We start from the raw sequence: 115343 nt of genomic DNA on the forward strand, positions 1-115343 counted from the left end.
ACTTAACAGACCGCCTGCGTGCGCTTTACGCCCAGTCATTCCGATTAACGCTTGCACCCTCCGTATTACCGCGGCTGCTGGCACGGAGTTAGCCGGTGCTTCTTCTGCGGGTAACGTCAATCGGTAAGGTTATTAACCTCACCGCCTTCCTCCCCGCTGAAAGTGCTTTACAACCCGAAGGCCTTCTTCACACACGCGGCATGGCTGCATCAGGCTTGCGCCCATTGTGCAATATTCCCCACTGCTGCCTCCCGTAGGAGTCTGGACCGTGTCTCAGTTCCAGTGTGGCTGGTCATCCTCTCAGACCAGCTAGGGATCGTCGCCTAGGTGAGCCATTACCTCACCTACTAGCTAATCCCATCTGGGCACATCTGATGGCGAGAGGCCCGAAGGTCCCCCTCTTTGCTCTTGCGAGGTTATGCGGTATTAGCTACCGTTTCCAGTAGTTATCCCCCTCCATCAGGCAGTTTCCCAGACATTACTCACCCGTCCGCCGCTCGTCACCCAGGGAGCAAGCTCCCCCGTGCTACCGCTCGACTTGCATGTGTTAGGCCTGCCGCCAGCGTTCAATCTGAGCCATGATCAAACTCTTCAATTTAAGATTTGTTTGATTTGCTGAACTCGTCAGCGATGCTCAAAGAATTAAAACTATTTATTCGTAATGAATTTACTGTTGTTCACTCTTCAAGACTTTTTTATATCGTTAAGATACGGTCTTGTGAGTGCCCACACAGATTGTCTGATTAAATTGTTAAAGAGCAGTGCGTTGTGGTCTTAACCACTTCGCGAGGTGGCGTATATTACGCTATTCACCTTCAGAGTCAACGCTTATTTTAAAGTGTTTTCTCTTTCTTTATCGACCCGGTTGTGTGTTCACAGCGCCGTGTCGATGGAGGCGCATTATAGGGAGCCGATTCAGAAGCGCAAGCAAATCTCGTAAAGTTTTTTCTGTTTGCGCATCTTTCATTCGTTCCGCTTGTTAACTGCGCGTTTTTATCCATTTTGGCAGGTCTGCGAGGCTTTCCAGCACACCATCGGCCAGTGCTTCGCCTTGCTCAGTGACGGGTTTACCAGTACGAACCAGCAGTTTTTTTCCTATACCAGCGCCAATTGCAGCCTGAATATCCTCTAATTTGTCTCCCACCATATAGGAAGCCGCCATATCAATGTTCAGCTCACGCTGTGCGGAAAGCAGCATACCAGGCTCAGGCTTACGACAATCACAGCTCTGGCGATACTCACCTTCTCCAGCTTCAGGGTGATGCGGACAAAAATAGATGCCATCCAGATCAACACCACGATCGGCCAGTGACCAGTCCATCCACTCCGTCAGTTGCATAAACTGATCTTCTGTAAACTTACCGCGGGCGATACCGGACTGATTCGTCACCACAACCAGCGCGAACCCCATGCTTTTCAACTCACGCATGGCATCGATGACGCCATCAATAAATTGAAAATGGTCAATGTCATGAACATAACCGTGATCGACATTGATCGTGCCGTCACGATCAAGAAAAACTGCTGGAACGCTTTGTGCCACTGACTTTGCTCCTGAATGCCTAAATTACGCAGTAGTATCGCATGTTTTCACGCATAGGGAGAATGCAGAGCCATGACAATCCCGATTGACTTAGACGTCTAGACGCCCTAACATCCGTTTCATATTCTGTTAATTCAGAAACTGATTTATCCAGCCATAGGCACTCACGATAAAAAACATATGATTGAACTTTCTAATATTACTAAGGTTTTTCAGCAAAACGGGCGAACAATTACCGCGCTTGCTGATGTCAGCCTTCATGTTCCCACCGGGCAAATTTATGGCGTTATCGGCGCATCAGGCGCAGGTAAAAGTACACTAATCCGCTGCGTCAATTTATTGGAACGTCCGACAGAAGGGAAAGTGCTGGTCGATGGGCAAGAGTTGACTAAGCTGTCAGATAGCCAGTTGACGCGTGCACGCCGCCAAATCGGCATGATTTTCCAACACTTCAACCTGCTCGCTTCGCGCACCGTGTTTGGCAACATATCACTACCGCTGGAATTGGATAACACGCCGAAAGCCGACATAACCAAACGAGTCAATGAGTTGTTGGAGTTGGTTGGCCTGGCAGATAAACATGATGTCTACCCGGCCAATTTGTCCGGCGGACAAAAGCAGCGCGTCGCCATTGCCCGTGCGCTGGCTAGCAATCCTAAAGTTCTGCTGTGTGACGAAGCGACCAGCGCCTTGGATCCTGCAACAACCCGTTCAATTCTTGAGTTACTGAAAGACATCAATCGCCGCCTCGGTCTAACCATCCTTCTTATTACCCATGAGATGGACGTGGTGAAACGCATTTGCGATCAGGTTGCGGTGATTAGCGACGGGCGACTCATTGAGCAGGACACCGTAAGCGAAGTCTTCTCACACCCGAAAACGCCGCTGGCGCAGAAATTCATTCAGTCAACGTTACACCTGGACATCCCAGACGATTACCTCACTCGTCTGTCACCTGACTCTCGTCCGGATTCCACACCGTTATTACGAATGGAGTTTACGGGTAAATCGGTGGATGCTCCGCTGCTGTCCGAGGTTGCTCGACGCTTTAACGTCAACAACAACATTATCAGCGCCCAGATGGATTATGCCGGTGGTGTTAAGTTCGGCATCATGCTGGCAGAAATGCACGGCAACGATGCGGATATCAAAGCCGCAATCCAATTTCTGCAGGAAAGTCACGTTACAATTGAGGTTCTGGGTTATGTCTGAAGCAATGATGTGGTTAATGGCTAAGGGAGTATGGGAAACCGTCGCGATGACGTTCGTTTCTGGTTTCTTTGGCTTTGTGCTTGGCTTACCCGTAGGCGTTTTGTTGTATACCACACGTCCGGGGCAAATCATCGCCAACCCAAAACTCTACCGAACCGTTTCTGCACTGGTAAACATCTTCCGCTCGATTCCATTCATTATTTTGCTGGTGTGGATGATTCCTTTTACCCGCATCATTGTCGGAACCTCGATTGGTCTGCAAGCGGCTATCGTTCCCCTCACCGTAGGTGCAGCGCCGTTTATTGCCCGCATGGTGGAAAATGCGCTGCTTGAAATTCCTACCGGCCTGATCGAAGCCGCTCGTGCGATGGGTGCAACGCCAATGCAAATCATCAGAAAAATATTACTGCCGGAAGCATTACCAGGACTCATTAATGCCGCAACTATCACGCTAATCACACTCGTAGGCTATTCTGCTATGGGTGGAGCCGTGGGCGCAGGCGGCTTAGGTCAAATTGGTTATCAGTATGGTTATATTGGTTATAACGCGACGGTCATGAATACGGTATTAATATTACTGGTTGTTTTGGTTTACCTGATTCAATTCTGCGGCGACAGGGCAGTAAAAGCTGTCACACACAAGTAGTCATCACAATACGCATTTGCCATACAGGCATCTGCCAAGAGAATAATTAATTAGGGGTAAGGATATGGCGATTAAACTGAAATCTATTGCGACCATTGGCGCACTTATTGGTGCTCTGGCGCTAGCGGGATGTGGTCAGGAAGAAAAGAATCCTAATCATATTAAAGTCGGCGTTATTGTTGGTGCAGAGCAGCAAGTGGCGGAAGTCGCACAGAAAGTGGCGAAAGACAAATACGGCCTGGACGTTGAATTGGTCACATTCAACGACTACGTTTTGCCAAATGAAGCTCTGAGCAAAGGCGACATCGACCTGAATGCCTTCCAGCACAAACCTTATCTGGATCAGCAGATCAAAGATCGTGGTTATAAACTGGTTTCTGTCGGCAATAGCTTTGTTTACCCAATCGCGGGTTACTCCAAAAAAATCAAATCGCTGAATGAGCTGCAAGATGGTGCTCAAGTTGCGCTGCCAAACGATCCAACCAACCTGGGCCGTTCTCTGCTGCTGCTGCAAAAAGTCGGCTTGATTAAACTGAAAGACAACGTTGGTCTGCTGCCAACCGTACTGGATGTGACTGAAAACCCGAAAAACATCAAACTGGTTGAGCTGGAAGCACCACAGCTGCCACGTTCTTTAGATGACGCACAAATCGCGCTGGCTGTAATCAACACCACTTACGCTAGCCAGATTAACCTGACGCCAACCAAAGATGGCCTGTTTGTTGAAGAGAAAGACTCTCCGTATGTAAACCTGTTGGTTTCACGCGAAGACAACAAAGACGCTGAAAACGTGAAGAAATTCGTTCAGGCTTATCAGTCTGATGAAGTGAATGACGCAGCAAATAAAATCTTTAATGGCGGCGCAGTGAAAGGCTGGTAATCCCATCCTAACGCGTTTAATTAAAAGATATCTGTAAGACGGGCTATGGCCCGTCTTGTTATTTGTGCAATTGCTTGCTTCAATACCCGCTCTTTGAGAAAAAGCAGAGGAATCCTTAATGCGTGCTGTTCCCTTTATATTGTTGGCCATGTCGCTGACAGGCTGTTCTTTATTTCAGAAGCCACCGGCACCGGCACCTCAACCCGCGATTGAAACCAAAACTGTAGAACCTGCGCCTAAACCGAAGCCTGTGGCTCGCCCGACGCCAGCGGTGTTATATAAAAGTGCAGAAGAATTAGTCGGTAAACCTTTCCGTGATATGGGCGAAGTTTCAGGCTCCTCATGTCAGGTCAGCGCTCAGGACTCTCCCCCTAACGCGGCAAATGCGCGTAAAAGAATGCAAAACCGCGCTACGGCAATGAAAGCTAATGCGGTTTTACTGCATGAATGCCAAACCGTCAGCGGTGTAGCGGGTTGCTACAGCCAGGTCGTTTGCCAAGGCACCGCGCTGAAAGTTTCTGCACAATGAGTCAATTTGTTTTCAATCAGATCGGGATTATCCGCTCACCGTATAAAGAAAAGTTTGCCATTCCGCGGCAGCCGGGTCTGATTGAAGACGGAGGCGGAGAGCTTCAGCTATTACCGCCGTACAATCAGGCAGACTGTGTGCGGGGGCTGGAAGATTTCAGCCATATTTGGATAGTGTTCATTTTTCATCAAACGATGGAAGGCGGCTGGCGTCCGACAGTTCGACCACCGCGTCTGGGAGGAAATACACGTACGGGCGTTTTCGCTACGCGTTCCACCTTCCGTCCCAATCCTGTTGGCATGTCGCTGGTTGAATTAAAAGGCATCCGAGCAAAAGGCGATGCGATTACGCTCGACTTAGGCAGTCTCGATCTGGTTGATGGCACACCGGTCATCGATATCAAACCTTACCTACCCTTTGCAGAAAGCCATCCTCAAGCACGAGCGGGCTTTGCCCAAATGGCACCCGATGCCGCGATGCCCGTCGCTTTCTCCCCTCTTGCGGAAAGCCAGATCGCAGAACACCAAAAGAAATATCCCCAGTTAAAACGCTTTATCTCTCAGGTTTTGGCACAGGATCCGCGCCCCGCCTACCGTAAAGGGGAAAGCACTACACGGGAATACGCCGTTTTACTATTGGAATTCAATGTGCGTTGGCGCGTCAGCGAAGAACAAACCGAAGTGTTAAGTCTCGACCCGTCACATACGTGTTAATACATTAACCGCAGCAATATATTCTAAAATTGTCCCTGCTCTCTTTTGACACGTCGCCCACGCTGGTAAACTAAGCCACTTTTTATGTGCCTTCGGCTGCGCGGCAGCCCTATGCTACTTGTCGTTCTAACGGAACTAAAACCCCATGCGTACTAGCCAATACATGCTCTCCACACTCAAGGAGACACCAGCCGATGCAGAAGTCATCAGCCATCAGTTGATGCTCCGGGCAGGAATGATTCGTAAACTGGCCTCAGGTCTTTACACCTGGTTGCCGACCGGTTTACGTGTTTTGAGAAAAGTTGAAAATATCGTGCGCGAAGAGATGAACAACGCTGGCGCGATTGAAGTGTCCATGCCCGTTGTTCAGCCTGCCGATTTATGGGTGGAAAGTGGACGTTGGGATCAATATGGCCCGGAACTGCTGCGCTTTGTCGATCGTGGTGAGCGCCCATTTGTGCTCGGCCCAACACACGAAGAAGTGATTACCGATCTGATTCGTAATGAAATTAGCTCTTATAAACAGCTGCCGCTGAATTTCTTCCAGATTCAAACCAAATTCCGCGATGAAGTGCGCCCACGTTTTGGCGTCATGCGCTCACGTGAATTCCTGATGAAAGACGCCTACTCTTTCCATACCTCGCAGGAATCATTGCAGGTCACTTACGACGCGATGTACGCCGCTTACAGCCAGATTTTCAGCCGCATGGATCTGGATTTCAGAGCCGTTCAGGCGGATACCGGTTCTATCGGTGGCAATGCCTCCCATGAGTTTCAGGTGCTAGCGACCAGCGGCGAAGACGATATCGTTTTCTCAACGGAATCCGACTACGCGGCAAACATTGAACTGGCAGAAGCTGTCGCGCCGAAGTTAGGCCGCGCTGAAGCGACGGAAGAGTTGCGTCTGGTTGATACGCCAAATGCCAAGACCATCGCCGAGTTGGTTGAGCAGTTTACGTTGCCAGTAGAAAAAACCGTGAAGACGCTGCTGGTTAAAGCAACGGAAGAAAGCGGCCATAAACTGGTTGCCCTGCTGGTTCGCGGCGATCACGAACTGAATGAAATCAAAGCGGAGAAAATTGCTCAAGTAGCCAGCCCACTGACATTCGCAACGGAAGAAGAAATTCGTGCAACTATCGGTGCAGGTCCAGGTTCACTTGGCCCAGTCAAGTTGTCGATTCCTGTTGTTGTCGATCGTACCGTTGCGGCGATGAGCGATTTCAGCGCTGGCGCGAACATTGATGGCAAACACTATTTTGGTATCAACTGGGAACGTGACGTTACGCTGCCGCAGGTTGCAGATATCCGTAACGTAGTTGAAGGCGACATCAGTCCAGACGGTAAAGGCACGCTGCAAATTAAACGCGGTATCGAAGTGGGCCATATTTTCCAACTGGGCAGCAAGTATTCCGAAGCGCTAAAAGCGACGGTTCAAGGTGAAGACGGCCGTAACCAGACGCTGACGATGGGTTGCTACGGTATTGGGGTGACGCGCGTTGTCGCAGCGGCGATTGAGCAAAACCATGACGAACGCGGCATCATCTGGCCAGACGCGATTGCACCTTTCCACGTTGCTATTCTGCCAATGAACATGCACAAGTCTTTCCGCGTGAAGGAAGTGGCTGAGGATATCTACCAGCAGCTGCGCGCTAAAGGCATTGAAGTTCTGCTGGATGACCGTAAAGAGCGTCCAGGCGTGATGTTCGCCGATATGGAGTTGATTGGTGTGCCGCATACCATCGTCATTGGCGATCGCAATCTGGATAGCGAAGAGATTGAATATAAGAACCGTCGAGTCGGTGAAAAGCAAATGATTAAAACCAGCGAAATCATCGATTTCCTGCTGGCGAATATCGTACGCTAATCGCTGTCGGACCGCCCTTTCACGCGAAAGGGCGAATACAGACATAAAAAAATGGTGGGTCTCCCCACCATTTTTTATTTCAAGACATCAGTAACGCGTCACGAATTATTCACGAAACAGTTCTTCAATGCTCAACCCCTGAACCTGCAAAATTTCCCGCAGGCGGCGTAAGCCTTCAACCTGAATCTGGCGAACACGTTCACGCGTTAAGCCGATTTCACGACCCACATCTTCCAGCGTAGCCGCTTCGTACCCTAGCAGGCCGAAACGACGCGCCAACACCTCACGCTGTTTGGCATTAAGCTCAAACAACCATTTAACGATATTCTGCTTCATATCGTTATCCTGAGTGGTGTCTTCAGGTCCGTTATCTTTTTCGTCTGCCAGAATATCCAGCAGCGCTTTTTCCGAATCGCCACCCAGCGGGGTATCGACGGAAGTAATACGTTCATTCAGGCGCAGCATGCGGTTGACGTCATCAACAGGTTTATCAAGCTGTTCGGCGATTTCTTCCGCACTCGGCTCGTGATCCAGTTTATGAGACAGTTCGCGCGCAGTGCGCAGATAAACGTTGAGTTCTTTGACAATGTGAATCGGCAAACGGATGGTGCGGGTTTGATTCATGATCGCCCGTTCTATCGTCTGTCGAATCCACCAAGTTGCGTAGGTTGAAAAACGGAATCCTCTTTCTGGATCGAATTTTTCAACCGCACGGATCAGGCCGAGGTTCCCCTCTTCAATCAGGTCCAGCAGCGCCAGACCACGATTGTTGTATCGGCGGGCAATTTTCACCACCAGCCGCAGGTTACTCTCGATCATCCGTCGGCGCGATGGGACATCGCCACGCAACGCGCGTCGGGCAAAATAAACTTCTTCTTCTGCGGTTAAAAGCGGCGAATAGCCGATCTCTCCTAAATAGAGCTGTGTTGCGTCAAGGACACGCTGTGGGACCCCTTGCGATAACAGCTCGTCTTCCGCCGAGTCATTATCATTGGTATCTTCCTCTGCCAGCGCTTTATCGTCAAAAACGTCAAGTCCATTTTCTTCGAAATCGGTATCTTCATGTAACTCGTTAACTTTCAGCGTACTTTGGCTCATAAGTGGCTCCTACCCGTGATCCCTTGGCAGAATACCGAAATACTCTGCCCGATTTATCGCTGCGGCAGAAAACGCAGCGGGTTTACGGATTTCCCCTTGTAACGAATTTCAAAGTGCAAGCGAACTGAGCTGGTGCCCGTACTGCCCATCGTAGCGATTTTTTGTCCTGCCGTGACGTCTTGTTGCTCACGGACTAGCATCGTATCGTTATGGGCATAGGCACTGAGGTAGTCATCATTATGTTTGATGATTATCAGATTTCCGTAACCACGTAGCGCATTACCCGCGTACACCACGCGCCCACTGGCGGTTGCGGTGATCGGTTGCCCACGTGAGCCGGCGATATCAATCCCTTTATTTCCCCCCTCAGAAGCGGAGAAACTATCTATGACTTTCCCATCGGTAGGCCAACGCCAACTGCCAACAGCAGCCGTATTGCTGCTGGCAACAGCCGCTGGTGCGGAAACAGGAGCGGTTGTTGGTGCCCCTGTCGTAGGTAACATCTTACCTACATTCTGTTTACCCTGATTACCAGAATACGCATTAGTTGACTGAGAATCAACCGATGTAGTTTGTATTTGCGCACTTGATGGCGGCGTAGGTATACCACCTCGGGTGGCATCGGTTGTTGCCAACATTCCACCACCGCTCGTCAGGCCACCGCCCGACGCGTTGTTGCCAGATCCGCTGCCTAAATTCAGTGATTGCCCCACATTCAGGCTGTATGGCTCAGGAATATTGTTGCGTTGCGCCAGATCCCGGTAGTCATTACCGGTAATCCACGCGATATAAAACAGGGTATCGCCCCGTTTAACTGTGTAGGCATTGCCGCCGCTGTAGCTGCCTTTCGGAATATTGCCGTAGCTGCGGTTGTAAACAATTCGTCCGTCGGACGTTGTTGCAACGCTTTCACCCGCCGTTGAAATGCGTGATGGTGGCGCAGATAACATTCCCCCTCGGTTGCCCGTATTTCCGTCAACGCTGCTGATCGGTGCGGATTTGGAATTATTGTTGGTACATCCCGCCAATCCTAAGACAATCACCGTACAAGCAGCAATGTGACGCAAATTCATCATTCGGCTTCCCATGCGCCTTACTCCCCTATAACTATAGCGTTCAAAAAAGTGTCGATAACATTCAAAAAACAGTAATACTCAGAACTCAATTCGGACATGTCTGCCTCGCATCTGCTCTACGCTTAACGGGTTGTAGCTCAACAGCCCTTAGCGTAAGTGATTGTAGCGTAACCGGTATCCGGTGATTTATTCGTTAGTTGGAACGAGAAAGATCGCTACTTCACCATCGCTGGCGCATAAGCAAAACGAGAAAGGCACCACGATGATTAGATGCTAACAATATCAACAAGTTCGCACTATAAAACAGTTGTGTTGAAATTTTAAAGACTTAACAACAAATACGTACCAACGCCACGGTATCAGGCTAATTCCCCTTTGACCAGAGGAACAAACCGAACAGCTTCAACCGTTTGAATAATAAATTCGCCAGCATGGCGTTGAACAATTTGTAAGTATTGTGACTGTTCACCAACAGGCAACACCATCACGCCGCCTTCATCAAGCTGTTCCATCAGCGCTCGGGGAATTTCCGGCGGTGCAGCAGTGACGATGATGGCATCAAACGGCCCGCGCGACGCCCAGCCCTGCCACCCATCGCCATGACGGGTAGAAACATTATGCAGATCAAGCTGCTTTAAGCGACGTTTAGCCTGCCATTGCAGCCCTTTGATGCGCTCAACCGAGCAAACGTGCCGCACCAAATGCGCCAGAATTGCCGTTTGATAACCCGACCCAGTGCCAATCTCCAGCACGCGGGATTCGGGCGTCAGGCTGAGCAGCTCCGTCATCTTCGCAACGATATAGGGCTGCGAAATCGTCTGGCCGGAACCAATAGGCAGAGCGGTATTTTCATACGCTTTATGCTCAAAAGCCTCATCAACAAAACGTTCTCTGGGTACGGCTTCTATCGCCTTCAGCAGACGCTCGTCCTGAATGCCCTGCTGGCGCAGCTGCGCCAACAACGTTTCTATACGCTTGTTTACCATTCCCCGCCGACCTCAGTTCTGGTTAACCTCGTCACCAATACAGCAATTTTCCCGCACAGGGGTAAGCTAACCGCCGCTATCGCACGGTTGCCAGCATTATTGTTTTCAACTATTTTCTGCAAAAAACGTATCGCAGTACATCAGGCACCGAGATCGGTATCCTGCTGTGAATGCAGCAATTCACGCACCACGCTGGTCGCAAAACTGCCCGCAGGTAGCCAAAACTTCACTTCCACGGTCGCATCGTCCTGCCATTCCCAATGCATCTGCTGCGGATACAGCAGCACCGCACGCCGGGCAGGTTCGACCCGCTCACGCTTAATCAAAGACCACAGCGTGTCTTGTCCGAGCAAAGCCTGTTCTTCAAATACCCGCGCGTCATCCTGCGTGCCCAGTTCACCATCACCAGGCAGCGGCGCGGTAATCTGGAGTTCGCCCGCATCAAGGCGCGTCTGTAAAACGTCTAATTCATCAGGCTTAGCAACAAACCAGCTGCCGCGCCCTGTTAGCTGCAATGCATCACCACACAAGACCGTTTTCGCCTTCTGCTCCGCGAGTCGTGCACTGGCAACCTGATTAAACATCGCACTGCGGCTGGCGGAAAGATAAAAACTCCGCTTACTGCGTTCTTTTACCCGAATTTCGTTATTCGCCCAAAGACGAGCCTGCTCAAGATTATTTCCGTTGCGCCCGAAACGCTGGCTGCCGAAATAATTAGGTGCGCCGTTCGCGGCGATCAGCGCCAAACGCGCGTCGACCTCGTTTCGGTCGCTAACCTGACGCAGCACCAGCGTAAAATGGTTACCTCGCAGCGTACCAATCCGCAGCTTGCGACGATGGCGAGTCACCTCAAGCACATCACAGCCTTCAAGCGCCAGCGAGGAGAAATCAGGCGTCTCTTTTCCCGGCATGTGCAGGCAGAACCACTGTTCGGTGACAGCATGACGATCTTTCAGGCCCGCATAGCTAACGGCACGCAGCGGTAGACGAACAAATTTCGCCAGCATCTCGGCCACAAATTGCGTATTGCAACCGCGTTTGCGCACGCGCACCAATACCTGCTCACCGTCACCATCTGGCTGAAACCCCAGATCTTCCACCACCAGGAAATCTTCAGCAGTGGATTTCAATGAGCCAGTAGCCTGTGGTTCACCGTGCAACCAGACGAGTTGTTCGTTATTTTCCATCGTTATCCTACAAAGTGCATGACCGGATGACGCACGGCCACGACATTGTTTTTTATACTGTTAACTTTCTATGACTGATAAGACTATCGCTTACCACGCAACAATTTCGCCCGTTCCTTTTTTCACCAGCAGCGCAACGGCTTCGCAGGCAATGCCTTCGCCGCGACCAGTAAAGCCCAACTGTTCTGTTGTGGTCGCTTTCACATTGACGTCGTCCATATGGCACTGCAAATCTTCCGCCAGATTCACGCGCATTTGCGGGATATGCGGTGCCATTTTCGGCGCCTGCGCAATAATCGTGACGTCCAGATTGCCTAACTGGTAGCCTTTTTCATTGATACGACGCCAGGCTTCACGCAGCAGGCCACGGCTGTCCGCGCCTTTAAAGGCCGGATCGGTATCAGGAAACAGCTTGCCAATGTCACCCAGCGCGGCGGCCCCCAACAGGGCATCGGTCACCGCATGCAGCACCACATCCCCATCGGAATGCGCCAGCAGGCCTTGAGTATAAGGAATTCGCACGCCACCGATCACCAGCGGACCTTCTCCACCGAACTTATGGACATCAAAACCGTGACCGATACGCATCGCGCGTTCTCCTTATCTGTATTTAACGAATAAATTTAGCGAATAAAATGAGGTTACTGCAAACTGGTTAAATAGAATTCGGCTAATGCCAAATCCTCTGGACGAGTGACTTTGATATTATCTGAACGTCCGCTGATAATTTGCGGGCGATAGCCACAGTATTCCAACGCAGAGGCTTCATCTGTGACGGCAACACCATCCTGAATCGCCCGTTGCAGGCACTGTTTCAACAGCGCCGCAGGAAAAAGCTGCGGCGTCAGCGCATGCCATAAATCGTTACGTTCTACCGTGCTATCGATAAAGCCGTCCGTGCCGCGCTTCATGGTATCACGAACCGGCGCTGCCAGAATTCCACCAACGTCACTCTGCTCAACAATCGCCAGCAGGCGCGTCAGATCGTCCTGATGCAGACACGGACGCGCCGCGTCATGCACTAACGCCCATGCGCTATCGGCAACGGCGGACAGCCCAGCCAGCACGGAATCCGCACGCTGCTGCCCGCCCGTCACGGCACAAATACGGGGATCGTTGGCAATCGCCAGGGTATGAAAGAATGCGTCATCAGGACTGATAACGACGACGACACGCTGCACGCGTGAATGGCGTAAAAGCGCGTCGATGGTATGTTCAAGAATGGTTTTATGGCCGGTCGCATCATTGCCAATCGTCAGATACTGCTTAGGACGATCGTTTTGCATCCGGCTGCCGTTACCCGCAGCGGGTAAAACGGCAACAATGTCAGGCGGGGAAAGGCGTGGTGTCTGCATGCGTCAACGTTGTGTGTTGTTGGATGGAGCGTTATTAGATGACGTCGTATTCGCGTTACGATGGTTCGATTCTGGCACCAGACGATAGAAGCTTTCACCGGGTTTAATCATCCCCAGCTCATTGCGTGCACGCTCTTCAATCGCTTCCTGTCCGCCATTGAGGTCGTCAATTTCAGCAAACAGCTGTTCGTTACGGTCTTTTAATTTGGCATTGTTCCCCTGCTGGACAACAACATCATCTTTCACCCGAACATAATCATGAATGCCATTCTTGCCCAGCCACAGTGAGTACTGAAGCCAGCCAAGCAATATCAATAATAACAGCGTAAGCTTTCCCATCCCGCCCCCTGAAAAACCGTCTAATCATCCCATAACTTTTGTTTCGACTCCACTGTGTCCGGCAGTGGGAGGCGATATTCACCCTGCCGCGTGCCCAAATGGGGATATTTCGGGCAGAAGAGCACGCCAAACGCGCGCCCGCGCCACACTCACGTCGTCCATTCATCCTCTCGTACTTTCTATTCATCAAAAGACGCAAGCGCATAGCATCTGCCTGGCTAAAACCGTCCATAGGAAAAACGTCAGTTGAACCATTAATGCTATCTGTGTATTTTTATGCATACAAAGTGCATAAAAAAAGAAAATTTTACATTTAAACCAGGAGAAAACCATGTTCAAAAAATTGTTATTCGTTGGTGCGCTCTTCACTACCGCACTATCCACTACCGTACTCCCCACCAGCGCCTTCGCTGCGGAACCTACTTACGTTGTAGGTTCTGGCGGAACCTATCGTCCCTTTGAATTTGAAAATGCGCAGAAAGAGCTGGAAGGCTTTGATATTGATATTATTAAAGCGATCGCCAAGGCGGAGAATTTTAATATCAAGCTGATCAATACGCCGTGGGAAGGGATCTTCGCGACCCTTAACTCCGGCGACCGCGACATTATCATTTCCGGTATCACGATTACCGACAAACGTAAGCAAATGGTCGATTTCTCCGCACCGTATTTCCCAGCCGAGCAGTCCATCGTGGTGCCTAAAGGCTCGACGATCGATTCGATTGTGGCGCTGAAAGATCACAAAGTCGGCGTCGTGAACTCCAGTACCGCCGATATCGTGGTCTCCGATGTATTAGGTAAAAACAGTACATCGATTAAGCGCTTTGATAACACCCCGTTAATGTTACAAGAGCTGTATGAAGACGGTGTGGGCGCAGCGGTTGGCGACGTGGGCGTGGTGAAGTTTTACATTAAGACTCACCCTGAAAAACAGTTCAATCTGGTTTCCGACGCTAAATTCGAACGCCAGTATTTCGGGATCGCCGTCGCGAAAGGCAATGATCAACTGCGCGCGAAGATTAACTCCGGGCTGAAAAAAATCGTTGCTGATGGCACCTACGCCAAGATCTATCAAACCTGGTTTGATAACAACGTCCCGACCTTACCCGCAGAATAACGCCAGCAAGACACCGCGCACCTCTCCAGGTCTCAACCGCCTCACACGAGACGTCGCATCAACCGGACAGCTAACCTGTCCGGTTTAATTTAGAATAATCATTACGTTAGCCTATTCAAAAAAGGAAACGATCTTGACGGGATTTCGTTGGGAGATCATTCAGGAATATGCCCCGCTGTTTATGGAAGGCACCTGGATGACCATCAAATGCACCATTATCTGTGTCATTCTTGGCACCTGCTGGGGATTAACGCTCGGATTAGGTCGCTTAGCACAGGCACCGCACGGGCCGTGGAAATATATCCTGCACTACGGTGTGCAATGGCCGGTACGCATCTACATCAGCGCCTTCCGCGGTACGCCGCTGTTTGTACAAATCATGGTGGTGCACTTCGCGCTGGTGCCGCTGTTCATCAATCCGCGTGACGGGCTGCTGGTGACCAGCAATATTATGTCGGTCGATTTTGCCCGCACGCTACGCTCAGATTACGGCGCGTTCCTCTCTTGCGTCGTGGCGATTACGCTGAATGCGGGTGCCTATGTCTCTGAGATATTCCGCGCCGGTATTCAGTCGATCGATCGCGGCCAGATGGAAGCGTCACGCTCTCTCGGCATGAGTTATGGCCGCACCATGCGGAAAGTCATTCTGCCGCAGGCTTTTCGCCGCATGCTGCCGCCGCTGGGCAACAACGCCATAGCGATTGTAAAAGATTCGTCGCTGGCTTCGGCAATCGGCTTGGCGGATCTCGCCTATGCCGCTCGTACGGTGTCAGGGGCTTACGCCACGTACTGGGAACCCTACCTGACGATTTCTATCGTTTATTGGGTTATTACTTTCCTGCTTTCGCTGCTGGTGCGGCACATGGAAACGAGGTTTGGCAAAAGTGATTCACGTTAAAAACCTGCAAAAACAGTTTGGTGATACGCATGTCCTGCGCGGTATTTCCTGCGACATCGCCCCTCAGGAAGTGCTCTGCCTGATTGGCCCATCCGGTTCGGGAAAAAGTACCTTTCTGCGCTGCATCAACGCACTGGAGACGCTGTCGGCAGGCGAGATCACGGTCAACGGTTTTGCCATTCACGATCAGAAAACCAATATCAATCGCGTGCGTGAAAGCGTGGGGATGGTGTTCCAGCGCTTTAATCTGTTTCCACACATGACGGTGCTGGAAAACATCATTATGGCACCGATGGATGTGAAAAAATTGCCGCGAGCACAAGCCGTTGAACGGGCTAAAGCGTTGCTCAGCAAGGTTGGCCTGCTGGATAAAATCGATGCCTGGCCGAATAGCCTGTCCGGTGGACAGCAACAGCGTGTCGCGATTGCCCGCGCATTAGCGATGGAACCCGCGATCATGCTATTCGATGAACCGACATCCGCGCTGGACCCGGAGCTGGTTGGCGAAGTGTTAGCGGTTATGAAAACGCTGGCAAATGAAGGCATGACGATGGTCATCGTGACCCATGAAATGGCCTTTGCCAGAGAAGTGGCCGATAGGGTGATCTTTATCGATCAGGGGATTATTCAGGAACAGGGAACGCCAGAAGCGATCTTTACTCACCCGAGTAACCCGCGCACGCAGGCTTTCCTGAGCAAGATACTGTAAATACGGCGAGACCATGGGCTGTCAGCGTCTTCCTCGCTGGCAGCCTTTTTCTTTTACCACCCCATCAGAAAAGAAAATACCAGCCAAAACAGGCAGACCACCGTCAGCCCTGTCGCAAAAAGCGTATAAAAAAGATAGCCTCTCAGCAGAAAGCTAAACCCGACGCCAACCAGCACTGAAAACGGCATCAGCGCCAGAAAAAACGGCCAGGTGTAGAGCATGAAGAAAAACGTGGTATTAGAGCCGTATACCAGAAAAGGGATAGTAAAGGCCAACCAATAAAAGGAGAACCCCGTTACCGCCCCCATAAACAGGTAGGAAACGCCGTCATCTTCTTCTTGTTGCGCTGGCCGAGTCTTGCTAATCGTTAACTGCGTGGCATTTTGCATAATCTTTCCCATTCGTCCCCTCATCACCCACTAGCGCGGTGAAAAAAGCGGGATATCAGAGCCTGATAATAGCTCTCTTGCTCAGCAGATCTAACAATTGGCCTGTCAAATTTGTTACTAATTGTTCGCCATCCAGATGACTATCCGGCGCTTCCGGCGCTTCATACGCCGAGTCGATCCCAGTGAAATTACGCAGCTCTCCCGCACGGGCTTTTTTATACAATCCCTTGGGATCGCGCGCTTCACAGGTCGCTAACGGCGTATCCACGAAGACTTCGATGAACTGCCCTTCGCCCAGTAAATCCTGCACCATTTTACGCTCGGCGCGGTGCGGCGAGATAAACGCGGTCAGGACCACCAGACCGGCATCTACCATCAGTTTGGCGACTTCACCCACGCGGCGGATGTTTTCGCGCCGATCGTCGTCGGTGAAGCCTAAATCGCGGCACAACCCGTGCCGTACGTTGTCGCCATCCAACAGATAGGTGCTGACGCCACGCTGATGTAGCGCCTGTTCCAGCGCCCCCGCCAGCGTGGATTTACCGGATCCAGACAACCCGGTAAACCAGATCACGACGCCCTGATGACCATGCAATTTCTCGCGCGACTCACGGGTGACATCGTGCGCATGCCAGACGACGTTATCGTCAGTCGGTTCATCGCGTAAAGACACGTTATTTGCCTCCCAGCAGATCGCGCGCACCCCAGTGTGGGAAGTGGCGACGTACCAGCGCATTTAGTTCCAACTCAAACGCGCTGTGCGCGCCCGGCTCCTGATACACCTGCTCAATAGGTTCCCGCACCAGCCCCGCACCGACCGTGACGTTGCTCAGGCGATCGATAAAGATCATCCCGCCCGTCACCGCATTGTGCTGATAGTTGTCCAACACCAGCGGCTCATCAAAAATCAGCTCAACCGAACCGATACCATTCAGCGGCAGATTCTCCGCGACGCGCTGCGTCAGCGTATTGATCTCAACCTGATACTGAATATTTTCGACCCGAGCGCGCGTTTTCTTACCGCCAATCTTGATGTCGTAACTCTGTCCCGGCACCAGCGGCTGCTCCGCCATCCAGACAACATCCACCAGCGCATGCTGCACCGCTTTCAGCGATTCGCTGCTGTCGATCAGCAGGTCACCACGGCTGATATCCACCTCATCCGCCAGCACCAGCGTAATCGCTTCACCCGCCTGCGCCTGCGGTAAATCCCCGTCAAAGGTCACAATACGGCTGACGGTGGATTCTACGCCGGATGGCAGCACTTTAACCCGTTGCCCAACGCGGATGATGCCGGAGGCCAGCGTGCCCGCGTAGCCGCGGAAATCCAGATTCGGGCGATTCACATACTGCACAGGGAAGCGCATCGGCTGCTCCAGCGTGCGCTGTGCCACATTGACCGTTTCCAGCACGTCCAGCAGCGTCGGTCCGGTATACCAGCCCATCGTCGTACTCGGCGTTGCGACATTGTCGCCATCCAGCGCGGAAATCGGCACAAAGGTGATATTCAGGTCGGCGGGCAGTTGCTGAGCAAAATCCAGATAATCCTGCTTAAACTGCTCAAACACCGTTTGCTGATAATCCACTAAGTCCATTTTGTTCACCGCCACCACCAGATCGCGAATCCCCAGCAGGGTCGCAATGAAGCTGTGACGACGGGTTTGATCCAATACGCCTTTGCGCGCGTCAATCAGCAGGATCGCCAGCTCGCAGGTTGATGCGCCGGTCGCCATGTTGCGGGTGTACTGCTCATGTCCCGGCGTATCAGCGATGATGAATTTGCGTTTTTCCGTGGAAAAATAGCGGTAGGCCACGTCAATCGTGATGCCCTGCTCACGTTCAGCCTGAAGCCCATCAACCAGCAGCGCCAGATCCAGTTTTTCGCCCTGCGTGCCCAGACGCTTGCTGTCATTGTGCAGCGTACTGAGCTGATCTTCATAAATTTGGCGCGTATCGTGCAGCAAACGGCCAATCAGCGTACTTTTTCCATCGTCGACGCTACCGCAGGTCAGGAAACGCAATAGCGTTTTATCCTGCTGCGCGTGTAAATACGCTTCCACACCGCCCTGCTCGGCGATCTGCTGTGCAATCGCATTGTTGATGACGACGGCATCTTTCTCAGCCGCATTGTCTGCCGCTGTGTCTTTTAACGAAGTTTGGCTCATTCGACGATTCCTCAGAAATACCCTTGACGCTTTTTCAGCTCCATTGAACCGGCCTGATCGCGGTCAATTACCCTTCCCTGACGCTCACTGGTGGTGGAAACCAGCATCTCTTCGATGATTTCCGGCAGCGTTTGCGCCTCTGATGCCACCGCGCCGGTCAGCGGCCAGCAGCCCAGCGTGCGGAAGCGCACCATACGCTGTTCGATCACTTCACCAGGTTGCAGATCGATGCGATCGTCATCCACCATCATCAGCATGCCATCGCGTTCCACCACCGGACGCGGCGCGGCCAGATACAGCGGAACAATATCGATGTTTTCCAGATAGATGTATTGCCAGATATCCAGCTCGGTCCAGTTGGAGAGCGGGAAAACGCGGATGCTCTCGCCTTTGTTAATCTGGCCGTTGTAGTTATGCCACAGTTCCGGACGCTGATTCTTCGGATCCCAGCGGTGGAAACGGTCGCGGAAGGAGTAAATACGCTCTTTGGCACGCGATTTCTCTTCATCGCGGCGCGCCCCGCCAAACGCGGCATCAAAACCGTATTTATCCAGTGCCTGCTTCAGCCCTTCGGTTTTCATGATGTCGGTGTGCTTGGCGCTGCCGTGCACAAAGGGGTTAATCCCCAGCGCTTCACCCTGCGGGTTACGGTGTACCAACAGTTCACAACCGTAGGCCTTCGCCGTCCGGTCGCGGAATTCGTACATTTCACGAAATTTCCAGCCGGTATCAACGTGCAGCAGCGGGAAAGGCAGCGATCCCGGATAGAACGCCTTGCGCGCCAGATGCAGCATCACCGAAGAGTCTTTGCCGATGGAGTACATCATCACCGGATTACTGAACTCGGCCGCTACTTCGCGGATGATGTGAATGCTTTCGGCTTCAAGCTGCCGTAAATGCGTGAGTCGTTTCTCGTCCATACCCTTTCCTTAAGCCAAGTTTACTACCGCTGGGCGGCTGTCTTGCGGCACCGTCGGCGTTGTCTGACCAAACCAGGCAATCTGATGGTGTAAATCCACCACCTCGCCAATCACCAGCAGCGCCGGTGTCGGCGCTTGCCGTGCCAAATGTTCTAACTGTTGCAGCGTGCCAATTTGCACCTGCTGATCGTGTCGGGTGCCGCGACTGATCACGGCAACGGGCGTCTGCGATGAACGGCCATGCGCGATCAGCTGCTGTGAAATCTCTGCGGCCTTCATCGTTCCCATGTAAATCGCCAGCGTCTGACGGCCACGCGCCAGCGTCGACCAGTCCAGTGAATCGCCATCCGGGCGACAGTGGCCGGTAATAAAAAGCACGCTCTGCGCGTAGTCACGGTGCGTTAACGGGATCCCCGCATACGCTGTGACGCCTGCCGCCGCCGTCACACCGGGCACCACCTGAAACGTGATGCCGGCCTGCGCCACCGCTTGCAGCTCTTCACCGCCACGGCCAAAAATAAAGGGATCGCCGCCTTTCAGGCGCACTACCCGCTTCCCTTCCTGCGCCAGCTTCACCAGTAGCTGATTAATCTCATCCTGCGGCAACGAATGCGCGCTGGCGCGTTTTCCAACGCAGATGCGTTCGGCGTCGCGACGCACCAAATCCAGCACGTCGGGGCTGACCAGATGGTCATACAGCACCACGTCCGCCTGCTGCATCACCTGTAATCCACGCAGCGTCAGCAGTCCGGCATCACCGGGGCCTGCGCCAACCAGTGCGACTTCGCCACGTGCCGTCGCTGGCTGCTGCTGTTCCTCTTGCTGATGCGCCAGCTGCTGTTGCAATTCATCTTCGGCCTGCGTCAGTTGCCCCGCGGACACCAGCGACGCAAAGCGTCCGACAAACAGCCGCTCCCAAAAGCGACGGCGTGCCGGCATCGAATGCAGTCGGGTTTTAATTCTGTCACGCCAGCTTCCGGCGATATCTGCCATCGTGCCCAAACTGGCGGGCAGTAATGATTCCAGCTTTTCACGCAGCAGACGCGCCAGCACCGGCGCCTGTCCACCCGAGGAAATAGCCACCACCAGCGGAGAGCGATCGACAATCGAGGGGAAAATAAACGAGCACTTCGGCTGATCGTCCACCACGTTCACCAGCAAATGCCGCTGATTCGCCGCCTCAAATACCGCGGCATTCAGCTCAGCGTCATCCGTAGCGGCAATCACCAGAAATACGCCGGATAGCAAATCAGGCGTAAAAACCTGCGCCAGCCATTCAACCTGCCCGGCCTGATGCTGCGCCGCCAACGGTTCCGCCAGCGCCTGCGCGACAATTTTTACCTCCGCACCCGCGCGTTGCAGTAGATCGATTTTGCGCGTAGCAACCTCGCCGCCGCCGACAACCAGTACCGGACGCTGACGAAGATCGGCAAATATAGGGAGATAGTTCACAATCGCCTTAACTAAGCAAAAAAGTAGATAATGCGACTATACGGTGAGGACAGAACACTTATGAAATGCCGAATTGGAATGACAAGTTCCGTAATGGAATAACAACACGTTTACAACCGTTATTCAGGCGATAAAAAACCGGGCAGTGCCCGGTTTTCTGTTTACCCTTCGTGCAACCCGCATTCGCGCTTCAGGCCGAAGAAACGCGTTTCTTCTTCGGCCATACCCGGTTCCCATTTACGGGTGGTGTGCGTATCGCCGACTGACAGATAGCCCTGCTCCCACAGCGGATGGTAACCCAGGCCGTTTTCTTTCAGGTACTGGTACACCGTTCGGTTATCCCAGTCGATAATCGGCAGGAATTTGAAGATGCCGCGCTGAATCGCCAGCACCGGTAATTCCCCTCGGCTGCCGGACTGCTCACGACGCAGGCCAGCAAACCATGTTTTCGCCTTTAACTCACTCAGCGCCCGATTCATCGGCTCGACTTTATTCAGCAGGTTGTAGCGCTCAATGCCTTCCACACCCTGCTCCCACAGCTTGCCGTAGCGCGCCTCTTGCCAGGCCGGGGATTCAGCAGCGCGATACACTTGCAGATTCAGCTTCAGCTGTTCCGTCAGTGCATCAATAAACTGATAGGTTTCAGGAAACAGGTAGCCCGTATCCGTGAGAATAACCGGAATATCCGGCCGCTGTTGCGTCACCAGATGCAGCGATACCGCCGCCTGAATGCCGAAGCTGGACGACAACACATAGTCGCCCGGCAAATTCTCCAGCGCCCAGCTCACTCTTTCCTGCGCCGATAGCTGTTCAAGCTGACCATTTACGACAGCCAGCGCGGCCGCCTGTTCCGCTTTCGGCAACGCGTTGAGCGCCTCAAGGTTAAATTCGGCCATCAGGCTCTCCTGTCAGTCATAAAAATCGCGGGCAGGATCCAGCACCGCTTTGATGATGTTGGTGCGAATCACAAAATCCCCGAAGCCTTCATTCCGCTGGCGATCTTGCGCCCACAGCCCGATAAGCCGATCCATTTCTGCAAGGATCTCGGTTTCATTAATGTTCTCACGATACATACGCGGAATGCGTGTTCCCTCGCGATTCCCGCCCAGATGCAGGTTATAACGCCCCACCGCTTTGCCTACCAGACCGATTTCCGCCAGCATCGCGCGACCGCAGCCGTTCGGGCAACCCGTCACGCGCAGAACGATGTGTTCATCGCCCACGCCGTGCCGCTGCATGATGCCTTCTACTTTCGTGACGAACTCCGGCAGGAAACGCTCAGCTTCCGCCATCGCCAGCGGACAGGTCGGGAACGACACACAGGCCATCGAATTCTTGCGCTGCTCGCTGACCCCGTCATCAATCAGGCCGTGCTCACGCGCCAGTGCCTCAATCTTCGCTTTACTACGCGCAGGGACGCCCGCTATGATCAAATTCTGGTTCGCCGTTAAGCGGAAATCCCCTTTGTGGATTTTGGCAATTTCCGCCAGACCGGTTTTCAGCGGACGACCCGGATAATCCAGAACACGACCGTTTTCGATAAACAGCGTCAGATGCCATTTATTGTCGATGCCTTTTACCCAACCGATGCGATCGCCACGTCCGGTGAATTCATACGGGCGCACCGCTTCAAATTTCACACCGGCACGCGCTTCCACTTCCTGCTTAAAGTTGTCTACGCCTACGCGTTCCAGCGTGTATTTGGTTTTCGCGTTTTTACGGTTAGTACGGTTACCCCAATCGCGCTGCGTGGTCACCACCGCTTCCGCAATGGCCAGCGTATGCTCAATGGAAATGTAGCCCAGCTCACTGGCGGTACGCGGGTAAGTTTCTTTGTCGCCGTGTGCGATAGAGAGCCCGCCGCCCACCAGCACGTTGAAGCCCACCAGACGGCCGTTATCGGCAATCGCAACGAAGTTGAGATCGTTCGCATGCAGATCGATATCATTCTGCGGCGGGATCACCACTGTGGTTTTGAACTTACGCGGCAGATACGTTGAACCTAAAATCGGCTCTTCATCCGTCGTGGCGACTTTCTCCTGATCCATCCAGATCTCAGCATAGGCGCGCGTACGCGGCAGCAGATGCTCAGAAATCTTTTTCGCCCACTCATAGGCCTGCTGATGCAGTTCGGATTCTATCGGGTTAGACGTACACAGCACGTTACGGTTCATATCATTCGCCGTCGCCAGCGCGTCCAGCCCGATGCTATTCAGCATCTGGTGTACCGGTTTCACGTTCGATTTGAGAATACCGTGATACTGGAATGTCTGGCGGTTCGTGATGCGAATGCTGCCGTAGATCGTATTTTCAGTCGCAAATTTGTCGATCCGCAGCCACTGCTCTGGCGTCATCACGCCACCGGGAAGACGGCAGCGCAGCAGCATCGCATGACGCGGCTCCAGCTTCTGCTCGGCACGTTCGGCGCGAATATCGCGGTCATCCTGCTGATACATACCGTGGAAACGGATCAGCAGAAAGTTATCGCCCCTGAAGCCGCCGGTCAGACCATCGTTCAGGTCTTCAGCAATCGTGCCGCGCAGAAAGTTACTTTCTGTCTTCATGCGCTCAGCATCAGCGAGTTTCCCTTCTACCACCAAGGGGCCGGGGTGTTTTTCACTGAAAACGTATTTTTCACTCATTAGTACACATCTCGCTGATAACGGCGCTCAAGGCGCAGATCGCTTAAAAACTCATCGGCCTGTTCACTGTCCATGCCGCCATGCTCAACTATCACATCCAGCAGTGCCCGCTCGACGTCTTTCGCCATACGGTTGGCATCACCGCACACGTACAGGTGCGCGCCATCCTGAATCCAGCGCCAGACTTCCGCGCCTTTTTCCCGCAGTTTGTCCTGCACGTAAACTTTATGCGCCTGATCGCGCGACCAGGCCAGGTCGATGTTGGTTAGCAGGCCATCTTTAACGTAACGCTGCCATTCAACCTGATACAGAAAATCTTCCGTAAAGTGTGGGTTGCCGAAGAACAGCCAGTTTTTCCCTTCAGCCCCATCGGCATCGCGCTGCTGCATAAAGGCGCGGAACGGCGCGATTCCGGTGCCCGGCCCGATCATGATGACCGGCGCATCGGCATTCGCAGGCAGACGGAAGTTATCGTTATGTTCGATGAAGACGCGGATTTCATCGTCTTCACTCAGCCTGTCGGCCAGATAGCTGGAAGCGCCACCGGCGCGCTCGCGGCCTTCGTATTCGTAGCGCACCACGCCAACGGTGATGTGCACTTCGCTTTCGACTTCCGCCTGCGAGGAGGCAATAGAGTAAAGACGCGGCGTCAGCGGACGCAGCAGACCCAGCAGTTGCTCCGCCGTCAGTTCCGTCGGCGCTTGTCGCACCATATCAACCAGCGGTGTGCGCTGCGCGAACTGCTGAAGCGCAGGTTTATCGGCCAACAGTGACAGCAGCGTTTCATTACGCGACAGTGCCGCATATTTCTCGACAATCGGCGCGGTGTTCTGCGTCAGCTCAAAGTGGCTTTTCAGCGCCTGCGATAGTGGCAGCGTCTTACCGTCAACGCTGACGGACTCATCGCCTTTCAGCCACAGCAGTTCCAGCAATTCCTGCACCAGCGCAGGATCGTTATCGAACCACACGCCCAGCGCATCTCCCGGCTGGTAACGCAAACCGGAATCGCCCAAGTCGATCTCGATATGGCGAACATCCTTTTCGGAGTTACGCCCGGTCACTTTCTGATTAACGGCAAACGTGGCATGCAGCGGTGAGGATTTGCTGTACGGGCTGCTGGTAATTTCATCCAGTGCGCCCTGAGCGGCAATTTGCGCGACGGCTTCGCCCTGAACCGGCACTCGCGCCTGCAAAATATCAACCAGCTGACGTCGCCATTGTTCGGCAAGCCCCTGATAATCCACATCGGCATCTACGCGATCCAGCAGACGTTCAGCGCCTAGCTCAGCCAGACGGCTATCGAAATCTTTACCCGCCTTACTGAAGAATTCATAGGAAGTATCGCCCAGACCAAACACGGCAAACGCGGTGTCTTTCATCTCCGGGGCTTTTTTGGACAGCAGGAACTTGTGCAGCGCGACGGCTTCTTCCGGCGGCTCCCCTTCCCCCTGCGTCGAGGCCACGATCAGCAGCAGTTTTTCCTGCCCGATTTGCTTGAATTTGTAATCACCCGCATTGACCAGATTGACGGACAGCTTGGCTGCCAACAGATCGTCACGTAGCTGTTCCGCCACCCGACGTGCATTGCCGGTCTGTGAGGCGGAAATCAGCGTAATCGTTTGTACTGGCACCGTGACTGCGGATGCCGTCGTTGCCGTGGCGGCGATCGTCCCCGGCTGCACGTTCCCAGGCTGCTGTACCAGCCCCCAGAAATAGCCGGATAGCCAGGCCAGCTGCGTCGATGAGAAATCACCGGTTGCCGCCTGTAAACGCGTTAATTGCTCCGCACTCAGCGGAAGCAATGAAGTGGGGGAAACCGGAGTAGTCATTGTGATTTCTGTTTCCTTGTGCCTGTGCTGTTAGCCAACGACGCTAATACAAAAATAGGCAATAAAAAGATGAATGGAGGATAAGGGTAACGATCTGCATCTTAACAATTAAAGAAATGATGGAAATATTAAATAACCAAAATGACTAAATGGTTTTTCTGATAGTCCTTATTGCTTAAAGTGTTATGCCTGATAGCACCTACGCTTCAAGCCTGTCGCGAGAGAAATACAGGTAGGATGTCATAAAGAAAAAGGGCTGCCACGCAGCCCTCTGTGCAGGCGGTACTCGCTAAATTTTCAGGACCTTCATGCCGAAATCGTCAGGATGAACGATGTTTTCGAGCTTACCGACCTGCTGCAAGTCGCCATTAGAAACGACACTGCTGATATTGGTATCAGGAAAACGAAGGTTCTTGGTGAGATGCACCACGATAGGCTTACCCTTTTTATCAATATCCATCACCCACCCGAGGAAACCTCCCGAATATTTCGCCAGACTGCCGATGGGGTAGAGGCCATAAATCTGCACGTATTTGACCAGCACAGCCTTATCATAGGCCGCGTTAGCCTCATAGATTTTGCGATAGGCGGCCAATGGCGTGCGGGGAGAAACACCATTACGCGCATGCCTGAGCTTATTAATCGCCTTAATCACAGAGACCAGCCGGACTAACGGCGACAATGGTTCGGCACGCCTGCCTTGCGGATACCCGCTGCCGTCCACACGCTCGTTGGCATTCTCAATCACATCGCGACAGGTAGGGCTTATCGACCAGCCTAGCTCATGTAACTTCGCGCCCAGTACCGCCACATGACCGCTAAGGATCGCTTTCTGCGCCGGATTCATATTGACCTTGAGCGACGGAAGACGGGCGTTGACCAACAGCGGTTTGCCCATCGTGTGGAGTAACGCGCCTAGCACCGCCTCACGCAGATGGGGATCGTGTGGATCGGCAATTAACAGCATGTCGGCCAATTTCCCCGCTACCTGCACCGCATGCCTGACCCAGTCCGCCTCATCACGCAGGAACGACAGCGCATACAGAAAAGCCTTTCGATCTTTTTTGACCATATACAGCAAGGTATCAACACAGTCATAAAAGATCTCAACGGGCAGCTGATTGCGCGTTTTGATGTACATCAGCCCAATCTGAAGCCGATGGGCAATCTCCATGACGCCGCGTTCCATCGGGGTCTGGCGGGTACGCTTCTCTCGCTCCTGACTTTCTCGCAGCAACAGATTTTTCTCCTTAGTACCCGGAATGAACAACGGAGACGAATACACCATGCTGCCAGTCATACCGGTTCGGTATGCAGCCTCTCTTTCCGACTCATTCGTGTAATGAAGCAGGGCTTCGGACTGGGATGAAGACAAATGGATAAATTGGATACCGACGGCCGCATAGCCATTATTGCCAAAGGGGCGTATATGGCGAATTTTCCCCTCGGCATAAAAGCTTTCTCCGTTAGGGAATTCCAGCGTAATACCGGGGATATCCTGGCCCACTTCAATCGCAATACTCTCAACCAGATCGATTTCGACCAGACATCCACCGGTCGATAAATTACGCAGGGTTCCGGGTACGTTAAGCGTGTGTAGATAAACTTCAATGCGAACACGAGCCTGCATGCCAAGAATAAAGGGAATACGAATCGCCCCCCTGTTTTCAGTGACAAAAACAGATTCTGGCAAACGACATTCCAGACGATAAAACATACTGTCCGTCTTGAATAATTGGGTCGGAATATTACAAAGACTGTAGGTTTCTCGTTCGATGTTATCCGTGCCTTTGAGCGCCTCCAGATCAAAATTCAAACCACCATCGGCAAGATATCTGTCGATATCCGAGCCTGAGTATTCCACATCCAACACGATACGGTTTTTATCCGGATTCAATTCCGCAACGTCTGCTTTCAATGCATATAGCATGTCCTTCGCATAGATAGACATCACATAGGTATGTTGCAGTAATGCGCTAATCACTTTAGCGGGAGGAGGAGAAAAGTGTTCCACGATAAGATCTACCTATTAACGCGACGGTGATATACCCCAAAATCCAAAAAGGATTTCTCTTTTAATAGAAACGAATTTTTACACAAGATTAAAATCTTTAAACAACATTAAAAACGCGAGAAAAACACTATTCTTACTGAGTGAAACCTCTCTCAGATTTAATTTATGCGATTTTCTTCACCCTAATACCATGACGACATGACGATCTTCATATCGTTGATCATCCTAACAAGGATGTTATGAAGTCACAACGTTCGCTCTCGCTCGCCAATTTGATTAAAATACAAACAAAAACAAACAAAAAACCAATCAAACAAAAAATAGTGGAACTAAAAACCAATTAAATAATAACAAGCAGAATTAACACCCATAGACAATATAGATTTAAACGATCATTATTTTTTAGTTGATAGTTAAAAACTATTAAACGTAGATAATTGATCATTTAAAACAATTTCCAACTATCCCAAATTGCTGTGTAGAATCCAGACGAGCAAAGCTGTGGAATTCCTATTTCTATGGAGAGGGTGAGTAATCAGTAAAATGAATACAACAACATTGAATATCGATGGAAGAATTCTTAGGCTGACAGCAGAGTTTCAGCCTATTATCCATCTCCCTCAAAATAAAATATTCCGCTATGAAGCCCTCGCCAGGTTTTATAACTCAGAAGGCGTTTTAGCATCGACTCAGCAGACCATAGATAAAATTGAGGAGTGTAAAGCCATCGATAAAGTGACAGACTTTATGTTTGATGTGGTCTGTCAGGTAATAAAAAACAAAAGTAGCATGACAATATCATTCAACCTGTCGCATTTACTTTTTAATAATTCCGCCTATCTGGAAAAGTTATACCAAAAATGCCTCATGCATGAGGTTAACCCACAGAATATAGAAATAGAGATCAGTGAAAAAACGACTCGGCAGCAGCTAATAGACGGGATACCCTTTTTAAATCAGGCCAAGAAATATGGCTTTATGATTTCATTAGATGACTTCGGCGCAGGAAATCTACAAATAGACAGCCTGAGCTTGTTTGACTTCGATACCATAAAAATCGATCGCTCTATTATCGATGGCATCGGGAAAGAAGAGACAAAATCACAAAAACTAAAAGTCTTATTGAACAAACTCATTCCTCTTGGCGTAAACATTATCTGTGAAGGCGTTGAGAAAGCGACCGATTTGAACCGGTTAAATAAATATCACCCCATTGGGATTCAAGGATATATCTTCTATCGGCCACTCACATTCAGCCAATTAAGGCTGCTGGAAGGCTTTTAGCTAAATAGCTTTGCATAATAGCGCTACACTTGCTGAAGACTACGCACCCCGCCAGCACTGGTCTCGCACAATAAGAAGTGAAGCATCAATGCGCAAAGCTATTTAGCATCCTCGATGTTTCTGCTCTGCCTCTCGCGGGTTAACGCATCATAATCAATCCATGATCCTCACTCCCACAATAAGTGCTACGCCAACAACGTCTTAGACGATCGCGATTAGCGAACAGGCTCACATTTCTGGCGTTCGCCGCAGGAATTTATCCTTTGCGATAGCACATCAATGCGATACTCACGCCAGTGGCAACGGGAGAAAAACGATGTGGCAACGACGCGCGCTGGAACTTAATACGCAGGATATTTGGCACTGGCAACAGGTCATCTCGGTCGTCGATTACGCCCGTGAACAGGGTTTCAATACGCTGGTGCTGGGTGCGGCGGATTTACTGGATAAGCTGGTGACGCCGGAAGCCTACAATAACGCGCGTTTTGACGATCGCATCAGCAGCCAGCAGCGTTCCCGCTGTGTTTACCTGAATCAGGTCGCGGCGCACTGCCGTGAACAGGGGCTAGCGCTCTATCTGCAATGCAAAGAGCTGTCCTTTCCCACAGATTTACTGCTCCATCACCCGGAATTACTGGACGACAAACATAGCCTCCGCATGGACACCGATTTTTGGTGCGACTACCTTGCCGCCAAAGTCGAACTGCTGATGCAGCAGATCCCGAGGCTGAGCGGCCTGCTGCTGGCTATCTCCAACAGCGATAGCCTGCTGCGCTTTTCTGCCCCTTCCGGCGATGCGATCAACGGTGTCGCTCCCGTTACCACGCTCTGGCCGACCAATGCCGACAGCGAGCAGATCTATCACCGTCTATTCTCCGCCGTCGCCCGCGTGATGCACTACCACCAGCGCCATCTGGTATTACGTGCATTTCCCGCCAGCCATCAGGATATCGGTAATGTCCTGAACGCCATTCGCACGCTGCCCGAATCGGTCTCCGTCGCCATTAAAGTCACGCCGGAACGCTTCTGGCCGGAGTTTCCCAATAACCCCGCGCTGCTAGACGTCAGCGGGCGTGAAGTCTGGGTTGAGCTGGATCTGGCTGGCGAAGAAGTCGGCTGGGGCAATCTCCCCTTCCTGCGCTACACCGAGGTGCAGGGGCGGCTGCTGTGGTGTCGGGAGAAAAATCCCGCGATTGTCAGCGCCCTGTGCCGCATCAGTTGGGAAGGGGTGGATAATCACAGCGTGATCGGCACACTCAGCGAATTTACGTTGTTTGTCTGTTCGCGACTCCTGACTAACCAGACCGCAGCGGCAAATGAAAGCACGCTGTTCGCACAGTGGCTCATGACACGCTACCAATGGCAGCCGGACGATGCCGTGCTGCATGCGATGCTCGCCTTGCTGGAACAGGCTCACCAGGCCATTTCTCTGTCGCTATACGCACGCCACCACGTTTTTCATCGCCACAGTCTGCTGCCGACCAGCTTTGGTCAGGCGATCTGGAGCTTGTACGGTCAACTCAATCGCAACCACTGGCTGCCGGGTTCCGGTCAGGATATTACGTTCGATCCGCAGCATGCAGAGCTGGCTTCGCAGAATCTCTATCACATTGCGAAAGAGAAAGATGCCGCCTGGCAGCTGGCGGAACAGTGCCAGCAGGCCGCACTGCAATTCTCCCGCGAACACGCGATGCCGGACGCGCTCAGACAGCGCTGGCAGCAGGAATGGCGCGGGCTTACGCTGTATTGCCGCGCCTTTGTTCACGCGCAGAAAGCCTTCTTTACGCTGCACTACTGCAAACAGGTGGAGAACAACTGGACGCTGCGGGAAATCGCCAAAACCAATATTCAGGCGCTGTACGGGATTGGGCATGAAATGGAGGATTTCTGCCTGCAACACCGGGATTACCCAGTGAGCCTACATGTGATGTTTGATGCCGGGCGTCCACGCGCGTTAGCCGATAGCCTGCAACAGCAGTTGGCTGAACTCACGTAACGCACCGGCAATCCTTACCTTAATCAATAACGAACGTAATCAATAACGATCTGAGTCAGCCGCTTGCTAGCGAATCACCCGTTTCAGAATGCGATCGCCTGAATTGCTGAAGTTTTTCGCCGATTCTTCCACGCTCTTCTTGCCATAGTCGAGCTGTTCGATGGTTTGCAGGATCAGGCTGGCCAGCTGTGGATCTTCAAGATACGAAGACACTGGCGTTTGCATCGGTTTTTCTAGCGCCATCGAGAGACCGGCAACCGACAGATCGTTGGTATCCAGCTTCTGCTTTTCTTCCAGCGCTTGTCTGGCGATACGGCTGAGCGGAATGCCGCGCTCGGTGCCCATTAGCAGCGCGCCTTCAGGATCGTTCATCAGATAATTCAACAACAGCGCCGCTTCTTTCGGGTGCTTGGTATTTTTACTGATAGCAAACAGCATCGACGGTTTGAAGAACTGCCCGGAGTTATCCGATCCCGGCGTCATGATGTATGGCCCTAATTCGAGCTTACTGGGTGCCGCCAGCGGATCGGCGTATTTCTTCACAACTGAAATCCACAGATGTGCCCCACCATATTCTCCGTTAATCCAGGGGCGTGTTTCATACATCCCGACTTTACCGAACGCGTTGTAATACTTCGAAGACGGCATCACATGCTCGTCGATCAAACGCTTATAGAAGCGAAACGCCTCGATCCACTGCGCCTCGCTGTAGTTAAAGCGTTTGTTCTTTTCATCGATCATGCCGATCTGATACTTCTGCGTCATGTAATAGTTGATCAGCTCCAGCATGCCTTCACCGCTGTCCTGCGCAGGTGAAGCAATGGGGAAATAGTTATCGCCCAGTTTCTCTTTAAACACCTTGCCCGCATGGAACAACTCATCCCAGGTGGTAGGATACGGCAGTTCGGCCTTCTTCCAGGTTTCCGTGTTGTAATACATCACCAGCGCATTCAGCGAAGTGGAAATCGCGTTCACTTTGCCGTCAATCGTCGCTGGCTTCAGCGCATCTTCGGGGAAATCCTGTAATTTCAGCGTATCGGTCAGCTTATTCAGGTCATAAAAGCCGGTGCCAGTCTTGGAAAAAATCGGCAGCCAGTTCCAGTTAACCTGTAGCACATCCGGTTCTTCGCCGCTGGCAATCTGCGTCGTCAGACGGGATAAGTGCCCGTCCCAACCGGTGTACTCTGGTTTCACGCTGATGTGCGGATACTTTTTCTGAAACGCTTCCAGCGCGGTCAAGGTTGCCTGATGGCGGCTGTTTCCTCCCCACCAGGAGAGGCGTAACTCTACAGGTTCAGCAGCCTGCGCGAACGAACAGAGCGCAGAGAAGGCGATGACAATCAGTCCAGGTAATCTCATTTTTCCCCCAACGACATTATTATTGTGTTTGTGCGTGTGTCTGGCGTACTGGTGTGACGATATAGATGAGAAAGCAGGTCAGGTACATAGCCGTGAATCAAACCATTTCTCGACTCTGACAAGATAGGCAGAACCCTTTTTATCGCGCTAGTCATCACGGCGGGAAAACGTGTGATTTGCGGGGCTGACGGAAGAAATGCGGATGACGGCACCGTGTTAGTGAGCGTTTCAACCACGCGGTGTAAGCCCTAGGTAACACGGCAGGGAGGTGCCTCACATCATTAACCGACGCACCACACCAAAAAGAGATTTAATTCACAAATAAGAAACACAAAAACAACAAAACCGCTCCATGCACGCGGCAGAAGAGAAAAAGCGGCGTAAAAGTGTGATGAAACATACACGGCATAGCGCGCCGCCTCGCCCTCTTCGTTATGCTTTTCACATTCTCTTACGCCGCGCGCCGTGCGCTGTGAAGCCCGCTCCAACCTCCGCAGATTTCATCACGACAGCCACAGCCAAAAGCCAGCAAACGTGCTGCAATCGGAGCAGGCTCGATCAGATAGGATAACGCGATGAAGCACTCTATTCAGTCATACTCCCCCGCTGCCGACGGTATCACGCCGGATACTGCCATCTTTCAGCAGGCTATCGATCGGATTGCGGCACAGGGTGGCGGCACCCTGACGGTGGAACCGGGGCGCTATCTATTAGGGGGATTACTGCTGCCTTCCAATTTTTGTCTGCAATTGGAGGCGGGGGCTGAGCTCATCGTCAGCGGTGACTATGAACAGTTTGCGCAGGCCACCACGATCAGCATGGCCGAGCTGTCACACCGTGCGTTTCTTTATGCCTACCAACAGCGCAATATCACGATCTGTGGTCAGGGTAAGATCATGGGAAATGCCGACGCCTATTTCTCTGCGGAGCCCGACGATCAAGGCTATCGCCTGCCTGCACAACATCGCCCGCGCATTGTGGTCTTTGAGGATTGCGAACACGTCCGCCTGTGTGATTTTACGATTGAACACGCCCCGATGTGGACTGTGCATCTGGTCAGCTGTCGCCACGTCATCGTCGAACGGCTGACGATTGATAACGATCTAAGCATGGCAAATACCGATGCACTGGATCTCGACAGCTGCCAGCAGGTGCAAATCAGCAACTGCTCGCTAAGCGCCGCCGACGATGCGCTGTGCATCAAAACCACTAATAAACCGCCCCATCTGCAACGTAAGGTGCAGCAGGTCGTCATCAGCAATTGCCTGTTACGATCCAAGAGCTGCGCCCTGAAGATCGGCACCGAAACGTTTGCCGATATCGAAGACATTTCCGTCAGCAACTGCGCCATTTACGATACCAACCGTGCGATCGGCCTGATCTCCCGCGATGGCGGCGCGTTCCGACGCCTACAGTTCAGCAACATCACGTTCCAATGCGTCGCCGCGCATCCGTGTCACTGGGGCAAAGCCGATCCGATCTTTATCTCCGTACGTTATCGCGATCCCGCCATCGAACCGGGCCGGATCGAAGCGGTACAGTTTTCTCAGATCGCCGGTGTCAGCGAGGGAGCGATTAACCTGCACAGTACGCCCGCAGGCTACATTCGGGATATCCATTTCCATGCCGTGCATCTCGAACAGCGGCAGAGCGACTCACCGGAACAGGGCATGTACGATGTGCGTCCGCCCTGCAATCCAGAACGCCCGACGGGTATGGGGCTGGACAATGCGTATCGGGTCGATCCGGCGACAGGTCGCGCCTTCGGTGTCGACTATTATCCAGGCGGCATGCCCGCGATCTTTGCCCGTGGCGTCCTGAACCTGACCACCAGCCACATGACGATCCACCGTCCCGATCCGCTGCCTTCCGGCTGGCATCACGCCGCGATCGTGCAGCAGGAAGAATAAGTGATTCAAGCGACACTTTCGGGTAGTATGCGACGGTTTTTTGCATACTATGTTCTGAGAGCCCCTTTTTCAGAACGAAACCGGGAACATCGCTATGGTCACTACACTATTTAAAGATTTTCAGTTTGAAGCCGCGCATCATCTGCCCCACGTACCAGACGGCCACAAATGCGGACGGCTGCATGGGCACTCTTTCATGGTGAGACTGGAAATTACCGGTGAAGTGGATCCGTATACTGGCTGGGTGATGGATTTCTCCGAGCTGAAAGCCGCGTTCAAACCTACGTGGGAACGATTGGATCATCACTATCTGAATGAGATCCCCGGTCTGGAAAACCCGACCAGCGAAGTGCTGGCACACTGGATCTGGCATCAGTTGAAGCCGACATTACCGCTGCTCAGCGCAGTGATGGTGAAAGAAACCTGCACCGCTGGCTGCGTCTATAAAGGCGAGTAACAAAGAAGTGTTGGTGCTGTAGTCTGGCGTGAGCATCCCTCCCTCACGCCGCTACGATCGGTCGCTATTATCAGTAAATGAATATCAGGCGATATTCAGGTATTTATGCGTCTGCATAGACAGCCGCCAGTTGCGGGCGATGCAGGTCTCGATACACAGCTTGGTCGCATCGTCTTTCTGGCTGATCGGCTGTAGCGCCACAATCCGCGGCTTATCATCATCAAGCCGCGCCAGTAATGCATCCAGCACCTCAATGTCACGTTCACGCGCCACCGGATGTTTTATTTCATCCGCCCGTTGTAGCGCCTGATCGAGCACTTTCATACCGCCGCGCATATTCACTTTCGGCGATACCGTCACCCAGGTTTTTGGCGAACAGCGCACGTCATGAGTGCCGCTGGTTTCGATCTGGCAACTAAAGCCCTGTTTTTCCAGCTGTAGCGTCAACGGTGCCAAATCGTGGATGCAGGGTTCACCGCCGGTGATCACAATGTGGCGCGCCGTGTAGCCTTGCTGCACCATCAGCGCCAGAATGTCGTCTGCACTCGCCGCACCCCAGGCATCGCTTTCTTCCGTTTTTACCAGCACCTGATCCAATGAGGTTTCCCGCTCTGCCAGCTTGTCCCAGGTATGTTTGGTATCACACCAGCTACAGCCGACCGGGCAGCCTTGCAGGCGCACAAACACCGCCGGCACACCGGTAAAATAGCCTTCGCCCTGTAACGTCTGGAATATTTCATTAATCGGGTACTGCATGGTTTTCACTGTCTCTCTCACTTAAAAATGCAGTATACCCTAAATCATTCGCGTTGCAGGACGTCAGCAATGCGCTAGCAAATCCGGCTGGAACACACTACATCAGGGACAGTTGAGTAATTTGGCCCGTGCGTCATAATCAATCTGTTGTTACGACTTCACCTGCTTTCATATGTTTCATTATTAACAAGGAAAAGAATAAATGAAGTTATTGAAACCTCTAGCCCTATTACTCGTCTCGTGTGCCTTTGTGCCTGCATTTACTCAGGCACAGGATATCGCGCAGATTAAAACGCAGCCGGGCTATTACCGCATGATGCTGGGCCAGTTCGAAATTACCGCGCTGTCTGACGGCACCAATACCATGCCGATGGATAAACTGTTACAACGCACGCCGCCGGAAAAAATCACCGAACTGCTGGCAGAAAAAGCGCTGACGCCGCAGGTAGAAACCTCTATCAACGCCTACTTGATCAATACCGGTAAACACCTGATTCTCATCGACACGGGTAACGGCAAGCAGAGCAACCCTACGGTCGGAAAAGTGCTGCCGAACCTGATTGCGGCGGGCTACAAACCTGAACAGGTCGATACCGTATTGATGACCCACCTGCACGGCGACCATTTTGGCGGTCTGGTGCAGGACAATAAGCTGAACTACCCGAATGCCACCGTGTATGTCAGCCAGCCAGAAACCGACTTCTGGCTCAGTCCGGATAATCTGAAGAACGCACCAGAGAACAGAAAGTCCGCGTTCCAACGCGTGCAAAGTACCTTTGATGTCATTCGCAAAGAGAACAAACTGAAAACGTTCCCAGCTCAACAGACAACACTGCTGCCCGGTGTCACTGCGATCCCAAGCCCAGGACATACGCCGGGGCACACGTCTTTTCTGATCGAGAGCGAAGGCAAAAAACTGCTGGCATGGGGAGACATCATTCATGCGGAAGCGGTGCAAATGAGCTTACCGGCCACCACCATCAGCTTTGACTCCAATATGGATCAGGCGACGGAATCCCGTAATAAAGCGCTGGCCGACGCCGCCAGTCAGGGTTATTGGGTTGCTGGCGCTCACCTACCCTTCCCCGGCATCGGCCATGTGGGCACGCGTCTGGAACGCAACGGCACCACCAACGGCTACCGCTGGCTTCCGGCGAATTACAGCGTGGCAGGGTTAAAGAACTAGGTATCAGAATGGCGTTCATTACGTTAATTACTGGCGGTTCGCGCGGCATTGGCCGCGCAACCGCGTGCTATCTGGCAGGAAAAGGCCACAAGATTTGCATCGGCTACCGCACCCAGCAGGACAGTGCGAATAGCGTTCTCGACGAGATTCGCGCAAGTGGCGGGACGGCCATCGCTGTTCAGGTCGATATCGCCGATGAAGAGCAGGTTATCGAGCTTTTTAAGCGGACGGATAAAGAACTTGGCTGCCTCACCGGTCTGGTGAATAACGCCGCGATGCTGAAACCTCAAGCCACCATTGAACAGCTTGATGCCGTGCGGCTTAACGATATTTTTGCCACCAACACGGTGGGCAGCTTCCTCTGTGCCCGGGAAGCGGTCAAGCGTATGGCGTTCCGTCATGGCGGAAAAGGCGGGGCTATCGTCAACGTGTCATCCGCCGCTGCACGGCTGGGTTCACCGCATGAATATATTGATTATGCGGCGTCAAAAGGCGCGCTTGATACGCTGACGATTGGCTTATCGCTGGAGGTCGCCGATCAGGGCATTCGAGTGAACGCCGTGCGTCCCGGTTTTATCTATACCGATATGCACGCTGACGGCGGCGAACCGGCAAGAGTGGATCGCATCAAGCATTCGCTCCCCATGAAACGGGGCGGACACCCGATGGAAGTCGCACAGGCAATAGGCTGGCTGTTATCGGACGAGGCGTCCTATGTCACAGGGAATTTTATCGATTTAGCTGGCGGGAAATAGACGCAACCTATGCAGGTTCCCACCGCTTAGCCTGTCTATTAATCACATTGGTATGCAGATTAAGAGGAGCTTTCGTGCGCCATACTACGGCAATTCATGTTGCGCTATGTACACGCGCCCTGCGTCGGGCGCGTATACGGTATCGGATATGAAGAGCGACGGTGTGGCGCACGAAACTGCCCCTTAGCCAGCATAACCGATATGACTAAGAGGCAACGCTCACGTTAACCCGTTACAAATAGACCCGCAAATATTCCGCCAGACACAGGATCGCCATTGCCTGGCCGTACGGCATGGAGGTCAGGGCGATGTTGCGGTAGAAATCCAGATCGTTGCCCATCGCCGTGCCGAACGATACCTGCGTCAGTTCGCCGTCCTTATTGACGTGATTAATCACGCCGCGAATCGCTTTCTCCGCCACCTCCGCGTAGCTCGGGTCGACGTAGCGCTTGCGCACCGCTTTCAAAATACCGTAGGCAAAACCGGCGGTTGCCGAGCTTTCGAGGTACGAGTTCGGATCGTCGATCAGCGTGTGCCACAGGCCGCTGTCATCCTGATATTTCGCCAAGGCTTCAATCTGGCTTTCCAGCACCTGCAACAGGAAGCGACGCGTCGCGTTATGCTCCGGCAGATCCAGCAGTTCGATAAATTCAGGAATAACGATCGTCAGCCAGCTGTTACCACGCGCCCAGCGTGCTTTAGCGTAGTTGTGCTGCCCTTCGAATGTCCAACCGTGGAACCATAGGCCGCTTTCGCGATCCATCAGATATTGCACATGCAACAGGAACTGATACGTGGCCTCTTCCACAAACTCCGGCCGGTTTAACAGCTTGCCGATTTTCGCCAGCGGCAGCACGCTCATCATCAGCGTGTCGTCCCACAACTGCTGATGGTTTTCGTTGTTATAAACAATGTGCTGCAAGCCCTGCTTATCCGTGCGCGGCATTTCGTACATCACCCACTCCGCCCAGCGCTCCAGATACGGTAGCCAGCGTGCATCGCCCGTTTCTTCATAGCGATAAGCCAGCGTCAGGAACGGACACACGGTGTTCACGTTCTTCGTCGGCGTACCTTCCGCCAGACGCTCGGTAAACCAGTCGTCGATGATGGCGCGCATCTGCTCGTCACCCGTCTGCTGGTAATACTGGTAAATCCCGTACAGCCCGATGCCGTGCGTCCATTCCCAACCCGCCCAGCCTTTGGTATCAATTACCCGACCATCGTCCAGCCGTAACAAAAACTCACCGGTTTTATCCTCAATATTCACCAGATTGTCGGTGATATGGCAAATCAGCGCCTTCAGATCCTCGCGGGAGATGAAGCGTTCTGGCTGACGTAAAAGCGGGCTATGTTTTACACTGAATACGGTCATAGTCATTCATCCAATTGAGTTATCAGTTAACAGTTCAATACAGTTACGACTGCGTGGCGTGCGTGACCGGCTTATCACCTTTATGGCGATTCAGATAGCCGATGTTGTTATTGCCCCACAGCGATTCATACGGCATACCAGCCAGCATTTCGACCGTTGCCCGCGCCTGCGGCGTAATGTTCTCCGGCACAGGACGCCCGGCTTCACGCATTTTCAGCGTCTCTTCCCGCAGCACGCTGTGCGTTTGCAGGTTGAGTTTAAAGCGCAGAGAAACCAGGAAGCCCAACGCCAGCACACCCACAGTGCCGAAGCTCAAAATCATCAGAATAGTGTGACTAACGCTCGGTGCCTGTACGCTCTGGCCGGACACAAAGCCGGAGAGCTGTAACACCACGCCCACCAGCATCACTGCCCCGGCCTGAGAGGCTTTGCGGGTCAGCGTCATAATCCCGGCGAAGATCCCTTCGCGACGCTGTGCGGTAATCACTTCATCCACATCGGCGATGTAAGTGTAGGTATTCCACGGCACGTAGTTGATCCCGCCACGCCCGATACCCGCCAGCGCAGAAATCAACAGCAGCAGAGAGAAGGTGTCATGCAGGCCGCTGTACCACAGGACGGCGTAGGAAAGCGCACTCACGCCAAACAGGCACACGACCAATCGGTAAGACGGGGCTGGCCCAAAGCGGATACACAGCGGAATCATGCCGATCACCGCAATGAATTGCAGAATCGCCATCGTTCCCATCAGGTTAGACGCCATGGTCGGGCTTTGCATCAGCACAAAGACCACGTAATAGGTGAACACGGCGTTAAACACGTCCTGCGCGATATACCCGCCCAGATACATGCCAAGATGCTGACGGAAGATGCGAATACGCAGCGTGGAAACCAGCTCGACGTTCAGCCGTTTCAGGCTTTGGCCTAACGTCAGAGACTGGCGCTCTTTCTCCGCCCGCAGCGACGCTTCCGACATCTGATCGCGTGGCCGTTCCCAGGTAAAGAAATAGACCAGCGTCAACACCAGCGCGCAGATAACGGAGAACACCAGACTCGAATAGAAGAAGGAAATGGCGTTGTCTTTACCAAAGTAGCCCAGCAGGATGCCCGGCAGGAACGCAGCCAAAATCGCGGACAGCTGCGCCAGCGCGATGCGTGCACCGGAGAATTTGGTTTTCTGTTTGAAATCGTCGGTCATTTCCGGCACCAGCGTTTCATACGGCACCAGCACCATCGTATAAACGATATCGAACAGCAGGTACGTCAGCAGATAGTACCAATAGCTCATATCCCCGACCCACATGAAGCTGTAGCTGAACACGAAGGGAATACCGAGCAGAATAAAGAACTTGCGGCGGCCAAAGCGTTTGCCCAGCCAGGTTGAACCGAAGTTATCGGTCAGGAAGCCCATCAGCGGGCTGACGACGGCATCAAGCACTCGCGCCATCGCAAAAATAAACGTTGCCTCAATCGGCGTTAAGCCACAGAACGTGGTGTAAAAATAGAGTAACCAAGCGGCCGTCAGCGCTGTTGTACCAGCGCCAAGAAAGTCCCCTGAACCGTAGGCTAAATAGTTAGCCAAACCGATCTTACGCGTTTTCATCGCCATCCTTCCCCGAACATTTTTAATTATGAAGGTGTCACGCTGATACGGTAGCGCCCGGCGATCGTGAAAACCTTTGCGCTTTTGCCACCACGCGTCCCGCGCTGGCAGCACAGGGAAGATTGGTGCGATCCGCGTCAAAGATTTTATAAAAAGCCATTTTAACTGAACGAAACCCGCAGTTCGTTTATGGCGATCACAGGATAGAAGATAGGAAGTCAGCAGAAAGAAAGGCAGCGTCGCCAACGGACGTTGCCTCGTGATGCGTTGAAAAATGGCGTTTTTTTAGCAGGGACTCGCGCTACTCAGCGTGCTGTAATCGCCACAGGAAGGTTTGCCGCGCATGAGCTAAACGCGGCTGGCGCAGTGCGCCCGGCACCCAGGCCAGGTAGTAATCCAGCTGCGTTGTACCGACAGGAGGCGGAATAATGGCAAGCTCCCCCTTATCCAGCAGATCCTGACATAAATACACCGGCATCACCGTCCAGCCAAATCCACTGGTCAGCACGCGACGCAGCGCACGCAGATCCTGACTCACCACGGCGGGCACCAGTCCCTTCTCCTCCATGCGGTTCTTCTTCAACCAGTGATCGATCAGAGGAAATTCAAGGTCATACGCCAGCATCGGTTCCTGCGCTAGCGCCTGCGGCAGATCGCCCGTCTGCAAGAGCCGTTCGACAATCGCGGGAGCCGCTACCGCCTGTAGTGTCGCACTCTTTAACAGATCGCTTTTAAGCCGCTTATCCGTCACCGGATGCGCCGTTATGCCCAAATCACAGTGCCCTTCCAGCAACATCTGTTTAATCAAATCGCCGTCACCGGTATGCATATGCACCCGCACGCCCGCCTCAAGCAGCGGCAGTAGCTGTTCCGACACCACTTCGGCCATGAAGTCCGCATGACCAATGATATGCAGCGTCCCTGCGACGTCCATCGATCTTGCGCGGGCGGAGGCCAGCGCCGCCTCGGCCTCATCGAGCTTGTCCCCCAGATCCGCCGCTAAGTCATCTGCCGCCGACGTTGGCGTTACGCCATTTGCCTGACGTTCAAAGAGACGCCGCCCCACCGCCACCTCCAGCCCGGCAATGTGCTGCGATACCGCAGGCTGAGTCAGATTGAGCGCGCGCGACGCTCCGCTAATCGAGCGCTGCCGATAGACTTCCACAAATGTGCGTAGACGAATGAGTGACATACGGTACCTATAGAGACTGAGATATAAAATTATTTATACCCCTAGAATAATAATCTTGTTGGCGGACGGATCAACCCCTGCCGTATCCTTTATCCCATCTTGAGTGACCCGGAAACCCCGGCTAACTTTCTGTTTTATCTGGTAATCGACGACAAAAAAGGGGACAAAACATGTCGACACAACAATCCAAAAAGGATTTACAAGCTATCCTGAATACGATGAAGCGTGCTCACATTGCATCTGGCCCAGCCGATGCCGCACTGCGTAAAGACCGCTTACAACGCAGCATCAATCTTATCCGTGAAAACCACACTGCGCTCGCACAGGCCATGAGTGACGATTTCGGCCATCGTAGCCTGTATCACTCCTTCGCCGCTGACATCGGCACTACGTTGAAGATGCTACAGAACGCCATCGACAACGTTGAACGCTGGATGCAGCCAGAACCCGTGGATGAACCCGCTCCCGGCATGCAGGCGTGGATTCAGCATCAGCCTCTGGGCGTGATCGGGGTGATCAGCCCGTGGAATTTCCCGGTAAATCTGTCATTCGGCCCGCTGGCTGATATTTTTGCCGCTGGTAATACCGCGATTCTGAAACCGTCAGAACTCACGCCACGCACATCTGAACTGCTGGCGGAACTGATTGCCCACTATTTTGATCCGCTGGAATTGGCTGTGGTGCTGGGTGATGCGGAAATCGGTCAGGCATTCAGCGAACTGCCGTTCGATCATCTGGTCTTCACCGGTAGCACCGCTGTTGGGAAACATGTGATGCGCGCAGCAGCAGAGAATCTGGTGCCGGTTACACTGGAACTGGGTGGCAAATCACCGGTCGTCATCGATCGTAGCGCAAACATCACCGAAGCCGTTGAACGCACGCTGACGGTGAAAACCTTCAACGCCGGGCAAATCTGCCTGTCACCGGATTACGTTTTGCTGCCTGAAGGTCAGGAGCAGGCTTTCCGCGATGCCGCGGAAGCCTTTATGCAGAAAAGTTTCCCGACGTTACAGGCGAACCCGGATTACACGTCTATCATTGCTGACAGGCATTACGATCGCCTGATTCGTATTCTGAAAGAGGCTGAACAGCAAGGCGCGACCGTCGTCAGTCTGGCACCGGAAGGCGAAGCGCCCTACGATGCGAAAAGCCGCAAGATTGCCCCGCATCTGGTGTTCGGCGTACATGATGATATGACGATCATGCAGGAAGAAATTTTTGGCCCGCTGCTGCCGATTAAAACCTATCAGGCAGTAGAGGAACCAATTTACTACATCAATGCGCACCCACGCCCGCTGGCGGCGTATCTGTTCAGCAACGATGACGCTATGCAACAGCGTTTCGCAGCCAGAACAACATCCGGCGCGCTGGTTATCAACGATGTGATGACGCACGTGTCTATCGACACACTTCCGTTCGGCGGCGTTGGCGCATCCGGCATCGGTGCATATCACGGCGTTCACGGATTCCGCCGTTTCAGCCATGCCAAACCGATTGTCATACAGAGTGAAGATGGTGCGTCTAACCTGACACTGCGTGCGCCTTACCATGAGAAACAAGACGCGATTGTCGCCGTACTCAAAGGGTAAACGGCAGCTATTCACCCGATCATCCTGCAACCATAGAGAGAAAAATGATGAAAATTTTAATGGTACTGACTTCTCACGACGAACTGGGCAACACCGGTAATAAAACCGGCTTCTGGCTGGAAGAATTTGCTGCCCCTTATTACACCTTTAAAGACGCCGGAGCCGAGCTGGTGCTCGCCTCCCCTGCTGGCGGCCAGCCGCCTCTCGACCCGAAAAGCGATCTGGCCGATTTTCAAACCGAGCTGACGCATCGCTTTAAAGCAGACCCTGCCGCACAGCAGGAACTGGCCAATACGGTAAAACTCGATACCGTCAACGAGCAGGATTTCGATGCGGTCTTCTATCCTGGCGGTCACGGCCCGCTCTGGGATTTGGCGGAATCGCCGGTCTCTATCGCGCTCATCGAAGCCTTTGTCCGCGCCAACAAGCCGACCGGGTTTGTCTGCCACGCACCGGGCGTACTGATTCATGTGAAAGCAGAAAATGGCGACGCGCTGATTAAAGGCCGCAAAGTGACGGGCTTCACCAACGGTGAAGAAGAAGCGGTTCAGTTGACGGACGTGGTGCCTTTTCTGATTGAGGATGAGTTCAAGAAACTCGGCGGACTATACGAAAAAGGCCCAGACTGGGCACCGTACCTCGTTGAAGACGGCAAGCTGATCACCGGCCAGAACCCGGCAAGCTCGGAAGTGGTTGCTAAAGCGATTCTTAAGCAACTGGCTTAATCGATACTAGCGGTATCAGAGCGCTTTCAACGTTGCGCAAGCAACGGCCCGAAGGGTGACGGACAAGAATGTCCGTCATAAAAAAATCCAGAAACGTTTTCACGCTTCTGGATTTTTATAGTTAATCACGTTGGCGTATATCAGCCCGTTTTATCCGCAGCCTGACGACACCAGAAACGTAATTACTGGCCTTTAACTTCTTTCAGGCCATTGAACGGTGCAGCATCACCCAGCGCTTCTTCGATACGAATCAGCTGGTTGTATTTAGCAACACGGTCAGAACGGCTCATAGAACCAGTCTTGATCTGGCCAGCCGCTGTACCTACTGCCAGGTCAGCGATGGTGGCATCTTCAGTTTCGCCTGAACGGTGAGAGATAACAGCCGTGTAGCCTGCATCTTTCGCCATTTTAATTGCAGCCAGCGTTTCGGTCAGAGAACCGATCTGGTTGAATTTGATCAGGATGGAGTTAGCGATGCCTTTCTCGATACCTTCTTTCAGGATCTTGGTGTTGGTTACGAACAGATCGTCACCAACCAGCTGGATTTTGTCGCCCAGAACTTTAGTCTGGTAAGCGAAGCCAGCCCAGTCAGATTCGTCCAGACCGTCTTCGATAGAGACGATTGGGTACTGTTTGGTCAGATCTTCCAGGAAGTGAGTGAATTCTTCAGAGGTGAACGCTTTGTTGCCTTCGCCAGCCAGAACGTATTTACCGTCTTTGTAGAATTCAGAAGCAGCACAGTCCATCGCCAACGTGATGTCTTTGCCCAGCTCGTAGCCTGCTGCTTTTACCGCTTCAGCGATAACAGCCAGCGCTTCAGCGTTGGAACCCAGGTTTGGCGCATAGCCACCTTCGTCACCAACAGCCGTACCCATGCCTTTGGATTTCAGAACTTTAGCCAGGGTGTGGAACACTTCAGAACCCATACGGATGGCTTCTTTCAGGGTTTTCGCGCCAACAGGCTGAATCATGAACTCTTGGATATCAACGTTGTTATCCGCGTGCTCGCCGCCGTTGATGATGTTCATCATTGGCAGTGGCATAGAGTATTTACCTGGGGTGCCGTTCAGTTCAGCGATGTGAGCATACAGCGGCAGGCCTTTTGACGCTGCTGCTGCTTTAGCGGCAGCCAGAGAAACAGCCAGAATAGCGTTAGCACCGAACTGAGATTTGTTGTCAGTACCGTCCAGGTCGATCATGATCTTGTCGATGTTCGCCTGATCTTTCGCGTCTTTACCCAGAACAGCCTGAGCAATCGGGCCGTTAACAGCAGCAACGGCTTTCGTTACGCCTTTGCCCAGAAAACGGGATTTGTCACCGTCACGCAGTTCTAGCGCTTCGCGAGAGCCAGTAGAAGCTCCTGATGGCGCAGCAGCCAGACCTACAAAACCACCTTCCAGATGAACTTCCGCTTCAACAGTTGGGTTTCCGCGTGAGTCAATGATTTCACGGCCGATGACTTTAACAATTTTGGACATTAGATTTTCCTCAGTACAAGTTAAACTAAAACTTTAGATAGAACTAAAACCCTAGACGAACAACGCGCGATAGCGATCGCGCGTTGCTGATATAACTCTTACTTCACCTGACGCTTCTGGTACGCGCCAGCGGCTTTCACAAAGCCGGCAAACAGGGGATGTCCATCTCGCGGCGTTGACGTGAATTCTGGGTGGAATTGACAGGCAACGAACCAGGGATGATCGGGTAACTCGACAATCTCCACCAGTTTGCGGTCGGCGGAAAGACCAGCAACCCGTAATCCCGCCGCTTCAATCTGTTTCAACAGCATGTTGTTAACTTCATAACGATGACGGTGACGTTCGATAATCGTCTGCTCACCGTACATCTGACGCACCAGACTGCCTTCGGTCAGATGGCATTGCTGCCCGCCAACGCGCATGGTGCCGCCCAGATCGCTAGCTTCATCACGGACTTCAACATTGCCGTTCTCATCACGCCATTCGGTGATCAGCGCAACCACCGGATACTTACAGTCTGGCATAAACTCCGTTGAGTTTGCGCCTTCCATTCCGGCAACGTTACGGGCAAATTCCATTAATGCGACCTGCATCCCCAGGCAAATGCCCAGATAAGGGATATTGTTCTCACGGGCGTAGCGCGCCGACATGATTTTCCCTTCGACGCCACGATAGCCAAAACCGCCTGGAATCAGGATAGCATCTAAATCTTTCAATACTTCGACACCACGGGTTTCAACATCCTGTGAGTCGATCAGCTTGATATTTACCGTCAGGCGGTTCTTCAACCCGCCGTGTTTCAGGGCTTCAATCACGGATTTGTAGGCATCTGGCAACGCAACATATTTGCCGACCATACCGATAGTCACTTCGCCGCCCGGATTGGCTTCTTCGTACACAACCTGTTCCCATTCTGACAGGTTTGCTTCGGGACAGTTCAAGCTGAATCGTTTACAAATATAATCGTCCAGCCCCTGTGATTTCAATAGCGACGGGATTTTATAAATCGAATCAATGTCTTTAAGGGAGATTACTGCTTTTTCCGGCACATTACAGAATAAAGCAATTTTTGCACGCTCGTTGGCCGGCACCGTGCGGTCGGAACGGCAAATCAGCACGTCGGGCTGAATACCGATGGAAAGCAGTTCTTTAACGGAGTGCTGCGTCGGCTTGGTTTTCACTTCGCCCGCCGCCGCCAGATACGGCACCAGCGTCAGGTGCATAAACAGCGTGTGTTCGCGGCCCACTTGCACCGCCATCTGCCGAATCGCTTCAAGGAACGGCAAAGATTCGATATCACCGACGGTACCGCCGATTTCGACCAGAACCACATCGTGGCCTTCGCCACCTTCAATGATGCGCTCTTTAATCGCGTTGGTGATGTGTGGAATCACCTGAATAGTCGCGCCCAGATAGTCACCACGACGCTCTTTGCGCAGGACATCAGAGTAGATACGGCCAGTGGTGAAGTTGTTGCGGCGCGACATTTTAGTGCGGATGAAACGCTCGTAGTGACCCAAGTCCAGATCGGTTTCGGCGCCGTCTTCGGTGACAAACACTTCACCGTGCTGCGTCGGGCTCATCGTGCCCGGATCCACGTTGATGTACGGGTCCAGTTTCATGATGGTAACGTTGAGGCCACGGGCTTCAAGAATAGCCGCCAGAGAGGCTGCGGCAATGCCTTTACCCAGAGAGGAAACGACCCCGCCGGTCACAAAAATATAATTAGTTGTCATGCTGAACCTGAGAGTTTAGGTTTAAAGACGATGGAGGTACCAAGACGGGAAAGTAGTATACCTGAACCTGATGAACGCCACAAATGTTCGTTTTACACAATGTGGCGATTCCAACACACTCTAAGGCGAGATAAAACCGCCCTTACTGAAATCAATAATTACCTTTAATAACAATACAATAAACGCATTAAAATCGATAAAAATACGGTTTGTGATTAAAAATGGATTAATGGCCTATTTCCTGTTTTTTCACCTGCTGCCATGCCGCTTCCATTTCATCCAGCGTCGCCTGTTCCAGCGTTTTTCCAGATGCCGTAACGATTTGTTCTACCTCACGAAAACGACGAGTGAACTTGCGATTTGCCGCCTGTAACGCATTCTCAGCCTTGTGCCCCAGGTGACGAGAGAGATTGACTGTGGCGAACAATAAATCACCAATCTCTTCACCTAATTTTTCTTCATCGACAACGGCTTGCCGCGCCTCAAACATTACCTCATCGATCTCTTCATACACTTTATCGAGCACCGGGCCCAGGCTGTCCCAATCGAAGCCCACAGACGAACAACGCTGCTGAATTTTTTGCGCTTTCATCAGGGCAGGCAGCGCATCAGGAATGTCATCCAACGGCGAATGACGATCTTTCTCCGCGCGCTCCTGCGCCTTGGTCTGCTCCCAGTTTGCCAGCACGGCATCGCTGTCCGTCAGCGTCAGGTCGCCGAAAATATGCGGGTGGCGGCGTTCCAGTTTGTCGCTGATGGCGTTACACACGTCGGAGAAATCGAACAGGCCCTTTTCCTGCGCCATTTGCGCGTAAAACACCACCTGAAACAGCAAATCCCCTAACTCACCGCGCAAGTCATCAAAATCCTGACGGCTGATGGCATCAAGCACTTCATACGTTTCTTCCAGCGTATAGGGCGCGATAGTGTCAAACGTCTGTTTCTTGTCCCACGGGCAGCCGTTTTCAGGATCGCGCAGGGTTTTCATGATGGCGAGCAGGCGCTCGATGGAGGATACGTTCATTGAGTTCTCGATTATAAAACAAACAAAAAATAAGGTGCGCCAAAGTCTGTTCCCCACACCTCCGCTGTGACCTGTCTCTCAACCACATATTTATGCCGATGTGGGAAGGGTTTCGTGCGCCACAATACCGCCATTTTCATGCTACCTCGTAGCACGCGCCCGACACAGGGCGGCTCAATCGCCGTCGCCCTGTGAACCCTGGCTTCCGGCTAAATTATGTCGCTGCGCGATACCCTCGTCGGTATCTGGCTTAACGGACCGCTTGCGACACGTTCCCGACGTGGCGCAAGCTTTCGCGGCATCCATGCCGCTCATCCTAAGCCTGCTATCTCCTCAGCATAATTTCTTACGCCGGGTAACAGCCAGCCCCAGTGATTCCCTACATCATTTGAGCCTAAAAGGCAGCCGATGAAGGAAACGTAGGGAAGTGTCACGCCCCCTGCTGGCGCCGCGCGTCAATCACATCCGGCAGTTGGTTGAGCTTCGCCAGAATGCGGCTCAGCACCTGCAGGTTGTAGATCTCGATATCCATATCAATCGTTGCCAACTGCTGCTTGGTGTCGCTGCGGCTGGCGACGCCCAGTACATTGACCTTCTCATTCGCCAGAATCGTGGTGATATCCCGCAACAGCCCGCTACGATCGTTAGCAATCACCCTCACCACCAGCGAATAACCGCTGGAGTAGCTTTCGCCCCAGACGGCATCGACAATGCGTTCTGGCGAGCTGGCGCGCAGTTCGTCCAGCTGTTCACAGTCGGCACGGTGAATCGAAATACCCCGGCCTCGCGTGATAAACCCGGTGATCTCATCGCCCGGAATCGGCTGGCAGCAGCGGGCAATGTGGTGCATCAGATTGCCGACACCTTCTACCACCACGCGGCCGTTGTCCTTCGTGTTACGTGCCGGTGGCTGATGCGATTTTTGCGTCAGCTGGCGCAGCGCTTCACGATCCAGCTCTTCCGCGCTCGGCTGTTTTAGCTGCGATTGCAGGAAATTCACCATCTGGTTCAGGCGAACATCACCGCCACCGATAGCAGCCAGTAACTCATCCAGCGAATTCACGTTGTAGCGTGGCAGCAGCAGTTTTTCCGCTGCTTTCAGGCTGACACCCAGATGCGCCAGTTCGTCATCCAGGATCTGTCGACCCGCCAGAATGTTCTTGTCGCGATCTTGCTTACGGAACCAGTTCTGAATCTTCGAACGTCCACGGCTGGTGGTGATATACCCCAGATTCGGGTTCAGCCAGTCACGGCTCGGGTTCGGTTGCTTCTGGGTGATGATCTCAATCTGATCGCCCATTTGCAGTTGGTAGGTAAACGGCACAATACGTCCGCCGATTTTCGCCCCGATGCAACGGTGCCCGATATCACTGTGGATGTGATAGGCAAAATCCAACGGCGTGGAACCCATGGGGAGATCCACCACATCGCCTTTCGGCGTAAAGACATAAACCCGATCGTCAAACACCTGGCTGCGCACTTCGTCCAGTACGTCATTCGAATCCGCCACTTCTTCCTGCCAGGCAAGCAGTTTACGCAGCCAGGCAATGCGGCCTTCGTAGCCGGAACGTCCGCCCACAGAGGTGCCTTCTTTGTATTTCCAGTGTGCTGCGACGCCCAATTCGGCATCTTCATGCATCTGCCGCGTGCGGATCTGAATTTCGAGCGTCTTTCCACCCGGCCCTAGCACCACGGTGTGGATGGACTGATAGCCGTTTGGTTTAGGGTTAGCGACGTAGTCGTCAAACTCGTCCGGCAGATGGCGATAGTGGGTATGCACGATACCGAGCGCACCGTAGCAGTCCTGCAAGCGTTCAACGACAATGCGTACCGCACGCACATCGAACAGCTCATCGAACGACAGCGCTTTCTTCTGCATCTTGCGCCAGATGCTGTAGATATGCTTGGGACGACCGTAGATCTCCGCCTGCACGCCCTCTTCTTTCATCGCGTTGCGCAGCGTTTTGACAAAATCGTCAATGTACTGCGCACGATCGATACGGCGCTCGTGCAGCAGCTTGGCGATTTTTTTATATTCATCAGGATGCAGATAGCGGAAGCAGAAATCCTCCAGCTCCCACTTCAACTGTCCGATACCCAGACGGTTAGCCAGCGGCGCATAGATATTGGTACACTCTTTGGCCGCCAATACCCGTTCTTCTTCCGGGGCATCCTTCACTTCACGCAGATGCGCAATCCGCTCCGCGAGCTTGATCACCACGCAGCGGAAATCTTCCACCATCGCCAGCAGCATGCGGCGGATGTTATCGACCTGCTCAGACGCGCCGGAATCATTCTGCGTCGCTTTGAGCTGGCGAATTGCATCCATATCGCGCACGCCATGCACCAAATCAACGATGTTTTTCCCAAACGCGGCTTCTAGCGTCGCCTCATCGACCACGTTCGCATCGGCCAGCGGAAAGAGCAGCGCCGCGCGCATGCTGTCATTGTCCATGCTGAGCGTGGACAGGATTTCCACCATTTCAATGCCGCGCCACAGCAGTAGCGACGCATCGGCGTGATCTTGCGTTTGCTGCTCACAGTAACGCCAGGTTTCGGTTAAACGCTCACACGATTGCTGGCTGGAAATACCCAGTGAAGCAATCCACGCGTCAGGGACAAACTCACCTGCCGTATTCAAATGCGCACTTCTTACCGCAACCATAATTTCTCCCTACGTTACCCTTCACCTTGCAAACGACGCTGCTTTGCTGCCTATTACGCCTTTCGCGTGCCGGTATCGTGCAAAAACAGTGCCATCGATTCAAGGTGACCGGTATGTGGAAACATATCCAACATGGCGACATTCGCCAGCCGATAACCAGCGGCCAGTAATACTTTGCTGTCGCGTGCGAGCGTCGTGGCGTTACAGGAGACATACACCACGCGTTTCGGTGCCAGTCTGGTTATCTGCTCCATCACGCCTGCCGCGCCTGCACGTGCCGGATCAAGTAATATCTTATCAAAACCCTGAGCCGCCCACGGCTGCTGCGTGACGTCATCTTCAAGATTTTGGTGAAAAAATGTGACATTGGACAGCCCATTGCGTCGAGCATTCTCGCGTCCTTTCTCAACTAACGCGGTCACCCCTTCCACGCCGACGACGCTGGCGGCACGCTGTGCCAGCGGTAGCGTGAAGTTACCCATGCCACAAAACAGATCTAATATTCTATCCTGCGGTTGCACATCCAGCCATGCCAGCGCCTGCGCGACCATCTGCTGGTTCACCGCGTCATTGACCTGAATAAAATCGCGCGGGCTAAAGGCCAGCGTCAGCCCGTCAACGTGATAAACCGGTTCTTCGCCCTGTAGACACGTCAGCGAGTCGGCATCCGGTGCCAGATAAACCGAAACGCCCTGCTGCTGCGCAAAGTCACGCAGCGCCTGCTGATCCGATAAATGGAGCGGATCAAGGTGCCTCAGCACCAGCAGCGGACCGTTCTCTGCCTGCACCAGTTCCACATGCCCAAGACGCTTCACCGCCTTTAATCGGCTCAGGCAGTCGCGCAGCGGTTGCAGCAGCGCTTCAAGCTCGGGGCGCAACACCGGACAGGCTTTGATATCCACCAGATCGTGAGAATTTGATTGTCGATAGCCCATCAACAGACGCTGCTCTTTTGCCTGAAAGTATAACGCAAGCCGCGCGCGCCTCCGATAGGCATAAGGTGTGCCGGCAATCAGCGAGGCTTCAGGCAGCTCTGCGCCCGTTTCCCGCGTCATCAGGCGCATCAATGCAGCCGTTTTGCTGCTCTGTTGCAGCGTGATGTCCGCGTGCTGCTGCTGGCAGCCACCACAGCGGGTAAAATGCGGACACGGCGGTGTAACGCGCTGCGGGCTAGGCGTCAGAAGGCGTTTAAGTTTTGCATGTGAAAACTGACGCTTCTCTTCCGTCAACTGAACGTCGGCCTGCTCTCCCGGCAGTACACCCGTGACAAACACCGTCTTGCCGTCGTGACGCGCCACCCCCTGCCCAAACGGATCAAGCGACGTGACCGTAACAGTGAGGTTCTTAGCAGGAATCGCTTTCCGGGTCGTCACACGCCGGTTTGGAGAGTAGAATTGCGCCATAATGTACTATCGATTGATCTCTTAAGTTGAACGGCTGTACCCAAATACCTGTCATACTTCAAGCTGCATGTGCGTTGGCTTTCCTCGCTCACCCCAGTCACTTACCTGAGTAAGCTCCTGGGGATTCACTGTGTCGCCGCCTTCCTGCAACTCGAATTATTTAAGGTATAACTAAATTAAATAATAGGGTGCCTTGCATCCTCTAATTCTCCCACATTGGAACCCCATGACCAAATACAGTCTTCGTGCACGGATGTTGATACTGATTTTGGCACCGACATTGATGATCGGGCTGCTGCTCAGTTCGTTCTTCGTCATTCATCGTTACAATCAGTTGCAGTCGCAGCTGGCCGATTCGGGCACCAGTATCATTGAGCCGCTGGCGACCATCAGCGCGTACGCCATTACCCATCGCCAGATGGACACGATTCCCGCGTTAATCAATACGCTTCATCGCCGCCACTCCGCGATTATTCGTACCATTAGCGTATTCGATGCGCGCAATCAGCTTCTGGCGACCACCAACGTACGCAACAACGTGACATTGCAGCCGCTCAGCGGCGATGCGCTTGCACACAATAAACTGCACCTGCACCACACGAATGACGCGCTGATTCTGCACATGCCGATCGTCAATGACAGCGAATTCATACCGGGTGGAACAACACCGGTACTGCCCGGTACCGCTACACCTCTCGGCTATCTGGTGATCGAGCTGGATACCAGCACCATTCGGCTTCAGCAGTATCAGGAAATCTTCATCGCCGCGCTCCTGCTGCTGCTCTCTTTGGGTGCCGCCGTCATCTTTGCCTATCGCCTGATGCGGGATGTCACCACCCCGATTCGTAATATGGTGGATACCGTTGACCGCATTCGCCGTGGGCAGTTGGATAGCCGGGTCGAAGGTTACATGCTCGGCGAGCTGGATATGCTGAAAAACGGCATCAACTCGATGGCGATGTCACTGACCGCCTACCACGAAGAAATGCAGCAAAATATCGATCAGGCGACCTACGATCTGCGGGAAACGCTGGAGCAGATGGAGATCCAGAACGTCGAGCTGGATCTGGCCAAAAAGCGCGCGCAGGAAGCGGCACGCATCAAATCAGAGTTTCTGGCAAATATGTCGCACGAACTGAGAACGCCGCTGAATGGCGTGATCGGTTTCACCCGCCAGACGTTGAAGACGCCGCTGAATACCACACAAACGGACTATCTGCTCACCATCGAACGGTCCGCCAATAACCTGCTGAATATTATTAACGATGTGCTGGATTTCTCGAAGCTGGAGGCCGGAAAGCTGGTGCTGGAAGATATTCCGTTCTCGCTGCACAGCACGCTGGACGACGTTGTGATGCTTCTGGCGCACACGGCACATGAAAAAGGGTTGGAGCTAACGCTCAGTATTCAGAATGACGTGCCCGAACAGTTTGTCGGCGATCCGCTGCGAATACAGCAAATCATCACCAACCTGCTGGGCAATGCGATTAAATTCACCGAGCAGGGCAACATCGATATTCGGGTGGAGAAGCGTCGACAGGAATCTCATCAGGTGCAGCTAGAGGTGCAAATACGCGATACCGGCATCGGTATTGCCGAGTTGCAGCAATCGCAGCTGTTTCAGGCGTTCCGTCAGGCAGACACCAGTATTTCGCGCCGTCATGGCGGTACGGGGCTTGGGCTGGTCATCACCCAGCGTCTGGTCAAGGAGATGGGTGGCGATATCAGTTTCCAGAGCCAGCTCAACAAGGGATCGACCTTCTGGTTCCATATCACGCTGCCGCTCAACCCGCACGCCATGCCGACCGAGCCGGCCTACACCACGCTGCAAGGCAAACATCTGGCCTACGTCGAGTACCATCCCATCGCCGCGCAGGCCACGCTGGATATCCTGAGCCAGACACCGCTCATCGTGAGCTACAGCCCAACGTTTGAGCAACTGCCGGAAGGGGATTTCGATATCCTGCTGCTCGGAATTCCTGTGCAATATCGCAACTCTCTGCTCGACTACACGCCCAGACTGCGCGATATCTGCCGCCGTTCGCCCTGTGTGATTCTGGCGCTGCCCAGCCTGGCGCAAATGGATGCCGAGCAGTTGAAAACCTTCGGCGTACATGCCTGCCTGAGCAAGCCACTCGCGGCATCACGCCTGCTGCCGCTGTTACAGGACAGCACGCTGTTCCAGCTCTCTTTTCTGCCGGACGATGCCGCATCGAACCAAAGTATCGTACGCCATCCCGCTCGTTTGCCGCTGAGCGTGATGGCGGTGGATGACAATCCGGCTAATCTGAAACTGATCGGCACGCTGCTGGAAGAGCAGGTCGAGACGATTATCCTGTGCGAAAGCGGACAAGATGCGATTGCACAGGCGGAGCTGCATCAGTTCGACGTTATTCTCATGGATATTCAGATGCCGGGTATGGACGGCATTTGTGCCAGCGAGCTGATCCGTCAGATCCCTCACCATGCCACCACGCCGATCATCGCGGTGACGGCGCAGACCATGACGGGCGAGCGCGAGCATCTGCTGCGTTCGGGTATGGATGACTATCTGGCTAAACCGATAGATGAACAGATGCTGAAAAGCGTGCTGACACGTCATGCACGGCAAGATCCGTTGAAGCGCAATCGGGGCGATATTGCGGGATTACTGAACGAGCACGACGATAGTCAGCTATCACTCGACTGGGCGCTGGCGCAGCAACAGGCGGCCAACAAGCCGGAACTGGCGCGTGACCTGCTGCAAATGCTATTGGATTTCTTGCCGGAGGTTCAGCGGAAGATAGAAAACGTGCTGAAGGGCCAGACGGATGATGACATCATCGACTTGGTTCATAAACTGCACGGCAGTTGCAGCTACAGCGGCGTTCCCCGCCTGCAACGCATCTGCCGCTATCTGGAACAACAGCTGCGTAAAGGCGTTCACGCCAGCGATCTGGAACCCGAATGGCTGGAGCTACTGGACGAAATCGACAACGTCAACAAAGCCGCCCAGCCGCATATCAAACCCACGCATTCGTAATTAAGCTCTGTCTCTTCGCTACATATTATGGGGCTACAGAGACAGTTTCGTGCGCTCTGCTGTTATACGGCGTAAAAAATTATGCTGAGGAGATAGCGGGCTTCGGATGAGCCGCAGGACGCGGCGAAAGCTTGCGCCACGTCGGACAAAAACGCCAGAGACGTTTTTGAACAGCACTCGTGCTGGCCCGAAGGGCGAGCCCCATTTATGGGGCGAGTAAACGTGTCGCAAGCGGTCCGTTAAAGCCGGATATCGACGAAGGTACCGCGTTAGCGGCATAATTTCCGCCGAAAGCCTGGGGTCACGGGGTGAGCGGCGTGTGAGCCGTCCCGTGTCGGGCGCGTGCTGCGAAGTAGCATGAAATAGCCGTGTTGTGGCGCACGAAACCGTCTCTCAGTCTGCATAGAAAAATACCAAACACCATCGAATCACGATAGCGCTCAACGCGATACCGACTGCGCCAGTCGGATCGTGGCAGCGATATTACGTGCCGTCATTCGCACATTCTCTGCCGCATTATCCAGCGCTTCTTCGAGTGAGCAGATGTTGTAAAGCACGCTGAATACGGCATCCAGGCCATGTTCATGCACCACGGCGACATCTGCCGTCAGGCTACCAGCAATGCCAATCACCGGTTTATTATACTGTTTGGCAACCCGCGCCACGCCAATCGGTACTTTGCCGTGGATCGTCTGACTGTCGATGCGCCCTTCCCCGGTAATCACCAGCGTGGCGTCTCGTACCAGTTCATCCAGCCCTAACGCTTCTGTAACAATCTCAATGCCCTGACGCAGCTCAGCGCCGCAAAAGGCCTGTAGTGCCGCCCCCATACCGCCTGCCGCCCCCGCACCGGGAACGTGTTCCACGTCCATGTCCAGGTCGTGCCGAATCACCGCCGCATAATGCTTCAGCGCATTATCCAGCTGTTCAATCATCTCTGGCGTTGCCCCTTTCTGAGGGCCAAAAATCGCCGACGCACCCTGTTTCCCCGTCAACGGGTTAGTCACATCGCAGGCCACTTCAAAGCGACAATTTTTAATACGCTCATCCAGCTCGCTGATATCGATGCGTTCAAGTTTGTCGAGTTCACCACCGCCAAAACCAATCTGTTCGCCCTGCTTATCCAGCAGCTTCACGCCCAGCGCCTGCACCATACCCGACCCGCCGTCATTGGTTGCGCTCCCGCCAATTCCAATGATGCAGTGCCGAACACCGTGATCCAACGCGCAGCGAATCAACTCGCCCGTGCCATAGCTGGTAGTTTTTAACGGATTACGCAGTTGCGAAGGCACACGTTCCAGACCGCTTGCCGCCGCCATCTCAATAAAAGCCGTTTTTTCATCGCCAGACAGGCCAAAGAACGCATCGATGTTATCGCCTAACGGTCCTGTCACCTTAACATTCACAATCTTGCCATCGGTCGCAGCGACCATGGCTTCAACGGTGCCTTCCCCACCATCTGCAACAGGCAATTTGACATAGCAGGCATCGGGAAATATTTCACGAAATCCCTTTTCAATCTGCGTAGCAACATCTTGTGCAGACAGGCTTTCTTTATAAGAATCCGGTGCGATCACTATTTTCATAAACGATCCGATTTCATCAACGTTCCGATTGCATCAATAATCCGCGCGCTCATGAAACGGCGCTTATACCTGCCAACGTTCAGGGCAGCAAATCCTGAAACCCAGGAGGTAGATCAGAGTGATTATCTGCCAGTCGGCTGGCATCCTGTGCCAGCCTCGTGACTATCGCTTCACGGCTTATCGCGTAACTTCAACTTTGGCCAGCTTCTCGTAGTAACACGCCAGCGCACTGTGGTCGGCCGATCCCAGATCGTCCGCTTTCAACGCCTGCATCATTTCCATCACCGCTGCGGTTAACGGCAGTTGTGCACCCACGCCGTGTGAGGTATCCAGCGCGTTCGCCAGATCCTTGATATGCAGATCGATGCGGAAACCCGGCTTAAAGTTACGATCCATCACCATCGGCGCTTTCGCATCCAGCACGGTGCTGCCCGCCAAACCACCGCGGATCGCCTGATAAACCAGATCAGGGTTCACGCCTGCTTTCGTTGCCAGCACCAACGCTTCAGACATGGCGGCAATGTTCAGCGCCACAATCACCTGATTCGCCAGTTTGGTCACGTTACCGGCACCGATATCACCGGTATGAACAACGGAACCCGCCATGGATTTGAGAATCTCAAAGCAGCGGTCAAACTGGGCTTTGTCGCCACCGACCATCACGGACAGCGTGCCGTCGATCGCTTTAGGCTCACCGCCACTGACCGGCGCGTCCAGCATCGCGATCTCTTTCGCGGCCAGTGCGGCCGCAATTTCACGGCTGGCAAGCGGGGCGATTGAGCTCATGTCCACCACAATGCTTCCGGCGCGTGCACCGTCGATGACGCCGTTTTCACCCAGCACCACGTCTTTAACGTGTGGAGAGTTAGGCAGCATGGTGATGATGACATCGCACTGCTCTGCAACCTGTTTCGGCGTTGTAGCCGCCGTGGCACCCGCCGCAACCACTTCCGCGACCGCGTCCAGATTTCTGTCCATCACGACTAATGAGTAACCTGCTTTCAGCAGATTTTTACTCATCGGTTTTCCCATGATGCCCAATCCAATAAAACCAATTTTCATCGCCCTAACCTCATTGTCTGATGTAGATATCACTTCAATTCACGATGAACCCGCCTCATGGCGGATCCGATTCGCACGGAATGACTGAATTTGCTGACAAAGTACGCCGAGCAATGGTAATGGGTAGATCGTAAAGACGCTGCAAGTACGTCCCTGTAAGCTCGAGCCGCGCCATCCCTGGCGCGGACGCTTTACTCTTCTATCCCATTACCATCGTTCTCGTTCCGTAAATAGGTTTGTCAACGGTCTGAATTACTTCTTGTACTTGTCGCTCAGCGCCTGTGTTGCGCTGCGGAACACGCCCAGATCGCTACCGACCGCAACGAAGCTTGCGCCCCATTCCAGATAGCGACGCGCATCGGCTTCAACCGGAGCCAGAATGCCGCACGGCTTGTTATGCGCCGCGGTACGATCGAAGATGTGGCGGATCGCCTTCTGCACGTCAGGATGGTTAGGCTGACCGAGATAGCCCAGCGCCGCAGACAGGTCGCTCGGGCCAACAAATACGCCGTCTACGCCGTCAACCGCGATAATCGCATCCAGATTGTCGAGGCCGTCCTGACTTTCGATTTGCACCACGACGGTAATGTTGTCGTTAATCTTGGCGAAGTAATCCGGTTCGGTGCCATAGCAGTTGCTACGGTGCGCCACGGAAACCCCGCGAATCCCCGCAGGCGGATAACGCGTTGACGCGACCGCACGCGCGGCTTCTTCCGCCGTTTCCACGAAGGGAATCAGGAAATTATTGAACCCGATATCCAGCAGCCGCTTGATGATGATCGGCTCATTGCACGGTGGACGAACGACGGGCGCGCTGTGGCTGCCTTTCAGCGCCATGAGCTGAGGAATAAACGTCACGATATCGTTAGGCGCATGCTCTCCATCCAGCACCAGCCAGTCGAATCCCGCCAACCCCAGTACTTCAGTTGAAATCGGGTTGCCCAGCGCACACCAGCAGCCAATCAACGTTTTCCCCTGCAGCAAATCCTGGCGAAAACGGTTAGGTAACAGCGGAGTCTTCATTTTTTATCCTCGGTCATTCCAGCGCCGCTTGCCTGAAGCGGCGCGCTCAAAAAACGGAAAATCAGAACGTTAGCGAACCAGACACGGACGTTTATTATCAAACGTCCACTCAGGAATAAGGTACTGCATTCCCATGGCGTCGTTACGTGCGCCTAATCCCATGTTTTTATACAGTTCGTGTGCTTTCATCACCTGGTCCATATCCAGCTCGACGCCCAGACCCGGTTTCTTCGGCACTTCCACCATGCCGCCAACAATCTGCAACGGTTCTTTCGTCAGGCGTTGGTTGCCTTCCTGCCAGATCCAGTGCGTATCAATCGCCGTAATCTTGCCCGGTGCCGCCGCAGCGACCTGAGTAAACATGGCCAGTGAAATATCAAAGTGGTTATTGGAGTGAGAACCCCAGGTTAAGCCCCATTCGTGGCACATCTGCGCCACACGAACAGAACCTTGCATCGTCCAGAAGTGCGGATCGGCCAACGGGATATCGACCGATTGCAGCGAAATAGTGTGCCCCATCTGCCGCCAGTCGGTGGCGATCATATTGGTCGCAGTAGGCAGCCCCGTTGCACGGCGGAATTCCGCCATCACTTCACGACCAGAGAAACCTTGTTCCGCGCCGCACGGATCTTCTGCATACGCCAGCACGTTGCGCAGCTGTTTGCCCAGACCGATGGCTTCATCCAGCGACCAGGCACCGTTTGGATCCAGCGTGATGCGCGCCTGTGGGAAGCGTTTTGCCAGCGCAGTCACCGCCTCGGCCTCTTCGCTACCGGCCAGTACGCCGCCCTTCAGTTTGAAATCGTTGAAGCCGTATTTTTCGTACGCGGCTTCAGCCAGACGCACGATGGTCTCTGGCGTCAGCGCTTCTTCATGACGCAGACGATACCAGTCGCATTTCTCATTAGTCTGGCTCTGGTAAGGCAAATCGGTTTTATTACGATCGCCGATGTAGAACAGATAACCCAGCATCTCGACGGCATCACGCTGTTGCCCATCGCCCAGCAGCGAGGCCACGCTGACGTTGAGGAATTGCCCCAGCAGATCGAGCATCGCGGCTTCGATCCCCGTGACGACATGGATGGTGGTACGCAGATCAAATGTCTGCAAACCTCGCCCGGAAGCATCGCGGTCGGCGAACTGCGCACGTACCGCCGTCATCACGTTTTTGTATTCGCCCAGCGTTTTACCCACCACCAGCGCAGCAGCATCCTCCAGCGTCTGACGGATTTTCTCACCGCCAGGAATTTCACCAACACCGGTATTCCCGGCGTTATCTTTCAAAATCACAATGTTGCGAGTGAAATAAGGGGCATGCGCACCACTCAGATTGAGCAGCATACTGTCGTGACCTGCAACCGGAATAACCTGCATGTGGGTAATCACCGGCGTTGAACTTTGCAATGTCATTTTCTTATCCTTTCTCTCTAATTTTTCACTGTAGGGTTAGCGGCCAAAAACCGGGCGTTTACGGTCAAATTTCCAACCAGGAATCAGGTACTGCATGGCAACGGCATCATTACGTGCCCCGCTCGGTAATTTTTTATACAGATCGTGAGCTTTCATGACCTGTTCCATATCCAGCTCAATCCCCAGACCGGGACGATCCGGCACCTTAATTTTACCGTTGACGATTTGCAGCGGCTCTTTGGTCAGATGCTGCCCTTCCTGCCAGATCCAGTGCGTATCGATCGCCGTCGGGTTACCCGGTGCCGCAGCCCCCACGTGCGTGAACATCGCCAGAGAAATATCGAAGTGGTTATTGGAATGGCAGCCCCACGTCAGACCCCACTCATCACACAGTTGGGCGACACGCACCGCACCGTGCATCGTCCAGAAATGCGGATCGGCCAGCGGGATATCGACCGCCTGTAGCATCACGGCATGGTTCATTTCACGCCAGTTGGTGGCAATCATGTTGGTCGCGACTGGCAGCCCAGTGGCGCGGCGGAATTCCGCCATCACTTCACGACCGGAGAAACCTTGTTCCGCACCGCACGGGTCTTCCGCGTAGGTCAGAATGCCCTTCATGTCTTTGCACAAACCAATCGCTTCATCCAGCAGCCAGGCACCGTTTGGATCAACGGTAATACGCGCATCTGGGAAACGTTTCTTCAGCGCCTTCACGGCATCGATTTCCTGCTCGCCGGGCAACACGCCACCTTTGAGTTTGAAATCTTTAAATCCGTAGCGGTCAGTCGTGGCTTCGGCCAAACGCACAATCGCCTCGCTGTCCATCGCCTGCTGGTGACGCAGGTGATACCACTCGTGCTTGCCTTTCTCACCTGATAAGTAAGGTAGATCTGTCTTCGTGCGGTCGCCGATATAGAACAGATAACCGAGCACGGTGACTTCATCACGCTGTTTACCCGGCCCCAGCAGTTCGGCAACGGGGACACCCATAAATTGCCCCAGCAGATCGAGCAGCGCCGCTTCGAGTGCTGCCACCGCATTCACGCGCAGCTCAAACGTCCAGGCACCTTTGCCGAAGGAATCAAAATCAGAAGATTGGTTGCCGACATGAATGTCATGAACCAGACGATTCATACGGGCGATTTGTTCGCCTTTTACACGGGGAATGGCTTCAACCAGCGTGTTGTAAATGACTTCACCACCGGGCGCTTCGCCGACACCGGTATGCCCGGCGCTGTCGGTTAAAATGACGAGGTTACGCGTGAAGTAAGCACCATGCGCACCGCCGATGTTCAGCAACATGCTGTCATAGCCCGCAACGGGGATGACTTTCATGTCGGTAATCACAGGCGTCGCTGAAAAGTTTGTCATTACAGGCTCCCGTCACAAATGGAGCGCACAGGATTGACGCTTAGGTTTCCGATGTTTGCCACAACGCAGGGGCGCGTTGAAGCGGATGAAAATAATTCAGTCATACAGAAATAAAAAACAGATGGTGCACCAGTAGATGATTTCATGTTGTTTTCCTACTTTATTAGCGCGACCTTGTTTTTACTCTGATTTGAACTGAACACTGCTTGTAGGGTTATCAGAATAAAAACAGGTTATAACTGTCCCGATACCGAAATAAACCAGTCAGGAAAGCGATGCTGTACTCCGTACCGCCTTACCAACCTCAGTAAAAAGTATAAGTTTTCTTATTTCACAACTCATTGGGCAATAGCACAGCATTCCCTGTCGAAATGCAGATTAAATATGTCATTATCACAGGCCAATGGGAGGTGTTTCACGAAAACCGGGCAAAGCGAATTTCCGCCTTATAAACACCGAAATACGTCTTCCCAGCAGCAGATTTCAAAGAGATAAAACCCGGATTTCCATGAAGTAAATAAACGGCAAATCTAATAGCGAAACGCTGCGCCATCAGTACGATAGCGCAGCGTTTCGTGTTATTGCCTATATTCAGATGAATGCAGTAACGAATGGCCTTAATTCTTAACGAATGGCTTCAATTCGATACGTTTAATATCTTTCACGATGAACAGGTAGCTGAAGATCGCAACCAGCGCATGGATCCCGACATACACCAGACCCCCGTTGAAGGAACCGGTCATTCCGATGATGTAGCCAATCGCAATCGGCGTCACGATACCAGACGCGTTACCGAACATATTGAACAGCCCACCGCTCAATCCGCTGATTTCTTTCGGTGCGGTATCGGCCATAACCGCCCAGCCCAGCGCACCAATGCCTTTACCGAAGAAGGCTGCGGACATCACCGCAATAACCACCCACTCGGTTTCAACGTAGTTACAAATCACCATCGACATGGAGAGCAACATACCGAGAACGATGGGTGTTTTACGGGCAAAGGTCAGGGAGTTGGTCCGGCGCATCAGGTAATCGGAAATAATTCCGCCCAGAACGCCCCCGACAAAACCACAGATAGCAGGCACCGAGGCGACAAATCCCGCTTTGAGGATCGACATACCACGAGCCTGAACCAGATAAAGCGGGAACCAGGTGATGAAGAAGTAGGTCAGTGCGTTAATACAGTATTGACCGATATACACACCCAGCATCATGCGAGACTGCATTAATTGCTTGATCTGATGCCATTTTTCGCCTTTCTCAGTCGCTTTTTTCGTCCCTTTGGCGTCCATATTGATCAGTGCGCCACCGGCTTCGATGTAGTCCAGCTCGGCCTGATTCACACCTGGGTGATCTTTCGGATCGTGGATCACTTTCAGCCAGATGAAGCTCAGAATGATACCCAAGCCGCCCATGAACCAGAACACGTGCGCCCAGCCAACTGCCTGCGTCAGCCATCCCATGATCGGTGCAAAAATGACCGTGGCAAAATACTGTGCCGAGTTGAATATCGCGACGGCAGTACCACGTTCTTGTGCAGGGAACCAGGCAGCCACAATGCGGCTATTTCCCGGGAAGGAAGGCGATTCACACAAGCCGACCATAAAGCGCAGGAGGAACAGAGAAATAACGATGCCCGCGCCGCTGAAAACGTCGACAAAGCCTTGTAATAAAGTAAAAAGCGACCAGGTCAAGATACTGTAGAAGTAGACTTTCTTTGAGCCAAAGCGATCGAGCAGCCAGCCCCCAGGTATTTGTCCAATCACATACGCCCAGGAGAACGCTGAGAAGATATAACCCATCCCCACCGCATCCAACCCAATTTCCTTAGACATTGCTGAACCAGCAATGGATAAGGTCGCACGGTCTCCATAGTTAAATGACGTGACAATAAACAACATCACGACAATCCAGTAGCGGGCGTTTGTTCTCTTTTGTATCGCGCCAGCTGCTGAGCTTACTGTATTCATGATGAACTCCTGCTTCAATCGCGGTTCGCTCATTCATTCCGAATAACAGATAACGGTGTAGGGTTATCAGAATGAAGATCAGTGGATAGTTAACATTCCCATTTTTATTTTTTTTGCGAATAGCCAGGCTATATAGCATCAGAGTAATTAGCTGACATCTTCAACTCGCAGGAACATTATAATTTTTACCCGCTGACTGCTCACTAGCTAAAAGCACAACATTAAAAATGTCCTTTTGAATATGTTGGTGCACTTGCACGATATAATGCGAGGTATTTCACGAAAAACACTGCCATTCTCTTTTTACATTTATACACATTATTGTTATTTCCTCCTGAAAAACCGTGCGCAGTCAGAATGTGATCAAACTCACCGAAAATTGGGTCTTCGCCTGATAAATCAGAAACAAAAAGCGCTGGCTTAGGTCAATTGCATAATGTACGAGAAGAGAACCTCACGTATACTCGTTAGCGAGCAATGAAATAATAGCGTGATAATAGTTATCACCGCGTTTCTGATAAACCAATAATAAAGGCTTGCATCATGTCAGATAAATCAGAAAGTAATGCTGCACAAGAGCAGCCACTTTATATTAAGGTCCACGATTCTGATAATGTTGCCATTGTTGTTAATAATAATGGCTTACGTGCCGGAACCCGCTTTAACGATGATCTGGAATTAATTGAGCATGTTCCGCAAGGTCATAAAGTGGCCCTTGTGGATATCGCCAAATCAGGCGCCATCATCCGCTATGGTGAAATTATCGGGTATGCGCTGCGTGATATTGCCAAAGGAAGCTGGATCGATGAATCGCTGGTCGAGTTGCCTCAGGCTCCCGCGCTGGAAACCCTGCCGCTAGCGACCAAAATTCCCCCCGCGCTACCTGCGCTGGAAGGTTATACCTTTGAAGGTTACCGCAACGCCGACGGCAGCGTAGGCACGAAAAATCTGCTGGGCATCAGCACCAGCGTGCACTGCGTCGCGGGCGTGGTGGACTATGTCGTCAAAATTATCGAGCGCGATTTATTACCGAGATATCCCAATGTGGATGGCGTGGTCGCACTCAACCATCTTTATGGCTGTGGCGTAGCAATCAATGCCCCTGCTGCGGTGGTTCCTATCCGTACCATTCACAATCTGGCGCTGAACCCGAATTTTGGCGGCGAGATACTGGTGGTCGGTCTGGGCTGTGAAAAATTACAGCCGGAACGCCTGCTGGAAGGGACGTCTGACGTACAGGCCATCTCCCTCGACGACACCAGCATTGTCCGCTTGCAGGATGAACACCACGTTGGTTTCAGATCGATGGTGGATGACATTCTGACGATGGCAGACAAACACCTGCAACGGCTGAACAAACGTCAGCGTGAAACCTGCCCGGCCTCTGAGCTGGTTGTCGGCATGCAGTGTGGCGGCAGCGATGCTTTCTCCGGCGTCACCGCGAACCCAGCCGTGGGTTTTGCCTCCGATCTGCTGGTACGCTGCGGCGCCACCGTCATGTTCTCCGAAGTGACCGAAGTACGCGACGCCATTCATCTGTTAACGCCACGCGTCATCAATGAAGAAGTCGGTAAACGCCTGCTGGAAGAAATGGCCTGGTACGATAACTACCTCGACAGCGGGCAGACCGATCGTAGCGCTAACCCATCGCCGGGCAACAAAAAAGGTGGCCTCGCGAACGTGGTGGAAAAAGCGCTTGGCTCCATCGCGAAATCCGGCACCAGCGCGATTGTCGAAGTCCTGTCCCCCGGACAGCGTCCAACCAAACGTGGCTTGATTTACGCTGCAACACCGGCCAGCGACTTTGTGTGCGGCACGCAGCAACTCGCTTCCGGTATCACCGTGCAGGTCTTCACTACTGGTCGTGGTACCCCCTATGGTCTGCTGGCTGTCCCCGTCATCAAAATGGCGACCCGCACCGCATTGGCAAACCGCTGGCACGATCTGATGGATATTGATGCCGGCACCATTGTTACCGGAGAGGCCACGATCGAAGACGTAGGCTGGCAGCTTTTCCACTTCATTTTGGATATCGCCAGCGGCAAGAAAAAAACCTGGTCCGATCAGTGGGGGCTGCATAATGCACTGGCTGTCTTCAATCCAGCGCCGGTAACCTGATTATCGTTCTCCGCAGGCCAGCGTCATTATCTGGTCTGCGGATAGCGTTATTTGATCTACAATAAATTCAGCGGCAATAAAAATGAAAGAAAGGCCGTAATTAAAAGAATAAACAGCAGGGCAGCAACATTTAATTTCATTCATGCAAAGAAAAAATAAAAAAAACTTAACAAGTTATTCTTTTTAGCGTCAAATTCATCGATTCCAAAACACCTATTAAGAATAATCCCTATTTTACTCCCCACCTATTTTTAATCATTTTTTTACCAATTATTTATTGCTAATAAAATGAATCAATTGACAGATAATCGTCCTCATCATAAATTTACGCGTGCTGAAAAAGCGTGCTAACACTGATGACATATTTGTTACAAAAATATATACCCTAAATAATTCGAGTTTCAGGCAGGCGGCAAGAGAGGGAGTCCCGATGAGCTTACTTGAGTAAGTGATTCGGGTGACTGAACGCAGCCAACGCACATGCAACTTGAAGTATGACGGATACAGTTACAAAATCTCCATCACGCACAATATAGGGTAAATAGCCCGCTCATAAATAATGCATAACATTATTTTATATAAATGAGTAAGCCACCCAAAAAATTTCAGTATACCCATTTGAATAACTTGAATATTTACACAGCAATATGCCTGACAGATTTCACGGGACGAACCATTCGGCAGCGACACTGCGCTTCAGCCTCTGTAATAATCAGAGCGTCTGAGGCGAGAAAAGCGGCCAGCGTGTCTGAACCTGGAAACTGAGCGGGATACGTACGCCGGGGTTTCTAATGAGATTAAATACACCTGTTACACAGCAGGAGTATCTGTTAGACATGGACACCATATTGATGTCCACGACAAATATTCACAGCCACATTACCTATGCCAACTCTGCCTTCATTACGGTCAGTGGTTTTTCCGAAGAGCAACTCATCAATCAGCCTCACAACATTGTGCGCCATCCCGACATGCCCGTTGAAGCCTATGCCGACATGTGGTTTACGCTGAAACAAGGTGATAGCTGGACTGGATTAGTTAAAAATCGTCGCAATAACGGTGACCACTACTGGGTCCGCGCCAACGTTACGCCGGTTTATCAGCAGGAGCAGCTCGCAGGCTATATTTCAGTACGTAACACGCCTAACGCTGAAGAAATCAAGCATGCCGAAACGCTGTATAGCGCCGTGCAGAAAAAACAGGCGGGCAGCCGTAAGTTCTACAAAGGGTTAGTCGTTCGCACCGGACTCTTTTCGCCACTGTCGCTCTTGCAGAAATTGTCAGTCCGCTGGCGCTTGCGTCTGGCAGTCTTAGCGGTGGGCCTCATTCCCGCACTGCTTGCGTTCAATGGCATGAATCCGCTGTGGCTATTGGCACTGACGCTACTACTCATCGTCATCATGGATCAGTTTCTGCAAAAACAAATTGCACAGCCAATCAGGATGATAATGAAGCAGGCTCAGCATGTGGTATCGGGCCGTAAAGTAAAGCATGTCCATCTGAACCGCGTCGACGAAATCGGCTTGCTGCTACGCTCTGTTAACCAGTTTGGCCTGAACCTGCATTCGCTTGTCGACGACGTCAGTACACAGGTAAACGGCATCACCAACGTCAGCCATAAACTGGCGGAAAACAATGCCGACCTGAATACCCGCACGGAAGAGACATCGGCCAATCTGCAACAAACTGCCGCCGCCATTGAAGAAATTACCGTTGCCGTGCAGCAGAGTGCAGAAACAGCAGCACAGGCTACCACCATGGCACAAGCCGCCAGCAGCACCGCGTTTAAAGGTGGCAATATCATGAAGGAAACCATCGGCATGATGGATTCCATCTCCAGCGCCAGCGATAAAATCGTTGATATCATTGGCGTGATAGACAGTATTGCCTTCCAGACCAACATCCTTGCGCTGAATGCGGCCGTTGAAGCCGCTCGTGCGGGCGTACAGGGGCGCGGATTTGCGGTAGTGGCCGCTGAGGTTCGCAATCTGGCGCAGCATTCCGCCTCTGCGGCCAAAGAGATTAAAACGCTGATCGATGCCAACGTCGAAAGTGTGAAACAGGGCAGCATAATGGTCGAGAACGCGGGCAAACATATCAGCGACATCGTTGATGAAGTCTTGCAGGTCTCCACCATGATCAAAGAGATCAGCAACGCAACGCATGAGCAAACTTCAGCATTGGGCCTGATCAATACCTCTATTGCACAGATAGAACAAATGACACAGCGCAACACCGATATGGTTACGCACTCAACAGAAGCCGCTGAAGGGCTCAATCTTCAGGCAAGGCGGCTGAATAGCGCGATTAACGTGTACGGTAGTTAACTAACGTCATCTCATCCATTGTGGCAAGGGAGTAGAAAGCCCCCTTGCCCCCCTTTCTTTCCCTCCAGCAAGCACATATCATCCTCGTAGTTTTGTAAATTTTCCGTAAAGAACAGGGCGAGACTGCCGATAATCACTGCAGAATTGACTTATTTCAGGAGGAAGTGATGGCCAATGATATCAGCCGGATTGTAATGAACACATTTCCAAAAGTAGCAGCGGCTCCCACGGCCGGTAAGCCTGCATCTAATACAGAGAGTAAAGCTGCATCGGCGGGTGAGAGTAAAGCTGCACCAGCTGCCAGTAGTGGTGCTCAGCAAAAGATTGCCGCATTACAAAATCAAATCAAACAGCTGACCAAAAAGCTAAAAGAACTGGGCACAGATGCCGCCAGTGCGCAAAGTGAAGACGAGCGCAAACTTATCAAACAGCAGCAGCAAATGATCCAGGCGCAAATCCAGGCGCTCTATGCCGAAATTGCCCGCATCCAAAAAGAAGAAGCGGAAAAGAAAGCGATGGAAGCCGCATCAAAAACGACATCACAACCACCTGAAAATAAAGCCAAAAAAGGCGGTGTTGATATCTACGTCTAACTGCAATATCTGGCGTATTCCCCTCTTTCTTTTTCTCCCTTTCCTGACTGATACAGTTTGTTACATGAGCTGTCAGGAAAGTGAGCATTTCATGTTTCATTGCCAACAATATCCCCTTCGAGAAAGTGCTTAAATTGCCGTTGCACAGGCATGTAGCCCAAGTCATTCGGGTATCAACCCTAAATAATTCGAGTTTCAGGCAGGCGGCAAGCGAGGGAGTCCCGATGAGCTTACATAAGTAAGTGATTCGGGCGACTAAACGCAGCCAACGCACCTGCAACTTGAAGTATGACGGGTACATCGGCATCTTTTCAGGAGGGAAAATGTCAAACACCATCAGCAGTATCAGCGTATCGACAACCACGGCAAGCAGCAGTAAAAGCAGCAACACCTCGGAGCAACAGATTGCGCAGCTCACCAAGCAGGTTCAGGCGCTTACCAAACAGGTGAGTAAACTGACCGAATCGGCCTCCAGCGCAGAAAGCGATGATGAACGTAAACTGATCGAACAACAGCAGCAGGCCATTCAAGCGCAGATCCAGGCGTTACAGGCACAAATTGCCCGCTTGCAGAGTGAAAAATCAGAACAGCAGTCTGATTCCTCAACTTCGACTCAAAGTGCTAAACAAGAAGGCGTTAACCGCCCGACAGCAGACAACCAGATTAATATCTACGTCTAGCCTGCGTCAGGGATGGGTAGCCAGTTAACGTGAAAGGTCGCTTCAATGAAGCGACCTTTTTCGTCAGAGGTTACGACAGGAAATGATAATCAGGGACGAGGCCGCTTCAGCGGCGTGACCAACCCTTGCAGACCCTCTATCTTGATTGCCAGCGTAATCTGCATCAATTCCCCTAAGCGACCTTTAGGAAATTCATCCTTGCGGGAGAACCACAACAGGTACTCTTCCGGTAAATCGATCAGCACTCGCCCTTTGTATTTACCAAACGGCATCTGCATCGTGGCAATGTCTATCAGGTCTTCTTTTTCCATCCGTTTACGCCCCCAATAGTCGGATCATTTCCGCCTCATCGATCACTGGGATCCCCAATTCTTGTGCCTTGGCCAGTTTAGAGCCCGCGGCTTCACCAGCAATCACCATATCGGTTTTCTTTGAGACGCTGCCGCTTACTTTCGCTCCTAACGCCGTTAACCGATCTTTGGCTTCGTCGCGGGACAGAACACTTAGCGATCCGGTCAATACCACCGTTTTCCCCGCAAATGGGCTGTCGATCTCTTCAGCATTGACGACCTGAACCTCAGGCCAGTGAATGTTGATGCCAGCGGGGTCGGTCAATTCGCGGATCACAGTTTGATTGTGCTCTTCCTCAAGGAAATGACGCACGTGCGCGGCGACGACTTTACCGACATCCTGCACTTCCAGCAGCGCCTCTTCATCGGCAGCAAAAAGCGCTTCCAGAGAACCAAAATGCGCAGCCAGATTAGCCGCCGTCGATTCGCCAACGTCACGGATCCCCAACGCATAGAGGAAACGTGCCAGCGTGGTGCTTTTCGCCTTTTCCAGCGCATTGACCAGATTCGTCGCAGATTTCGGCCCCATGCGATCCAGCCCCGTAATGATCCCAGCGCTCAGACGAAACAGATCGGCTGGCGTCTTGACGTACTCTTTTTCCACCAGTTGATCGATGATCTTATCGCCCATGCCTTCCACATCCAATGCGCGACGAGAAACAAAATGCTTCAGTGCCTCTTTGCGCTGGGCACCGCAGATCAGGCCACCAGTACAGCGCGTGACGGCCTCACCTTCTACGCGTTCAACGTCAGATCCACATACGGGACAGGCCGCAGGGAAAACGATCGGGCGCACCGTTTCTGGCCGCTCAGATTCCACGATGCCGACGATCTGCGGGATCACATCCCCCGCTCGACGCACAATCACGCGATCGCCAATCTGCAAACCTAGCCGCTCAATTTCATCGGCATTATGCAGCGTGGCGTTGCTGACGATAACCCCGGCCACGGCGACCGGCTCCAGACGCGCAACCGGCGTAATCGCGCCTGTTCGCCCGACCTGAAACTCGACATCGCGCACCCAGGTCAGCTGTTCCTGCGCCGGGAATTTAAAGGCCACCGCCCAGCGAGGCGCACGGGCAACAAATCCTAACCGCTCTTGGAGCTCCAGAGAGTCAACTTTGACAACGACGCCGTCGATATCAAAGCCTAACGAGCTGCGGGTTTGCTCAACCTGACGATAAAAATCGAGTACCTCAGCCGGACCGGTACATAGTTTAATTCTGTCGCTCACCGGCAGTCCCCACGCCTTGAACTGCATCAGCCGCTCCCAGTGGCTTGCGGGCAACTCACCGCCTTCCAACAGACCTACGCCATAGCAGAAGAAGGTCAGTGGACGCTTAGCCGTAATGCGCGGGTCAAGCTGGCGTAGCGATCCGGCGGCAGCGTTACGCGGGTTGGCAAAGACTTTACTCCCGGTACGACGAGCCTCTTCGTTCAGCTTTTCAAAACCGCTGTGCTTCATAAACACTTCACCGCGTACTTCAACACGACGCGGGATATTGTCACCCTCAAGGCGCAGTGGAATCGCTGCAACGGTACGGATATTACTGGTGATATTTTCCCCGGTCGTGCCATCCCCGCGCGTGGCTGCCTGTACCAGAACGCCATCTTCATACAACAGGCTGACGGCTAAACCATCCAGTTTCAGCTCGCAGCAGAATGTCAGATCGTCACCGTTCTTCAGCCGGTCGCCAATTCGCTTGCTGAAGGCCAGATAGCTCTCTTCATCAAATACGTTATCCAGCGATAACATCGGCACTTCATGACGTACCTGCTCAAATGCCGCCAGCGGTGCCGCACCCACGCGCTGCGTGGGAGAATCACTGGTCACCAACTCGGGGTGATCCGCCTCTAACGCTTTCAGTTCCTGCATGAGCTTGTCATATTCGATATCAGGAATTTCGGGCGCATCTTCAACGTGATATTTGTATTCGTGATGGCGTAAGACCCGGCGTAACTCCGCTACCCGCAGTGCGGTCGTATTCACTTCGGCTGGTTCTTTCTTCACTGGTTTCATACCTGTTTTATCTGACGTGTCGCCCTGTCGGCGTCGTGATTGTTATGATTCTCACCCGTGATCTACCAGAGCGAGAATCATTAGCTTGCGGCCTAACGGCGTCGAAACCTTGCGAGCACCGTCAGTTTTATTTCATTTAAGATTGAGACGTGTTGGCTTTAATCGTGTTGATGATGTTCGTCGTGGAACAGCCGTCCTCAAAGTTCAGGACTTTCACTTCACCACCGTTGGCCCAGACTTCTTCACTACCGGCGATTTCATGTGGCTGATAATCTCCACCTTTCACCAGAATGTCCGGCAGAATGCTGGCAATCAGGCGCTGCGGCGTATCTTCTTCAAACGGCACGACCCAGTCGACGGCTTCCAGTGCACCCAGCACGATCATCCGCTGCGGCAGCGGGTTGACGGGACGAGTCGGCCCCTTCAGGCGTTTGGTTGAGGCATCGCTGTTTACTGCAACGATTAACCGGTCGCCAAGTTTGCGGGCGTTTGCCAGGTAAGACACATGTCCGGCGTGCAGAATATCGAAGCAGCCGTTGGTCATCACAATCTTTTCACCACGCTGACGCGCCAGTTCAACGGCATGTTTCAGCTGTTCTTCGGTCATGACACCAAATCCGGTGTCGGCACGACCGCGGATAGCATTTTCCAATTCAATCGGCGTGACCGTGGACGTCCCCAGCTTGCCGACGACAACGCCTGCGGCGGCATTCGCCAAGAAACAGGCTTCTTCCAGCGGGTTACCTGCCGCCAGCGCAGCGGCCAACACACCGATTACGGTATCGCCCGCACCGGTCACGTCGTACACTTCCTGCGCCTGCGTCGGCAAATGCAGCGGTGCTTTGCCCGGCTGTAGCAGCGTCATCCCTTGCTCGGAACGGGTAATCAGCAACGCGGACAGATCGTAATCGGCCACCAACTGCATACCACGCTCAACCAGCTCGTCTTCCGTTTTGCAACGCCCTGCCACCGCTTCAAACTCAGACAGGTTTGGCGTCAGCAACGTCGCGCCACGGTAACGGGCAAAATCCGTGCCTTTCGGGTCGATCAGCACCGGAACGCCCGCCGCTTTTGCCGTCTGAATCATGGTTTGCACATGCGCTAATGCGCCTTTTGCATAGTCAGACAGCACCAGCGCGCCAATTTTTGGCAGCGCCAGTTGAATACGCTCGATGATCGGCTGAGGATCAATCCCTTCAAAGCCCTCTTCGAAATCCAGTCGGATCAACTGCTGATTACGTGACAGCACGCGCAGCTTGGTGATCGTCGGATGCGTAGGAACAGCGACAAAGTCACACTTCACATTCACTTCGCCAAGTTTGGCATTCAGTGCGCGAGCGGCATCATCAATGCCCGTTAACCCCACCAGACGCGATCCCGCGCCCAATGCAGCGATGTTCATTGCGACGTTCGCCGCGCCGCCTGGGCGCTCTTCGATCGTATCAACCTTGACCACAGGCACGGGTGCCTCTGGTGAAATTCGGCTGGTCGGCCCATACCAGTAACGATCCAGCATGACATCACCGACCACTAATACACCCGCTTGACGGAAATCAGGCAGCGTCACTTTCATCCTCTACTCCAGGCTTATTTCGCATAATGCGCGTAATAATATCATAGGCACGTATCATACACGCCACTGCTGCGCGGCTCTAAACCGCACGACACATTTTGACCATATAGATAGGTGGAACTTACGCTCCCACCAGCCACTTATTCCAACTCACCAGCACCTGCTCCCGCTCCGCAACGAACCGATCCTTGCTGACCCGACCGGACAACTCCTGCAAGGCCAGATGGTGCAGTTCATTGCGCATGGTGACGTAGGCCAGCTTGAGCGCATTGGCTTCGCTCTCTTCCATTACGCCATATTGCGCCATCAGTTCCAGAATACGCACGTTGTCTGACCAACGGGTCAAACGCGGTTCCTGAGCGGCGTAACGTAGCATCAGATACTGGGCAATGAATTCGATATCCGTAATGCCGCCCGCATCCGTTTTGATGTCAAAGAGTGCTTTATCTTTGTTCGCCAGATGCTGGCGCATTTTTTCCCGCATTTCGCGCACTTCGGTTCGCAGCGTCTCCGCGTCACGCTCTGCGCACAGAATACTGCGACGAATAGACTCAAATGTTTGCTGCACACCGCTTTCGCCGTACACCATACGCGCGCGCACCAGCGCCTGATGCTCCCACGTCCATGCCTCATTGCGCTGATACTCATCAAACGCTTCTACCGTACTCACCAGCATACCCGCCGCGCCCGATGGCCGCAGACGGGCATCCACTTCATACAAAATGCCTGATGACGTCCGGGTGCTAAACAGGTGCATCACACGCTGCGCGAGGCGCAGGTAGAACTGGCGGCCATCAATACTGCGTTCGCCATCCGTCATCACATCCGACGGGCAGTCCAGCAAGAACACCAGATCCAGATCGGAGCTATACCCCAGCTCCCAGCCGCCGAGCTTGCCATAGGCAATAACGGCAAACCCACGGCCTTCACGGTGCTGTAAATGGGACGGCTGGCCATAGCGCGCCACCATCTGTCCCCACGCCTGCTGAACCACGGCCGCGATAATCGCTTCCGCCAAATACGTTAAGTGATCGCTCACTTTCATCACGGGCAGTACACCACCGATATCCCCTGCGGCGATGCGTAGCTGCTGCGATTGCTTGAACTGGCGAACGGCTTCCAACTGCTGTTCTTCATCATCCTCAGGGACGCGCATCAAATACTGGCGTAGCTCATCGGCATACGCGCCCGGTGCCGTCGGCTGATACAGCGTTGACGCATCGAGCAATTCATCCAGCAGTAGGGGATAGCGTGCCAACTGGCTGGCCACCATTGGCGACGCCGCGCACAGGCGAATCAGTTGGCCGAGCGCAGTACGAGACTCCAGCAGCAGTTCAAGATAGGTGGTGCGTGTGACGATCCCCAGCAGCAGCGGCGTCAGACGAGACAGCACCGTATCTGCTTCCTGACGAGCGCAGACTTCCGCCAGCAAACACGGCATGAGCTGATCCAGCACGTCTCGCCCGCGTGGCCCTATCGTGCGTTTCGCCACATCGTGACGGAATTCCACAATCGTCCGCATCAGCTTTTCACGCACGCTTTCCGAGAGATGCGGCGTCAGCGGAGCCAGTTCGCCGTCATCCAGCGTGTCCTGCCATAGGCTGCTATAGCTGCTATGTTCAGGGATGTCATTATTGTCCGGCGCATCATCGCCAATCAGGTCATCAAAGACGTGACGCACCGCCTGCATATGCTGTTCCAGCATGGATTGCAGCGTGTCCCAGTTGTCAAAACCCATTCCCCATGCCAGCCGCTGCTGATTCAGCTCATCACCCGGCAAGGTTTGTGTCTGTTCATCGGCAATCGCCTGCAACAAGTTTTCTAAACGACGCAGAAACAGGTAAGAGGTACTGAGATCGAGTACCTGCTGCGGCGTTAATAATCCCAGCGTTCCTACATGCTGGAGCGTAGGCAGCAGCGAGCGCCCCTGCAATCCTGGTTCACGCCCGCCACGAATCAGTTGGAAAACCTGCGTGATAAATTCGATTTCACGAATGCCGCCCGCACCCAGCTTGATGTTATTGCGCAGATCCCGTCGACGCACTTCGCGGGCAATCATGCCCTTCATATTTCGCAGCGACTGGATCACGCTGAAATCGATATAGCGACGGAAGACAAAGGGCTTCAGCGTACTGCGCAATTCCTGACTGTAGTCATCGTCCATTCCCCCCATCAGGCGCGCTTTGACCATGGCATAGCGTTCCCAATCACGGCCCTGCTCCTGATAATAATCTTCCATGGCCGCAAAGCTGAGCACCAGCGGGCCGCTGTCACCAAAGGGACGTAGCCGCATATCCACACGGTAAACAAAACCATCGACGGTCGGCTGGTCCAGCACCTTAATCAGCCGTTGCCCCAAGCGCGTGAAGAATTGCGCGTTATCCAGCTCGCGTCGCCCGCCTTGCGTATGACCATTTTCGGGATAGACGAAGATCAGGTCGATATCCGAAGAGAAGTTAAGTTCTCCCCCACCCAGTTTTCCCATGCCAAGAATCAGCAGAGGCTGAGCCACGCCCTGCGCATTGCAAGGTGTGCCCCACTCGCGACAACAGGCCTGATATAGCCAGCTTCTGGCCGCTACGATCACCACCTCAGCCAGCTCACTCAACTGACGTAGCGTGTGTTCCGTCGTACTGGTTTGCAGCGCCTGCGACCACGCAATTCGCGTCAACATATGGCGACGAAACTGGCGCAACGCGGCCATCAACGCATTTTCATCGTTAACATCGGCCAGAGCGTTATTCAACCAGTCGGCATAATGCTGCCACTCTTCGGGCTGCGGCGGTTGCTGATGAATCCCTTGCCACCAGTCAGGATGGAGTGCAAGCGCATCGCTGACAAAATCGCTCAATGCCAGAACAGCAGAGTCACTGTCGGTTATAGGTTCATCAGGTGCGGCTTCCCGCAAACGCAACAGAGCACGCTGAGATTGTTCCGTCAGAAGCACAGGTAAAGCGGGCAAAGGAAGTATCGACATGGGGGTTCCCTTGATGCGCCGCCTATCCTCACTGACAAGCGGCAGTTAACGGTTACTGTGATGGTCCGCCGCTATGTAGCCAGAACGGGGGTAAGGTCAACGCCTCTTTACGGTAGGCTTCCAGATAGACAGAAGGAGCCTGTCCGGCGGCGAGCCGTTCAATTTCCTGGAGCAATACCCGCCAGTGTGAAATGTAGGCTTCCACCTGCTCCGCCGGATAAGCGCCGGATAAAAGAAGAAACGCGCAGATATTACGTTGCAGACGAGGGATTTGCTGTTCGTACTGCGCTTCCGTCAATTTAGAAGAAAAGGCGCTTTTCAGATCCGCCGTGCTACGGCTTAACATAATGTCGGCAAAGCGTTTGAACGATCCCTGTAGCTTAATGCGATCTTTATTATCCATATGGTCACGCCAGCCAGACTCGATAAGCCAGGAAGTCAGTACCAACTTACTTTGCAGGTAGTCGACGCTGTAGCACACTTCCGCGCCGTCGGAGCCTTGTAGCCGGGCCTCCAGCGTCGCGAGTGCCGAGCGAAAAAGCGTGGTGACCTTGCGTAACACAACGCCTCCCACCAGCACTAACATTTCGCGCATCATCGCACTGGCCTCTGGCAGGGCTTCACGGGCAGAGGCATTCCCTCTTACCCACAGTTCCTCGTGGTATTGCCAGTGGCTCAACCCCAGTTCCAGCGCCGCGCGGATGGCTTGATCGATATTGGTTTTTGGATCCACAACCAGTCGATTAAGAGGCTGACTCTCGCGAACCGGGTTACCTTTAGCCAGATGGTATCCGCGCGCCGCCTTACTCAGGCTGCCCTGCCGCATACCACCAAACTCCGCGATTTCCTTTGCCAGCTCCAGCAGATGGGTGGTCTGCCCGACCTTAAGCTCCATCTCCAGCTCGCACAGCGGTTCACTCAGATCTCCGGCACGAATCTCACCGCGATCGAAGGCAACTTCAATCACGCTTTGATAGTAAGTAAACACCCACTTTTCACGCGTAAAATCCGTACTAAACAGCGGATTGAGCGACGATTGTAGCGCCTCAACATCGCAATCCTCCGGCCAGACTTCCGCCGGAAACAGGCTGAGATCCAGCTCAGCTTTCTCCAGCTCAACGTTATATTCTGGGTGTTGATGCAGCCCGCCAATCACCTTGCCGGCCGTTTTCGCCGTCATTTCGTAGCGTTCATTTTCGCCACGAATACGCAGGCCGATGCCATTGCGGCGCAGGTAATTATCCGCTGTTTCATAATAGGTATTGCTCAGACGCTGGGCACGCATGTGCTCATACTGACTGTAATCACTCTCCCAGTCAGCCAGTTGCGTCAGCAGCGATTCAACGCTGTCGGGATGAACAATAAACTTCAGCTCAATTTCTTCACTCATAGCATTCACAACACCAAGACCACATTCATTATCATGTCAGTAAATAACATTTTACTTCAGCTTACTACTCTTACCGCACACACTCTTTTTCACCTGCGAACAAGCGCGCATTTCTTATGCAAAGCTGCTATTGGCAACACCGCTTTCCCCCGCTTAAACACGCCGCTCACCGCCTTCTAAGAACTTATCCCAGCAGGCATTATTAGTGTGAATAGCCCTAATGGGGAGGTTCTAAGACTGTTCTCATTTCGGTTTATACATTGCCTCGTCAGACTTAAGCCTCTACTATCGGACCACCATTAACGCAACATGATGATCTTATGCAGAAATTAGGCTTACTCTGTTTTACTTTATTTTCGCTCACGCTGAGCTGGACCGCACAGGCGGAAGAAAAACGCTATATTTCCGATGAGTTATTGACGTATGTCCACAGCGGGCCGGGCAATCAATATCGTATCGTCGGCACGGTGAATGCTGGCACTGAGGTCACGCTACTCAGCGTTAATGAAAGTGCAGGCTATGCGCAGATTCGTGATGATAAAAACCGCACCACCTGGATTCCTCTCGACCAGCTTAGCGAGACGCCAAGCCTGCGCACGCGAGTACCGGAGCTGGAAAAACAGGTAAAAGACCTGACTGACAAACTGAATAATATCGATCAGACCTGGAACCAACGCACCGCGGATATGCAGCAGAAAGTTGCAGCCAGCGATGGTGTTATCAATGGGTTGCGTCAGGAAAATCAGGATCTGAAAACACAGCTTATCGTCGCACAGAAGAAAGTCAGCGCGGCGAATGTCCAGCTTGACGATAAGCAGCGCACCATCATTCTACAGTGGTTTATGTATGGCGGCGGCGTGGCTGGCATAGGCTTGCTGCTGGGTCTGCTGTTGCCGCACATCATCCCTCGCAAAAAGAAAAATGACCGCTGGATGAGCTAATCGGAACACGTGCCTGCTTCTTGCAGGCATTTTTCTTTGCGGCCAACGCCGCGGCGCAAAGATGGTAGTATGTGGTGAAGTATTGGTTATTGATTCAGGAGCCCGACGTTGAAGATCTACCTTGTCGGCGGCGCTGTTCGGGACAGCCTGCTGGGTTTACCCGTCACCGAGAAAGATTGGGTGGTGGTCGGCGCGACGCCGGAGAACCTGCTTGAGCAGGGTTACCAGCAGGTTGGAAAGGATTTCCCCGTCTTCTTACACCCCGTTAGCCGCGATGAATACGCTCTCGCGCGTACCGAGCGCAAATCTGGCAAAGGCTATACCGGTTTTGTCTGCCATGCCGCCCCCGATGTCACGTTAGAGCAGGATTTGCTGCGCCGCGATTTGACCATCAACGCGATTGCCCGCACCGAGCGAGGCGACCTTATCGATCCTTATCACGGTCGTCGCGATCTTGAGAATCGCGTGCTGCGCCACGTTTCCGACGCATTCAGCGAAGATCCGTTACGGGTGCTGCGCGTCGCCCGTTTTGCCGCGCGTTTTGCTCATCTCGGCTTCCAGATTGCCGAAGAAACCATGGCGCTGATGCAAAAAATGGCGCATGAGGGTGAGCTGGCTTATCTGACGCCGGAGCGTGTCTGGAAAGAGACGGAAAAAGCGCTTGGCACCTCATCGCCAGATGTCTATTTTCAGGTGCTGCGTGACTGTGGCGCGCTGGCCGTACTGTTCCCTGAAATCGATAACCTGTACGGCGTGCCAGCTCCCGCCAAATGGCACCCAGAAATCGATACCGGCATTCATACCATGATGACGGTGGCGATGGCCGCGCGCCTCAGCCCTGAGATTGACGTACGCTTTGCCACGCTGTGCCACGATTTAGGGAAAGGGCTGACGCCTCCCGAACTGTGGCCGCGGCATCACGGGCATGGGCCGGCGGGGGTCAAACTGGTCGAAGCCCTGTGTCAGCGCCTGCGCGTGCCTAACCCGATTCGCGATCTGGCGAAACTGGTTGCCGAATATCATGACCTGATTCATACCGTGCAGGTGTTGCAACCTAAGACCCTGCTGAAGCTATTTGATGCCATTGACGTCTGGCGCAAGCCGCAGCGTTTGGAGCAGTTAGCGCTCACTAGCGAAGCCGATGCTCGAGGGCGGGCGGGGTTCGAAGATACGCCTTATCCGCAAGGCGACTATCTGCGTGAAGCCTTCCGCGTTGCCAGCCTGGTTAGCAGTGCGGATGTCGTCGCCGACGGTTTTAAAGGTATTGACGTGCGTAATGAGCTGACACGGCGCCGCACTCAGGCATTGGCAGACTGGAAAGCACAGCAGCCTGATGCCTCAGCCCCATCCTGAAACAAAGAGGCCACGCTAATGCGTGGCCTCTTCTTTATCTAACGACTCCCGACACTCTCAGTCTTACATAAACACCATGTAAACGACGCCCGCGACGATAAAACGGTAAATCGCAAACGGGACAAACGAGATGCGTTTGATGATTTTCAGGAAGGTTTTAATCGCAATCAGCGCCACGATAAACGCCGTCACAAAACCAACAGCAAACATCGGTACATCGGACAGCGACAGGAAATGCCAGCTTTTATACAGATCCAGAACGGTCGCGCCCATCATCATGGGAACCGCCAGAATAAAAGAGAACTCGGAAGCCGCATAGCGGCTGACGCCCACCAGCATCCCACCGGAAATGGTCGCGCCCGAACGTGAAAAACCGGGCCACAGCGCCAGACATTGAAAACAACCAATCATAAATGCCTGACGATGCGTGATGTCATCCAGCCCGACGGCGCGCGGTTTTTTAGGCTTGAACCATTCCGCCGCCAACAGCAGGAAACCACCGACAACCAGCGCATACATCACGTTCTGTGGGTAAAACAGCGATTTGATCACGTCATGAAAAACCAGCCCCAGCACCACAGCAGGAATCATCGCCAGTAAGATGTGCGTCAGTTTCAAACGACCCGCCGTATTCCCCTCATGCGGGACTTCACCGAAGTGAATCCCAATCAGACCAAAGAGACGGCGCCAGAACATCACGACAACGGCCAGAATCGAGCCAAGCTGAATAATCACTTCAAACGTCTTGGCTTTCTCATCAACAAACCCTAACCAATGACCAACAATAATCATATGCCCCGTAGACGATACGGGCAAAAACTCGGTCAGTCCTTCGACCACGCCAAGAATAAATGCGATTAGCAATGAATGCAGGTCAGTCATCTAAAAATCCTTGCCTTTAATAAAAACGAAAATTCAGCCCATAAAAAAGCGGCCGCGTACTTTCGCGAGCCGCTATAACTGGCTTATAGACTATTTGGGTTATGGTTTAGTTGCACGTAAATCAGTATTTATTCTGTTAAATCAGATTTATCGTGTGCCGCGCTCAATAATGACGCCAACCTGACGCGCCTGCGCGACAGCGCCCGGCTTGCTGAGCTTGATCCGCAGCCAGGGGATCGAGAAGCGCTGCATCAGCATGTGTGCGACTTCTTCAGCAACGCGTTCCACCAGAGCAAAGCGCTGGTTTGCCACATGGGCAATCACCGCCTCGCTGACATCGGCATAGCTCAGGCAGTCGTTAACATCGTCACTGCCGGCTGCCTGACGGTTATCCCAGCCCATTTCGATATCGAACACCAGTTTCTGCTGGATGGTCTGTTCCCAATCGTAAACACCAATAGTTGTGATTACAGTAAGTTCTTCAATAAATACGATATCCATCACGCCATTCTCTGTTTTTGTCGCTGTCGGATACCACTTCCGACGGAATGTGCGTATTATCCACAGATGAGAAGAGTAAAACGACCCTTATTAAACGTCTCTCTATACAAACTAAACGGAATAGCGTTATGAGTGTTACCGCGCTTGGTATGATGTTAATCGCGTATCTGTGTGGCTCTATTTCCAGTGCGATTTTGTTTTGCAGAATTGCTGGGCTACCCGACCCGCGCCAGCATGGTTCCGGGAACCCCGGAGCCACTAACGTATTGCGTATTGGCGGCAAAGCGGCCGCTGCAACCGTATTGGTGTTTGATGTTCTGAAAGGCATGCTGCCAGTGTGGGCTGCTTACGCGCTGGGCATTCCCCCGCTATATCTCGGGTTAACCGCTATCGCCGCCTGCCTCGGCCATATCTATCCCGTCTTTTTCCACTTTCGCGGTGGCAAAGGTGTGGCAACGGCGCTGGGTGCCATTGCTCCTATCGGCTGGGATTTGACAGGCCTGATGACCGGCACCTGGCTACTGACCGTGCTGCTGAGCGGCTATTCCTCGCTGGGCGCGATTGTCAGTGCGCTCATCGCGCCGTTTTATGTCTGGTGGTTCAAGCCACAGTTTACCTTCCCCGTCGCGATGCTCTCTTGCCTGATACTGATGCGTCATCATGATAATATCCAACGCCTCTGGCGCGGACAGGAAAGTAAAATCTGGAATAAGCTACGCAAGAAGAAGCAGCCAGAAGACGAACAAACGTCCTCCGAAGAATAAGACAAAAAAATTCCCGTTTTCACGGGAATTTTTTTATGAAAGATGACGGGGAATTAGAATCGGCCGATGGCGGCAAATTCCTGCGATTGCACTTTAAACTGAGACATACTTTCTGCCAGCAGGCGCGCCTGATCTTCCAGTGAGCGCGTGGCAGCAGCGGACTCTTCTACCAGAGACGCATTTTGCTGTGCGACTTCATCCATTTGCGATACCGCCAGATTCACCTGCCCAATACCATTGCTTTGCTCACGCGTGGCCGTTGAGATCTCACGCATCAGGGATGTCACGCGCGCCACGGCGTCAGAAACGTCATTCATCGTTTCGCCCGCCATTTTCGCCATCACGGTGCCTTCACTGACGCGACTTTGAGACTCTTCCATCAGCATTTTGATCTCTTTAGCCGATTGCGCACTGCGCTGCGCCAGACTGCGGACTTCACCCGCCACCACCGCAAATCCACGCCCCTGCTCACCCGCACGTGCGGCTTCAACCGCCGCATTCAGCGCCAGAATATTGGTCTGGAACGCGATGCCGTCAATCACAGCCAGAATATCGCCAATGCGTGCGGAGCTACTGGAGATCATCTGCATTTTCTCAATCATGCTCCTCACGGTTTCGCTGCCTTTATTCGCAATATCGGATACATTTTGCGCCAGCGTATGCGCTTGCTCTGCACTTTCCGCATTCAGCGTCACTGTCGCGGTCAACTGCTCCATGCTGGCTGCGGTTTCTTCCAGCGAGGAGGCTGACTCTTCCGTACGCGCGGCTAAATGCGTATTGCCGGAAGACAGCTCGCGCGTACCGACGTCAATCTGCATACCGGCATCACGGACACGGCTCACAGCGGTTGCCAACGAATACTGCATGGCCTTCATCGCCTGAATCAGGCGGCCAATTTCATTACTGCCGCCATCGGGAATGTGCTGGGTCAAATCACCACGGGCAATAAACTCCAGTTGACCGACCGTCTCTTCAAGCGGGGACAGGATAGAACGCTTCAAGGCAATCCAGGCTGCCAACACCAGCAGCAGAACGGATATACAGGCAATGCCGATGATCATCAAACGGTTGAACGCGAAGCTTTCCGCTTCTGCGAGCATGTTTTCCCCGACTTCCAGACCGAAATCACGGAATTCGTTCGCGGCCTTATCCATCTTAACGCTGAGCGGTGGTAACACGTCCTGAAACAGCACGTAATAGGCCGCGACATCGCCGAGTTTCAGCGCATCCAGCATCGGCTGCACGCCAAGATTCATGTATTGTTCGTAGTTGCTTTTAACCTCTGCCGCCATTTTGGCACCGCGCTCCGTGACGGTACCGTAGGAAAGAAAGCGTGCCATTTCTTTGCGGGAAAGCGCCGTGTAGGCCTCTGCTCTCTCGATCGATGCATTCGCCAGATCGATTTGCCCGATGTCCATCTGACGAGCCGCCAACGCAGCCCCCGTTCTTGCACGCAGTGAAGCGGTATAGCTCCCCGCCAGCGCCGTGACTTCTTTGCCCTGAATCTTGTCGATTGTCGTCAGCGACGTGATTCCCTGATTGATTGAGGTGATGCCAATTCCGCACACCAGCAATAACAGCAGTACCATCGTTCCTAACAAAGCAATCAAGCTCGTCTTGATTGTGATACTTCTTAACATTTTTGTTTCCCTGATATTACAAATGACAAATAAATGCGGAGAAATGCTCCACATAACGTGATCCAGATCATCTTCCTATCGGTAGCAAGCCTGCTTTCTTTAAAGAAACTTTAGTAACGAAAGTATTTTTACTTAAACGACTCGCGCAAGCGCATCGCGCCTTGCATACGCTAAAAATCAGGGACATTAAACGCTTTTTGGCTATAATGACGGCCACGCTATTTCAGGTTTTAAGAGAAGGAAACTGACATGAGTCTGAACGATGTTCCAGCAGGTAAAGATCTGCCAGAAGATATCTATGTAGTGATTGAAATCCCCGCGAATGCCGATCCAATCAAATATGAAATTGATAAAGATACCGGCGCGCTGTTTGTAGACCGTTTCATGTCTACGGCCATGTTCTACCCATGCAACTACGGCTACATCAACCACACGCTGTCTCTGGATGGCGACCCGGTTGACGTTCTGGTTCCGACCCCGTATCCGTTGCAGCCTGGCTCAGTGATCCGCTGCCGCCCTGTTGGCGTGCTGAAAATGACCGACGAAGCAGGCGAAGATGCCAAGCTGGTTGCCGTTCCGCACAGCAAACTGACCAAAGAATACGATCACATTAAAGACGTTAACGACCTGCCTGAACTGCTGCGTGCACAGATCGGCCACTTCTTTGAGCACTACAAAGATCTGGAAAAAGGCAAGTGGGTGAAAGTGGAAGGTTGGGATAACGCTGCTGCGGCGAAAGCTGAGATCGTTGCTTCCTTCGAGCGCGCGAAAAACAAATAAGCGCCACACGATATGCCTTAAAGCCCTTACGGGCTCAAGATATTGCATGATCAAAAACACCGCCTTGCGCGGTGTTTTTATTTATAGCGACCATGACTTGATTGGCTACTCTGCCTCAAGCCTCTTCATCTTCTTCGCTGCGCTTTAGCCAGTCACCACTGGCAATACGCGTCAGCCCTGCAACAGGGTGCTTGTACAGATAGATCCAGGCACTGCCCAGAGGCGTACGAATCAGCTCACGTTGGTATTCGTGGCCGTCCCGCTTTAAGGCATCCAGTTCTGTCAAAATCGACGAACTAATGCGATAGACCTCGCAATGGATCTCTCCATCACCGGGTACCACTGCCGGATAATGGCCGAGATCGTACAACTCGAAACCTGCGAGCTGACAATCTCCTAACCATTGCGCATTTGTCATCCAATGACTGTTTCCCTGTTTGCGTCGTAAACTGCCGTAAACAATAATTCGCATCGCTAGAACTCAAACTGATAGAGCACATCTAATGCCTGGCTAATTCCAGACACCGCTTCCAAGTATAGTTTTGGCATCAGGCGATAACGTAGCGTTAACGTTGCCAAAGAATCGAATATGCCAACACCATATTTCACTTGCAGACCCGGAAGGACGTAGCCGCTGACGACAACCTGAGAATTATCGCCAACACCCTGTGTATCCAGAGCTAAATTACTTACGCCAAAGGCCTCGCCGATTTTACCCACAACTTGACCACTTTGTGCAACCCCTAAACCGACTAACATTGAGGTCATTGCCGAGCTATCTGCTCCACCGCTGTCCAAACCCTGTCCACGCAGCAGATAAGAGAGCGCTTCCTGCTGTGACATCGCCGGATCGGAGAAGACTTCCAGCTTCGGTGTCGCCGCCATGCCAGTAACCCGCACGCCGGCAATGACGTCATTCTCCGTGTTGTCTGGGTTACGAATGGCTTCGATATTCAGGATCGGCTGATCCGGCGGGCCGGAGAACAGAATCAGCCCTTTGCGGACGATCAGATCCTGTCCGTAGGCTTTAAAGCGGCCAGATGGAATGTCGATCTGGCCGTTCAGCCCTAATCCGCGCTCGTCCTGAACCATTTTCAGGTCGCCCTGTAGGCGAGCCGCCAGCCCGAACGCATCCAGCTGTACATCATTACCAACGCGGATCGTCAGGTTACTGTTAATCGGAATCGCGGCGCTGGCTTTCTTCAGCGGCTGGCGCTGGGCATCCAGCATCACTTCATCCGATGACACCGCCACCGCACTTTCCGGCATGTCTTTAACCACGATGCGCGCCCACGGAATACTGACCGAACCGTTTAACGCGAACAGCTGCGGCGTGGCTTCGAAGACAATATCCGGTGAGACATCCAGCCGCGCCATCGGCGGAATCGTCACACGCAGCTTCTGGCCTTTCGCCGCAATGCGCGCACGCCAAGCATCAGGCTGCGACCAGTCCGCGTTCCCGCCGAGGTTCAACTGCCCGTTATCCGTTTTCAGGAAGCCTTGCAGTGTTGACGACATCCCACTGAAATTCACCGCCAGCCGCCCGTTGGTCAGATCGACCGGCATCCAGTTGCCGTCAATATCCAACCGCTCCAGCACCATCTGGCCAAAGATCTGAGGACGCGCCGCATCCCCCGCCAGACGCAGGTTCGCATTCAGAATCCCCGCTGCTTTTTCTCCTTTACTCAACGCAGGGTTGAGCAACGCCAGCGAAATAGTGTTGATCGTGACGCTGCCGCCGAGGTTGCGTCGGCCCTGTGGGTCGGTCACCTGAATATCACCGCTGAAGCGCCCGTTCTCACGGATCGCCATCAGCCAGCCAAGCTGCGCCCGCCCGCGATCGAGTCCGGCATTCAGCGTAAAGGTATCGAAATCAATCGGCAGCGTGTTGCCCTGCATCTGCTGGCGAACGCTGACGCCGTTGCCCACCAGCGACACTTTCGCCTGCGGTAAGCCTTGCCCCGCCTGCCAGCTGATATCGGCACCGCCGGTGAACGTCCCGGCCAGCACGGTATCCGCCGTCAGGAACGGTTTCAGCATGGCGAGATCGAAGCGGTTCAGTCGAATGCTCGCCTGTCCGCTCGGTCCGGCCTCAATCGCTTTTGGAACACAAAGCTCTGCATTCGGATTCCGCCAGCAGTGCGTGCCGATGGTGATCTTCTGCTGCGCATTCAGGTAATCCAACGCCATATCCTGCGTCAGACGCCATTCACCCACCGGCGTGTCGAAGCGGGTATTGTTCAGCGTGCCGCGCCAGCGCTGTTCCTGACGATCAAAGCTGCCCGAAAGTGCCAGTTGCCCCGCGACCGGTTCGCCCTGCATATTCAGGCGAAGCTGGTGCTGCTTTTCGTTGCCGCTGGCATCCAGCGTCAACAGCGCAATATTCAGGCCATCCTGCTTTAGCGCTTCAAGACGCACGGCCAGCTTGCCCTGAATCTGCTGCTCAGAGCGCACATCGCCTTCCACCCTCACACTGCTAATCGTCATCGCCTGCCAGCGCAGGCCGGACGCCGTGATATCCACCAGCATCTGCGGTTCACGCAGATTGCCACGGAGTTTGAGTGTGCCGATAGCACGCCCCGCCAGACCGGGCAACATACCGTCCAGCGACGGCGCATTGATGTCAGCATCCAACTGCCACTTATCGCTCAGATCGCCTTTGACGTTCAGTTGGTTGCGGCCTAACGCCAGATTCAGCGCTGGAATTGTCCACTGTCCCGCCGCGTTACCGCGCAGTTCACCTCTGGCCGTGAGCTTATTCGCTTTCACGTTGCCGTCCAGACGCAGTTCCGGCACCTGCAACTGCCAGCTACCGCCATAGACGCTGCCGCGTGTCGTTATCTTGCCATCTATTTTCGCGGGCCATTCAGGCCACTGTTTCGCGGTGTTAATCCCGTTCAGCAGTAGCTCGCTGCGCCAGCTTATGGCTTTGCTCCAGTCGATAAGCGCCGTCAGGTCGGCATTCCCCTGCAATGCCGCCAACCGCAGGCGGCTTAGCGTAAACTGCTGTTCGTTACCTTTGCCATCCAGCAGCAGCGTCGCGGGGGGAATGTCCGCCCCACTCAGATCGCCGCGCAGCGACAGCGCATAGTCGGTCGCTTTGCCGTTAAAACGCAGCCTGACGTTATCAGCTTGATACTGCGTCGCGCCCGTCAGCGGCCAGCGCACGCGTTCGGTTTGCAGCGTCAACGCCAGCGGCAGCCCGGCTTCCGCCAGTTTGGTTTGCAGATCCAACTGGGCACGCTGCGGCCCAGAGAGGTTCAGCGCCACATTCAACTGTTCGCGTAGGCCGCCATCAACCGTCAGTTTCAGCTTCTCGCCTTTGATCGGATCGACGTTCAGCACGCCGTTCGCCGTCAGCGAGACAGGCCAGCTCTCGCTGAGCGTCGCTTCACCGCGTACATTCAGCCCGCCCTGCGGCGATTGGACGATAAGTTTGTCCAGACGCAAATGCTGTTGTTGGGTCGAAGCCTGCACGAACAGGTTATTAATCAAAATGTCCTGATCGCCCGTCAGCCGTAGCTGTTCACCGTGAATCTCGACAATATTCAGATCCAACGGCAGCGTGAACTGGGGTAAATCAGGTAATAGCGGTTTGGAGAATAACTCGCTAAGGCGTTCACCTAGCGGTTGTTCAGGCACGGCAGGCTTGTCAGAGGTGCTATCCGTTTTGGATGTCGATGCCGTCGGTATCGGTGTCGTGGTGGTGGCTGCCGCGACGGTATTGTTTGCCGCCAGCGCGTTATCGATGTGAAGCGTTTGCGAGGAGCCTTGCTCCGCCGCATCGCGCACGTTCGCCGCCGTTTCTTTAATAACTGCGGCCATTTCCGCCGCCGTCACTTTGCCATCTTCCAGCACGTCGACAGGGGTTTTCGGTAAGGCCACCAGCAGGGCGCTTATTTTGGTCGGCAGCAGCGTCAACGCGCGCCCTTCCCACTGCATTCCCGTACGGAATTCGCCCAGTGAAATCGCCGTGTCATCGACGGTAACCTGAACGCTGTTGAGTACCAGCTGATGCAGAGAAATAGGGAAAGGTGCTGAGATCTCCGTGACGGGCTCTGAGGGCGGAGGTGGCTCTTCTGCCACAGGCAAGGCTTTAGTATCTACGACCACATCGACGCGGTTTGCCGAAAGGTCATTGATGCACAGCTGACTTTTGCGCAGACACGTTAACGCAAGCGACAGATGAAACTCCTCGCTCTTTACCGTCACACCTGGCATTTGGTAGCTAACATTTTTTAGCGTCAAATCACGCCAGCCGCCGCTTACGCTGACAATGTCCAGCCCCGGCACCACGCGTGCTGCGGTATTCAGCAACAGATGCAGGCCTGGCGTGGTTCCTACCAGTAATCCCAACCCAACAACGAGCAGCAGTAAAAAGGCGACAAACCCAATGCCGACCCTTTTCCACCAGCGCCCTTTTCGTGCTGGCGTCACCGGCGCGTTATCCTGCGCGACGTTGTCTTCTGTCACCGGATCCTGGGCTTTTTTTTCGTTTTTCTCATCCATCATAATTCAGGCCCCAGCGCGATATAGAACTGAACATCGTTCTTCTTCTCTGCATCGCCGATCGGCATAGCAACATCGAGTTTTACCGGACCAATCGGCGAGGCCCAGCGTACGCCGACGCCCGTGCCGGTCTTGAAGTTACTCCGTTTGATGTCATTCACTGCTTCACCTGAATCAACAAAAACTGCGCCCCACCATTTTCCCGTGACGTTGTATTGGTATTCGAGCGAGCCGGTCGCCAGCTTGGACGCACCGGTCAGTTTGCCATCGCTGTCGCGCGGCGAAATAGATTTGTACTTATACCCACGGATGCTGCGATCGCCACCAGCAAAGAAACGCAGTGAAGGCGGGACGCGGGAGAAATTATTGGTTTCAATCCAGCCCAGATTGCCGCGCGCGACAAAGCGGTGTTTATCCGCCAGCGTACGAATCCAGACGTTTTGCGCCTGAACCACGGCAAAGTCGATATCCGATCCCCAGGTGGTGTCGGAAATGTCGATAGAATAACGTTGCGTATCGCCCCACACCGGCATCAGCCCGCCGCGTTGGCGAGTTCGGTTAATGCTGACGCCCGGATAGATCAGCATCGTGGTATCCGTCACGCTTGCCTGCGTAAAGTGATCGAGGCTCCAGCGTAGGTTAATCGCCCGTTGCCAACCGCTGGAGAGATCCCAGTAGCGTGCCACGTTCAGCGTGGTGCCATCGGATTTGGTATCGTTGAGGTCTTCGCGCTTGAAGCCGCCTTGCAGCAGGTAATACTGCTCAAGCGGGTTCTTCAGCAAGGGGATTTTGTAGCTAAAATCGAGTGATTGCTCCGGCGCGGACACGCTCAGGCTGCTTTCCAGACTGTGGCCCCGTGAATTCACCCAAGGCTTATTCCAGGTCGTTTTAAAGCGTGGACCAACATCCGTGGCATAGCCGACGCCGGTCTCAATACGGTTACGGGTTCGTGGCGTCACCACGGCTTCCAGCGGCAGCACCTTGTCGCTTTTCGACCGTTCGAAATCAGGTGAGACCACGACAGAATTAAACCACCCCGTCGCAGAAAGACGGCGGTTTAACTCACCGAGGTCTTCGCTGGTGTAAGCATCACCTTCATGAAACGGCACCAGGTTTTGCAGATAATCATCGAGGATTTGCGCGCCCTGAAAGTGTACGGCGCCAAAGCGATAGCGTTCGCCGCTGTCAAAGTCGATATCCCAAAACGCCTCTCTCTCTTCCCGCATCACGCCAAGCTGGCTTTGCTGGAAGCGCGCATCGAAATAGCCTTTGCGTAATGACAAACCGTTCAGCCCGCTTTTAAAGCGATCGAAATCGCCATGGTTCAACACCGAACCGATTTCAGGGCGATCGTCTTTAACCAGTTGTTGGTAGTCTTTATCGTCATGCGCACCACCGCGCAGGGTGATGTTCACCCCGGCAATTTTTACCGGCTCACCGGGAGTCACGGTGGCAATCAGTACGGGTCGTCCGCCATTAACGGCAGGCCGGAATTCGAAACCAATCTGTGGATCGTAGTAGCCGAGCGCACGTAATCCCTGACGGATCGCTTCATCGACGCGTGAGCGGAAACGCCCATCGGCATTCACCTCATCAACCGAAATGGTCGATAAGCGTGCCCGTACATTCTTTTGTAACTGCCCTTCCAGCCCCATGACTTGCAGACGCACATTCGCCGCCTGGCTCTCTGGGGCCAGCATCAGCAGTGCGCACATCAGGCCAAGAACCCGGTATCGCGGCGCACCACAGCCAGCAAAGCTATTTTTTTGTCCTGCTATGCCTTTTTGCCCGGTAACGCTTTTTTTTCCAATGAAACTTTTCGTTGAGATGAAAATAGTCACTGAGCTCCCTGATAAATCGGTCTGTCGCCTAAAACCTATAGCATGGCTTTTATCACTTCGCCCGCCGCATTGACGGCCGTCGCTGTACGCTTACCTGACAATCCGCCACACAGCGCCGAAATCTCCTACCAACTTTGCATGATATTAGTGATAAATACTAATTTTCCATCTTAAGAATAGATTTTCACCTACAAACATCAATATGCGGCATTACAGATAAACATTACCTTAACATTAAACACCATGAAGATATAAAGACAGCCCAACGCTTCTTGGTTATGCTTTCCATGAAAGCGGGTTATTTACCCAGTCTAGCTGGAGTTAACAACGTGATGAATTCAATTGATAAAACGCAGCGGATTACGCAATCCGATGCTTTACCGGGGCGCTCCACTCCCATGCCCGTCGCCAGACTGCATGTCGTTCATGAACATTCCATGACGCATGTACCAGACTCGATGTCCGTGGCGATTTTTGCGATGGGCTGCTTCTGGGGCGCGGAGCGTTTGTTCTGGCAACAGCCGGGGATCTACAGCACGGCGGCGGGTTACATTGGCGGTTACACGCCCAACCCGACCTACCGTGAAGTGTGCAGCGGGCAAACCGATCATGCCGAAGCGGTGCGTGTCGTTTTCGATCCCGCGGTGATCGACTACGAACAACTGCTACAACTATTCTGGGAAAATCACGACCCCGCGCAGGGCATGCGTCAGGGTGGCGATATCGGCAGCCAGTATCGTTCCGCTATCTATACGCTCACGCCCGAGCAGGAAAAAGCAGCACAGGAAAGCCTTCAACGCTTTCAGCAAGCAATGAGGGAAAACGGTGACGGCCGCGCCATCAGCACAGAAATCGAGCCTGCGGGTCCGTTCTATTATGCGGAAGACGAGCACCAGCAATACCTGTACAAAAACCCGAACGGCTACTGTGGATTAGGCGGTATCGGCGTCTGTCTTCCGCCTCAGCGTTGACCACTGGCGGTAATTTCACCGCTCCTGCTATAATGCGCTCAAACCGGGCTAATCCTCGCCCGGTTTTGACCTTCAATAATGATCATAACGTGTTCACTTTTATGTGTTCACCTTTCTGAGGATCGCTGCGTCAATCTCGGCTCATGCGAAAACTTACCTAAAGTAAAAACTATGTTAAACAGTCTATTACTGATTCTTTTCCTTATTGCCATCAGTGCGTTTTTCTCGATTTCTGAGATTTCGCTGGCGGCGTCCCGTAAAATTAAACTCAAACTGATGGCCGATGAGGGAAATCTCAACGCCGATCTGGTGCTCAAGTTTCAGGAAACACCAGGCATCTTCTTTACCGTAATTCAAATTGGTGTCAACGCCGTCGCGATTCTGGCCGGTATCATCGGCGATGCGGCATTTTCCCCGACGTTTTCCATGCTGTTTGAACGCTTCATGTCACCCGAAGCCGCAGATAAAGTCAGCTTCATCTGCTCATTCATACTCGTCACCAGCCTGTTTATCCTGTTTGGCGATCTCACCCCGAAACGCATTGGTATGATTGCGCCGGAAACCGTCGCGGTCCGCATAATCAACCCCATGCGCTTCTGCCTGTTCCTCTTCCGTCCGCTGGTTTGGATCTTTAACGGCCTGGCTAACGTCATTTTCCGCCTGCTTAAGCTGCCGATGGTGCGTAAAGATGACATCACGTCCGATGATATTTATGCCGTGGTAGAAGCTGGTGCGCTGGCTGGCGTACTGCGTAAGCAGGAACATGAACTCATCGAGAACGTGTTTGAGCTTGAATCCCGTACCGTACCGTCGTCAATGACCTCACGCGAAAGCGTGGTCTATTTCGATCTGCGCGAGCAGGAAGACAGCATTAAGGAAAAGATCGCCCAGCAGCCGCACTCCAAGTTTCTGGTTTGCGATGGCACGATTGATCAGATCGTCGGCTACGTGGATTCCAAAGACCTGCTGATCCGGGTGTTGGGAAACCAGAGCCTGACGCTAAGCAGCGGCGTGCAGATTCGTCCGGCGCTGATCGTACCGGATACGCTGACGCTGTCCGAAGCGTTAGAAAGCTTTAAAACCGCGGGCGAAGACTTTGCCGTTATTCTGAACGAATATGCACTGATCGTCGGCATCATCACCCTTAACGACGTGATGACCACGCTGATGGGCGATCTCGTCGGTCAGGGAATGGAAGAGCAGATTGTCGCGCGCGATGAGAATTCGTGGCTGGTTGAAGGCGGTACGCCAATAGAAGACGTGATGCGCGCGCTGAATATTGATGATTTCCCGCATTCCGGCAACTACGAAACCATTGGCGGCTTCATGATGTATACGCTGCGGAAAATCCCGAAACGTACCGATGCGGTGCGCTTCTCAGGCTATAAATTTGAAGTGGTGGATATCGACAGCTACAAGATCGATCAGCTGCTGGTGACGCGTCTGGAAGACCGCCCGATTGTCTCATCAAGCGTGAAGATTGATAGCGACGATTAACCGCCAGAAGACATATTCAACAAACCAGAACGGCCCTCTACGGGCCGTTTCTTTATCACTCATCCCATCTCAGCCTGAAGCCGGATGACCTGGCGATTCACTTCGGACATCACCAGAAGATGCTGCTTATCCTGTTTCTTTGGCAGTAGAATTTTGCCGTAGTCGAACTCAAAAGCACCAACCCCTTTTATGTACAGCCGCCCACGAAACAGGGTTTTCACATACTTGGCGACTTTCAAAGGATTGTAACGTTCGAAGATCCTCATCGTTTTACTCTCCCGTTTTATTTTTTTACGCTCTCCCTTTCGCCAACATGGCTGAGGTTCTGGAGCGCTAATGAGATAACGGATACTGCTAATTAGTACTGTAAAACGGCATTTAGTTCCCCACTATTCAGTATTCTTAACTGCTTTTACAGATTTTTACAGAGTAGTGTTTAAGGAAACCCCTAGTCATCAGTATAAACCTTCAAAAATAAGGGTTTTGTGCACTCGGGCACAAACCGTTTTATCGCGGAAGCAGGACAGACCAGTTTCCTGAATCTACGCTTATTCCATAGCCCGATATTTTCCCTCATTGCCATCGCATCGGGCCCCACACTGAAGGACATACCATGATAAAAATACGCCACCTGCTCCTCGCGCTCTCTATCACGCCTCTGCTGGGGCTCCCAGCCTTAGCCCATACGCTGGTACTCAACCAATTGGTTCCCCCCGTCGGCGTCGCAGACAGAGGAGAACTTCAGTACCTTAATAATCAGTTTAGTTATAAAAACTGGAACAGTGCGCAATTGCCCGGAAAAGTACGGGTGATACAACATATCGCTGGCCGCACCTCAGCCAAAGAGATGAACGATCCGCTCATCTCCGCACTGAAGGCCGCTAACCTACCGCATGATTATTACCAAACGACGACAATCGTGAATACCGACGATGCCATCATCGGCACCAGCATGTTTGTGCGCAGTAGCCTTGAGGACAACAAGAAAGCCTTCCCGTGGTCGCAATTCATTGTCGACAGTAACGGCAACGTACGGAAGACCTGGCAGCTACAACCACAAAGCTCAGCTATCGCGGTGCTGGATAAACAAGGAAAAATTCGTTTCGTGAAGGATGGCGCATTGAGCAGACAGGAAGTGCAGCAGGTGATGTCCCTGCTGCGTCAGTTGCTGGAAGAGAAATAACGAACCCGGATCTAGCTGATTAAAATAAAGAGACGCGAAAACCGGGGTTGAGGAAGGATTCACGCGGCGTATAGGACAGCGAACGCCCTTGCCAATCGTGAATCTGCGCCCCGGCAGCCACCGCCACCGCATGGCCCGCCGCCGTATCCCAAATGTTGGTCGGCCCGAAGCGCGGGTAAAGCTGCGCTTCGCCTTCCGCCACCAGACAAAATTTTAGCGATGACCCAATCGCCACCGTCTGGTGCTCACCCAATTGGCTAAGATAATCTTTCAGTTCACTATCGGCATGAGAACGGCTGACCACCACCAGCGGCGGATGCGCCTGCTTCACCGTAATTTGCCGACGCTGGCCGCTCTCTTCTTTCCAGGCTTTGCTGTCCGCCGCAGAATACATCACGCCCGTGACCGGCACATACACCACGCCCAGCACGGCCTGACCGTTCTCGATCAGCGCAATATTCACCGTAAACTCACCGTTACGACTCAGGAACTCTTTGGTGCCGTCCAGCGGATCGACCAACCAATAGCGCTGCCAGTGCCGACGGATTTCCCACTCCGGCGGATCTTCCTCTGACAGCAAAGGAATGTCAGGATACGCCGCAGCCAGCCCGTCCTTAATAACGCGATGCGCCGCAAGGTCGGCAGCCGTCACCGGTGAGTCATCTTTCTTATGCGCAACATCGACAGGATGTTGCCCTTCGTAAACCTGCATAATCGCAGCACCAGCATCGCGAGCTAGTTGGCAAACAGTTTCTAACATGATCGACCTCGTCGTTATCGGTTACACGTAACGCAGACTTCATCTCTGTCATTCATTATACATCTGTGAGGCAATCTACGATTATTGCCATTATTGATGTCATCCTCAGCATTTAGAGACGATAATCACTTTAACTTCATCATGATATGAAAGACACCCCCGATCGCCTCACGCGTCGACAATTACCTCACAAGGAGTTACGCAATGAAGCATTCACTGGCACTCAGCCTGCTTGCTACGCTGGTCGCCACGACCGTTCATGCCGCTACTGTTGATCTACGGGTATTGGAAACCACCGATCTGCACAGCAATATGATGGACTTCGATTACTACAAGGATACGCCAACCGATAAATTTGGTCTGGTGCGTACCGCCAGCCTGATTCACGCCGCGCGCGAGCAGGCCACCAACAGCGTGCTGGTGGACAACGGCGATTTGATCCAGGGCAGCCCGTTAGGCGATTACATGGCCGCGAAAGGGCTGAAAGCGGGCGACGTGCACCCGGTTTATCAAGCGATGAACACGCTGGATTATTCCGTCGGCAATATCGGTAACCACGAATTCAACTATGGCCTGGACTATCTGCACAAGGCGCTGTCCGGCGCGAAATTCCCTTATGTGAACGCCAACGTGCTGGATGCCAAAACGGGCAAGCCGCTATTTACGCCTTACCACATTGAAAACAAATCGGTTACGGATCGCGACGGCAAACAGCATACCCTGCACATCGGCTATATTGGCTTTGTCCCGCCGCAGGTCATGGTGTGGGATAAAGCCAATCTGACGGGAAAAGTCACCGTAGAAGACATCACGGAGAGTGCCAAAAAGTGGGTGCCTGAAATGCGTAAGCAAGGTGCCGATCTGGTGATTGTTATCCCTCATTCCGGCCTTTCTGCCGAACCGTATAAAGCGATGGCGGAAAACTCTGTTTACTACCTCAGCCAAATTCCCGGGGTCGACGCGATCATGTTCGGCCATGCTCACGCGGTTTTCCCCAGCAATGACTTTGCGAACATCAAGGGCGCTGACATCAAACAGGGCACACTCAACGGCGTGCCTGCTGTAATGCCGGGGCAATGGGGTGACCACCTCGGCGTCGTCGATTTCACGCTGAATAACGACAGCGGCACATGGAAGGTAGAACAGGCGAAAGCGGAAGCCAGACCGATCTATGACAAAGCGCAGAAGAAATCACTGGCGGCAGAAGACGACAAGCTGGTGAAAGTGCTGTCCGATGCGCACCAGAATACGCGCGAATTTGTCAGCAAACCGATTGGTAAATCCGCAGACAACATGTACAGCTACCTGTCGCTGATTCAGGACGATCCTACGGTGCAGATCGTCAACAATGCTCAGCGCGCCTATGTGGAACACTTTATTCAGGGCGATCCCGATCTGGCCGATCTGCCGGTGCTTTCAGCCGCTGCACCGTTTAAAGCCGGTGGACGTAAAAACGATCCTGCCAGCTATGTCGAAGTGGAAAAAGGCCAGCTCACCTTCCGTAACGCTGCCGATCTGTATCTCTACCCGAATACGCTGGTGGTGGTGAAAGTTAACGGGCAGCAGGTACAGGAGTGGCTGGAATGCTCTGCGGGTCAGTTCAAACAAATCGATCCAAGCAAGAGCGAGCCGCAATCTCTGCTGAACTGGGACGGCTTCCGCACCTATAACTTCGACGTGATCGATGGCGTCAATTATCAGATTGATGTGACGCAGCCTGCCCGCTATGACAGCGAATGCGCGTTAATTAACGATAAGGCGCACCGTATCAAAGGGCTGACGTTTAACGGCAAACCGATCGATCCCAAAGCGACCTTCCTGATCGCCACCAATAACTATCGCGCCTACGGTGAGAAATTTGCCGGTACGGGTGAGAAGTATGTGGCCTTCGCCTCGCCGGATGAAAACCGCTCCGTTCTGGCGGCCTACATCAGTGCGGAAACGCAAAAATCGGGAGAAGTGAAGCCGCAGGCAGATAACAACTGGCGTCTGGCACCTATCGTCAGCGATACGCCGCTGGATATCCGTTTTGAGACGTCACCGTCTGAGAAAGCCACGGCGTTTATCAAAGAGAAAGCCCAGTACCCGATGACGTCCGTCGGCAATGACGAAACGGGCTTTGCCGTTTATCGCCTTGACCTGCAACACGCTAAATAAAGCGTTGTCATCGACAGGCTCCTGCTTCGGTGGGAGCCTGAACGGGAGTTTTACAGCGGCTCAACCGCATTATTTGCTGACGCATCAAACTTCTTTTGTGATAACAGCACGTTATCCATATTCTGCTCCGCCCAATAGGTAAGCTCGGCAATTGGCTTAGCCAGCGTTTTTCCCATTACGGTTGAAGCGTATTCCACTGTCACCGGAATGGTTGGGAAAACCGTTCGTTCGACAAAACCGTCACGTACCAGATTCTTCAGCGTTTGCGACAGGACCTTTTGTGAAATCCCTTCCACATCGCGTTTTAACTGATTAAAGCGCATCGGTCGTTCAACCAGAATATTCAGAATCAGCAACGTCCACTTATCCCCCACGCGATCCAAAATCATGCGGGTCGGGCAGTTTTGCGCATAAACATCATAGCGTTTGCTCATTATCGCATTTCCATCTGTACCCTAAATAATTCGAGTTGCGTGAAGGCGGCAACCGCACGAATCCCCCGGAGCTTACACAAGTAAGTGACTGGGGTGAGTAAGGGCGACCAACGCACAAGCAGCTTGAAGTATGACGGGTATGGTTACCTTGAAGATACCAACTCACTTAAAAGTGCTGTCTTAACAGAACCACGAGGCTCCGATATAGTCCTCGCATTATAAAGTTAGTATCCATTAGAAAGCACGTATCACTCGCAGGCTACATGACAAGGCCACGGCGTATCGTTGATAAACACAGAGAAATGAGGATAGGTTATGTCAAAAGCAGTCGTTATTTATCATTCAGGCTACGGCCACACCCAGCGTTTGGCTACTGCCGTAGCCGAAGGCGCTAACGCCGAGCTGATTGCCATCGATACGGAAGGAAATATCAGCGATGCCGAGTGGGAGCAACTCGCCGCTGCTGACGCCATTATTTTCGGTACACCGACCTACATGGGTGGCCCAACCTGGCAGTTCAAGAAATTCGCAGACGCCAGCTCTAAAGCCTGGTTCTCCCGCAGCTGGAGCAACAAAGTGTTTGGCGGCTTTACTAACAGCGCCAGCCTGAACGGTGACAAGCAGGTCACGCTGATTTATCTGCAAACGCTGGCTTCACAGCACGGCGGTATTTGGGTCAGCCTGAATCAACTGCCTTCCAATGCCAAAGCGGCAAAACGCGATGATTTGAATAACCTCGGTGGTTCTGTCGGTCTGCTGGCACAGACACCGTCTGACGCCAGCGTAGATGAAGTGGTCGCGGGCGATCTGGCGACCGGTAAGCTGTACGGCCAGCGCATTGCTGACATCGCCGCAAAACTGGCTAACTAGTTCAGCAACACACTCTACGTACCATTATCCAATGCACAAGCGCCGCCCTTTCGCGGCGCTTTTTTTATCCGCTAGTCGCGAAACGATCCCCGCCCATTGCGATAGTACCCATTCCCCCGCTCATGCCCGCGTCTGTCCCAATCACCGCGACGCGGCCCGCGATCGTCAACGTAGCGAGGGGGATCAAAGCGGCGATTATCATAATCGCGCCTGTCGCGCTGGCTCTCACGCCACCAGCGGGCATCGCGCCAGCGCCAGCCATCCCAATAGTAACCGTGCTGATTACGTTCACCACGATGGTAACCCCGGTGCTCCTGCCACCAGCGCTCGCTGCGCCAGTCATAGCCATCCCAGTAATTACCTCGTCTGTCACGCTCGCCGATATTCAACGTGACGCCGGGCATCAGATCGATGCTGGCACCCTTAGCCTCTGGCGCTGGCATGACCGCAAACATTCCCACAAACAGGGCACTGATGACGAGTGGCTTAAACATAGGGTAACTCCTTGCTCACCGCGACTGCGGCCTGACAGAGATATACGGGGAATTCCCCTACGCCACTATCAGATAAATACTTATTTTCCTAATTTTACCATTCTTAACGTTTCGCTAATGCCACTGCACGCTACTCATCAGTACCCTATTAATTCATTAATAAATTTAATACTAAAAATCCACTCAAGTACCAGTAAATGCCGAATTAAAGATTAACCATAGGGAATAAATATTAGAAATATTCACCTCAGCGCCAATACTTACTTTCAGAATATCCATCATTCATAGAGGAAGCAGCGATGAGCGAAAACTATACGGTGGGCGATTATTTACTGGATCGTCTGACACAGATTGGTATTCAGCATCTCTTCGGGGTGCCAGGCGATTACAACCTGCATTTTCTCGATCATGTTATCAGGCACCCGAAGATCGCCTGGGTGGGCTGCGCGAACGAGTTAAACGCCGCTTACGCCGCCGATGGCTATGCGCGATGCCGTCCGGCGGCGGCCCTGCTTACCACCTTCGGTGTCGGCGAACTAAGCGCGATTAACGGTATTGCAGGCAGCTACGCAGAATGCCTGCCCGTCATTCACATCGCCGCTGCACCCAGTCTCGCGTCACAACACAACGGTGAATTACTCCATCACACATTAGGCGACGGCGACTTTAGCCACTTTTCCCGCATGGCGGCAGAAGTCACCGTTGCCCAAGCCAGCCTCACCGTCGAGAACGCCACCACAGAGATCGACAGGGTCATTGGAGAAGCGCTTGCTCAACACAAGCCGGTATATCTGTTTCTGCCCTTGGACGTGGCTGCCGCACCAGCAGGAACACGGCCGTACTCGCTCGTTATCCCTGAACCATTACGCTCTGATGAGTCACTGCAAGCCTTTGTTAGCGCCGCCACAGCGATGCTGAGTGAGGCAAAATCGGTCTCATTATTGGCAGATTTTCTGGCTCAGCGCGTTGGCGTTGCAGAGCAAATCCAACGCTGGCTCGATAAAACGCCGCTCCCCCACTCTACTTTACTGATGGGGAAAGGCACGTTAAACGAACAGCATCGCAGCTTTACCGGCACCTACGCGGGTGGCGGCAGTCACGAAGCGATCCGGGCACACATCGAAGACGCAGATGTCATCATCAGCATTGGCGTACGCTACACCGATACGATTACCACTGGCTTCAGCCACCAGATTCCCAGCGAAAAAAACATCGATATCCAGCCCACGCTGGCGCGCGTCGGCAGTCAGGTGTTCCCCGCTATTCCAATGTCAGACGCTATCACCGCGCTGGAAAAAATCACCGCGACACTCGCGCCCCGTTGGGATCACCGCACCATTACGCCGCCGGCCTTACCGCCATCAGAGCACACAGACACGCTCAATCAGCGGGAGTTGTGGCAACAGATGCAGCGTTTCCTCCGCTCTGGCGATATTCTCGTGACCGACCAGGGCACCTCCTGCTTTGGTGCCGCAGCGCTCCGGTTACCGAGCCACTGCCACTTCATCGTCCAGCCGCTGTGGGGATCTATAGGCTATTCTCTGCCAGCCGCATTCGGCGCACAAATCGCCGAACCAGAACGGCGCGTGGTGCTGTTGATCGGCGACGGATCGCTGCAGCTCACCGTACAGGAGCTTGGCTCTATTATTCGGGATCGCTTGAACATGGTCATTGTGGTACTGAATAACGAAGGCTATACGGTCGAACGCGCCATCCACGGCCCAGAACAGCGCTACAACGATATCGCGGCCTGGAACTGGACGCAGCTTCCCGCTGCGCTGGGCGCGGATGAAAACGAGATACTCTGCAAACAGGTGTGTTCACCCGTTGCCCTCGCGCAGGTACTTGAGCAGGTGAACGCCGCGTCTCGCTTCTCGCTCATTGAGGTGGTATTGCCGAGAATGGATATTCCCGCGCTCTTACACACCATCACGCAGTCACTTGAGACCCGCAATACCGTGCAGTAGAACGGCATACTTTTACCGCCTACCTCGTAAGCGGTATATTCAATGATTAAAGATGTATTTAAAATGCAATTTATAAACTGCATTCGTTGAGAGGCATCATCATGGCATACCGCGATCAATCCCTGGGTGAGTTGGCTATCGCTATTCCGCGCGCAACCAAACTCTTTCGTGAACTCAATCTGGACTTCTGCTGCGGCGGAAAGCAAACGCTCAGCCGCGCGGCGGGCAAAAAAGATCTCAATATCGACGAGCTGGAAGCACAGTTAGAAAAACTGGCCGCGCAGCCTTCTGACGCGCGCGACTGGCGTGAAGCACCGCTGGCCGACATTATCGCGTACATCATCCCTCGCTTTCACGATCGCCACCGCGAACAGCTGCCAGAGCTGATTCTGATGGCAGAAAAAGTCGAGCGCGTACATCACGATAAAGCCGATTGCCCACACGGCCTCGCAAATCAGTTGACCGCCATCTATAACGAGCTGTCTCAGCATATGATGAAAGAAGAACGCATCCTCTTCCCGATGATCAGTCAGGGAATGGGCGCGAATGCTGCCGCACCGATTTCAGTGATGGAGCATGAGCACGATGACGCTGGACGTGATGTGGAAGTGGTCAAAGAACTGACCAACGGCGTTGTACCACCGGAAGGTGCCTGCAACACCTGGCGTGCGCTGTACTCCGGTATCAACGAGTTCATTACCGACCTGATGGAACACATCCATCTGGAAAACAATTTGCTGTTCCCACGCGCGCTGCGCGGTGAGTAAATAATGTCGTTTTAATAAAAATAAAGTAATTAAAAACAATTAAGTAGAAACAAGAAAGGCGCTCAGTGAGCGCCTTTCTTTTGTCTGGAGATTACAGAATTTCCAGCAGTTCCACTTCAAAAATCAGCGCGCTAAACGGCGGAATGGAAGCACCCGCGCCACGTTCGCCATACGCCAGATTGTGCGGAATATAGAGTTCCCACTTGGAACCAACTGGCATCAGCGTCAGCGCTTCAATCCAGCCTGGAATCACGCCGCTTACTGGGAATTCAGCAGGTTGACCACGCTGGACGGAGCTGTCGAACACGCTGCCGTCAATCAGACGACCGGTGTAATGCACACGTACGCGATCCTGACGAGCCGGGATTGAACCTTCACCCTGCGTCAACACGCGGAATTGCAGACCCGATTCCGTGCTGTTCACGCCTTCTTTCTGCGCGTTTTCGGCCAGGAACTGCTGACCTTCTACCGCCAGCACCTGTTGGCGATCGCGACGTACCGCATCAGCACGCTCGTGAATTTCACGCAGCGCACGATGAACCACATCCACAGGCACCGCAGGCGCATTACCTTCCAGCGCGTCACGTAAACCAGCAAGCAGAGCTTCTGGGATCAGGCCTTCAAGACCTGATTCCTGTAACTGTTGACCAACCTGTAAGCCGATGCCGTAACTTGCCTGCGCTTCGACGCTATCAAAAGAAGGAGTTGTCATGGATGTTCCTTTTAATCTGTAAAAAACTGAAAGCGCAGCATAACAGCGACGGGGATTGGGGTAAAATCCTGTGTGCAGGTAATCACGTTAACCGCACGCCAGCCAAGCCATTCCGGGAAGCTGGCCTATACTGGTAGTTCTGATGTTGCTATCGCACGGGTTGCCTTAATCATCAACGCGTTAACTGGTCAGCCCATGTGGATTATCGGTATACTGGATTGCGTTATTATCCTGATACTGTTTTTATGCCGACGTCGCGTGGCTACTGGTATAGCTTAGTGACAGGCATAGCGTTGTTAGTGACATCATTTTTATACTGATTGTTTTTATACTGAACTGTAGTAAGAGAGGTCACCATGGGCAGAATTGCGCCCAGGAAGCGGAAAACCACCTGGGATTATCAAACGCTAGTACGCTTCTGCCAGCGAATCATCCAGCGGCAGCCCTCACATGCTGTAGCCGTAGAAAACGACGGAGAACGCGAAGAGCATGAACAGCTGCCATCTCCTTCCCTGCGCGAGCGTCTTGGTGTCATGCTACAGAAAGTCTGGCATCTGCCCGACGGTTATCACTGGATGGAACCGTTGCCGTTCTTCCATCGCCGCGGGATTTTAATCGCTATCGCACTGCTGCTCGTCGTGCTGCTCTGGCCTTACAGCGCCCAACATCCGCAGCCTGCCCGTACCACGCCCGTGCCTCTTACGCAGGCAGACAATCAGGCGGCGATGCAGGCCGTGATTATTGAAAACCAGCCTTCCATACCCCAGCAGCAACCTGCGGCTACCGAGCCTCCAACACAGTCATCAGCACCGTGGCGACAGTATGAGATCGCCTCTGGGCAAACGCTGGCACAGCTCTTTCGCGATAACAATCTGCCCGTCAGCGATGTGTTCGCGATGGCTCAGGTGGAAGGCCGGGATAAACCGCTCAGCAATTTACGGGCAGGTCAGGCAGTCAAATTACAGCTGAATGCACAAGGTATGGTCGCCGAGCTGGAGATCGAAACTACGGCGAACCAGACGATTCGGTTCACCCGCGGTGCGGACGGTGCTTTTACTCGCACTCGCTAACGAGCTAGCCGTTCCAATAGAAAATCGCGCAGGACGATAGCATGGTTGTGCTGCGCGTCTTTGCTGCCATAAAGCAGCGTGATTGCCTGCTTCTCTTCAAGTAACGCCAACAGCCTGCCGCACGCCGAGCCCTGCGCTAACTCATTACGATAATAATCCACAAATTCCGCCCAGCGTTCAGGTTCGGCGTGAAACCATTTCCGCAACTCGCTGCCCGGCGCGATGTCTTTAAACCACTCAACGCTCTCCAGACGCGCTTTGCTGATGCCACGCGGCCAAAGACGGTCAATCAGAAAAGTGTGGGGAGAGAAAGGGGCGTGCGCGTCATAAACACGGGTGAGATGAATCAAGTCAGACATGCGGCCTCCGGCCTGCTTTTTAGGTATAGGTAATGATAGATCATTTCCCGATCCCTAAAATGCAAAACGCTGGCACAAGGCCAGCGTTTCACATGTTAACTAAAGAGTTAATTCAACAATAAACGTGAATTACGCTTCAGCAACAACAACAACATTCAGTTCAGCAAAGACATCGCTGTGTACCTGGAAGCTCACTTCGTGCTCACCCAGAGTACGCAGAACGCCGTTCGGCAGGCGAACTTCGCTCTTAGCAATGTCAACACCGGCAGCCGTTACCGCATCAGCGATATCGCGAGTACCGATGGAACCGAACAGTTTACCTTCGTCGCCTGCTTTAGACGCGATGGTAACGCTACCCAGTTCTTTGATCTTAGCAGCGCGAGCTTCAGCAGCAGCCAGAACGTCAGCCAGTTTGGCTTCCAGTTCAGCACGGCGTGCTTCGAAGAACTCAACGTTTTTCTTGGTTGCCGGGACAGCTTTGCCCTGTGGAACCAGGAAGTTACGAGCATAGCCCGCTTTAACGTTTACCTGATCACCCAGGCTGCCCAGGTTTGCTACTTTATCAAGCAGAATAACTTGCATTACTTTATCCTCTCAAAGTCTCGTTAATGGACAGTGGCCGATTACTGATGACGGTCAGTGTACGGCAACAAAGACAAGTAACGCGCACGCTTGATAGCGCGGGCCAGCTGACGCTGGTATTTTGCACGAGTACCGGTGATACGGCTCGGAACAATCTTGCCGCTTTCAGTGATATAGTTTTTCAGCGTAGCGATATCTTTGTAATCAATCTCTACAACGCCTTCCGCGGTGAAACGGCAGAATTTGCGACGACGGAAATAACGTGCCATGTGGCTAGTCTCCAGAATCTATCAATTCAATCTGCTCGGCATGTAACACTATCTTGCTCAGACCATTGCGCCCTTGATGGCAGCTAATGAACCCGTGCACGGTAAGTTGCGTGCCGACCGTTATACTGTGGGTAACTGCTTGTGACGAGAGTCCGCTGACAATCACGGGCATACGGCACCATGCTTGCCGACTCAATCCGGCCTCCTCCTGTGTCGAGCGGTGCTCAAGCACAAACTGACAGTGAGGAATACCTGACGGGCTGACTTTACGAATGGGCGTCTTGCACACTGTGCCGGACAACACCAGACGATTCACCGTCACCACAACAATTACTCTTCAGAATCCCCTGCATCCACATCATCGCCAGCTTCAGCGAAATCTTCACGACGCTCACGGCGTTCGTCTTTCGCTTTCACCATTGGAGATGCTTCAGTTACCGCGTGCTTAACGCGCATAACCATGCTGCGGATAACGGCATCGTTAAAGCGGAAGTTTGTTTCCAGCTCATCGATCGCTTCCTGCGGCGCTTCAACGTTCAGCAGAACGTAGTGAGCTTTGTGCAGTTTGTTGATCGGGTAAGCCAGCTGACGGCGGCCCCAGTCTTCCAGACGGTGGATCGTGCCCTGCGCACCAGTGATGGTAGCAGTGTAGCGCTCGATCATGCCCGGAACCTGTTCGCTCTGGTCAGGATGAACCATAAATACGATTTCGTAATGACGCATCGAATTGCTCCTTACGGATTATTCAGCCTCCTGTCTGGGTCAACCGCGGCCCGTGGAGGCAAGGAACGTGTATGTGTGCGGCTGAAAAAATGACGCGTAAGTATAGTGCCCGACATTAAAGAACACAAGGAAGAAACACAGGAGTTTTCTGCGTGGCGATATTTAAGCGTTCGGGACGGGATTACAGCGTCCGCCGGAAGAAATCAGCCCCCGCCTGCAGCGCCGTTGGCGTAATGCGATGCCCCACGCCCGGCTCGGTCAAATACGTCAGATTAGCCAGCTTATCGCGCGCCTGTAATGCCTGATAAAGACGAGCGCTTTCTGCCGCCGGCACGACATCATCCGCTTCACCGTGCCACACCAGCAGCGGTCGATCGGACAGCGCGTCCAGACGCGTAGTGACATCATAATCCGCCAGTTTGCTCGCTAACGTCTGCAACACCGATTGATTTTCCTCACTATCGGCCGGAACCGGAGGAAACAGCGCGGACGATAGCGTAGAGAAATAGCCCGATCCCATAAACGCCGCCACCGCGCTAATCCAGGGATAACGCGCCATACACCCAAGCGCACTCATTCCACCGAGCGACGCACCGCAAACGCCAATCCGCTCACCATCAATCAGGCCACGCTGCCGATATTCCGCCACATAGCCGGGGAGTTCTTCAATATTCGATTGCAGAATATCCCAGAAGTGGCGCAGCCGCCGTGCGTCATCCCCGTCATAGCGCGCACCGTGCATGGCCGCATCGGCCAAAATCACCCGAAATCCAGCCTGAGCCAACGCATAGCCAAAATACGAGTACACCTCTTTTGATGAAGTGTAACCATGAAAGAAAAAAATCGTCGGAAGGGGCTGCTCTCTCCTTCCCGCTGGGGCCGCGTGAATCGTTTCAATACCGCTACCGAGTTTATCCAGTGACATTTCGACCATATTTCCCTCGTTTTCTGTTCTGTCAGCCTATTCTTATGTAGCGAAATCGTATTTAGCAGAAAGGGGATGACCTTCTACGATAACCCACTCATAGCCATTTTTTTATCTCCGTGTCGTCACTGATTCCGTGCTGGTTTAATCGGCGTATTTATGTAAATAAAAAAATCACATTGATCTAGATCAATAACTGAAATGAATGTTTACACTCCGTGATTAATTTTTTTTCACTTACTGCCGTTAACGCATGTGAAGCAAGACTAAAAAATAACCTTTTTTATTATAAGAGACACACATATGTTGGGACTTTCTTTTAAACACTGGGGCCTGGGTATCAAGCTATCCGCCATCGCTTCACTGAGCGTGGCGATACTTTTCATTGCATTCACCCTATCCCTCACCCGATCAGCAGGCAATCAGCTCAAAGCCCTGACCCTTAACGACATGCAGAGCCAGGTGAATGGCGTCACCGACATGATCAACATGTACGATACCAGCCTACAAGCCGAGGTTAGCAACTATACGCGGCTGCTGGCGAGCTTTCTGCCGACGCGGTTTTCACTGGATACCGTTAATCGCACGCCTTTTGGCAACACCTCTCACCCAACGCTTAAGGCTGGCGACACGGTATTGAACCTCAACACCGAAGTGCCAGACGATTTTCTGAGCCGTACCCACGCGATTTCAACGATTTTTGTCCGCGATGGAGAGGATTTTACGCGCGTTACCACGTCGCTGAAAAAAGAAGATGGATCGCGCGCGATGGGCACCAAACTCGATCGTGAAAGTCCGGCCTATGCGCCCGTGATGAAAGGCGACACCTACAGTGGGTTAGCCACGCTGTTCGGCAAACAGTACATCACCCAGTATCAACCGATACGCGATAGTGAAAACAAGGTGATCGGTATTCTGTTCGTCGGTGTCGACATCACGAAGCAATTTACCGAGATGCAGCAAACTATCCTGAACAAGAAAATGGGTGAAACCGGCCATTTCTTTGTACTTAGCACGAAAAAAGGAAAGGATGCGGGCAACTATCTTTACCACCAAAGTAATGCCAACCAACGCCCTGACTGGTCAGAAGGTGCGTTAGAGAAAGTGCTGGCAACCGGTAATGGTACGATCGAATACGACAACAACACGATGACGGGCGAAGAGAAAACCCGAATCATGGTGTACCGCAGTATTCCGCAGTGGAACTGGATTGTTGCAGGCACGGTGAGCAAAGAAAGCCTGATGGCAGAAATTAATCACACCCGTAACTTGTTTTTGGGCGGCGGCATTATTCTGGTTCTGCTGTTCGCCGCATTCTTTGTCATGCTGACACGTAAGTGGCTGAGCCAGCCGCTGGTTGAAATCGTCAAAGTGGCGGAGCAGTTTTCTGCCGGTAACCTGACCGCGACGCTTTCCAGCAACCGTAGCGACGAAGTTGGCCGCCTGATCGATGCCATTAACGGCATCGGGCAAGGGCTAACGACCATCGTGTCGCAGGTGAGAAATTCATCCGAAGAAATCAGTGCCAGCACCGATGCGCTGGCTGCCGATAGCGAAAACATCAGTGAGCAGATTGCCCGTCAGGCCAGTAGCGTCGAAGAGACGTCGGCCAGCATGGAGCAACTCTCCGCCAGCGTGAAGCAGAACGCTGATAACGTCTCCGCCGCCAAAGATCTGGCAGAGCAGAGCGCCGCCGCAGCACGAAACGGCAGCCAGACTGTCACCGACTCCGTTTCTACGATGAGCGACATCAAGAACTCATCACAGCGGATTGCTGATATCACGACGGTGATCGAATCTATCGCTTTCCAGACCAATATTCTGGCACTGAATGCCGCAGTAGAAGCCGCTCGCGCAGGTGAACACGGCAGAGGTTTCGCCGTGGTTGCTGCTGAAGTACGGGCGCTGGCACAGCGTAGTTCTACCGCAGTGAAAGAGATTGAAACCCTGATTGATGAATCACTGGAGAAAATCGAAGCGGGTTATCATTTCTCAGAAAAAACGCAGGCGGTAATGGACGACTTGCGTAACCGCATCTTGCAAGTCAGCACCATTGTGAACGATATCGATATCGCCTCACGCGAACAGTCCGCCGGTATCAGCCAGGTGAACATCGCGATTGTACAGATTGGTCAGGCAACACAGGAAAACGCCATTCTGGTCAACAATTCGGAAGACACCGCGCAGAGCCTGCGCCAGAAAGGCCACCACCTCAGCGAGCTGGTTAGCGTATTCCGTATTTAACATTCCACATACCCTAAATAATTCGAGTTGCAGGCAGGCGGCAAGAGAAGGCATCCCGATGAGCTTACTCAGGTAAGTGATTCGGGTAACTGAACGTAGCCAACACACCTGCAGCTTGAAGTATGACGGGTATAGCGGCCATCGTGTCACAGGTATTGCACGATGGCCGCCGCTTGCGTATTATGCCGACGTTTTTTTCACCCATCCCCCACACTGACAAAGGAGACGACACCATGACAACACTAACTCTGATTCTTTGCAGGACATCTCGGGACTAATTCCGCATTCTTTTCCGCTTTGCGTTATCCCCCAGCTGTAGCCTGCCTTACCCTATTTTTAAATTGATCAGCAGGATGATCTATGGGCAATGCTATTCGCTCTATTTCGGCGCGCGTCAGTGTGATCGCGACGGAAAATACCTGGATTGAAGATAAAGCAATCCAACAGCTTCACATTACATCACAACTTCCCGATATGGTTCGCGTGGCCGGCATGCCAGATTTGCATCCGGGCCGAGGTTACCCTATCGGCGCCGCCTTTTTTTCACAACAGCGTTTCTATCCGGCGCTGGTCGGAAACGATATCGGCTGCGGCATGGCGCTATGGCGCACGAGCCTGAACGCCAACAAAATCTCTCTGGATAAGCTGGAGAAACGGCTTGGTAATATCGATGGGCCACTGGAAGACGATATCGAGATTCCCCCTTCGCTGGCGGATTTTCGCTATTCGCTGGGCACCATCGGCGGCGGTAATCATTTTGCGGAACTACAGCAGCTTGATGAAATCTATCAACCCGATGCACTGCACGCTTTGCACATTGATCCTAAACAGCTGCTGTTGCTCGTCCACAGCGGCTCGCGCGGATTAGGGCAAACCATACTGGAAGCTCACGTGCGGGAATTCGGCCATCAGGGGCTTGAAGCCAATACGCCTGCCGCGGAGGCCTATCTGGAACAGCACCAGTTCGCGCTAACGTTTGCCACCCACAATCGGCGACTGATCGCGCAGCGAATGCTGGAACGTTGGCATACGGAAGGCGATGCCGCACTGGACGTGAATCACAATCTGGTGACATCAGCAACGATTGAGGGCATTTCTGGCTGGCTGCACCGCAAAGGCGCGACACCCGCCGATTGCGGACCCGTCATCATTCCCGGTTCACGCGGCGACTACAGCTACATCGTGCAGCCCATTCCTCACGCCGATAGCCTGTATTCGCTGGCACATGGCGCGGGCAGGAAGTGGATGCGCACGGAGTGTAAAGATCGGCTGTCTTCACGTTACAGCGTTCAGCAACTCGCACGAACCCGCTTCGGTAGCCGCGTGATTTGTCAGGACAGGCAACTGATTTTTCAGGAAGCACCAGAAGCCTACAAACCGATAGACAGCGTGATCGGTGCGATGCAGCAAGCGGGGTTAATCACGCTGATTGCTCGCCTGAAACCGGTACTCACCTACAAAACGCGCGGGGAGGATAAATGATATTGCTTCAACTCTCCGCCGCGCAGGGGCCGGACGAATGCATGCTGGCAACCGCAAAGGCTTTGCAGGCTCTGACGCGAGATGCCGCGCAGCAAGGCGTCGACTGTGAAATTATCGAAACCGAAGCGGGGAAACGCGCTGGCACACTACGTTCCGCACTGGTTCTGTTAAACGGTGAGCAGGCGGAACCGCTGGCCGCCAGTTGGTGCGGTACACTTCAGTGGACGTGCAATAGCCCCTGGCGCAAAGGTGGCGGACGCAAAAACTGGTTTATCGGCGTCGCACGCTTTCATCAGGAACAGGCGTTTGCCGATAACGAGATTCGCTTTGAAGCCACCAAATCCTCTGGTCCCGGTGGGCAGCATGTGAATAAAACCGAGTCTGCCGTCCGCGCCACCCATGTCGCCAGCGGTATCACGGTGAAGGTACAGAGTGAACGCAGCCAGCACGCCAACAAGCGTCTGGCCTGTTATCTCATCGCCTATCGTCTGGAAGCGTTACAACAGCAGCAGCACGCCGAATTACGGGCACAGCGGCGTCTGTTCCACCACCAGATAGAACGCGGTAATCCGGTAAAAGTCTTCAAAGGCGAAGATTTTACGCTGGTCACCTCGCGCTAACCTCAACTCACGGGCAGCACCGACTGCCCGTTATTTTTTCTCGGAAATGGCCTTAAAGTATTGGGATAAGCTAAACGGCACCTGTAAAGCCGGCTGTTTGCCGAGTCGATTAAGTTCATCGCGATGCGAGACTATCCATTGCTGCTGCAAGGGCTTCAACGTCGTTGTCCGCGCCGCAATGAGCGAATCCAGGAAATCCCGCTCGCCTTCCACCGCCAAATGGAATGCTTTTATCGCCAGTTTATCCACCTCACTGCCGGTACAGCGATTCATCGCCTGTTCATTCAAATAAACAAGCGCGGTGGCTTTATCATCGTTGTTTAACGTCCAGAACCAGTCGTTTTCAGACGGCAGCGCGACAGGGCTATCCTTCCCCCGCTCACGGCACTGCTGATAAATCGAATCTAATTCGTGTAATGAAGGTTCGGCATACGCACAGCCAGTAAACAACAGCAAGAAAGCAGCATTAACGATACAACGCACAGATCAGACTCCTTCCAAAAATTGAACAGCTTCCCTGTTAAAGAGAATGCCATCGGCCCGACGATAGCGCTACACTTCCGCTATCTACTCCTGTCAGGCTGAAACGATGAACATCGTGCGGATACTTTTCTTACCCCTAATACTGATGCTGTCCGGCTGCCAGATCATACAAGGTAAGCCTGTCGCGCCACCGCCGCCTGCGGAGAAAGCGCTTGAAATTCGCTACGCGCAAACCAGTAAGCTGGAAAAAATGGGGACGATTTCGGTGAGCATGCGCGGAAACGCAGATGACGTGGATCGCGCCCTTCAACAAAAGGCCGATGCCTCTGGTGCACATTATTATGTGATTGTAATGAAATCCGAGGCTGCCACGCTCCCCGGCATGTGGTTCGCGCGCGCCGTGCTGTATCGCTGAATCGGCGGGGCAGGTTGTAAAAAAATACCGGGCGGATTCCCGGTATTGTCATGCAACGGCAAATTAATACGACATACACGCCGCATTCAGAATCCCGCCGCTGAGCGAGGCGGCACAGAGAAAGGCACCGGTGGCGACATCATTATTCTGGATATGCTGGCTGAGGCGTGGCATATACAGGCGCACCGCGAAATAAATCACCAATTGCACCACCAGCGCGACTGCGCCCCAGGTGATGTAATCCACCAGACTCACCGAATTAATCGCCGCACTGGAAAGCGGGATCACATAGCCAATTAACGCCCCACCAAACCCAATAGCCGCCGTAGTATTGTTTTCTTTAATCAGCGCCCATTCATCATGCGGCGTGACACGGGTGTAGATAAACAGAAAGGCCAGCACCATGGCAAACCCGATAAAGAAATAGGAAGCGAAAGCGAGTAGCGACGTAACAATAGGCATAGCGATATTCCTTTTAAATGAGCCCCGTTGGCGCATCAGTAATAAATAAGAGGAAGCATGAAGAATATAGATGATTCTTGCATAGCAAAGCGTTTATACATGACTTTACGTGATAAACAACGCAGAAGCCCCCAGAGGAGCGCGTTATCCCTCAGCCTTCACACCCGCACGCGTCTCCTCACATTTTTTAAGAAAACGGATAAGCATTGCGCCTGAAATGCCGATAACAGATAAGGCATTTTTTATCAGTCAGATAGGTGCCTGTTTCACACTCATCACCTGCTTTATATGCAAACACACAACAACTAATCCGTTATTGACCTGCGATGACGGTAAATAATTAATGAACGAAAGGAAGAGGTTTATGCTGCGCTGGATGTCATTTCAAAACCTGTCTGTAACGCGCAAGTTATTGGTAGGGTTTGGTTTATTGCTCACCATGGGGGTCATCCTCTCTATGGTCGGCTTTTACGGATTACACAATAGCGACCAATCGTTAAAACGCATCAGCCGCCTTGGCGCCATGTATGACAAGACCGTGGTCGCGCGGGAAGGCAATTTTGGTTATGCGCTGGAGCGTAAAGCACAGTATCTGGAACAGCACGACAGTGCGATCGGTAACATTAAGGAAGAGCTGTCCGCGCTGCTGACAGCGATCGACACGGGCCATTGGCCAGCGGAAGACAAAAGCGCCATTCAGGATATCAGTGCGTCACTCAATGCTTATATTTCACAGCGCCAGCAGGTGATGAGCCCGGATGTCAGCCAACAGCGGCTCAGTGAATTGAACGAGCAGATGGCAGGGTTGCAGGAAAATATCAATAAGCTTTACTTCACGGAAGAAAGCCGCGCGGGCCGTAACGTCATTAGCAGCGACATACAGCTGGGCGTGATTACGCTGATTGCCATCATACTCGGTCTGACCACGGCCATCATTATCTCGCGGCAGATCGTACGCCCGCTGCATCAGGCGTTACATGCCACCCGCGCGATTGCGGAAGGCGACCTCACTATGCAGCTTCACAACGATCGTCATGATGAATTAGGCCAGTTGATTTCAGCCATGGGGCAGATGAACAGCAACCTGCACAGCATGATTGATAAAATTCGCCTCAGCGCGAACCAGATTTCCTATGCCGCTGGGGAAATTTCTGCCGGTAACACCGATCTCTCTTCTCGCACAACGCAACAGGCCGCCGCACTGGAAGAAACCGCCGCCAGTATGGAGCAGCTGACGTCAACGGTGAAACAGAATGCGGATAACGCCCATCAGGCCAACCGACTGGTTATGGATGCTTCTGACACCGCGAATCAAGGGGGAGAGCAGGTTTCTAAAGCCGTCAACACCATGCACGATATCGCGCAAAGCTCCCACCGCATCGCTGAAATTACCTCAATGATCAACAGCATCGCGTTTCAAACCAATATTCTGGCGCTTAATGCTGCGGTAGAGGCGGCACGAGCCGGTGAACAAGGACGTGGTTTCGCCGTTGTCGCCAGCGAAGTGCGCAATCTGGCGCAGCGCAGCGCACAGGCCGCCAAAGAGATCGACACGCTCATTGCCGAGTCGGTTTCACAGATCAATAACGGTGCAGCTCTCGTCAACGGCGCGGGAAAAACGATGGAAGGAATTGTCCAGTCAGTGACGCAGGTCCACGCCATCATGAAAGACATTACTACCGCGTCGGACGAGCAACATCGCGGCATTTCTCAGGTCGGTCAGGCCATTATAGAAATGGATCAGAACACGCAGCAAAACACCGTGTTGGTGGAGCAATCCTCTTCTGCCGCTCAGTCGCTGGAACAGCAGGCGATCGTGCTTTCTGACGCCGTTTCCGTCTTCCGGCTTTTACAGCCTTCGCAACAAGACGTTCGCAGGCTGGTAAGTCCTGCCGTATAAGCACTATTTAGAACGCTAGTCCCAACGAAAAAGAGGTGCCCCAGGGCACCTCTTTACTATCATTCGCGACACTGATTACGCGCGCTGACGCACAGCTTCAAACAGGCACACGCCCGTGGCAACCGACACATTCAGTGAAGACACGCTGCCTGCCATCGGAATGCTGATCAATTCATCGCAGTGTTCACGAGTCAGACGACGCATACCTTCCCCTTCCGCGCCCATTACCAGCGCCAGCGGCCCGGTCAGCTTGCTTTGGTATAGCGTATGATCCGCTTCACCCGCTGTGCCAACGATCCAGATATTACGCTCCTGCAACAGGCGCATCGTACGGGCCAGATTGGTCACGCTGATAACCGGTACAGTTTCCGCCGCACCGCAGGCCACCTTCTTCACCGTCGCATTAAGCTGCGCGGAACGATCGCGTGGCACAATCACCGCATGCACGCCAGCCCCATCCGCATTACGCAGGCAAGCGCCCAGGTTATGTGGATCGGTCACGCCGTCCAATATCAGCAGGAAAGGCGTTTCCAGATTGTCTAACATCGCAGGCAGATCGTTTTCCTGATATTTCCGCCCTTCTTTGACTTTCGCTACGATCCCCTGATGCACCGCGTCGTCAGCCTGCTTATCCAGCCATTGACGATTCGCCACCTGAATGACGATGCCCTGCGCTTCCAGCTCTGCAATCACAGGCTGAAGGCGACGATCGTCGCGCCCTTTCAGAACAAAAACTTCCAGAAAACGCTGTGGATCGCGCTCAAGCAGTGCCTTAACCGCGTGGATACCGTAAATAATTTCGCTCATTGATACTCTTCAAATTAACCATAACAGGCAGTGCCCGTTAATGTAGAGATAGAGGTTTACCCCGCGCGCTCCCCTTCTCAGTGGAGGGCGCGGGCTCACTAACCTTACTCAGCAGATTTTTTCTTCGCGCGTTTCGCTTTGGTTGCGGCAGCGATTTTACGCGTTTTTTCCACGTTCTTTTTCGCTTTATCGCGGTTCTTTTTCGGCTTGGCTTTTGACTTATCCGACTTCGTGTTGCTATCGCCTTCTTTGCGGAATGCGGCATCCGGCTCAAAGTTTGCCGGCGCTTTGCTCGCGCTGCGACGACGTCGACTTGGCTTGGCCTCGCGCGACTCCGGTTTCTTCACACGATCGCGTGCAGTTTTACCTTCACCGCGCACCTTGCGCGTGCTGGAAATCAACGCGAAATCAATGTTGCGCTCATCCATATGGACGGCTTCAACACGAATTT

99 protein-coding genes and 1 rRNA gene (1 of these 100 running past the window's edge) are annotated in these 115343 nt (G+C 53.1%); 40 read left to right on the forward strand and 60 right to left on the reverse strand.

The window, feature by feature from the left end:
- Both Q3A88_RS08205 and gmhB read right to left on the reverse strand, forming a co-directional pair.
- A 16S ribosomal RNA gene (locus Q3A88_RS08205) occupies positions 1–598 on the reverse strand; the annotation flags it as partial.
- 381 nt (positions 599–979) lie between these two features.
- Positions 980–1543 carry a D-glycero-beta-D-manno-heptose 1,7-bisphosphate 7-phosphatase gene (gene gmhB, locus Q3A88_RS08210; RefSeq protein WP_014916450.1) on the reverse strand — a complete coding sequence of 188 codons (564 nt, stop codon included), beginning with the start codon at positions 1541–1543 and terminating at the stop codon, positions 980–982.
- Between the two features lie 180 nt (positions 1544–1723).
- Here gmhB and metN point away from each other — a divergent pair, with 180 nt between their 5' ends.
- The 6 genes from metN (at position 1724) to proS (ending at position 7387) form a co-directional block, all read left to right on the forward strand.
- Positions 1724–2755 carry a methionine ABC transporter ATP-binding protein MetN gene (metN, locus tag Q3A88_RS08215; RefSeq protein WP_110162519.1) on the forward strand — a complete coding sequence of 344 codons (1032 nt, stop codon included), beginning with the start codon at positions 1724–1726 and terminating at the stop codon, positions 2753–2755.
- The gene (locus tag Q3A88_RS08220; RefSeq protein WP_010681577.1) at positions 2748–3401 is read left to right on the forward strand and encodes a methionine ABC transporter permease MetI; all 654 of its coding nucleotides are present in this window, start codon (positions 2748–2750) and stop codon (positions 3399–3401) included. Before metN ends, Q3A88_RS08220 begins: the two co-directional genes overlap by 8 nt.
- A gap of 64 nt (positions 3402–3465) precedes the next feature.
- Positions 3466–4281 carry a MetQ/NlpA family lipoprotein gene (locus Q3A88_RS08225; protein WP_010681578.1) on the forward strand — a complete coding sequence of 272 codons (816 nt, stop codon included), beginning with the start codon at positions 3466–3468 and terminating at the stop codon, positions 4279–4281.
- A gap of 118 nt (positions 4282–4399) precedes the next feature.
- The gene (gene rcsF / locus Q3A88_RS08230; protein WP_010681579.1) at positions 4400–4810 is read left to right on the forward strand and encodes an Rcs stress response system protein RcsF; all 411 of its coding nucleotides are present in this window, start codon (positions 4400–4402) and stop codon (positions 4808–4810) included.
- The gene (tsaA, locus tag Q3A88_RS08235) at positions 4807–5523 is read left to right on the forward strand and encodes a tRNA (N6-threonylcarbamoyladenosine(37)-N6)-methyltransferase TrmO (protein WP_039283021.1); all 717 of its coding nucleotides are present in this window, start codon (positions 4807–4809) and stop codon (positions 5521–5523) included. The genes rcsF and tsaA overlap by 4 nt, the downstream gene beginning before the upstream one ends.
- Before the next feature lie 145 nt (positions 5524–5668).
- A complete protein-coding gene (gene proS, locus Q3A88_RS08240) occupies positions 5669–7387 on the forward strand; it encodes a proline--tRNA ligase (RefSeq protein WP_039283024.1) in 1719 nt (572 codons plus the stop codon).
- 105 nt (positions 7388–7492) lie between these two features.
- Here proS and rpoS read toward each other — a convergent pair whose 3' ends face one another.
- The 7 genes from rpoS to ftsB form a co-directional block, all read right to left on the reverse strand.
- Positions 7493–8485, reverse strand: a complete 993-nt coding sequence (gene rpoS / locus Q3A88_RS08245) for an RNA polymerase sigma factor RpoS (protein WP_010299820.1) — start codon at positions 8483–8485, stop codon at positions 7493–7495.
- A gap of 53 nt (positions 8486–8538) precedes the next feature.
- On the reverse strand, positions 8539–9561 hold the full coding sequence (gene nlpD, locus Q3A88_RS08250; RefSeq protein WP_180791620.1) for a murein hydrolase activator NlpD: 1023 nt from the start codon (positions 9559–9561) through the stop codon (positions 8539–8541).
- Positions 9562–9920: 359 nt separating this feature from the next.
- Positions 9921–10547 (reverse strand): protein-L-isoaspartate(D-aspartate) O-methyltransferase, encoded by a 627-nt coding sequence (locus tag Q3A88_RS08255; protein ID WP_010681583.1) that lies wholly within the window; start codon positions 10545–10547, stop codon positions 9921–9923.
- 140 nt (positions 10548–10687) lie between these two features.
- Positions 10688–11734 carry a tRNA pseudouridine(13) synthase TruD gene (gene truD / locus Q3A88_RS08260; protein ID WP_039283030.1) on the reverse strand — a complete coding sequence of 349 codons (1047 nt, stop codon included), beginning with the start codon at positions 11732–11734 and terminating at the stop codon, positions 10688–10690.
- A 90-nt stretch (positions 11735–11824) separates the two neighbouring features.
- Positions 11825–12322 carry a 2-C-methyl-D-erythritol 2,4-cyclodiphosphate synthase gene (ispF, locus tag Q3A88_RS08265; RefSeq protein ID WP_014916457.1) on the reverse strand — a complete coding sequence of 166 codons (498 nt, stop codon included), beginning with the start codon at positions 12320–12322 and terminating at the stop codon, positions 11825–11827.
- Positions 12323–12375: 53 nt separating this feature from the next.
- Positions 12376–13089, reverse strand: a complete 714-nt coding sequence (gene ispD, locus Q3A88_RS08270) for a 2-C-methyl-D-erythritol 4-phosphate cytidylyltransferase (protein ID WP_317177718.1) — start codon at positions 13087–13089, stop codon at positions 12376–12378.
- 3 nt (positions 13090–13092) lie between these two features.
- A complete protein-coding gene (gene ftsB / locus Q3A88_RS08275) occupies positions 13093–13428 on the reverse strand; it encodes a cell division protein FtsB (RefSeq protein ID WP_010681587.1) in 336 nt (111 codons plus the stop codon).
- A gap of 331 nt (positions 13429–13759) precedes the next feature.
- Between ftsB and Q3A88_RS08280 the strand changes: the two genes are divergently transcribed.
- From Q3A88_RS08280 to Q3A88_RS08290, 3 genes are all read left to right on the forward strand, one after another.
- The gene (locus Q3A88_RS08280; RefSeq protein ID WP_039283036.1) at positions 13760–14545 is read left to right on the forward strand and encodes a basic amino acid ABC transporter substrate-binding protein; all 786 of its coding nucleotides are present in this window, start codon (positions 13760–13762) and stop codon (positions 14543–14545) included.
- 133 nt (positions 14546–14678) lie between these two features.
- Positions 14679–15443: an amino acid ABC transporter permease gene (locus tag Q3A88_RS08285; protein ID WP_014916460.1), complete on the forward strand. Its 765-nt coding sequence runs from the start codon at positions 14679–14681 to the stop codon at positions 15441–15443.
- Complete coding sequence (locus Q3A88_RS08290; RefSeq protein ID WP_039509935.1) at positions 15430–16152, forward strand: amino acid ABC transporter ATP-binding protein; 723 nt, start codon at positions 15430–15432, stop codon at positions 16150–16152. Before Q3A88_RS08285 ends, Q3A88_RS08290 begins: the two co-directional genes overlap by 14 nt.
- Positions 16153–16205: 53 nt before the next feature.
- Here the strand turns inward: Q3A88_RS08290 and Q3A88_RS08295 are convergent, their stop codons facing one another.
- From Q3A88_RS08295 to Q3A88_RS08335, 9 genes are all read right to left on the reverse strand, one after another.
- Positions 16206–16541, reverse strand: a complete 336-nt coding sequence (locus tag Q3A88_RS08295; protein WP_039509936.1) for a DUF3561 family protein — start codon at positions 16539–16541, stop codon at positions 16206–16208.
- 55 nt (positions 16542–16596) lie between these two features.
- The gene (gene cysC / locus Q3A88_RS08300; RefSeq protein ID WP_233990519.1) at positions 16597–17277 is read right to left on the reverse strand and encodes an adenylyl-sulfate kinase; all 681 of its coding nucleotides are present in this window, start codon (positions 17275–17277) and stop codon (positions 16597–16599) included.
- Entirely contained in the window at positions 17216–18643 is a 1428-nt protein-coding gene (gene cysN / locus Q3A88_RS08305) for a sulfate adenylyltransferase subunit CysN (RefSeq protein WP_039285240.1), read from the reverse strand. Before cysN ends, cysC begins: the two co-directional genes overlap by 62 nt.
- Positions 18644–18717: 74 nt before the next feature.
- Positions 18718–19626, reverse strand: a complete 909-nt coding sequence (gene cysD / locus Q3A88_RS08310; protein ID WP_039361211.1) for a sulfate adenylyltransferase subunit CysD — start codon at positions 19624–19626, stop codon at positions 18718–18720.
- A gap of 9 nt (positions 19627–19635) precedes the next feature.
- A complete protein-coding gene (gene cysG / locus Q3A88_RS08315; RefSeq protein ID WP_110162513.1) occupies positions 19636–21078 on the reverse strand; it encodes a siroheme synthase CysG in 1443 nt (480 codons plus the stop codon).
- Positions 21079–21239: 161 nt separating this feature from the next.
- Complete coding sequence (locus tag Q3A88_RS08320) at positions 21240–21974, reverse strand: phosphoadenylyl-sulfate reductase (protein ID WP_110162512.1); 735 nt, start codon at positions 21972–21974, stop codon at positions 21240–21242.
- A 12-nt stretch (positions 21975–21986) separates the two neighbouring features.
- Positions 21987–23720, reverse strand: a complete 1734-nt coding sequence (cysI, locus tag Q3A88_RS08325; RefSeq protein WP_317177719.1) for an assimilatory sulfite reductase (NADPH) hemoprotein subunit — start codon at positions 23718–23720, stop codon at positions 21987–21989.
- Positions 23720–25549, reverse strand: a complete 1830-nt coding sequence (gene cysJ, locus Q3A88_RS08330) for an NADPH-dependent assimilatory sulfite reductase flavoprotein subunit (protein WP_110162511.1) — start codon at positions 25547–25549, stop codon at positions 23720–23722. Before cysJ ends, cysI begins: the two co-directional genes overlap by 1 nt.
- 289 nt (positions 25550–25838) lie before the next feature.
- On the reverse strand, positions 25839–27563 hold the full coding sequence (locus tag Q3A88_RS08335; RefSeq protein WP_317177720.1) for a PilZ domain-containing protein: 1725 nt from the start codon (positions 27561–27563) through the stop codon (positions 25839–25841).
- Positions 27564–28106: 543 nt separating this feature from the next.
- On the opposite strand from Q3A88_RS08335, the gene Q3A88_RS08340 reads away from it, so the two are divergent.
- Positions 28107–28847, forward strand: coding sequence for an EAL domain-containing protein (locus tag Q3A88_RS08340; RefSeq protein ID WP_014916474.1), 741 nt, complete (start codon positions 28107–28109; stop codon positions 28845–28847).
- 316 nt (positions 28848–29163) lie between these two features.
- Positions 29164–30843 carry a hypothetical protein gene (locus Q3A88_RS08345; RefSeq protein ID WP_110162509.1) on the forward strand — a complete coding sequence of 560 codons (1680 nt, stop codon included), beginning with the start codon at positions 29164–29166 and terminating at the stop codon, positions 30841–30843.
- Between the two features lie 66 nt (positions 30844–30909).
- On the opposite strand, the gene Q3A88_RS08350 is transcribed toward Q3A88_RS08345, so the two are convergent.
- Complete coding sequence (locus Q3A88_RS08350; protein ID WP_010681605.1) at positions 30910–32202, reverse strand: ABC transporter substrate-binding protein; 1293 nt, start codon at positions 32200–32202, stop codon at positions 30910–30912.
- Between the two features lie 575 nt (positions 32203–32777).
- Between Q3A88_RS08350 and Q3A88_RS08355 the strand changes: the two genes are divergently transcribed.
- Both Q3A88_RS08355 and queD read left to right on the forward strand, forming a co-directional pair.
- Positions 32778–34112: a glycoside hydrolase family 28 protein gene (locus tag Q3A88_RS08355; RefSeq protein WP_110162508.1), complete on the forward strand. Its 1335-nt coding sequence runs from the start codon at positions 32778–32780 to the stop codon at positions 34110–34112.
- Between the two features lie 94 nt (positions 34113–34206).
- Positions 34207–34569: a 6-carboxytetrahydropterin synthase QueD gene (queD, locus tag Q3A88_RS08360; protein ID WP_010309068.1), complete on the forward strand. Its 363-nt coding sequence runs from the start codon at positions 34207–34209 to the stop codon at positions 34567–34569.
- Between the two features lie 84 nt (positions 34570–34653).
- Here queD and queE read toward each other — a convergent pair whose 3' ends face one another.
- Positions 34654–35325: a 7-carboxy-7-deazaguanine synthase QueE gene (queE, locus tag Q3A88_RS08365; protein ID WP_317177721.1), complete on the reverse strand. Its 672-nt coding sequence runs from the start codon at positions 35323–35325 to the stop codon at positions 34654–34656.
- 202 nt (positions 35326–35527) lie between these two features.
- Between queE and Q3A88_RS08370 the strand changes: the two genes are divergently transcribed.
- Together Q3A88_RS08370 and Q3A88_RS08375 are read left to right on the forward strand one after the other, a co-directional pair.
- On the forward strand, positions 35528–36511 hold the full coding sequence (locus Q3A88_RS08370) for an MBL fold metallo-hydrolase (protein ID WP_233990529.1): 984 nt from the start codon (positions 35528–35530) through the stop codon (positions 36509–36511).
- Positions 36512–36519: 8 nt separating this feature from the next.
- Positions 36520–37266 (forward strand): SDR family oxidoreductase, encoded by a 747-nt coding sequence (locus Q3A88_RS08375; protein ID WP_039283079.1) that lies wholly within the window; start codon positions 36520–36522, stop codon positions 37264–37266.
- Between the two features lie 232 nt (positions 37267–37498).
- Here Q3A88_RS08375 and Q3A88_RS08380 read toward each other — a convergent pair whose 3' ends face one another.
- The 3 genes from Q3A88_RS08380 to Q3A88_RS08390 form a co-directional block, all read right to left on the reverse strand.
- Entirely contained in the window at positions 37499–38638 is a 1140-nt protein-coding gene (locus Q3A88_RS08380) for a glycoside hydrolase family 105 protein (RefSeq protein WP_233990531.1), read from the reverse strand.
- Between the two features lie 43 nt (positions 38639–38681).
- The gene (locus Q3A88_RS08385; protein ID WP_110162505.1) at positions 38682–40241 is read right to left on the reverse strand and encodes an MFS transporter; all 1560 of its coding nucleotides are present in this window, start codon (positions 40239–40241) and stop codon (positions 38682–38684) included.
- Between the two features lie 301 nt (positions 40242–40542).
- Entirely contained in the window at positions 40543–41433 is an 891-nt protein-coding gene (locus Q3A88_RS08390) for a LysR family transcriptional regulator (RefSeq protein ID WP_233990533.1), read from the reverse strand.
- A gap of 170 nt (positions 41434–41603) precedes the next feature.
- On the opposite strand from Q3A88_RS08390, the gene Q3A88_RS08395 reads away from it, so the two are divergent.
- Positions 41604–43022 carry a coniferyl aldehyde dehydrogenase gene (locus tag Q3A88_RS08395; protein WP_317177722.1) on the forward strand — a complete coding sequence of 473 codons (1419 nt, stop codon included), beginning with the start codon at positions 41604–41606 and terminating at the stop codon, positions 43020–43022.
- Between the two features lie 47 nt (positions 43023–43069).
- Positions 43070–43747: a type 1 glutamine amidotransferase domain-containing protein gene (locus Q3A88_RS08400; RefSeq protein ID WP_039486193.1), complete on the forward strand. Its 678-nt coding sequence runs from the start codon at positions 43070–43072 to the stop codon at positions 43745–43747.
- Positions 43748–43929: 182 nt separating this feature from the next.
- Here Q3A88_RS08400 and eno read toward each other — a convergent pair whose 3' ends face one another.
- The 5 genes from eno to rlmD form a co-directional block, all read right to left on the reverse strand.
- On the reverse strand, positions 43930–45225 hold the full coding sequence (gene eno, locus Q3A88_RS08405; RefSeq protein ID WP_010305823.1) for a phosphopyruvate hydratase: 1296 nt from the start codon (positions 45223–45225) through the stop codon (positions 43930–43932).
- Between the two features lie 98 nt (positions 45226–45323).
- Positions 45324–46961, reverse strand: a complete 1638-nt coding sequence (pyrG, locus tag Q3A88_RS08410; RefSeq protein WP_010305827.1) for a glutamine hydrolyzing CTP synthase — start codon at positions 46959–46961, stop codon at positions 45324–45326.
- Positions 46962–47187: 226 nt separating this feature from the next.
- Positions 47188–47985, reverse strand: coding sequence for a nucleoside triphosphate pyrophosphohydrolase (mazG, locus tag Q3A88_RS08415; protein ID WP_119873389.1), 798 nt, complete (start codon positions 47983–47985; stop codon positions 47188–47190).
- A 430-nt stretch (positions 47986–48415) separates the two neighbouring features.
- Positions 48416–50650, reverse strand: a complete 2235-nt coding sequence (gene relA, locus Q3A88_RS08420; protein WP_110162502.1) for a GTP diphosphokinase — start codon at positions 50648–50650, stop codon at positions 48416–48418.
- Between the two features lie 53 nt (positions 50651–50703).
- Positions 50704–52053, reverse strand: coding sequence for a 23S rRNA (uracil(1939)-C(5))-methyltransferase RlmD (rlmD, locus tag Q3A88_RS08425; protein WP_233990537.1), 1350 nt, complete (start codon positions 52051–52053; stop codon positions 50704–50706).
- Between the two features lie 226 nt (positions 52054–52279).
- Between rlmD and barA the strand changes: the two genes are divergently transcribed.
- Positions 52280–55075 (forward strand): two-component sensor histidine kinase BarA, encoded by a 2796-nt coding sequence (gene barA / locus Q3A88_RS08430; RefSeq protein WP_233990539.1) that lies wholly within the window; start codon positions 52280–52282, stop codon positions 55073–55075.
- Between the two features lie 440 nt (positions 55076–55515).
- Here the strand turns inward: barA and Q3A88_RS08435 are convergent, their stop codons facing one another.
- The 6 genes from Q3A88_RS08435 to Q3A88_RS08460 form a co-directional block, all read right to left on the reverse strand.
- Positions 55516–56661 (reverse strand): glycerate kinase, encoded by a 1146-nt coding sequence (locus Q3A88_RS08435; RefSeq protein WP_233990541.1) that lies wholly within the window; start codon positions 56659–56661, stop codon positions 55516–55518.
- Between the two features lie 177 nt (positions 56662–56838).
- A complete protein-coding gene (gene garR / locus Q3A88_RS08440) occupies positions 56839–57753 on the reverse strand; it encodes a 2-hydroxy-3-oxopropionate reductase (RefSeq protein ID WP_267955163.1) in 915 nt (304 codons plus the stop codon).
- 222 nt (positions 57754–57975) lie between these two features.
- Complete coding sequence (gene garL, locus Q3A88_RS08445) at positions 57976–58746, reverse strand: 2-dehydro-3-deoxyglucarate aldolase (protein WP_010309153.1); 771 nt, start codon at positions 58744–58746, stop codon at positions 57976–57978.
- 69 nt (positions 58747–58815) lie between these two features.
- Entirely contained in the window at positions 58816–60156 is a 1341-nt protein-coding gene (gene gudD / locus Q3A88_RS08450; protein ID WP_039497744.1) for a glucarate dehydratase, read from the reverse strand.
- Between the two features lie 36 nt (positions 60157–60192).
- Positions 60193–61530 carry an enolase C-terminal domain-like protein gene (locus Q3A88_RS08455; protein WP_110162496.1) on the reverse strand — a complete coding sequence of 446 codons (1338 nt, stop codon included), beginning with the start codon at positions 61528–61530 and terminating at the stop codon, positions 60193–60195.
- Between the two features lie 617 nt (positions 61531–62147).
- Positions 62148–63500: an MFS transporter gene (locus tag Q3A88_RS08460; protein ID WP_100018243.1), complete on the reverse strand. Its 1353-nt coding sequence runs from the start codon at positions 63498–63500 to the stop codon at positions 62148–62150.
- Positions 63501–64043: 543 nt separating this feature from the next.
- Here Q3A88_RS08460 and garD point away from each other — a divergent pair.
- The 4 genes from garD to Q3A88_RS08480 all read left to right on the forward strand — a co-directional run bounded on the left by garD (position 64044) and on the right by Q3A88_RS08480 (position 69218).
- Positions 64044–65618, forward strand: coding sequence for a galactarate dehydratase (garD, locus tag Q3A88_RS08465; RefSeq protein WP_317177723.1), 1575 nt, complete (start codon positions 64044–64046; stop codon positions 65616–65618).
- Between the two features lie 791 nt (positions 65619–66409).
- Positions 66410–67945, forward strand: coding sequence for a methyl-accepting chemotaxis protein (locus Q3A88_RS08470; protein ID WP_317177724.1), 1536 nt, complete (start codon positions 66410–66412; stop codon positions 67943–67945).
- A gap of 167 nt (positions 67946–68112) precedes the next feature.
- Positions 68113–68538, forward strand: coding sequence for a FlxA-like family protein (locus tag Q3A88_RS08475; protein ID WP_039465982.1), 426 nt, complete (start codon positions 68113–68115; stop codon positions 68536–68538).
- Positions 68539–68861: 323 nt separating this feature from the next.
- The gene (locus tag Q3A88_RS08480; RefSeq protein WP_110162492.1) at positions 68862–69218 is read left to right on the forward strand and encodes a FlxA-like family protein; all 357 of its coding nucleotides are present in this window, start codon (positions 68862–68864) and stop codon (positions 69216–69218) included.
- A gap of 89 nt (positions 69219–69307) precedes the next feature.
- Here the strand turns inward: Q3A88_RS08480 and Q3A88_RS08485 are convergent, their stop codons facing one another.
- The 5 genes from Q3A88_RS08485 to Q3A88_RS08505 form a co-directional block, all read right to left on the reverse strand.
- Positions 69308–69529, reverse strand: a complete 222-nt coding sequence (locus Q3A88_RS08485; protein WP_039465978.1) for a DUF3820 family protein — start codon at positions 69527–69529, stop codon at positions 69308–69310.
- A 4-nt stretch (positions 69530–69533) separates the two neighbouring features.
- Positions 69534–71588, reverse strand: a complete 2055-nt coding sequence (gene ligA, locus Q3A88_RS08490) for an NAD-dependent DNA ligase LigA (protein ID WP_317177725.1) — start codon at positions 71586–71588, stop codon at positions 69534–69536.
- A gap of 136 nt (positions 71589–71724) precedes the next feature.
- On the reverse strand, positions 71725–73161 hold the full coding sequence (hldE, locus tag Q3A88_RS08495; protein WP_039283120.1) for a bifunctional D-glycero-beta-D-manno-heptose-7-phosphate kinase/D-glycero-beta-D-manno-heptose 1-phosphate adenylyltransferase HldE: 1437 nt from the start codon (positions 73159–73161) through the stop codon (positions 71725–71727).
- A gap of 121 nt (positions 73162–73282) precedes the next feature.
- Positions 73283–76138, reverse strand: coding sequence for a bifunctional [glutamate--ammonia ligase]-adenylyl-L-tyrosine phosphorylase/[glutamate--ammonia-ligase] adenylyltransferase (gene glnE, locus Q3A88_RS08500; RefSeq protein ID WP_317177726.1), 2856 nt, complete (start codon positions 76136–76138; stop codon positions 73283–73285).
- Between the two features lie 52 nt (positions 76139–76190).
- Positions 76191–77528 carry an inorganic triphosphatase gene (locus tag Q3A88_RS08505; RefSeq protein WP_317177727.1) on the reverse strand — a complete coding sequence of 446 codons (1338 nt, stop codon included), beginning with the start codon at positions 77526–77528 and terminating at the stop codon, positions 76191–76193.
- Between the two features lie 320 nt (positions 77529–77848).
- On the opposite strand from Q3A88_RS08505, the gene Q3A88_RS08510 reads away from it, so the two are divergent.
- A complete protein-coding gene (locus Q3A88_RS08510; RefSeq protein WP_039277862.1) occupies positions 77849–78469 on the forward strand; it encodes a TIGR04211 family SH3 domain-containing protein in 621 nt (206 codons plus the stop codon).
- Positions 78470–78577: 108 nt separating this feature from the next.
- Positions 78578–79822, forward strand: coding sequence for a multifunctional CCA addition/repair protein (locus tag Q3A88_RS08515; protein WP_317177728.1), 1245 nt, complete (start codon positions 78578–78580; stop codon positions 79820–79822).
- 63 nt (positions 79823–79885) lie between these two features.
- On the opposite strand, the gene bacA is transcribed toward Q3A88_RS08515, so the two are convergent.
- Both bacA and folB read right to left on the reverse strand, forming a co-directional pair.
- Positions 79886–80704: an undecaprenyl-diphosphate phosphatase gene (gene bacA, locus Q3A88_RS08520; protein WP_110162486.1), complete on the reverse strand. Its 819-nt coding sequence runs from the start codon at positions 80702–80704 to the stop codon at positions 79886–79888.
- Between the two features lie 147 nt (positions 80705–80851).
- A complete protein-coding gene (gene folB, locus Q3A88_RS08525) occupies positions 80852–81205 on the reverse strand; it encodes a bifunctional dihydroneopterin aldolase/7,8-dihydroneopterin epimerase (protein WP_317177729.1) in 354 nt (117 codons plus the stop codon).
- A 128-nt stretch (positions 81206–81333) separates the two neighbouring features.
- Between folB and plsY the strand changes: the two genes are divergently transcribed.
- Positions 81334–81969 carry a glycerol-3-phosphate 1-O-acyltransferase PlsY gene (gene plsY, locus Q3A88_RS08530; RefSeq protein ID WP_317177730.1) on the forward strand — a complete coding sequence of 212 codons (636 nt, stop codon included), beginning with the start codon at positions 81334–81336 and terminating at the stop codon, positions 81967–81969.
- 53 nt (positions 81970–82022) lie between these two features.
- Here the strand turns inward: plsY and Q3A88_RS08535 are convergent, their stop codons facing one another.
- Positions 82023–83609 (reverse strand): methyl-accepting chemotaxis protein, encoded by a 1587-nt coding sequence (locus Q3A88_RS08535; protein WP_317177731.1) that lies wholly within the window; start codon positions 83607–83609, stop codon positions 82023–82025.
- A gap of 249 nt (positions 83610–83858) precedes the next feature.
- Between Q3A88_RS08535 and ppa the strand changes: the two genes are divergently transcribed.
- Complete coding sequence (ppa, locus tag Q3A88_RS08540; protein ID WP_015841559.1) at positions 83859–84389, forward strand: inorganic diphosphatase; 531 nt, start codon at positions 83859–83861, stop codon at positions 84387–84389.
- Between the two features lie 115 nt (positions 84390–84504).
- Here ppa and Q3A88_RS08545 read toward each other — a convergent pair whose 3' ends face one another.
- Genes Q3A88_RS08545 through Q3A88_RS08555 form a run of 3 tightly spaced genes read right to left on the reverse strand, consistent with a single transcriptional unit; the run spans position 84505 to position 90613 of the window.
- On the reverse strand, positions 84505–84861 hold the full coding sequence (locus tag Q3A88_RS08545; RefSeq protein WP_317177732.1) for a gamma-glutamylcyclotransferase: 357 nt from the start codon (positions 84859–84861) through the stop codon (positions 84505–84507).
- Positions 84862–84863: 2 nt separating this feature from the next.
- The gene (locus Q3A88_RS08550) at positions 84864–88901 is read right to left on the reverse strand and encodes a translocation/assembly module TamB domain-containing protein (protein ID WP_317177733.1); all 4038 of its coding nucleotides are present in this window, start codon (positions 88899–88901) and stop codon (positions 84864–84866) included.
- Positions 88898–90613 (reverse strand): autotransporter assembly complex family protein, encoded by a 1716-nt coding sequence (locus Q3A88_RS08555; RefSeq protein WP_317177745.1) that lies wholly within the window; start codon positions 90611–90613, stop codon positions 88898–88900. Before Q3A88_RS08555 ends, Q3A88_RS08550 begins: the two co-directional genes overlap by 4 nt.
- Before the next feature lie 458 nt (positions 90614–91071).
- Here Q3A88_RS08555 and msrA point away from each other — a divergent pair, with 458 nt between their 5' ends.
- Both msrA and Q3A88_RS08565 read left to right on the forward strand, forming a co-directional pair.
- On the forward strand, positions 91072–91710 hold the full coding sequence (msrA, locus tag Q3A88_RS08560) for a peptide-methionine (S)-S-oxide reductase MsrA (RefSeq protein ID WP_039465966.1): 639 nt from the start codon (positions 91072–91074) through the stop codon (positions 91708–91710).
- Positions 91711–91881: 171 nt separating this feature from the next.
- Positions 91882–93207, forward strand: coding sequence for a hemolysin family protein (locus Q3A88_RS08565; protein WP_110162480.1), 1326 nt, complete (start codon positions 91882–91884; stop codon positions 93205–93207).
- Between the two features lie 59 nt (positions 93208–93266).
- Here Q3A88_RS08565 and Q3A88_RS08570 read toward each other — a convergent pair whose 3' ends face one another.
- Entirely contained in the window at positions 93267–93473 is a 207-nt protein-coding gene (locus tag Q3A88_RS08570; protein ID WP_005974755.1) for a DUF1107 domain-containing protein, read from the reverse strand.
- 347 nt (positions 93474–93820) lie between these two features.
- Between Q3A88_RS08570 and Q3A88_RS08575 the strand changes: the two genes are divergently transcribed.
- Complete coding sequence (locus tag Q3A88_RS08575; RefSeq protein WP_317177734.1) at positions 93821–94390, forward strand: YtfJ family protein; 570 nt, start codon at positions 93821–93823, stop codon at positions 94388–94390.
- A gap of 19 nt (positions 94391–94409) precedes the next feature.
- On the opposite strand, the gene cysQ is transcribed toward Q3A88_RS08575, so the two are convergent.
- Positions 94410–95150 carry a 3'(2'),5'-bisphosphate nucleotidase CysQ gene (cysQ, locus tag Q3A88_RS08580; RefSeq protein WP_317177735.1) on the reverse strand — a complete coding sequence of 247 codons (741 nt, stop codon included), beginning with the start codon at positions 95148–95150 and terminating at the stop codon, positions 94410–94412.
- Positions 95151–95354: 204 nt separating this feature from the next.
- Between cysQ and Q3A88_RS08585 the strand changes: the two genes are divergently transcribed.
- Positions 95355–97307 (forward strand): bifunctional 2',3'-cyclic-nucleotide 2'-phosphodiesterase/3'-nucleotidase, encoded by a 1953-nt coding sequence (locus Q3A88_RS08585; RefSeq protein ID WP_110162478.1) that lies wholly within the window; start codon positions 95355–95357, stop codon positions 97305–97307.
- Positions 97308–97357: 50 nt separating this feature from the next.
- On the opposite strand, the gene Q3A88_RS08590 is transcribed toward Q3A88_RS08585, so the two are convergent.
- On the reverse strand, positions 97358–97741 hold the full coding sequence (locus tag Q3A88_RS08590; protein ID WP_014916518.1) for a winged helix-turn-helix transcriptional regulator: 384 nt from the start codon (positions 97739–97741) through the stop codon (positions 97358–97360).
- Between the two features lie 315 nt (positions 97742–98056).
- Here Q3A88_RS08590 and Q3A88_RS08595 point away from each other — a divergent pair, with 315 nt between their 5' ends.
- Complete coding sequence (locus Q3A88_RS08595; RefSeq protein ID WP_317177736.1) at positions 98057–98611, forward strand: flavodoxin family protein; 555 nt, start codon at positions 98057–98059, stop codon at positions 98609–98611.
- A gap of 71 nt (positions 98612–98682) precedes the next feature.
- On the opposite strand, the gene Q3A88_RS08600 is transcribed toward Q3A88_RS08595, so the two are convergent.
- Positions 98683–99105: a DUF2502 domain-containing protein gene (locus tag Q3A88_RS08600; protein WP_039526616.1), complete on the reverse strand. Its 423-nt coding sequence runs from the start codon at positions 99103–99105 to the stop codon at positions 98683–98685.
- A 299-nt stretch (positions 99106–99404) separates the two neighbouring features.
- On the opposite strand from Q3A88_RS08600, the gene ipdC reads away from it, so the two are divergent.
- Positions 99405–101072: an indolepyruvate decarboxylase gene (gene ipdC / locus Q3A88_RS08605; RefSeq protein ID WP_317177737.1), complete on the forward strand. Its 1668-nt coding sequence runs from the start codon at positions 99405–99407 to the stop codon at positions 101070–101072.
- A 101-nt stretch (positions 101073–101173) separates the two neighbouring features.
- Positions 101174–101839, forward strand: coding sequence for an iron-sulfur cluster repair protein YtfE (gene ytfE, locus Q3A88_RS08610; RefSeq protein WP_010279034.1), 666 nt, complete (start codon positions 101174–101176; stop codon positions 101837–101839).
- Positions 101840–101930: 91 nt separating this feature from the next.
- Here ytfE and fklB read toward each other — a convergent pair whose 3' ends face one another.
- Complete coding sequence (gene fklB, locus Q3A88_RS08615; RefSeq protein WP_010279036.1) at positions 101931–102551, reverse strand: FKBP-type peptidyl-prolyl cis-trans isomerase; 621 nt, start codon at positions 102549–102551, stop codon at positions 101931–101933.
- 2 nt (positions 102552–102553) lie between these two features.
- Here fklB and Q3A88_RS08620 point away from each other — a divergent pair, with 2 nt between their 5' ends.
- Together Q3A88_RS08620 and Q3A88_RS08625 are read left to right on the forward strand one after the other, a co-directional pair.
- Positions 102554–102688 (forward strand): hypothetical protein, encoded by a 135-nt coding sequence (locus Q3A88_RS08620; protein WP_010279037.1) that lies wholly within the window; start codon positions 102554–102556, stop codon positions 102686–102688.
- Between the two features lie 219 nt (positions 102689–102907).
- Entirely contained in the window at positions 102908–103621 is a 714-nt protein-coding gene (locus tag Q3A88_RS08625; RefSeq protein WP_233990567.1) for a LysM-like peptidoglycan-binding domain-containing protein, read from the forward strand.
- Here the strand turns inward: Q3A88_RS08625 and Q3A88_RS08630 are convergent.
- From Q3A88_RS08630 to yjfP, 6 genes are all read right to left on the reverse strand, one after another.
- Entirely contained in the window at positions 103618–103980 is a 363-nt protein-coding gene (locus Q3A88_RS08630) for a DUF488 domain-containing protein (protein ID WP_110162474.1), read from the reverse strand. The two genes, Q3A88_RS08625 and Q3A88_RS08630, sit on opposite strands and share 4 nt — an antisense overlap.
- Before the next feature lie 129 nt (positions 103981–104109).
- Positions 104110–104562, reverse strand: coding sequence for a 50S ribosomal protein L9 (gene rplI / locus Q3A88_RS08635; protein ID WP_010279043.1), 453 nt, complete (start codon positions 104560–104562; stop codon positions 104110–104112).
- Between the two features lie 41 nt (positions 104563–104603).
- Entirely contained in the window at positions 104604–104831 is a 228-nt protein-coding gene (gene rpsR / locus Q3A88_RS08640) for a 30S ribosomal protein S18 (RefSeq protein WP_005974788.1), read from the reverse strand.
- 4 nt (positions 104832–104835) lie between these two features.
- The gene (priB, locus tag Q3A88_RS08645) at positions 104836–105156 is read right to left on the reverse strand and encodes a primosomal replication protein N (RefSeq protein WP_015841576.1); all 321 of its coding nucleotides are present in this window, start codon (positions 105154–105156) and stop codon (positions 104836–104838) included.
- A gap of 5 nt (positions 105157–105161) precedes the next feature.
- Positions 105162–105554 (reverse strand): 30S ribosomal protein S6, encoded by a 393-nt coding sequence (gene rpsF / locus Q3A88_RS08650; RefSeq protein WP_005974793.1) that lies wholly within the window; start codon positions 105552–105554, stop codon positions 105162–105164.
- A 181-nt stretch (positions 105555–105735) separates the two neighbouring features.
- Positions 105736–106488 (reverse strand): esterase, encoded by a 753-nt coding sequence (yjfP, locus tag Q3A88_RS08655; protein WP_233990571.1) that lies wholly within the window; start codon positions 106486–106488, stop codon positions 105736–105738.
- Positions 106489–106782: 294 nt separating this feature from the next.
- Between yjfP and Q3A88_RS08660 the strand changes: the two genes are divergently transcribed.
- From Q3A88_RS08660 to prfH, 3 genes are all read left to right on the forward strand, one after another.
- The gene (locus tag Q3A88_RS08660) at positions 106783–108723 is read left to right on the forward strand and encodes a methyl-accepting chemotaxis protein (protein ID WP_110162472.1); all 1941 of its coding nucleotides are present in this window, start codon (positions 106783–106785) and stop codon (positions 108721–108723) included.
- 360 nt (positions 108724–109083) lie between these two features.
- Positions 109084–110205: an RNA ligase RtcB family protein gene (locus Q3A88_RS08665; RefSeq protein ID WP_010279059.1), complete on the forward strand. Its 1122-nt coding sequence runs from the start codon at positions 109084–109086 to the stop codon at positions 110203–110205.
- Positions 110202–110825: a peptide chain release factor H gene (gene prfH, locus Q3A88_RS08670; RefSeq protein WP_039502029.1), complete on the forward strand. Its 624-nt coding sequence runs from the start codon at positions 110202–110204 to the stop codon at positions 110823–110825. The genes Q3A88_RS08665 and prfH overlap by 4 nt, the downstream gene beginning before the upstream one ends.
- A gap of 30 nt (positions 110826–110855) precedes the next feature.
- Here prfH and Q3A88_RS08675 read toward each other — a convergent pair whose 3' ends face one another.
- Positions 110856–111308: a hypothetical protein gene (locus Q3A88_RS08675; RefSeq protein WP_317177738.1), complete on the reverse strand. Its 453-nt coding sequence runs from the start codon at positions 111306–111308 to the stop codon at positions 110856–110858.
- Between the two features lie 106 nt (positions 111309–111414).
- On the opposite strand from Q3A88_RS08675, the gene bsmA reads away from it, so the two are divergent.
- The gene (gene bsmA, locus Q3A88_RS08680) at positions 111415–111723 is read left to right on the forward strand and encodes a biofilm peroxide resistance protein BsmA (RefSeq protein ID WP_317177739.1); all 309 of its coding nucleotides are present in this window, start codon (positions 111415–111417) and stop codon (positions 111721–111723) included.
- Between the two features lie 63 nt (positions 111724–111786).
- Here bsmA and Q3A88_RS08685 read toward each other — a convergent pair whose 3' ends face one another.
- A complete protein-coding gene (locus Q3A88_RS08685) occupies positions 111787–112185 on the reverse strand; it encodes a DUF350 domain-containing protein (RefSeq protein ID WP_233990573.1) in 399 nt (132 codons plus the stop codon).
- A gap of 364 nt (positions 112186–112549) precedes the next feature.
- On the opposite strand from Q3A88_RS08685, the gene Q3A88_RS08690 reads away from it, so the two are divergent.
- Positions 112550–114085, forward strand: a complete 1536-nt coding sequence (locus Q3A88_RS08690) for a methyl-accepting chemotaxis protein (protein WP_317177740.1) — start codon at positions 112550–112552, stop codon at positions 114083–114085.
- A 75-nt stretch (positions 114086–114160) separates the two neighbouring features.
- Here the strand turns inward: Q3A88_RS08690 and rlmB are convergent, their stop codons facing one another.
- Both rlmB and rnr read right to left on the reverse strand, forming a co-directional pair.
- On the reverse strand, positions 114161–114892 hold the full coding sequence (gene rlmB, locus Q3A88_RS08695) for a 23S rRNA (guanosine(2251)-2'-O)-methyltransferase RlmB (RefSeq protein WP_010279080.1): 732 nt from the start codon (positions 114890–114892) through the stop codon (positions 114161–114163).
- A gap of 104 nt (positions 114893–114996) precedes the next feature.
- Positions 114997–115343 carry the final stretch of a ribonuclease R gene (gene rnr / locus Q3A88_RS08700; RefSeq protein WP_233990575.1) on the reverse strand. Its footprint extends 2110 nt past the window's final position, so only the last 347 of its 2457 coding nucleotides appear in the window; its start codon lies off the right edge, out of view; it ends in the stop codon at positions 114997–114999.

The sequence above is a fragment of the Pectobacterium sp. HCp5_1 genome (assembly GCF_032905925.1).
GTDB lineage: Bacteria > Pseudomonadota > Gammaproteobacteria > Enterobacterales > Enterobacteriaceae > Pectobacterium > Pectobacterium brasiliense_A.

Coding starts and splice junctions, on each gene's coding strand:
- metN (WP_110162519.1), top strand. CDS start 1,724: ATGATTGAACTTTCTAATATTACTAAGGTTTTTCAGCAAAACGGGCGA.
- Q3A88_RS08220 (WP_010681577.1), top strand. CDS start 2,748: ATGTCTGAAGCAATGATGTGGTTAATGGCTAAGGGAGTATGGGAAACC.
- Q3A88_RS08225 (WP_010681578.1), top strand. CDS start 3,466: ATGGCGATTAAACTGAAATCTATTGCGACCATTGGCGCACTTATTGGT.
- rcsF (WP_010681579.1), top strand. CDS start 4,400: ATGCGTGCTGTTCCCTTTATATTGTTGGCCATGTCGCTGACAGGCTGT.
- tsaA (WP_039283021.1), top strand. CDS start 4,807: ATGAGTCAATTTGTTTTCAATCAGATCGGGATTATCCGCTCACCGTAT.
- proS (WP_039283024.1), top strand. CDS start 5,669: ATGCGTACTAGCCAATACATGCTCTCCACACTCAAGGAGACACCAGCC.
- rpoS (WP_010299820.1), bottom strand. CDS start 8,485: ATGAGCCAAAGTACGCTGAAAGTTAACGAGTTACATGAAGATACCGAT.
- nlpD (WP_180791620.1), bottom strand. CDS start 9,561: ATGATGAATTTGCGTCACATTGCTGCTTGTACGGTGATTGTCTTAGGA.
- Q3A88_RS08255 (WP_010681583.1), bottom strand. CDS start 10,547: ATGGTAAACAAGCGTATAGAAACGTTGTTGGCGCAGCTGCGCCAGCAG.
- truD (WP_039283030.1), bottom strand. CDS start 11,734: ATGGAAAATAACGAACAACTCGTCTGGTTGCACGGTGAACCACAGGCT.
- ispF (WP_014916457.1), bottom strand. CDS start 12,322: ATGCGTATCGGTCACGGTTTTGATGTCCATAAGTTCGGTGGAGAAGGT.
- ispD (WP_317177718.1), bottom strand. CDS start 13,089: ATGCAGACACCACGCCTTTCCCCGCCTGACATTGTTGCCGTTTTACCC.
- ftsB (WP_010681587.1), bottom strand. CDS start 13,428: ATGGGAAAGCTTACGCTGTTATTATTGATATTGCTTGGCTGGCTTCAG.
- Q3A88_RS08280 (WP_039283036.1), top strand. CDS start 13,760: ATGTTCAAAAAATTGTTATTCGTTGGTGCGCTCTTCACTACCGCACTA.
- Q3A88_RS08295 (WP_039509936.1), bottom strand. CDS start 16,541: ATGCAAAATGCCACGCAGTTAACGATTAGCAAGACTCGGCCAGCGCAA.
- cysC (WP_233990519.1), bottom strand. CDS start 17,277: ATGCGCTGGTACGTCGCCACTTCCCACACTGGGGTGCGCGCGATCTGC.
- cysD (WP_039361211.1), bottom strand. CDS start 19,626: ATGGACGAGAAACGACTCACGCATTTACGGCAGCTTGAAGCCGAAAGC.
- Q3A88_RS08320 (WP_110162512.1), bottom strand. CDS start 21,974: ATGGCCGAATTTAACCTTGAGGCGCTCAACGCGTTGCCGAAAGCGGAA.
- cysI (WP_317177719.1), bottom strand. CDS start 23,720: ATGAGTGAAAAATACGTTTTCAGTGAAAAACACCCCGGCCCCTTGGTG.
- cysJ (WP_110162511.1), bottom strand. CDS start 25,549: ATGACTACTCCGGTTTCCCCCACTTCATTGCTTCCGCTGAGTGCGGAG.
- Q3A88_RS08340 (WP_014916474.1), top strand. CDS start 28,107: ATGAATACAACAACATTGAATATCGATGGAAGAATTCTTAGGCTGACA.
- Q3A88_RS08345 (WP_110162509.1), top strand. CDS start 29,164: ATGTGGCAACGACGCGCGCTGGAACTTAATACGCAGGATATTTGGCAC.
- Q3A88_RS08350 (WP_010681605.1), bottom strand. CDS start 32,202: ATGAGATTACCTGGACTGATTGTCATCGCCTTCTCTGCGCTCTGTTCG.
- Q3A88_RS08355 (WP_110162508.1), top strand. CDS start 32,778: ATGAAGCACTCTATTCAGTCATACTCCCCCGCTGCCGACGGTATCACG.
- queD (WP_010309068.1), top strand. CDS start 34,207: ATGGTCACTACACTATTTAAAGATTTTCAGTTTGAAGCCGCGCATCAT.
- queE (WP_317177721.1), bottom strand. CDS start 35,325: ATGCAGTACCCGATTAATGAAATATTCCAGACGTTACAGGGCGAAGGC.
- Q3A88_RS08370 (WP_233990529.1), top strand. CDS start 35,528: ATGAAGTTATTGAAACCTCTAGCCCTATTACTCGTCTCGTGTGCCTTT.
- Q3A88_RS08375 (WP_039283079.1), top strand. CDS start 36,520: ATGGCGTTCATTACGTTAATTACTGGCGGTTCGCGCGGCATTGGCCGC.
- Q3A88_RS08380 (WP_233990531.1), bottom strand. CDS start 38,638: ATGACCGTATTCAGTGTAAAACATAGCCCGCTTTTACGTCAGCCAGAA.
- Q3A88_RS08385 (WP_110162505.1), bottom strand. CDS start 40,241: ATGAAAACGCGTAAGATCGGTTTGGCTAACTATTTAGCCTACGGTTCA.
- Q3A88_RS08390 (WP_233990533.1), bottom strand. CDS start 41,433: ATGTCACTCATTCGTCTACGCACATTTGTGGAAGTCTATCGGCAGCGC.
- Q3A88_RS08395 (WP_317177722.1), top strand. CDS start 41,604: ATGTCGACACAACAATCCAAAAAGGATTTACAAGCTATCCTGAATACG.
- Q3A88_RS08400 (WP_039486193.1), top strand. CDS start 43,070: ATGAAAATTTTAATGGTACTGACTTCTCACGACGAACTGGGCAACACC.
- eno (WP_010305823.1), bottom strand. CDS start 45,225: ATGTCCAAAATTGTTAAAGTCATCGGCCGTGAAATCATTGACTCACGC.
- pyrG (WP_010305827.1), bottom strand. CDS start 46,961: ATGACAACTAATTATATTTTTGTGACCGGCGGGGTCGTTTCCTCTCTG.
- mazG (WP_119873389.1), bottom strand. CDS start 47,985: ATGAACGTATCCTCCATCGAGCGCCTGCTCGCCATCATGAAAACCCTG.
- relA (WP_110162502.1), bottom strand. CDS start 50,650: ATGGTTGCGGTAAGAAGTGCGCATTTGAATACGGCAGGTGAGTTTGTC.
- rlmD (WP_233990537.1), bottom strand. CDS start 52,053: ATGGCGCAATTCTACTCTCCAAACCGGCGTGTGACGACCCGGAAAGCG.
- barA (WP_233990539.1), top strand. CDS start 52,280: ATGACCAAATACAGTCTTCGTGCACGGATGTTGATACTGATTTTGGCA.
- Q3A88_RS08435 (WP_233990541.1), bottom strand. CDS start 56,661: ATGAAAATAGTGATCGCACCGGATTCTTATAAAGAAAGCCTGTCTGCA.
- garL (WP_010309153.1), bottom strand. CDS start 58,746: ATGAAGACTCCGCTGTTACCTAACCGTTTTCGCCAGGATTTGCTGCAG.
- gudD (WP_039497744.1), bottom strand. CDS start 60,156: ATGACATTGCAAAGTTCAACGCCGGTGATTACCCACATGCAGGTTATT.
- Q3A88_RS08455 (WP_110162496.1), bottom strand. CDS start 61,530: ATGACAAACTTTTCAGCGACGCCTGTGATTACCGACATGAAAGTCATC.
- Q3A88_RS08460 (WP_100018243.1), bottom strand. CDS start 63,500: ATGAATACAGTAAGCTCAGCAGCTGGCGCGATACAAAAGAGAACAAAC.
- garD (WP_317177723.1), top strand. CDS start 64,044: ATGTCAGATAAATCAGAAAGTAATGCTGCACAAGAGCAGCCACTTTAT.
- Q3A88_RS08470 (WP_317177724.1), top strand. CDS start 66,410: ATGAGATTAAATACACCTGTTACACAGCAGGAGTATCTGTTAGACATG.
- Q3A88_RS08475 (WP_039465982.1), top strand. CDS start 68,113: ATGGCCAATGATATCAGCCGGATTGTAATGAACACATTTCCAAAAGTA.
- Q3A88_RS08480 (WP_110162492.1), top strand. CDS start 68,862: ATGTCAAACACCATCAGCAGTATCAGCGTATCGACAACCACGGCAAGC.
- Q3A88_RS08485 (WP_039465978.1), bottom strand. CDS start 69,529: ATGGAAAAAGAAGACCTGATAGACATTGCCACGATGCAGATGCCGTTT.
- ligA (WP_317177725.1), bottom strand. CDS start 71,588: ATGAAACCAGTGAAGAAAGAACCAGCCGAAGTGAATACGACCGCACTG.
- hldE (WP_039283120.1), bottom strand. CDS start 73,161: ATGAAAGTGACGCTGCCTGATTTCCGTCAAGCGGGTGTATTAGTGGTC.
- glnE (WP_317177726.1), bottom strand. CDS start 76,138: ATGTCGATACTTCCTTTGCCCGCTTTACCTGTGCTTCTGACGGAACAA.
- Q3A88_RS08505 (WP_317177727.1), bottom strand. CDS start 77,528: ATGAGTGAAGAAATTGAGCTGAAGTTTATTGTTCATCCCGACAGCGTT.
- Q3A88_RS08510 (WP_039277862.1), top strand. CDS start 77,849: ATGCAGAAATTAGGCTTACTCTGTTTTACTTTATTTTCGCTCACGCTG.
- bacA (WP_110162486.1), bottom strand. CDS start 80,704: ATGACTGACCTGCATTCATTGCTAATCGCATTTATTCTTGGCGTGGTC.
- folB (WP_317177729.1), bottom strand. CDS start 81,205: ATGGATATCGTATTTATTGAAGAACTTACTGTAATCACAACTATTGGT.
- plsY (WP_317177730.1), top strand. CDS start 81,334: ATGAGTGTTACCGCGCTTGGTATGATGTTAATCGCGTATCTGTGTGGC.
- Q3A88_RS08535 (WP_317177731.1), bottom strand. CDS start 83,609: ATGTTAAGAAGTATCACAATCAAGACGAGCTTGATTGCTTTGTTAGGA.
- ppa (WP_015841559.1), top strand. CDS start 83,859: ATGAGTCTGAACGATGTTCCAGCAGGTAAAGATCTGCCAGAAGATATC.
- Q3A88_RS08545 (WP_317177732.1), bottom strand. CDS start 84,861: ATGCGAATTATTGTTTACGGCAGTTTACGACGCAAACAGGGAAACAGT.
- Q3A88_RS08550 (WP_317177733.1), bottom strand. CDS start 88,901: ATGATGGATGAGAAAAACGAAAAAAAAGCCCAGGATCCGGTGACAGAA.
- Q3A88_RS08555 (WP_317177745.1), bottom strand. CDS start 90,613: ATGTGCGCACTGCTGATGCTGGCCCCAGAGAGCCAGGCGGCGAATGTG.
- msrA (WP_039465966.1), top strand. CDS start 91,072: ATGAATTCAATTGATAAAACGCAGCGGATTACGCAATCCGATGCTTTA.
- Q3A88_RS08565 (WP_110162480.1), top strand. CDS start 91,882: ATGTTAAACAGTCTATTACTGATTCTTTTCCTTATTGCCATCAGTGCG.
- Q3A88_RS08570 (WP_005974755.1), bottom strand. CDS start 93,473: ATGAGGATCTTCGAACGTTACAATCCTTTGAAAGTCGCCAAGTATGTG.
- Q3A88_RS08575 (WP_317177734.1), top strand. CDS start 93,821: ATGATAAAAATACGCCACCTGCTCCTCGCGCTCTCTATCACGCCTCTG.
- cysQ (WP_317177735.1), bottom strand. CDS start 95,150: ATGTTAGAAACTGTTTGCCAACTAGCTCGCGATGCTGGTGCTGCGATT.
- Q3A88_RS08585 (WP_110162478.1), top strand. CDS start 95,355: ATGAAGCATTCACTGGCACTCAGCCTGCTTGCTACGCTGGTCGCCACG.
- Q3A88_RS08590 (WP_014916518.1), bottom strand. CDS start 97,741: ATGAGCAAACGCTATGATGTTTATGCGCAAAACTGCCCGACCCGCATG.
- Q3A88_RS08595 (WP_317177736.1), top strand. CDS start 98,057: ATGTCAAAAGCAGTCGTTATTTATCATTCAGGCTACGGCCACACCCAG.
- Q3A88_RS08600 (WP_039526616.1), bottom strand. CDS start 99,105: ATGTTTAAGCCACTCGTCATCAGTGCCCTGTTTGTGGGAATGTTTGCG.
- ipdC (WP_317177737.1), top strand. CDS start 99,405: ATGAGCGAAAACTATACGGTGGGCGATTATTTACTGGATCGTCTGACA.
- ytfE (WP_010279034.1), top strand. CDS start 101,174: ATGGCATACCGCGATCAATCCCTGGGTGAGTTGGCTATCGCTATTCCG.
- fklB (WP_010279036.1), bottom strand. CDS start 102,551: ATGACAACTCCTTCTTTTGATAGCGTCGAAGCGCAGGCAAGTTACGGC.
- Q3A88_RS08620 (WP_010279037.1), top strand. CDS start 102,554: ATGTTCCTTTTAATCTGTAAAAAACTGAAAGCGCAGCATAACAGCGAC.
- Q3A88_RS08625 (WP_233990567.1), top strand. CDS start 102,908: ATGGGCAGAATTGCGCCCAGGAAGCGGAAAACCACCTGGGATTATCAA.
- Q3A88_RS08630 (WP_110162474.1), bottom strand. CDS start 103,980: ATGTCTGACTTGATTCATCTCACCCGTGTTTATGACGCGCACGCCCCT.
- rplI (WP_010279043.1), bottom strand. CDS start 104,562: ATGCAAGTTATTCTGCTTGATAAAGTAGCAAACCTGGGCAGCCTGGGT.
- rpsR (WP_005974788.1), bottom strand. CDS start 104,831: ATGGCACGTTATTTCCGTCGTCGCAAATTCTGCCGTTTCACCGCGGAA.
- rpsF (WP_005974793.1), bottom strand. CDS start 105,554: ATGCGTCATTACGAAATCGTATTTATGGTTCATCCTGACCAGAGCGAA.
- yjfP (WP_233990571.1), bottom strand. CDS start 106,488: ATGGTCGAAATGTCACTGGATAAACTCGGTAGCGGTATTGAAACGATT.
- Q3A88_RS08660 (WP_110162472.1), top strand. CDS start 106,783: ATGTTGGGACTTTCTTTTAAACACTGGGGCCTGGGTATCAAGCTATCC.
- Q3A88_RS08665 (WP_010279059.1), top strand. CDS start 109,084: ATGGGCAATGCTATTCGCTCTATTTCGGCGCGCGTCAGTGTGATCGCG.
- prfH (WP_039502029.1), top strand. CDS start 110,202: ATGATATTGCTTCAACTCTCCGCCGCGCAGGGGCCGGACGAATGCATG.
- bsmA (WP_317177739.1), top strand. CDS start 111,415: ATGAACATCGTGCGGATACTTTTCTTACCCCTAATACTGATGCTGTCC.
- Q3A88_RS08685 (WP_233990573.1), bottom strand. CDS start 112,185: ATGCCTATTGTTACGTCGCTACTCGCTTTCGCTTCCTATTTCTTTATC.
- Q3A88_RS08690 (WP_317177740.1), top strand. CDS start 112,550: ATGCTGCGCTGGATGTCATTTCAAAACCTGTCTGTAACGCGCAAGTTA.
- rlmB (WP_010279080.1), bottom strand. CDS start 114,892: ATGAGCGAAATTATTTACGGTATCCACGCGGTTAAGGCACTGCTTGAG.